This is a genomic window from Pseudomonas sp. GW821-FHT02A11 (assembly GCF_059421985.1).
The window spans coordinates 114097-225578 of the sequence record NZ_JBWKWB010000007.1 but is presented as its reverse complement, the minus strand read 5'-3'; the positions used below and the strand labels follow the sequence as shown (position 1 = coordinate 225578).

Sequence of the window (111482 nt, the reverse complement as noted above, 5' to 3'; positions counted from 1 at the left end):
AGGAGTGGGTCAGGACGTTCGATATCAACATCACGGCGATGTTTCGCATCTGCAAGGCGGCGCTGCCGTCAATGGCCGCAGGCAGTTCGATTATCAACACCAGCTCGGTGAATTCCGATTCGCCCAAACCCACGTTGCTGGCCTATGCCACCACTAAAGGCGCGATTGCCAACTTCAGCGCGGGGCTTGCGCAGATGCTCGGGCCGCGCGGCATCCGGGTGAACAGCGTCGCGCCGGGGCCGATCTGGACGCCGCTGATCGTCGCGACGATGACCGATGAAGACGTCAAAGGCTTCGGCGAAGAAACGCCGCTGGGCAGGCCTGGTCAGCCGGTGGAAGTGGCGCCGATCTATGTGCTGCTGGCTTCCGATGAGGCCAGTTACATCTCGGGCACCCGCTACGGGGTGACAGGCGGCAAGCCTATTCTCTGAGCCCGATACGGCCGTAAAGCTGAGCAGTGGCCGAGCAGGAATGCGATGAACCGTGTAAAACGTGCGGACTCACAATATCCGACGTTTTTTCATGACTGCTTTCTATTTAAAACTGCTCATCACGCCGCTGCTCATGCTCTCGATCTCCCTGGCCGCCAAGCGCTGGGGCACTCACATCGGCGGGGTGCTGTCCGGGCTGCCCGTCACCTCTGCGTCGGTGATGCTGTTTCTGAGTCTGGAGCAAGGCCCCGATTTTGCTGCGCTGGCGGTGCCCAGTGCACTAGCGGGTGTGGCGGCAATTCAGGCCACTTACCTGTTTTATTTTCTCCTCACCCGGCGCGTCTCGGCGTTGATCGGTTGCCTCACCGCGTTGGCGTTTTACGTCGGCGTGGCGGTGCTGATGAATGTGCTGGGTTCGATCACGGCCTGCATTGCAATCACGTTGTGTCTGGTCGCGGCTATCGTCCGCTTCACGTCCAAGGAAGGTGAGACGACCTCGGGCGTTTATGTCCCGGTGCCGCGCTGGATCATCCCGATGCGCATGCTGACCGCCACCGCCTTGCTGCTGGTCATCACCGCCGGTGCGCAATGGTTGGGGGCGGTGGTGAGCGGCTTTCTGGCGCCGATTCCGGTGATCGCCTGGCCGTTGGCGGTGTTTTCCCACGTTCAGGGCGGTCGCCACGAGCTGGGTGCTATTGTGCGGGGCAACGCGATCGGGGCCATCGGCGTGATCGGTTTTTACCTCACGCTCAAGGTGCTGGTCTTGCAGTGGGGCATCTACGCCACCGTCGCGGCCGGGGTGGTGTTGGCCGTGGCGGTCACGACTCTGTTGGCCGGGCTTACCCACAAGCGTCGTTGACGTTCGAACGGCGCCAGGCATACTCGCCAGCACGCCCGACCCTCACTGGAGCCTGTGCAATGATCGATCATCTTGACCATCTGGTGCTGACCACCATCGACCTTCAAGCCTGCAAGGATTTTTATGTGCGTGTGATGGGCATGCAGCCGGAAACCTTCGGCAACGGCCGTCTGGCGTTCAAGTTCGGCAGCCAGAAGATCAACGTCCACGTTCGTGGCCACGAGTTCGAGCCCAAGGCTCATCTGCCGGTGCCAGGCGCGCTGGATCTGTGCTTGATCGCCAGCGTGAGCCTGGAAGCCGTGATCGCGCATTTGCAGCGCGAGGCGTGGCCAATCATTGAAGGCCCCGTGCAGCGCACCGGTGCTACCGGCCCCATCCGTTCGGTGTACGTGCGCGACCCGGACTTGAACCTGATTGAAATTTCCGAGCTCAATCCCCCCGCGCCTTAGCGTAATCCTCTTGAATTCTTGCCTAATCCTCCGGGGATGCGGGGGCGTCTATAGGAAATGCCCCCGTTGCGGTCTAGAGTCTGTGCACTAGACATCTCCCGTTCCACGCCCTTGCAGACCTGACACCCTTGCGCATCGATAAACGTCTTTGTGCGGGGCAGTGGCGTGAACGGCCATCCGGCGCCTGCGCCGAGGACTGGACTTCCCTTCAGTGTCGACCGGCGCTGCCTGGACATCGCCGTATAAAAAATAGAAACGCCCATCAACCGATGATTAGCGGGTGAGCCATGGAATTACGCATCAATCAGAAGACCTATCAGGTCGATGCCGACGCTGATACGCCCCTGCTGTGGGTGATCCGCGATGATCTGGGCATGACCGGCACCAAATACGGCTGTGGGCTGGCGCAGTGCGGCGCGTGTTCGGTGCTGGTGGACGGCAACGTGGTGCGCTCCTGTGTCACGCCGGTCGCTGGGGTTGTGGGCCGTGAGGTGACCACTATCGAGGCCATCGAGAGCGATGAAGTGGGCAAGCGTGTGATCGCGACCTGGGTCGATCTGCAGGTCGCCCAGTGCGGCTATTGCCAGTCCGGGCAGGTGATGGCGGCCACGGCCTTGCTCAAGCACACGCCCAAGCCAAGCGATGCGCAGATCGAGGCGGCGATGATCAACCTGTGCCGCTGCGGCACCTACAACGCCATTCATGCGGCTGTCCATGACCTTGCCGGCCAGGCCGTGAAGGGGGATGCCTGATGAACGTGCGCTTCGATGCCATCGCGCACCTGATGGCCCAACCCTTGACCGACCCGATCAATCTGTCGCGCCGTCGCTTCCTGACCGGCACCGCCGTGGGGGCGCTGGTGCTGGGCTTCGGCCTGCCGCTGGGCTCGACTCGCGTACAGGCCGCTACCGCCACCGCTGAACGCGGGACGCAGGTGCCTGCGTTTCTGGAAATACGCCCGGACAACACCGTGCGCCTGCTGTCGCCGTTCATCGAAGGCGGGCAGGGCACCTTCACGGCCATGGCGCAGATTGTCGGTGAAGAGCTGGACGCCGACCCCGCCACCTTCGTCGTCGAATGCGCGCCGCCGGGTGACGCTTATTTCGTGATGGAAAACGGCATGCGCATCACCGGCGGCAGCATGTCAGTGCGCATGAGCTATCCGACCATGCGCCGACTTGGCGCGCTGGCCCGGGCCATGTTGCTGCAGGCCGGAGCCGAAGCGCTCAAGGTGCCGGTCGGCGAGCTGACCACCGAACCGGGCAAGGTCGTGCACGCTGCCTCCGGGCGCTCCATCGCGTATGGCGAACTGTCGGAGCGCGCAATGGACCTCCCCGTGCCAGATCCGGCCAGCGTCACGCTGCGCGATCCGAGCCAGTTCCGTTGGATCGGCAAACCGGTCAAGCGCCTCGACGCTTACGACAAATCCACCGGCAAGGCACTCTACAGCATCGACCTGAAGGTTGACGGCATGCTCCACGCCGCGGTGCAACACGCGCCACGTTTGGGCATGACCGTGGGCAATCTGCGCAATGAAGAGCAGGTCAAGGCCATGAAAGGCGTGCATTCGGTGCACCGTCTGCCTGGCGCTGTGGCCGTGGTGGCCGAGCGCTGGTGGAACGCCAAGCGCGCGGTCGAAGCGATTCAGGTCGACTGGCAGGAAGCAGCCGGCGATTCGACCGTGCGGGTGATGCCTGCGGACTTCTCCAGCGACGCGTATTTCAAAAAGCTGGCGGCCGAAAAAGGCCCGGCTCGCGACGATGAAAACGAAGGTGACGTGGCCGGCACCCTGGCCAGCGCCAAGAGCAAAATCGAAGCCACGTACAATAATCAGTACCTGCACCACGCTCAGTTGGAGCCGCCATCGGCCCTGGCCCGGTTCAACCCTGACGGCTCGCTGGAAATCTGGCTGCCCAATCAGGCGCCGGAAATGTTCCAGGCCGATATCGCCAAACGCACAGGGTTGGACCCGTCGCGCATCACTTTGCATTCGCCGTTGCTGGGCGGTTTTTTCGGGCGCCATTTTCTCTATGGCTCGGCCAGCCCGTTTCCGCAGGCCATCGAATTGGCCAAAGCCGTCGGGCGTCCGGTCAAGCTGATCTGGAGCCGCGAAGAAGAGTTTCTGCGCGACGTACTTCGGCCTGGCGCAGCAGTCAATTTCCGCGGTGCGCTGGACAACGATGGCTGGCCCATCGCGATCGAGGCAGTCAGTGCCACGGAAGGGCCTACCGAATCCTTGGCGGGCAAGCAGGGCGACAAGATCGACCCCACGGCCCTTGAGGGGCTGTCGGGCAAATCCTATGCAATTCCCAACAAGCGCATCGCGCAGATCTACGTCAAAGGGCCGGTCATGCTGGGCTACTGGCGTTCGGTCGGCAACTCGCTCAATGACTTCTTCTACGAGTCGTTCCTTGACGAACTGGCCGACAAAGGTGACAAGGACCCGTTCGAGCTGCGTCTGCATCTGTTACGCGACAACAAGCGGCTGACCACGTTGCTCAACGCGGTCGGTGAGCTCTCCGGCGGCTGGAAGCGGGGCCCGTTCACTGCCGAAGACGGCAGCAAGCGTGCTCGCGGCGTGGCCATGGCGTCGCCGTTCGGCACGCAAACGGCAGTGATCGCCGAGGTGTCCATCGAGCAGGGGCAGGTCAAGGTGCATGACATCTGGCAGGCGATCGATCCGGGCAGCATCGTCAACCCGGCGATTGTCGAGGCTCAGGTCAATGGTGCCGTGTCGTTGGGCTTGTCTCAGGTGCTGGTGGAGGAAGCGGTGTACGTCGACGGTAAACCTCGAGCGCGCAACTACGATCTGTATCCCATTCTGCCGCCATCGAAGATGGCGCGGGTGCATGTGCGGGTGGTCGAGAGCGGGGAGAAAATGGGGGGCATCGGCGAACCGCCGTTGCCGGCGGTGGCGCCTGCAGTGGCCAACGCGGTGGCGGCATTGACGGGGCAACGCATTCGCAACATGCCCTTGAGCCGACACAGCTTTACCTGACCTGCGCCGGAGCACTCATGAACAACAGCCGATTCGCAAGAACCGCTGGCTGGCTGGCATTGCCGTGCCTGGTCGCGGCAGGCCTGCTGGCCTGGTATGTCACCCGCGAGCCTGCCTCGCGACTGGAAACCGATCAGACCGCTGCAGCCGACATGGCCCCGGCGCTGGTCGCCCGAGGCGAATACGTCGCCCGGCTCAGCGATTGCGTCGCTTGTCACAGCGTGCCAGGCGGTGCGCCGTTTACAGGCGGCCTGGAAATGGCCACGCCGTTGGGCGCGATTCACACCACCAACGTCACCCCCGACCCTGACACCGGGATCGGCCGCTACAGCCTGGCCGACTTCGACCGCGCGGTGCGTCACGGCGTGGCGCCGGGCGGGCGACGGCTTTACCCGGCCATGCCGTATCCGTCCTATGCCAAGCTCAGCGACGATGACGTACGCGCGCTGTACGCCTTCTTCATGAAGGGCATCGCCCCGGTGCGTCAGGCGAATATCAAAAGCGAGATCCCTTGGCCGCTGAACATGCGTTGGCCCATCGCGCTGTGGAACGGCGTGTTTGCCGACACCGCACCCTACGCCGCCAAGGCTGGCAACGATGCGCTGTGGAATCGCGGCGCCTACATCGTTCAAGGGCCGGGCCACTGCGGCAGCTGTCACACCCCGCGTGGGCTGGCCTTCAACGAGAAGGCGCTGGACGAGTCCGGCACGCCGTTCCTCGCTGGCGCCTTGCTTGACGGCTGGTACGCGCCAAGCTTGCGCAACGACCACAACACCGGCATTGGGCGCTGGAGCGAGCCTGAAATCGTTCAGTTCCTCAAGACCGGTCGAAACCAGCATGCAGTGGTGTTCGGCTCGATGACCGAGGCGTTCAACAACTCCACGCAGTTCATGAGTGACGACGATCTGGCCGCCATTGCCCGCTACCTGAAGTCACTGCCCGGTGACAGCCAGCGGGACGGCACGCCCTGGCAGTATCAGGCGGTGTCGGCTGCGGATCGTCTGGACAGCCCCGGCGCTCACACGTACGTGACCCGCTGCGCGTCGTGTCACGGGGCCGATGGCAAGGGGCAGTCGCAGTGGATGCCGCCATTGGCGGGGGCGACGTCCGCGCTGGCCAAGGAAAACGCCTCAGCGATCAACATCACCCTCAACGGTTCGCAGCGTGTCGTCGCGGCAGGCGTGCCCGATGCCTACCGCATGCCGGCGTTTCGTGAGCAGTTGTCGGACCAGCAGATCGCTGAGGTCCTGACCTTTGTGCGCAGTACCTGGGGCAATCAAAGTGAACCGGTGGACGCTGCGGCAGTCAGCCAGTTACGTGAACACACTGACCCGGCCAGCAGTAGCCCGATCATCTTGCAGATGCGCTAAGGAGACGCCCCATGGAAAGCATTGACCTGTTGGTGCTGCGCACCGCCCGCGACTGGCTCGCCGCTGGCGAGTCGGTGCTGCTGGCGACCGTGGCGCGGACCTGGGGCTCCTCGCCGCGCCCGGTGGGGTCGATGATGGCGCTGCGTAACGACGGGCGGGTGGTGGGCAGCGTATCCGGCGGCTGTATCGAGGACGACCTGATCCATCGCTACACCACCGCTTACGGCGGCTCGGGCCTTACCCTGGGCGCGCCTGAGGTGGTGCGGTATGGCGTCAGCGCCGACGAGGCCCATCGCTTTGGACTGCCCTGTGGCGGGACGCTGGAGCTGATCTTCGAATTCAACCCATCGTGGCAGTCGCTGGACGAACTGTTGACCCAGCTCGATGCCGGCCGCCTGGTGCGTCGTCGTCTGAAGCTTGCGGCTAACGAGGTGACCCTCGAGCCCAGCGCCACCCCCGAGCAGTTCAGCTTCGACGGCGAGGTGATGCTCAACACCCTCGGCCCTGGTTATCGCCTGCTGATGATCGGCGCAGGCGCCTTGGCCGAATACCTGGCGACCATGGCGCTGTTCAACGGTTTCAAGGTCGCGGTCTGCGATCCGCGCCCCGAGTATGTGGAAACCTGGTCAGTCAAAGGGGTCGAGCTGATGGTGGGTATGCCCGATGACGTAGTCCGGGATTTCGCGGTCGATTTACGCACCTGCATCGTTGCCCTGAGCCATGATCCCAAGCTCGACGACCTGGCATTGCTGGAAGCGTTGCAGGGCCCTGCGTTCTACATCGGCGCCATCGGCTCGCGACGCAACAGCCAACAGCGTCGCGAGCGTCTGATCGAACACTTCGGCGAGACCGAAAACTCACTCAAGCGCCTGCACGGCCCGATCGGCATCTACATCGGCAGCAAGACGCCCGCCGAGATCGCGGTCAGCGTCATGGCCGAAATCCTCGCTGCGAAAAATGGCATCGCACTGCCTCGCGATGTCAGTGTGTCGGAGGCCAAGCGGGTGCGCGAAGAAGTGCCCTCAGTCTAGGCAAAGCCGGGCCAGTGCAACTCAGGCCAGTACCCGATTTTCACCGGGCAAAATGCTATACGGTCCCACAGGGCAGACGAAAGCCTAATTCCTCCCGCTCTACGAGGAAATAAGGAAAGCGAATGGGAAATAGCCCTACGCAATCGTGGCCACCCATGACGATATCGTGGTCGCGTCAGCTACCCGGCCAGCGATGGCATCTCCCTGGACTACGAACAGTTTGCGGCGCCTTAGGCGTCGCGACTTATCCGTTACGCAGAGCTTTGCCCCATGCACGTGCTGTCCATGACTTAGCTACCGCGGGCAACACCTCGACCGCAGAAAAGCCGCCCGATACCCCAGGCGACTTTGCGTATAGGCGATTAGCGCTGTGCCCTACACACCGCTTAAGCGCTTGCAGCCGTTACCTGTGGAGCTCAAATACCCAGCACATTGGCGCCGATGCAGGGGTCGATGCCGCGTTCCAGGCGTTTGGGATGGACGATCACGGTGATCTCCATGGAGCCGGTGGTCACTTCGAAATCCAGGATGTGTCCGCCGTACGCCTGAAACGTCGCGTCGCCTGCCACGCCGTGCATGTGGATCGAGGGCTGGTCGTTCTTCCAGGCCACGGAGCCGTTGATGCTGGCCATCTCGACGTTACTGAAGGTCTTGGCGTCGAAGTCTTTCTTGTCTTTGTTCCAGAAGCCGAATTTCACGTTGCCAAAGCCGATGCCGCTGATGGACGCGCTGGGGATTTTTTCGGCAATGGCCAGTTTGGTCAGTTCCTTGAAGGCGTTGTCGCCCTGGCGCAGAACCATCAGAAAACCGGTAGGGGTTTTGGTGTAGCGCGGGGTGGATTCGGTGGCGCATTGCATGGGTGTGGTAGTCGCGTTGGAAGGGGTGTCTGCCAGCGCGGTGGCGCTGGTGGTGTTGAGCAGCACAGCGGTGCCAAGGGCAAGCAGTAGTTTGGGCAGGTGCGGGTGTGAATGAACAGGCATGGGTGTTCCTCTTTTGTTGTTGTGTGTACAGCGAAATCGGGAGCGCACGCTTCCAGCGCCTGCTGTTTCACAAGCGTGGAAGGCGCGAGGTGTTGTCGGGGTATTACACGGCGGCGCGGGTGCTGGCGCCGTCGATCAGCCGGGCGATACCCAGTGGGTTAGCGTTTTTCAGGGCGTCGGGCAGCAGGGCATCCGGGCAGTTCTGGTAGCAGACCGGGCGCAGGAAACGGTCGATGGCCAAGGTGCCAACGGATGTTCCACGGGCATCCGAGGTGGCCGGATAGGGCCCGCCGTGGACCATGGCGTCGCTGACCTCGACCCCGGTGGGGTAGCCGTTGAACAGCACGCGACCGACTTTCTGTTCCAGCAAGGCCAGTATCCCGGTCAGGGAGTCCAGCTCTGAATCCTCGACGATCAGCGTGGCCGTGAGTTGACCGCGCAGCCCGTGCAGGGCGTGCAGCAGCTCACTGTGGTCGGCCACGTCGACGAGGATGGTGGTTGGGCCGAAGACTTCTTCCTGCAGCAGCTCATCGCCCTCCAGCAACAGCTTCACATCGGCCTTGAACAGCTGGGGTTGCGCCTGATTGCCTTGCTGCCGGATGCCTGCCAAATGAGTGAGGCCCGGATGCGTGCTGAGATTTTCCAGGCCGTTGCCATAGCTTTTCAGCGCGCCGCTGTTAAGCATCGTCTGGGCGGGCTGGTCGTTCATCAGCTGTGCCAGACGTTCCTGAAAACGGGTGAACTCCGCCGAACGAATGCCGATCACAAGGCCCGGATTGGTGCAGAACTGTCCGGCGCCGAGCACGACCGAGGCCGCCAGTTCGCCGGCGATTTTGTCGCCACGGGCTTTCAGGGCCTGGGGCATCAGCAGGACCGGGTTGATGCTGCTCATTTCAGCGAACACCGGAATCGGCTGCGGGCGGGCTGCGGCCATGTCGCACAGGGCTCGACCCCCGCGCAACGAACCGGTGAAGCCGACGGCCTGAATCGCCGGATGCTTGACCAGCGCTTCGCCTACGCTGCCATAGAGCATGTTGAACACGCCTTCGGGCATGCCGGTTTTATCCGCGGCGCGCACGATGGCGTCGGCTACGTAATCGGCGGTCGCCATGTGCCCGCTGTGGGCCTTGAACACCACCGGGCAACCAGCGGCCAGGGCGGCAGCGGTGTCGCCCCCGGCGGTGGAAAACGCCAATGGAAAATTGCTGGCGCCAAATACGGCGACAGGCCCCACGCCGATGCGCAACTGACGCAGGTCAGCGCGCGGCAGGGGCTTGCGATCGGGTTGCGCACGGTCAATGCGCGCACCATAAAAATCACCTCGGCGCAGGGTCTGGGCGAACAGACGCATCTGACCGCTGGTGCGCGCCCGTTCACCCTGGATGCGGGCAGCGGGCAACGCCGTTTCCCGGCAGACCAGCGCAATGAACGTGTCGTCCAGAGCATCGAGTTCGGCGGCAATGGCGTCGAGAAACTGCGCACGACGTTCGGCAGGCAGGCTGCGCAGCACCGGCCAGGCGGTCGCGGCGGCTTGGGCGGCGGCGTTCACCTCATTGGGGGTTGCGGCATAAAACCCCCAGGGCAATGCTTCGCCAGTACTGGCGTCATGACTTTGCAGCATGGTGGAGCCTTGCGCCGAGCGGGCCCCGGCGATGTAGTTGTGACCTGAAACTTCAAACATGACGACTCCTTCAATGGCCCGTCGCAACGGGCAATGGCGATGTTGAATGGGCAGGGAATGACGTCTAGGCAAGCCGATAGATGCGCCTGGCGTTGTCATGAAACAGCGCCAGCCGTTCACCAGGCGGTCGTTGCCGGACGATGGACTTGAATCCGTCGTAGATCTCGCTCATGCCGTTGACGACGCCGTCGACCGGGTAGTTGCTGGCGAACGCGCAGCGGCTGACATCGAAGATGCTGATGGCGTCGTTGACGATGGCCCGGTTGGACATCAGTGGCCAGGGCTGGCCGGGAATGCAGATGCCGGAAATCTTCAAGGCGACATTGGGTTCGCGCGCCAGTACCTCCAGGCCTCTGCGCCAGCCTGCAAAGCCTTCGGCGGAACGGTCCGCAGGCAGGCCTGTGTGGTTGAGCACGATCAGGGTGTGCGGGAAGTCCCGCGCCAGTTCGGCGGCTTCCGGCAGGTGCCACCAGGGCGCCTGCAACTCGAAGTGCAGGCCGCACTCCTCGAGCAGGGCATAGCCCTCACGCCAGCGCGGGTCGCGCATGGAGCCGGGCGCGGCAAACCCCTCATGCCAGTGTTCTCGGTCGGTCACGGCGGGTTTATGTCGAATGCCGCGCAGCAAAGGATGGTCGGCGTACTGGCGCAGCAACCGGGGCGCATCTTCGCGATCCAGCCAAGCCTGGCCGACCATGGCCGCCAACGTCGGTCTTTCACCGGCCAGCGATTCGATGAAGCGCACCTCATCGGCGGGTGTGGCCGGGTCCCATTCACCTTCGATGACCACGGTCTGATTGATGCGATGCCGATCCGCCGCCCGCTGATAATCAGAGGGCAGAAAGTTGCGACAGATCGAGCTGTAGTCGCCATAGCGGAACGGACGCAGGGGGCGATCATTGAGCCAGGGATAGTAGTGCTTCTCGACATCGAAGTAGTGTTGATGGGCGTCGACGATGGGCAGATCGGCGTCGTCGCCGCTGGCCAGAAACGCTGCGCGCAGCTCCATTGTGGGCGAGGTCATGGCCGGTCTCCGCTGTCAGCCGGCGCCAGCCGATAGAAGCGCTGGGCGTTGCCGGCGAACACGGCTTCCTGCACCGCACGGCCCCATGGCTGCAGCATTTGCGCAACGCCGTCGGCAAGGGTATCGTAAGAAGCGCGCAGCCCTGCCACCGGAAAATTGCTGGCAAACATGCTGCGGTCCGGACCGAAGATCTCCAGCGCCGTAGTCACCACCACGCGGTTGTCCTCGTAGCGCCAGGGCGAGTCCTTGAGCCCGAACTCGGACAGTTTGATGTGCACGTTAGGTTGCAGCGCCAGCGCCTCCAGCCCTGCGCGCCAGCGACGCATGCCTTGCTCGCTGCGATCCCAGGCGAAACCGGTGTGGTTCAGCGCGATCTGAATGTTCGGAAACATCGCCGCCACCTCGGCCGCTTCGGTCAGGTGCCAGGGCGGGACGCGCAAATCCCACGACAGGCCGTGACGCTCAAGCAGGGAAAAACCCTCCAGCCATTTAGGGTCCTGCATCGTGCCGGGGGCACCGGCTACCGAGGCATCCGCGCAAGCCGAGGTCACGGGTTTTGAGCGAATGCCTTTGACCAGCGGACGCGCGGCCTGGGCGGCGAGCAGTTCTTCGCTGTCGTCGCGATCCAACCAGGCGTGGGCGACGATGGCGTTGGGGAAGCCAAAACGCTCATGCACCTGCGTGAGCCACTGCGTTTCGGCCAGCTGCTGATCGCGTGCGCGTTCGGCCTCGACATGCACGGTGCCGATCAACCGCTGGCGTTGGGTCAGGGCCAGGAATTGCTCAGGAAGAAAGTCCTGGCACAGCGCGCGGTAGTCGCCGAGAAAAAAGCCTTCGTGGTAGTCATCCTGCAACCAGGGGTAGTGCCCGCTGGCGAGGTCCCAAAGGTGATGGTGGGCATCGACCAGCGGCAGCGCGTCCTCGGCGGCGAGGTTGGTCAGGCCATTGCGTTCGTGCAGGGTGATCATGATCAGGCTCCCTGCCTCAGCGCGATGCAGCCAGGCGAGCGGTGCTCAGCGCCGGGTCTTCGGCTTCGCTGGCCAATGCCGAGGCGGCTTTGGCCTGCACGCGCGTGCGCAGTTTGGCGACGTTGATCACCACGCGGGTGTGGGCCGCCGTGGCCACCAGTTCCAGCTCATCGCGCACCTCGATGTTGAAGGTTACGCTGCGCCCCTCGATGCGGGTGACGCTGGCGACGATGTTCACCGACATGCCCAGCAGTGTCGCGCCGACGTGGCGCGCATCCACCGCAGCGCCGACGCTGTTTTCGCCCTCGTCCAGGTAGGTCAGCAGGAAATCCAGGCAGGTCTGTTCAATGTCGTCCACCAGACGAGGCGTGGCATAGATGCGCAAATCCTCGCCAAGAAATGAGATGGTGCGTTCGCGGTCGACGGTCAGGTTACGTTCGACGTAATCACCGGTGCTAAGTGTGGAGAAGTTCATGGGCAACCTCTGGGTGATAAAGAGTAGGTAGGCCGCCGGAGAAACCCGACGGCAGGAATGGCTCAGGATTCACGGCGTTGGCAGGAAACCGATGGACACCCACGGCACGGCGATCAGTACAGCCAGGGCGATGACCAGCGCGCCCAGGTAGGGCCAGACGCGCCGCATCGCACCTGTCGGGTCGACCTTGGCGATGGCGCAGGCGGCGTAGAAGCCCACACCGAAGGGCGGCGCGAACAGGCCAAGGCCCATGGCGAAAATCGCCACCATGGCGTAGTGCACGTCGTTGATGCCCATGACACGGGCAATCGGGAACAGCAGCGGGCCGAACAGCACAATCGCCGGAATGCCTTCCAGGAAACTGCCCAGCACGATGAACGCCACCGCCGAGATGATCAGAAAGCCCAACGCGCCCCCGGGAACCGTCGACATCAGCTGCGCCAGCTGGTGAGAAAACCCCGATTGCGTCAGCGCCCAGGCCATCGCGGTGGCGCTGCCGATGATGATCAGAATGGCCCCGGACAACGACGCCGTGCTGACCAGAATCGGGTACAGGCGGCGCCAGTCGAAGCAGCGGTAGCACAGCAGCCCGGCGACGAAGGTGTAGGCCACGCCGATGGCGGCAACCTCTGTGGCCGTGGCCACGCCTTCCACCACTGCGGTGCGAATCACGAAGGGCAGGGCCAACGCGGGAAGGGCGATGAGCAGCGAGCGGCCGATTTCCCGGGCGCTGGCGCGTTTGACTTCGCAGGCGGCGCGCTTGCGGTTCTTCCACCAGACCACTGCGGCCATGGCGATGGCGCCGACCACGGCGGGCATGAAGCCGCCGGTGAATAGCGCGGAGATCGACACGCCGGTCACCGAACCGATGGTGATCAGCACCAGACTCGGCGGAATGGTTTCGGACATGGCGCCGGAGGCATTGAGCATGGCCACCAGCTCGTTCTCATCCTCGCCGCGCTTTTTCATTTCCGGAAACAAAGCGGGGGCGATGGCAGCCATGTCGGCGGCCTTGGAGCCGGAAATCCCCGAAATCAAATAGATCGCGCCGATCAGCACGTAAGACAACCCGCCGCGCACGTGGCCGATCAGTGAACACAGGAACGCGATCATCGCCCGGGCCATGCCCATGGCTTCGATCAAGGCCCCGAGGAAGACGAACAGTGGAATCGCCAGCAGGATCAGGCTCGCCATGCCCTCATCCATGCGGCCGACCACCAGCGTCAGCGGGGTGCTGGTCATGGTCGACAGGTACGCCACGGTGGCCAGGCCGAAGGCGACCATGATCGGCACGCCCAGGACGATCATGCTCATCACGCCCACCATGAAGAAGATGATCAGGTTCCAGTTGCCCATCAGGTGCATGACACCCTCGGCGCTCCACAGCAACCCGGCGATCGAGCCCAGAATGACCACCGAAAGGGTGAAATCCACCAGCCGCGCGCTGGTCATCAGGCGCGCCACGCAGGTCATCAGCATCAGGCTCAGGCCGACGGCGATGGCCGACACGCGCAGGGCGTTGGGCAGCTCCAGCGCGGCAGTGGTGATGATCCATTCATCGCTGACGTATTCCCATGCCGGCGAAAACAGCATGACGATGAAGGTGATGACGATTACGGCACCAAAGGTGTCGACGAAGGCACGTCGCTGCGTAGGTAGCTTGGCGATGAACGAGGTCAAGCGCATGTGCTCGCCACGGCGCATCGCGACCACCGCGCCGAGCATCGCCAGCCATAGAAACAGCAGCGAGGCCATTTCATCGCCCCAGACGATCGGCTGGTTGAGGGCATAGCGGGAAAACACGTTGCTGAACAGCAACACGATCTCGACCAGCACCAGCAGGGCGGCGGTGCCCTCGGTGGTCCAGCGCAAGACAGTGTCCAGCGCGCGTCCCAGACGCACGATGGCATGGCGCGGCGTGAGTCCTGCCGCAGGGCCGTTGGCTACCGAAAGCTTGGGCGTTGAAAGCTCCGTCACGGGAATCTCGTTTTTCATGACCATGTCTCCGCTCAGGACAGTTGACCTGCGTATTGCTCAAGCAGGGCCCAGGCTTCATCGCCGTACTTTTTCTTCCATTGCGCGTAAAAGCCTTTTTTCTGCAGGTCGGCGCGGAAGAGTGAGCGGTCGACCTTGTTGAAGGTCACGCCCTTGGCGGTCAGCGCAGGTTCCAGGCTGGCGTTCAGGTCGATCACCTGCTGGCGTTGCACCAGGGCTGCGGCGTTGATTTGCCGGGCGACGACTTCCTGTACCTCGGCGGGCAGCTTGGGCCAGGTCTTGCCCGAGGCGAGCATCCAGAAGCCGCCCCAGATGTGGTCGGTCATCGAGCAGTATTTCTGCACTTCGTAGAAGCGTGCGGACTCAACCACCACCAGCGGGTTTTCCTGGCCGTCGACCACTTTGGTCTGCAGCGCCGAGTAGGTCTCGTTGATGCTGATGCCGGTCGGGGCTGCGCCCAGCGCGCTGAACATCGAGGTCCACAACGGGCTGACCAGTACCCGCAACTTGAAGCCTGCAAGGTCCTCTGGGGTGTTGATCGGACGGGTCGAACTGGTGATCTGGCGAAAGCCATTGTTCCAGACCTTGTCCATCGGGATGAGCCCGGCCTTTGCGGTCTGTGCGCGCACATGGTCGCCCAGTTTGCCGTCGAGCGCTGCCCACACGCTGTCATAGTCCTTGAAGGCGAACGGCATGCTTTCGATGGACATCACCGGCACCAGCGTGGACAGGATCGCGCCAGGCAGAGGGATGAAATCCACTGCGCCTGCGCGCACCTGGGAGAGCATGTCGGTGTCGCCGCCCATGGACGCGTTGGCGTAGATCTGCAAGTCCACCGCGCCATTGGTTTCAGTGCGGATCGCCTCGGAGGCGGCTTTCATCTGTTTGTTGAGCGGGTGGCTGTCGGGCAGGCTGCTGGTGTAGCGCAGCACGATGGGCTTGCTGGCAGCGAAAGCCCAGGAAGGCAGCATGCCGGCAGCGACGACGCCACCCGCTGCGGCGCCGGCGGAAATCAGGAATGAGCGGCGGCTCAGGCCTTCGGTCAGGATGCGACTCATGATGTTCACCTTGTTGTTCTTGTTGTGATGATCCGGGGTTCGGCAGTTCAGGTGCCGAGCGAGCGGTTCACGGGTTTCGCGCCAGCACGGCCTGGCTGCGGATCAGCTCGTTGATTTCATCCTCGGCATAGCCGCTTTCCTTGAGGACCTCGCGGGTGTGCTCGCCCAGCAATGGGGCAGGGCGGCTTGCCGGTTTTTCGCCTGCGTCCATGTCTGAAAAGTGGATGGGCAAGCCCATGCCCCGCACGCGTCCTTCGGTAGGGTGTTCGGTTTCCACGACCATGCCCCGTGCCTGGGTCTGCGGATGGGCGAGGGCGGCGGCAATGTCCAGCACAGGGCCTGCCGGCAGCCCCAGGTTGTCGAACAGCGCCACCCACTCATCGGTGGTGCGCGCGACCAGAATCTCGTTGAGGATTTCCACCAGCGCCGGGCGGTGTTGCAGGCGCAGGGCGTTGCTGGCGAATCGCGGGTCGGCCTTGAGTTGTGGAACCGCCAAGGCCTCGACCAGACGTTCGTAGTTGGCCTGGTTGGCGGCGCCGATGTTGATCCAGCCGTCGGCGGTGCGGAACACCTGATACGGCGCGCTGGTGGAGTTGGCCGAACCCATTTTCGGCAGGATCGTGCCGTCAGCGAAATACGACGCGGCCGGCCAGTACATCTGTTGCAGCCCGGCCTCGAACAGCGAGGTGTCGACCATCTGGCCCAGGCCGGTGCGTTGCTTGGCGGCGTAGGCTGCAGCGATGCCCAGCGCGGCAAGGATGCCGGAGTTGATGTCGGCCACGGGCGAGCCCGCCTTGACCGGCTCGCGGCCAGCTTCCCCGGTCATGCTCATCATGCCGCTCATGCCCTGGGCGATCAGGTCGAAGCCGCCTTTGTCGCCGAACGGACCGCTGCGCCCGTAACCGGAGATCGCGCAATAGATCAGGCCTGGATTCAGGGTCTTGAGGGTGTCGTAGCCCAGGCCGAATTTCTCCATGGTGCCAGCACGGTAGTTCTCGGTGACCACATCGGCATCCAGCAGCAGGCGGCGAAGCACGGCGCGGCCGCCATCGGTTTTCAGGTTCAGGCCGATGCCGCGCTTGTTGCGGTTGACCACCATGAACGCTGCCGATTCGCCGCTGGCCATGATCGGCGAGAAGCGCCGCGAGTCGTCGCCATCGGGCACTTTCTCGACCTTCACCACATCGGCGCCCATGTCGGCCAGCATCATTCCGCACACAGGCCCGGACATGATGTGAGCCAGTTCAACCACACGCATTCCTGTCAACGGTCCCATGTCATTTCCCCTTGAACTGTGGTCGGGCTTTCGCGATGAAGGCCTCAAGACCGATCTGAAAATCTTCGCTGTCGTAGCAGAAGTAGCTGTCTTCAACTTGTGCGGTGCTGGGCGTCTGGCCGGTTTCCAGAAGGCGCGCGGCCTGGCGATGCCAGCGTGCGACCAGAGGCGCACCGGCGCTTATGCGTTTGGCGGTGGCGAGGGTTTCGGCGTGCACTTCGCTGTCGGCGACCACGCGGGTCACCAGACCTTTGGTGTAGGCGTCGGTGGCATCAAGGATGCGGCCTTCCAAGAGGATTTCCAGCGTGGTCGAACGCCCGGCCAAGGCGACCAGGCCGGCCATTTCGTCATAGGACATCACCAGCCCGAGCTTGCCGACCGGCGCGCCGAAGCGGCTGGACTGCCCGCAGATGCGCAGGTCGCACAAGGCCGCGATTTCCAGCCCGCCGCCGACGCACACGCCGTGGATCATGGCGATGATCGGGTGCGTGCAATCGGCCACGGCACGCATGGCCGCCGAGGTGACTTCTGCGTAATGGCGGGCCTGGGCGGCGTTGGCACGCACCTGAGGGAACTCGCTGACATCGGCGCCCGCCGCGAAGGCCTGCTCGTCCGCCCCGCGCAGCACCACGCAACGCAGGCTCTGGTCGGCGGACAGTTCGGTCATCACGTCGCGCAGATCGGCCCACATCGACAGGGTCAACGCGTTCATCTTTTGCGGATGGCTGAGGGTGACGATGGCAATCGACTCTTGCCGTTCGATAAGGACAGTGGGGTTCATGATGATTCAGCCAGCGTCGCCCGGTTCAAGACCGGTACGACGCTGGCGATGCCTCCTGTTTTATTGTTGTGGTCAGGCGTTTTCTGCCGCGGGGGGACTTGGCCGATCCGTTACAACGATTGCGTGAGCATGGAGCGGTAATCGGCTGCGGAGGCCTCGCGGGGGTTAGTCTTGTGGCTGTGATCGTGCAGTGCACCTTCGACGATGCCGGCGAACAGGCTTTCGTCGACGCCGATCTCGCTCAGGCGTGTCGGCAGGCCCAGGCGTCGGGTCATGTCCTCGATGGCCACACCAATGTCGGCATCCGCTGCCAGACCCATGGCATGGCGCAGGCGTTCGAGTTTGTGTTCTTCGCGTACGCTCGGCGCATCGGCATTGAAGTCCACTACGGCGGGCAGAAAGATCGCGTTCAACGTGCCATGGTGCAGTTTCGGATTGATCCCGCCCAGCGCATGGGAAAGGCTGTGTACGCAGCCCAGGCCTTTCTGGAACGCGAGGGCACCCTGCATCGACGCGCTCATCATGTTCAAGCGGGCCTCGCGATTGTCGGGTTCGGCAGTGGCGCGTTCGATGTGCTGCCAGGCGCGCCACAGGCCGTCCAGAGCAATGCCGTCGGCGGCCGGGTTGAATGCCGGGGCCATGAAGGTTTCGATGCAGTGGGCGATGGCGTCCATGCCGGTGGCGGCGGTGAGTATCGAGGGCAGGCCCAGGGTCAGCTCGGGATCGCAGATGGCGACGCGGGGGATCACGTAGGGTGAGATCACCCCGACCTTACGGCCGTCGTCGAGGATCAGGATTGCGCCTCGTCCGACTTCGCTGCCAGTGCCTGCAGTCGTGGGGATGGCGATCAGCGGCGCGGTGGCGGCGGTGATGCGCTCAAGGCCGCCCTCGATGACGGCAAAACTCTGCAGCGGTCCCTCGTGGGTGGCACAGACCGCCACGCCCTTGGCCAGGTCGATCGACGAGCCACCACCCACCGCGATAATTCCGTCACATTCGCCGCTGAGGTATTGCGCGACGGCGGCGCGTACGGCGCTCTCGTTGGGATTGGGCGGTGTGGCGTCGAAGATCGCAGGTGAGGCCTTGCCACCCAGCGCTGCAATGACCTTGTCGACCAGCCCGGCACGGCGCACTCCCTGGTCGGTGACGATCAGCGGACGGGTGATCCCGGCGCGCTCGGCTTCTGCGGCGAGGGTCTTGAGGCTGTCATAGCCGAACTGGATTTTGGTTACGTAGTTGATCAGAGACATGCTTCACCACAAGTTATACAGGATTGTTATTGTCACAATCGGTCGACGCCGCGAGGACGTTGCCCTGGCGGGTAAACCCATTGCATTGCCTGGTTGTGGGGAGGACTATAGGCCCGTGATGAGCCCGTCCGATACTGACGACTTTCGATACCACTATAACCTTTAGTCAAGCCTGATGACGCCGACCCTTAACTCCATCATGTCCCGTTTGCACGTCAAACAACTGCGTTTGATGATCGCTCTGGATGAGCACCGATCCTTGCTGGGCGCGGCCAGACAGGTTGCGCTCACCCAGCCGGGCGCCAGCAAGGCGCTGCAGGAAATCGAAACCACCTTTGGCACCACACTGTTCACCCGAACTAACCGGGGGCTTGAACCGAACGATGCCGGGCGCTCTGTGATTCGCTACGCACGGCTGATCCACACCGACCTTGCGCACCTGCGCGAAGAGATCATCGGCATCATGAGCGGGCAGGGCGGTCGGGTATCGGTGGGCACCATCATGGGCGCAGTGCCGCTGCTGACGGCGGCGATCAGCCGGATCATCGCCGACAACCCCCAGATGTCCGTGGAGATTGTCGAAGACACCAGCGCCGCGCTCCTCGCGCAGGTGGATGCCGGACGGCTGGACCTTGCGATCTGTCGCACCACGGTCAGCACAACCCCTTATCTGTATGAAAGCAGCGTGCTGGTCGACGAGACACTGGCCGTCATCGCCAGCACCCGCCACCCCTTTGCCTACGCGCGCAGACTGACCCTCAAAGACCTGGCCGACTATCGTTGGGTGGTCTATCGCGCCAACATGCCGATGCGCCTGCTACTGGAGCGAGAATTCCATGAAGCCAACCTGCGCTTCCCTGTGTATTTGTTGGAGACGACATCAGCCTTCGCCACCCTGACCCTGCTGCAGGAAAACCCGTCCCTGGTCGCACTGGTATCGACCGATGTGGCGAACTTCTGCGCCGCGTACGGCTTCACCACCACGCTGGCGTTGCCCATTACCTCCCGTAGCGAGCCCTACGAACTGGTCTCGCGCAAAGGCGCGCCGGACTCGCCAGCCGCGGGGCTGTTACGCGAGGCGCTGATGAGCACACCCTCCCACGGCGTTGCGCTTTAGAGGGGGCTTGCCCCGTGAGTGAGCGCTATGGAAAGTGCTAGCTCCCGCTCATCGACTTCAACGACACGTAGATATCCGTCTGCCGCTGCTTCAGTGGCGTCTTGGGATAGACGCTCAGGTAGAGGATCATCCCGAAGCTCGTCGTTGCTTGCAGGGACCCAGTCGCGGTAAAGCGGGTAGATGGTTTCTGCGGTGTCGTCGAGGGAGCCGGTATGACCAATCACCGCACAGGCGGGTGACAGCGCGTGAAGATGCGGTAAGCCGTCGCATCCGTTTTTCAGCCATGACTTTTCCTAGCCGTGTTTGCTGTCGTGGTTTGATTGTAGTGGGCTGACGGCGTGGACTGAGCTCAAAAACCACAGAATCAATGCTGCCGCACTGATCGACGCCCCCAGCAGACAGACCGCCCACCACCCCCAATGCGCATAGACCTGGGTCGAAGCCGCGGCGCCCAGTGCGCTGCCGATGGAGTAAAAGCACATGTAGGCGCCGACCATGCGGCTTTGGGCGTCCGGGCGGGCAGCGAAGATCAGGGTCTGGTTAGTGACGTGGACGGCCTGGACGGCGAAATCGAGCAGGATCACGCCACAGGCCAAAGCGAACAACGACGTTTGAGCGAAGCTGATCGTCAGCCATGACAGCGTCAGCGCACCCAACGCGACGCCGGTGACTGGCTGGCCAAAGCCCTGATCGGTCCAGCGTCCGGCGCGTCTGGCCGCCAGTGCACCCGCCACACCCGCCAGGCCGAACAGGCCGATTTGTGTGTGCGACAGCGACAGCGGCGCGGCGCTCAAGGGCAGTACCATCGCCGTCCACAGCACCGAAAATGCCGCGAAGATCAGCAGCGCAAGCAGGCCTCGAACTCTCAGTACAGGCTCGGTCAGCAACAGCTGGAACAGCGAGCGAATGAGGCTCAGGTACGTGGCGCGTGTTTGCGCCGATGGCGTGTCCGGCACGCATCTGCACAGCACGACGGCAAGTGTGAGCATCAGCGCCGAGGACACGAAATACACCGCCCGCCAACCGGCCAGGTCCGCGATCAGCCCCGAGGTCAAACGCGCCAACAGAATCCCCAATACAATGCCGCTGGTGACTGTGCCGACCGCCTGGCCACGCTGTGACGGCGTGGCCAGCACGGCAGTGTAGGCGACCAGCACCTGCACCACGACCGCCATCAGCCCCACGACGATCATCGCCCCCAGCAAGGCCAGCCACGCCTGCGCTGCGCCCACCGCCGCCAGGGCAATGGCCGACAACAGTGTTTGAACCAGTACCAGGCATTTGCGGTTGAACCGATCACCCAGCGGCACGACGAGCAGCAAACCCAGCGCATAGCCAGCCTGGGTGGCGGTGACCACGATGCCGATCAACCCGGACGCCACGCCGAGGCTCTCGGCCATGGAGTCGAGCAACGGCTGGGCGAAGTACACGTTCGCGACGGCCAAGCCACAAGTGATCGAGAACAGCAAGGTGAGGGCGGGAGTGAGACCGGGCGAATCAGTGTCAGCTGTCATAATGCCTTCCATGTGAGTAAGCTGGTTTCAATTTGAAACTGATCTGAATTTTTGCGCAATCCTGTTTCAATTTGCAACCAGATTCCTGGCGGTCACCGACGTGACCTGCCAGGTCCACCCTTCAAAAGGTTGAAAGACATGACCCACACCCCTTCGCCGGAGGCCAACGAATGCCCCGTGGCCCGTACGCTCGAGGCCATTGGTGATCGCTGGTCGCTGTTGATCATTCGCGACGCCTTCGATGGTATTCGCCGCTTCAGCGAGTTTCAAAAAAGCCTCGGCGTCGCCCGCAACATCCTCGCGTCCCGCCTTAAAACACTGGTTGAAGTGGGGGTGTTCGAGATTTGCCCGGCGTCGGACGGCAGCGCCTACAAGGAATACGTGCTGACCGAAAAAGGGCGCGAGGTCTTTCCGATCGTGGTCAGCCTTCGGCAGTGGGGCGAACGCTTTCAGTTCACACCCGGTGAAATCCGTTCGGTGCTCTTGGACAATGTTGCTGGCCAGCCACTGATGACGGTGGCGGTGCGCTCTGCGAGCGGTGAGCGGCTGGGGCCGACGGATTGTCATCGGATTCGGGTCGTGGTTGAGGGCAACTGAATGGGCACCACGACCCTTGAGATTCCCCCAGCCCTCAGGATGAGGCGCCGGGGGACGTCGTGCTGAAGACAGTGATCACCCAAAGATGAACGAGCGTCCAGGGGAGCCTTGGGGCGGCTTGAGCGATACCCGGTCTTAGTGCTGGCTCACCACCGCCGCCGAATCAGCATCCCCCGCCAGGCTGTTGCTGACGTTACGCCCCAGCACCAGCACCGTCACCAGGCCGCAACCCACCAGGGCCGTGGCCAGGCTCATCAGCACCGAGCTGCCCAGCCGGTCGACGATCTGCCCGCCGAAGAACGAACCCAGCGCGATGATCACCTGGAACATCGCGACGAACAGCGGCATGCCGCGTTCGACATCTTTGGGCGCCACGACGAACATCCAGATGCTGGCGCAGGCCGGAAAGGCGCCGAAGGCGAAGCCCCAGAGTGCGATCAACATCGCAGCGCCGGTCAAACCGGTGGCGAAATAGGGGAACAGCGCGGTGCTGATGGCGATCAGCAGGGCGACCAGCATCAGGGTGTGGCGTACGCTGCGGTTGGCGGCGAAACCGGCGAAGATATTGCCCGCCACCCCGGCCATGCCATAGAGCAGCAGCAACGAGCCAATGGTCGGGCCATCGAAACCGGAACTGTGTTTGAAGAACGGCGCGACGTAGGTGTACGCGGCAAAGTGCGCCAGGCCGATCAGCAGCACTGCGATCAACCCGACCCGCGCCAGCGGATTGATGAACAGCGCGGGAAGGTCACTGATGCGGATGGCTTTGTCCGGATTGAGTTTCGGCAGCAGAAAGACCTGCGCCAGCAACACCGGCACCCCCAGCAATGCAGTCACCAGAAAGGTCATGCGCCAGCCCATCAGCTCGCTCAGCCAGGTGCCGACGGGTACGCCCAGCACGGTGGCCAGCGTCACGCCCACCATGATGATCGAGGTGGCCTGCGCAACGCCCACGCCTTTAGGGGCCAGACGGCCGCTCAAGGCAATGGCCGTGGCCCAAAAGCCGCCGATGCTGACGCCCAGCAGAACGCGGCCCAACAGCAGCAGGTTGAAGTCGCTGGCGTAGGCCACGACCGAGTTGGCGATGATCATGATCAGCGTCAGGCCGATGAGCAGGTAGCGACGGTCCATTTTGCCGATCCCCACCGACAGCAAAGGCGCGGCGAGGGCGGCCATGATGCCCGGCAGGGTCACCATCAGGCCTGCGTGACCGGCGCTGATGCCCAGGTCGCGGGCGACATCGTTGAGCACGCCCACCGGGAGAAACTCGCTGGTGACCAGGGCGAAGGCGCCGACGGCGACCGACAGAATCGCCAGCCACTGCTGCTTGACGCTCTGTTGATTATGTTCGGGCGGGGTATGACTGGCGCTTGGCATGGTTTTGATTTCCAAGGAAGGGTGTCGCCTGAAACAGGCGCAGGAGCGGGGGAGAAAGAGGAGGGGATTGTAGGAGCCAGCTCGCGAGAGCCAACAGGCCGCACGTTCGATAGTCATCATCAGCAAGATTGATAAGACGCCTTGGGACGCCCTGAATAGACCGTCCGGCCCGACAGCGAATGTAGCTCGCTATGCCCCCGATGTCGCCCACATCCCAGACCAGCCCCGAGTTTTCCACGTCATCGCCATTCAGGGTCAGGCCGACAATGGTGCTGGGCAGGGACGACCGGTCTGGTACAGGGCCAGCAGTTCATCGCGATGCAGCAGCTTGCCGCGCGGAACGCCGTTGGCGTCGAGGATGACCAGCTCGAACAGTTCGATATCAAGGTTTTCAGCCAAAAAACGGCTTGCGTGTTCAGCAGGTGCAAAGTGCATGATCGATTCGCTCTCGCGCACAGACGCTCAAGACCACCGCAAGGGAGCGGTCGGTCGAGGAAGGAACGGCAAAGATGCCGACGCGTATCAGTGGACTGCGAGCGAGGTATTCGGCGGACGGGCATGGCGGCAATGCCACAGCGCCCAGAAGGCAAGGATGATATGGACGAGGGGATTTGCGCCCGCGAGTGCCTTGGCTTTCGGCAGTGCGGGGCAGGAGCGTGGGGGCATGATGATCTGACGGGAAATCATGTCTCGATGCCCACACGCAGCATGCGGGTTTAACAAGTCAGAGTTGATAACCTTTGGATCGGCGAGCGCTAAACATTCTTGTCTAGCGTCGACGCTGGTGAATCTGAAGCAGGGCCTGTCGGCAGGGTGATCGATCACCCATGCCGACAGTTCGGGGGAGGGGATAGGTTTAGAACTTGAACGCCTGTCGGCCGATCAGCAGCCACTGGCCTTTCTGCTTCTGCCAGATCTGGAAGTTCTCGATTTCGGTCGGGACTTCTACACCGCTGTTCACGGCCTGAGCCGAGAAGTGGTTACGCACCAGCGCGACGTCGCCGTCCATGGTGATCTTCTGGTTCAGCATCTGCAGCGTCTTGAAGCCACTGCGACCGGTTTCGATGTCGGCGATGAACTCATCCTTGTTCTGAATCTTGCCGCTGGAGTGGCCATAGGTGACCTTGTCCGACGTCAGCGCGGCGAGGGCCTTGGTGTCCTTGTGCAGCATCGCCTGAGTCATCTTGTCGACAGCCTTGGCAACATCCTGTTCGTCCGCAGACGGCGCTGCAGCGACATAGCCCGAAAACAAACACACAACACCCAACAGCAGTTTGGACCTGGTCATCGATATTTCCTTCTTGTTGTCATCGGGGCAACACGCGCCCCGCCTGTATCCACGGGGCGCCCGTGAGAATCCGTTGAGGCAGTGCCGATCAAAGATCGGTGATCTCTTTATGGCGCGGCACCAGCACCTTCATCACGCTCCACGCCACCAGGTACGCCAGGGCGCAGATGGCGAACATGATCATGTAGCCGGTGTGGATGTCATTGATTGACTTGTAGTAGTCAAAGACCCAACCGCCGATCTTGGTCATCACCACGCCACCCAGGCCGCCGGCCATGCCGCCGATGCCGACCACGGAGGCCACGGTTTTCTGCGGGAACATGTCGGAAACCGTGGTGAAGATGTTGCACGACCACGCCTGATGCGCCGACGCACCAATGCCGATCAGCAGCACCGGCACCCAGAAACTGATGTAGCCCAGCGGTTGCGCCAGCAGCACCAGCAGCGGGAACAGCGCGATCACCAACATGGCTTTCATGCGGCCGTCGTAAGGCTTGTCGCCTCGGGCCATGAAGTAGCTCGGGAACCAACCGCCGCCGATACTGCCGACCATGGTCATGCTGTACAGCACGAACAGCGGCATGACGATGGCCGCGCCTTTCATGCCGTACTGCGCGGACAGGTACGTCGGCAGCCAGAACAGGAAGAACCACCACACGCCGTCGGTCATGAACTTGCCGAAGGCAAACGCCCAGGTCTGGCGGTAGGTCAGCAGCTTGAACCACGAGACCTTCTTCGCTGGCGCGCCCGGTACCGCGGCGGCCGTCACCTGCTCGGTCTCGTCGCTGCGGATATAGGCCAACTCGTCAGCGGTCAGACGCTTTTGCTGATCAGGCTTGTCATACATCGCCACCCACACGCCCAGCCAGACAAAACCCAGCAGGCCGATCACGATGAACGCCGATTCCCAGCCCCACATCGCTGCGATCAGCGGCACGCAAATCGGCGCGGCGATCGCGCCAACGTTGGCGCCGGAGTTGAAAATCCCTGTAGCGAACGAACGTTCCTTCTTCGGAAAGTATTCCGCCGTGGCCTTGATCGCGATCGGGAAGTTACCCGCCTCGCCAATCGCCAATATCGCACGCGACAGCATGAAACCGGCAATGGACACCGGAATCGCCGCGAACCCCAACGCCGTGGTGATCGCACCAATGCCTTGCCCCAGCGGCACCGCGAACGCGTGCATCACCGCGCCCGTGGACCACACGCCGATCGCCACTACATAGGCCGTCTTGGTGCCGATCTTGTCGACCACGCGCCCGGCGAAAATCATCGCGATGGCGTAGACGAACTGAAACACCGACGCGATGTTCGCGTAGTCAGTGTTACTCCAGCCAAATTGCGTCGACAGATCCGGCGCCAACAGGCTGAGCACCTGCCGGTCCAGATAGTTGACCGTCGTCGCGAAAAACAGCAGCGCACAGATCGTCCAGCGGTACTTGCCGACGGACCGGGTGGCCGCCTGGGTGATGCTTTGCGGATGGGTGGACTCGTTCAGGTTCATGGCGTCACTTTTATTCTTGGAGGGGTGATGGTCTCTCGGCTTGTTGGACGAGAGCGCACGCGTCTATATCCGAGGCGCAAGGCCTGGAGTCAGACGTCTAACAAGTGCTAAGCAACGAAGTAAGAAAAACGTGCTCGGGAGGGCCCGAGACAACAGGCATACCGCCCATCAAAGGCGCGGCCCGGGCCAGGGTATTCGGGGAGATGAGCAAGCAAGTCGAATTCATGATGTGACCGACACTGTGTTTTTATTTTTAGAGGTGACACGACGATGTATCGTCTGTCGTCGTACAACGGTGGTAGTTATAGCTAGCGAGGGGTTGGGCTGTCAACGTCGGGATGGGGGGAGAGTGGTTGTTTATGGCTGGGAGGGAAAAATTGTCTCAGTTATGAAGAACGGCATCCCCCTTCTTCCTGAAATGCAATGAGCCAGGATCGAGTATCAGAGCTGAGGCAGTAGGGGGACGTCGCGTTACTCATGCCAATTTGTCGCGCCTCTTTGTGCTTCAGATTGATCTTTTTCAGTCTCGAACGGCTCCAACGGGTCGATCGCAGCCAGTCGCGAATGGCTACAGTCGACCGGTTGAATCCACAACCCAATGCGGCCGCTCCGTCGACTTCTGATCTACGATGTGAGCATTACCGGCAGTTATCAGGATGTGGGAATGTTCGAGGGATTCCAGCTTGAAATGGTCGAGTTGCCTGAGGCGACCTTACGCGTCCGTCACGGCGGCTCAGGCCCTCCGTTATTGCTGCTGCATGGTCATCCCCGCACCCACACGACGTGGCACGCGGTTGCACCGCTGCTTGCCACATCTTTCACCGTGGTGTGCCCTGATTTGAGGGGCTTCGGTATGTCCAGCAAGCCCACGAATCCTCACGATTACGAGGCTTTTTCAAAAAGAGCGAAGGCACGTGACTGCGTGGCCCTTATGGATCGCCTTGGGTTCGATAAATTTTACTTGGCGGGCCATGACCGGGGCAGCTACGCCGCTTTTCGCACAGCGCTCGACTTTCCGTCAAAAGTGCTGAAGTTGGCCATCCTTGATGGAGTGCCGATTCTCGAAGCGCTTGAACGTTGTGACGCGAAGTTTGCATCCAAATGGTGGCACTGGTTTTTCTACGCTCAGCCCGACAAACCAGAACGAGCGATTTTTCCTGACCCTGCGAGTTGGTATCAGGGCAGCACAGAAGTAATGGGGAGAGAAAACTATGAGGATTTTCAAGTCGCGATCCACGACCCTGAAACCATTATCGGAATGCTTGGTGATTATCGCGCCGGGATCGCGGTTGATCACCAGCATGATCGGGAAGACCGGGAGGCTGGCCTGAAAATTCAATGCCCGCTCACCGTCTTATGGTCGCTGAAAGACGACTTGCAAGACCTCTATGGCGACGTTGTTGCCGTCTGGCAGCCTTGGGCCGAGCGAATGGTCACCGGTACTGGAATCGACTGCGGGCATCACATGGCAGAAGAGGCCCCTATCGAATTGGCAAATGCTCTTAGGGTGTTCTTTCAAGAGATATGAATTCCAGGTTCCTTTGCGCAAGCCCTCGGCCATTCATCCCGGCATCCCCGTCCGGAGCGTCTGGGGCCAATGTCGAAATTAGAGGTTGCAAAGCCCGCGCTTTACCGCGGGCTTCCTCCAACGCTAAGAACTGATTTGCTTGTCCTCATTTAAGGGCCATTCAAGTCGTGTCAAGCCTCGCGGCTATCGGGTGACGCTGGCTCCGGCGCTCTAGACTGCTTGAAGTCTTCAACGATCTCTTTACCAGCGCTGGCGACGCTTTCCCAGGTTTTATCCATAGACGTTTTCGCCTTGCTGGTCAGCTTATCACTGGTCTGTCCCATGATTTTGTTTTCTTGCTCAGTTGAGGGGAGGGCTGCACCTATCGCTGCGCCAAGTGCGATGCCGATTGCCGCGAGTGCGAGCGGTTGCTCCTGCAGCAAGTACTGGAAGCTCCCTTTGATCTGCCGTCCCTGATGCTGCAGGGTCTCTTGTACCTGATCGGATGACGCCCTCGTCTTCTCGCTTGCGCTGGAGGTTCCATCAGTGGCGCGTTGTTTGACGTCGTCGACCTTGTGGCTGATGGTGTCGGCCAAATGACCTGCCTTGGCACTCACTTGGTGAGCAGATTGGCGTACCTGATCCTTGGCATTGTGCAAGCTGTCGGATACGGCACTGGCGGCATCACTGATCTTTTCGCCTAACTGGCCGAACATGGAATGCCCATCGCCCCTGGGCTTCTCATGTTGACCGAGCATCAACCAGCTGATGCCCACAGTTGCGAGCAGAACCGGCACCGGATTGTTTTTGACCGAGGTCCCCAGGTTATTGAAAAACTCACCGCCATTACCTTTCGTGAAGGCCAGCGCCTGATCAAACAGTTGCCCGGGCGAAAGTCTGCTTTCCAGCGCATCCACGATGTTTTCGATATTGGCCCGGCGTGCATCGATATCCCGCTCCAGTGTGTCCGGGCTTTTCGGGTTCTCAATGTCCGGGATGCGGTCGTTTTCAAACTCATCCTGGGTGGCGAAGCTGCTATCGATGCTCATGAGACTTTCCTCTGTATGGCGTCTTTATCTTTTTGAAGAGAATTGATAGTCCGGTCAGGCGTGAGCTGAGAGGGCTCTAGCTGTTTTTTACCCGACTGCACCATCACAAAACCCACCACCATCGCTACAGCTCCAACGATCAAAGCAGAGAGCCATGCGGGCATGACCAATGCGAGCCCGTACACCGCTGCCATGAGCAGGATGACAAGCCCTGCCAGCATGAACACCACGCCGCCGGCCAGCGCTGCCGTCGCCGCTTTAGCGGTCTGGATGGAATCTCTGATCTCTGCTTTGGCCAGCGCAAGCTCCTCGCCGATCAGGGCTGGAACTTCGTGAGCAAGCTGCCGCACGAGACCCAAGAGTGACGGGTCGCTGTCAGATGTACTACGAGGAGGGATTTCCGGATTGATAGCCATCATGCTTCTCCTCGTGGTGCAGGCTCATGTGTGGGAGCGCCCGGGTAAGTACTCGGAACTGCTGCTTGAGCGCTCCCCCCTCCAGAAACAGAATTGAAGCTCCCCAATTCCGCCCCCGACTGCTGAATACCTGCGGTGGCGGCATCGGTTGAATCCGAGGGAGGAGATGTGCGTGACCAGGCGGAATCACGGGTGACGACATCTCCCTCGTGCTCAGGCCGAATCGCCAGATCCTCGTCGGCTGCAGTCCTTGGGTCGAACGCCTGGTCATCCGCGTTGACGTCGTTATCACCAGTGTCGGCGGGCGGGGCGCTGCTCAAGTCAGGGCTGCTTGCGCGCAGAAACCGTGAAAGTCCGAACCCCAAAGCAACGCTGCCGGTCACGAACAGTGCCGGGTTTTCGCGCGCCAGCCGTCCCACCTGTTGCAAGAGCTCGTCTGCACTTTTGCCACGCAGACTTCCCGCGAATGTGCTCAAGCCTTCAGCCACATCAGTGATGTAGTGAGACAGGCCCAGCGTGTCATTCTCTTGCAATTCTTCGGCAGCTGACGTTGCACTGCGGGCAAGACTTTCCAGCTGATCCGCTGCGCCTTCGCGGTACTGCTCCAGATGCTCGGAGCCATGCTCGCGGGCTGAATCCAACAGCGCCATGGCATCATCCTGCAGAGCGTTCAAAGCATCACCTGGCGGCGGAGTGCGCGACTCTGTCCCAGCGCTTCCTTCGTTGAGTGTTGGCATTTTGGTCACCATCCTTTTGGTAAAGAGATGGAAAACGCGCCTGAATTTCAGAATGGGCGCACCACCTCGTGCGGCAGGTTATCTGCACGCTGTAAAAGGTGGAGTCAATGCTTGTGAGAGTAGTTCTGAGTAGGGGACAGACGGTGAGCCGTCCTCAAATGGACAGATTACGCTGGAGAAAATTAGGTCAATTGGAGATATATTTCGGCGACGATCACTCGGTAGGATGGCCCGCAACTCAGTTCGTCTGTAGCGGGCTTTTTCATATGAGCTTTTCACTCAGGATTGTGCCGACCTATACCCGGTTATCCCTTGTTGTGTTCCTTGGGGCTGAGCAATACCTTGAGGCCCAGCAACCCCCCAAACCGTCCACCCAACCTTTGGAGGGTGTTGCCAGCATCTTCGATCGGATCGGACGTCACCCCAGATTGTCGGTACGCAGCCCAGCAGATAAATAAATCGTCCGCAGGTACATGAGCCGCGCTAATACTTTTGTGAAAACCTTTCGTTTTTGTTCAGGCAACTGCTTTGCCTACAATGCGCCCAGCTCTCGGCGGTCTATTCATTCATTGACGTCGTGAAGTTCCGAGACAGAAACGTTAACGCCTCAAGGCTTTCAACGTATTCAGGTTATATCTCTCCACATCAGGGTGTCAGATCACCATGAGCAAAGAATTTGCATTTGCCATTAAACGCGTTCGTTTCGACGAACATTATCGTCCCTCGGACACCACTCGCGTGACGACCAACTTCGCCAACCTGGCGCGTGGGGAACGTCGTCAGGAGAATCTGCGCAACACTTTGAAGATGATCGATAATCGCTTCAACTCACTGGCCCATTGGGACAATCCGACAGGCGATCGTTATACCGTCGAGCTGGACATCATCTCTGCTGAAATGAAAATTGATGCCCGAGGCGATGATCAGCCCATTCCACTGATTGAAGTGTTGAAGACCACCATCGTCGATCGAAAAACCAATGAGCGTATTAACGGTATCGTTGGGAACAACTTCTCTTCCTACGTGCGGGATTATGACTTCAGTGTGCGGTTGCAGGAGCACAACCAGGGCCGGGCCGGGTTCAGTACACCGGAAGATTTTGGCGATTTGCACGGCAAGCTGTTCAAGTGCTTCGTTGAGTCAAGCGCCTACACAGCGCAGTTCGACAAGCCGCCGGTGATCTGCTTGAGCGTATCGAGCACCCGAACGTACCAGCGCACCGAGTATCAGCACCCAGTGCTGGGGTTCGAATATCAGCAGGACGCGTACTCGTTGACCGATGAGTACTTCAATAAAATGGGTCTGAACGTGCGTTATTTCATGCCCGCGAACAGCGCGGCGCCACTGGCCTTTTATTTTTCCGGCGATTTGTTGGGGGATTACACTGATCTGGAATTGATCGGCACCATCAGCACCATGGATACGTTCCAGAAGATTTACCGGCCCGAGATTTACAACGCGAACTCAGCGGCCGGAAAAACCTATCAGCCAAGTTTGAAACATCAGGACTATTCCCTGACTCGCATTGTTTATGACCGGGAAGAACGCAGTCGACTGGCCGTCGAGCAAGGCAAGTTTGCCGAAGAGCAGTTCATCAAGCCTTATCGGGCCGTTCTTGAACAGTGGTCCGTTGCCTGCACGCTTTAACCCATCAGAATTAAAGGTCATCTTTCATGAAAAAACTGTTACCCACTTCTACTGCTGGCAGCTTGCCTAAACCTGCCTGGCTTGCACAACCCGAGACACTTTGGTCACCCTGGAAGTTACAGGGTGAAGCATTGATCGAGGGCAAGCAGGACGCGTTATTGTTGTCGCTGCAAGAACAACAAGGGGCGGGTATCGATATCGTCAGTGATGGCGAACAAACGCGCCAGCACTTTGTCACGACGTTTATCGAGCACCTGGACGGCGTTGATTTTGAAAAGCGCGAAACGGTGAGGATTCGTGATCGTTACGATGCCAGTGTGCCAACCGTTGTCGGTGCCGTTGCTCGGCGAAAACCGGTGTTCGTCGAAGACGCCCGGTTTCTGCGTCAGCACACCTCACAGCCCATCAAGTGGGCTTTGCCAGGCCCGATGACGATGATCGACACCCTGTTTGACGCCCATTACAAGAGCCGTGAAAAACTGGCCTGGGAGTTCGCCAGGATCCTCAATCAGGAGGCTAGGGAACTGGAGGCTGCCGGCGTCGATATCATTCAGTTCGACGAACCCGCCTTTAACGTCTTTTTCGATGAGGTGAACGACTGGGGTGTCGCTACGCTGGAGAAGGCCATCGAGGGCCTCAAATGCGAAACCGCCGTGCACATCTGTTATGGGTACGGCATCAAGGCCAACACCGACTGGAAAAAGACCTTGGGATCGGAATGGCGCCAGTACGAAGAGGCGTTTCCCAAGCTGCAGAAATCCGGCATCGATATCGTCTCGCTGGAATGTCACAACTCTCATGTGCCCATGGACCTGCTCGAGCTCATTCGCGGCAAGAAGGTCATGGTCGGCGCCATTGACGTGGCAAACCCTTCGATTGAAACCCCCGAGGAGGTGGCCAATACCCTGCGCCGAGCCCTGCAGTTCGTTGATGCCGATAAGCTGTATCCGTGCACCAACTGTGGCATGGCGCCCCTGCCTCGTCACGTGGCGAAGGGCAAACTCAATGCCCTGAGCGCCGGCGCACAAATCGTGCGAAGAGAGCTCTCGCTCCAGAACTGAGCAGGCCATCGTTCGGGCTTGGTCGCTCAGTTTTCGCCCAGCGCTCGGGCATTTCGCCTCCGGTCAGGCCCGGGGCGCGAACATGATGATCGCCATGCCCGAAAGCGCAACCAGACCGCCCACCATGTCCCAAGTGGTCGGTTTGATGCCGTCCACCAGCCACAGCCACAGCAGCGCAACGAAAATGTAGACGCCTCCGTAGGCGGCATACACGCGCCCGGCCGCCGCAGGGTGAAGGGTCAGCAGCCACGCGAACAGGGCCAGGCTGACAGCGGCAGGTATCAGCCACAGAATGGATTTGCCCTCTCTGAGCCAGAGGTAAGGGAGGTAGCACCCGACGATCTCAGCCAGCGCCGTGGCGATGAACAAACCCAGGGTTTTCAGCTCTGGCATATCAACCTCTCTGGAACGGGGGCTGCAGGATAACCGTCTTTGGCCCGATGGGTGAGTCTTGTACCCACGGCTGCCCGGGCTATGTCGGCTCGATCGGGCTGTTGTCTTCCCGTGGGGAACGGCCGAAATACGCCTTGTAGGCGCGGCTGAACGACGCCTCGGACTCGTACCCCACGGCAAAACCCACTTCGCCGATGCGGCTGTTGTGCCGGGCCAGCATGGTCTTGGCCAGGGTCAGTCGCCATTCGTTCTGGTAACGAAGGGGCGAGCGCCCGACCAGCGCGTTGAACCGGTCGCAGAAGCTGGAGCGCGACATGCCGGCGATGGTCGCCAGCGCGTCGACGCGCCATTGCTGCCCGGGCTTTTCGTGAATGGCCCTGAGGGTTCGGGCGATACGCTCGTCGGACAGGCCGCCGAGCCAGCCCGAGGCCATGCCGTGCTGAACCCAGGTGCGCAGGATGCGAATGACGGTCAGGTCGATGAGGCGGGAAATCATCAAGGCGCCCCCAGGCTGGGTGTCATTGGCCTCGATCAGCATGAAATGCAGGATGCCCTCCGACCACGCCGAGGCTTCGTCGTGTTTGATGTGGATCAGCCACGGCAGGGCGAACAGCATGGCCTGGAAGCTGCTGGCATCGAACCAGAACCGGCAGATGACCAGCGCCGCCGGGCCTTGGGATGCCGTGATGGTCAGCGATGACGGATCGTGGGGCAGCAGCAGGATGTCGCCTTGCTCTATGGTCTGGGTCTGCCCGTCGGCGCCTGTGATGTGCAACTGACCTTTTTGCAGCACGCAGATGTGCGCGCTTTTTTCGTCCAAAGCCACCCGTTGCCCTTCGGCCTGGGTGGTGGAGTAGACGCGGTCCCCGGTCAGGCGGATCTGCGCCAGCACCTGGGAGAGCAAATCCCCGGTAGCCAGCCCCTCTAACTGCATCTCTGGAAGAATGGTCAAGTTTTCGAGTAAATCCGTCATGTCAGTCCGGCTACGTCTTCAATAGTCTGAACCCCGGAATCATAGCGCTTTGATGCGGTTGATCGGCAAGGCCTCAGCGCTTGCTGCGCTGTGCACAACATCCAATCAGAAAAGGAATAGTCGAATGTTCGGGATCTCTGCCCTTGGCTGGGTACACACCCTCGGGAGTCTGCCGGCCATCCCGCTGGCGGCCTACATGTTCATCAAGCACGGGCGCATCGTGCCGCGGTCGCGAGCCGGCCTTGCCTATTTCGTCTCTATGCTGATTGGCAGCCTGACGGTGTTTCTGGTGGCTCATCAACCCATCAGCCCGGTGATCGGCGCGGTGACCATCGTGCTGTTGTTCACCGGTTACGGGGTCGGATTCGTCGCTTGGCTGGGGCGGGCGGGGGTGTACCTTGAGACGATTCTGCTGAGCCTGACGGCGTTCTTCCTGATGGTCCCGACGGTTTCGGAGACTTTGCGTCGCGTCCCGGATGGTCACCCCATCGTCACTGACCCGAACTCGCCGCTGCTCAAGGGTGCGCTGGGTCTGATCGCTCTTGCGCTGGTGGTGGGCGTGGTGGCACAGATGGTCGCATTGCGTAAAAAAGGCCTGCGCCAGGCGCAACAGGCCCAGGCCTGACTGAAGGGAGCACGCGCAATGAATCCGCTGAATACGTTGCAGAACACGCCGACGCCTTCCTCGACCAGCACCCCGGGTGCGACGGGGAGCCCTGCGATCAATAGCCAGGGCTTCCTGCGCCTGCTCATCACGCAACTGCAACACCAGGACCCGCTGACACCGACCGACCCTGGCAACACTGTGCTGCAATTGGCGTCGTTGGCCCAGGTGTCGATGCTTCAAGAGATCAGCGCGCTGCTCAAGCGGCTACTGGCCGCCAAGGACACGCCTGTAGCGTCCGCGCCGAAGAAGACTGCGCTTGCCGCCAGCCCTGACGACGAGCCCCTTGCGCCACTCTAGGCGCTACGAAAGGCGCGAGCGGGGCCAGCATGCCCACCCCGACTGACCAAACCCAAGCAAAACCGCTTTCTCCATTGAAGTGGCCTGCGTTCTAGGTTTTACCTGGTCGCAAGGCACATCCTGAGGTCATCCAGCAACCCCGGCCCCTTTGGCTCCCAGCCCAGACGTTCGCGGGTCTTGGCATTGGAGGCCGACATGTCCTGCCCGGCAAACGCCGCCATCCAGCCGAAGTGCGCGGCGGCGTCTTCTGGCCTCAGGGACACCGTCGGCAGGTCAAGCCCTTGACCGATGGCACAGGCGATGTCGCGTGCGCCGATGCCTTGTTCGGCGGTGGCGTGGTAGCGGGCGCCGGGCTGATGTTTTTCCAGCGCCAGTCGGTAGAGGTGAGCGGTGTCGGCCACGTGAGCGGCAGACCATTGCTCAAGGCCTTCGCCGACGTAGGCCGACACGCCTTTTTGCCGCGCCAGTTCGATGAGGTAAGTCACCAGCCCCTGTTTGACCGGGTTGTGAATCTGCGACAGGCGCATGACCACGACGTTGAGGCCGCGCTGTTTCAAGGCCTCACCGGCCAGTTCCGAGGCGATGCGAGGGTGCGGGTGATGCGGGTCGAAGTGATCTTCGTCAGCCGGTTGGCCTGCTGCAAACGCGCCCATTGCCGTACCGGAGGTGATGATCAACGGACGGTGCGAACCCTCCAGCGCCTCGCCCAGCGCGCCGATGACCCGGGCGTCCTTCTGGCAGTTGGCGACGAAGTGGGCGAAGTTGTGATCGAACGCGGTGTGGATCACGGCATCGCACTGCTCGGCGCCTTTTTGCAGGCTGGTCAAGTCTTCGATATCACCGCGATGGGCCTCGGCGCCCGCGCTGCGCAGGGCCTGTTCACCCTCATCGGAGCGGGTCAGCCCCAGCACCTGATGGCCTGCATCGAGCAGCTCCCGAGTGACCTGGGAGCCGATGAAACCGGTGGAACCTGTCAGAAATACGCGCATCGTTGGATTCTCTCTTTGCTCAAAGCACCAGCCTGCGCGTAGTGTTTATCCGGCTAAAGCCGTGACGTTATCAGGGTATAGAAACTAACAGGGTGGGCCATGTCAGATCAGTCGGTGCAGTTATTGGGAGCCTATTTGAAAGATTGCCGGGCGCGGCTCGATCCGGCCAGCTTCGGATTTTCCAGCAATCGCAGGCGCACGCCGGGGTTGCGTCGCGAAGAGGTGGCCCAGCGCGCCAACATCAGCGCCACCTGGTACACCTGGCTTGAGCAGGGGCGAGGTGGTGCGCCCTCTTCCGAGGTGTTGAACCGCATCGCCCAGAGCCTGCTGATGACCGAGCCCGAGCGCGTGCACCTGTTCATGCTCGCCTTCGGGCACCCTCCGGAAGTGGTGTATCGCGCCCCTGAAGGTGTGACGCCGCGCCTGCAACGGGTGCTGGACACCTTTGAGTTCAGCCCGGCGATCATCAAGACCGCGACTTGGGACGTGCTGGCCTGGAACCGCGCGGCGGCGGCCGTGTTTACCGATTACAGCCTGCTGCCGGTGGAGGATCGCAACATCCTGCGCCTGATGTTCTGCCGCGCCGGCGTACGCGAGCGGCAGGAAGACTGGGAAAGCATGGCGCGTTTCGTGGTCGGTGCCTTTCGCGCCGACGCCATACGCGCGGGGGCGGCATCGCAGGTCAGCAAGCTCGCTGAAGAGCTGTGCCTGCGCAGCTCGGAATTCGCCAGCTTCTGGCGCGACAACGATGTACGTGTGCACGGCGAGGGCACCAAACGCCTGCGCCACCCGAGCATGGGCGTGATCGAACTGGAGTATTCGGGGTTCGCCGTGGATGGCCGACCGGATCTGGGGATGATCGTCTACAACCCGGCCATGCAAGCCGATGCCGACAAAATTAGGTCGTTGCTGGGCGGTCAGTAAGCGGGTGACAGGGCCATCAGTCGTGCAACGATGCTTGATCTACTCCAGCGCGCAGCCCTGGTATTCGCCACCCGCAACGCGACAAAGATCAGCGACAGCACGCCTGTGTCAACGAAAACGGCGAAGGTCTGGCTCATGGCCCGGGTGTCAGGAGCTGAGGGTGCGCCGTTCATGATTCATGAAATTAAACGTTATTCCATGAAATAAGAGCAAGGCGGGCGGAGCTGAATCCTGAAGGGGGTTCAGCCCTGTTTTGATTTAACGGGCGGTGCCCTGATCGCTTCGCAGGGCCTGTTCCAGGAAGTCGATAAACGCCATGACCTTTGCGTTCAACGCCGAACGCTCGGTGACGCAGGCGTAGATGTGCATTGGCTCCGGCTCAGCCTGTGAAGCACCGTGGCTGTCTGAATCGAACAGCGGCAACAGCCGACCGCTGTCGATCAGCGGCTGCGCGACGAAACTGGCCAACCGCGCAATGCCGCCGCCGTTCACGGCGATCCGGGCAATCATGTCGATGTCGTCGCAGATGAACCCTGGAGACACTTTCGCTTCGATGCGTTTACCGTCGAGCATGAATGTCCACGGCAAGAAGCGGCCGTCGGTGGGGTAGCGAAACACCAGGCAGGCGTGCTGCTGCAAGTCTTCGTGGGAGCGGGGCACGCCAGCGCGCTGCAGGTACTCGGGCGAGGCGCAGAACACGAAAGGCTTTGAAGCGATGCGTCGGGCGATCAGTTGGTCGTTCAGCTGCGCATCGATGCGCAGGCTGACGTCGATGCCTTCCAGGCGATGATCGACGCGGCGGTCGCTGCTGATCAGTTCGATGTCGATGCGCGGGTAGGCCTGCTTGAACGCGGGCATCAGCGGGGCCAGAACGTGACGGCCAAAGGCTGACGTGGTGGCGATGCACAGCGGGCCTTGGGGGTCGGTGGCAACGCTGGCGGCTTGGGACGCCAGGTCAATGTCCCGAGGGATGTGCTTCACTTTTTCGAAGTAGCGGGAGCCGGCATCGGTCAAACCCATGCTGCGGGTGGTGCGCGACAACAGCCGAACCCCCAGATGCGTTTCCAGGCGGGTGATGCTCTGGCTCACGGCAGCCGGGCTCATGCCTTGGGCGCGGGCTGCGGCGGCGATGCTGCCGTTCTCCACCACGCGGATGAAGGTGTTGATCAACCCCAGGAGGTCCATCGGGCTTCGTCCTTTTATTCGTTGATTCTGCTTAACAGTGATTCAAGCGCTGCGGCCCTACCGGTATCACTGAGTGGTTGTTACGTTAGCTGCTCTTATCTGATCTGGATCCCCTCAGGAGCTGCCGATGATTGAAACCACCGCCTCTAGAACCGCACGTTTTCGTTTCCCCAAACCCCTGACACCTTACGTCTTCGCACTGTACATGGCGACGATCATGGCGTTTCTCATGTGCCTGGTCATCACCCTCGCCGAGTTTGGCTTCACAGAAGACTATGTGACAAACGTGATGAATGCCTATCGCGTCGCGATGCCTTCAGCGTTTGTCTGCGTGCTGGTGGTCCGGCCCATCGTGGCAAGGCTGGTGGGGTGGACGGTGAGGGGGCATTGAGCGCGAGAACCCATAGGTGTCTGCCAGGACTTCAAGCGGCTTTCAAACCACCGAGGAGGATCAGCATCGACCCCATCGCACGTTCAACATGCTGGTGCGGATGACCACGATGAAATCCAGGCGCCACAATCGCGACTTGGGTGCTGGCCAAACCAGGAGCAGGACCCCTTGGTTACCTGGGGGTCTTTTCCAAGTAACCCGCCGAAGGCGGAACGCTTCTGCCGTTAGGCAGAACCCATCAGCGCCACCCGGATACCGGATAGGCGCCCAATCCCGGCGTCACTGAAAAACGAAAGCCGTCAAACCTCAACAACCCGCCGCTCCCGCTTCATCTGCATCACCAACGTAAACCGGTCATCCGGATAAACCGTCTCCGACACCGCAATCAACCCACCCTGATCATCCCGATACTGACGAATGATAGTGAGCCCCAACGACCCCGCCGCCGCATTCAATCGCATCGCCAGTTCGGCACCCAGTTGCACTGGCCGAACCTGCTGATCCACTGCATCGATCCTGCGCCCGAACTCCCGCTCGATCAGCGCCGCAATCAACTCCCCCGGACACTGCTCGGCCAGCGGAATCACCTCGGCGTACAGCTGATCGGCATACACGTCCGTCCAGCACAGTGGCGCGGAACGCTGGTTGACGTCGACCTTGATGCTCGACATGCAGAAGCAGTGCGCCCCCGGCTCCAGCCCCAGGCGCCGCGCCTGAGCGATGTCCGCCACGAAATGCCGGACCTCCTGAACATCTCGAATGTGCGTTTCGGCGACATGCACCAGATCCGCCACCGACGCCAGCGATTGCGAGTAACCCCCGCTGGGCGTCGCGGCCTCGACACGGGTGCCGACCCGTTTGCGCCGCGACACCATGCCCTGATTCTGCAACTGCGTGATTGCCGCACGCACGGTGTGTCGGCTGACGTCGTACAGCGCGCACAGCTCGAATTCCGTCGGCAGCAAAGACCCCACTGGATAGCGCCCGTTGCTGATGCCTTCCATCAGGTCATTGGCGACGGCCGCATAACGCGTTTGATTGATGCCTTCCATCGAGCTCTCCCCACAGCGAGTTGACAGTGTATCAGGGCAGCGGCTAATAATTATGTACGGACATAATAAATATGTACGGCCAATAACAACATTTGGGACCTTCTCCATGTCCACTACCGTTTTTGACTCTGCACTGTTCCGCGACATGTTCGGCACCGCTGAAATGCGCGAAGTCTTCTCCGACAAAGCCTTGATCGAGCGTTACATCGAAGTCGAAGTGGCGCTGGCCCGCGCCGAGGCTCGTTGTGGCGTGATCCCCGCCGACGCTGCCGAACAGATCGCCGCCAAGGCTACCTTCGAATCCCTTGACCTGGCATTGATGCAACACGAAACCGAAATCGTCGGTTACCCGATCCTGCCTTTGGTCGAGCAGTTGTCCAAGACCTGCGGCGAAGCCGGGCGCTACGTGCACTGGGGCGCAACCACTCAGGACATCATGGACACCGCTGTGGTCCTGCAAGTGCGCGCTGCGCTGGCAGTGGTCGAGCGTGACATTCAGGCGGTGCGTGGCCTGCTCGCCGGGCTGGCGCAGAAGTACCGCGACACGCCCATGGCCGGTCGTACTCATCTGCAGCACGCCTTGCCAATCACCTTCGGCTACAAGTGCGCGGTGTGGCTGAGCATGTTCGACCGCCACGCCGAGCGTCTGGTGCAGCTGCGTCCTCGGGTGGAAGTGGGGCAGTTCGCTGGTGCCGCCGGAACCCTGGCATCCCTGGGCGACAAAGGCCTGGACGTGCAGGAAGCGCTGATGGCCGAACTGGGCCTGGGTGTGCCGCAAGCCACCTGGCACGTGGCCCGTGACGGTCTGGCCGAGACCCTGAACTTCCTCGGTCTGGTCACCGCCTCCCTGGGCAAGGTTGCGCTGGACGTCATGATGATGATGACCAGCGAACTGGGCGAAGCCTACGAGCCATTCGTCAAAGGCCGTGGCGCTAGTAGCACCATGCCGCAGAAGCGCAACCCGATTTCCTGCGAATTGATGTACGCAGCCGCCAAAGGCGTACGCCAGCAGGCGGGCCTGATGCTCGACGCCATGATTCAGGATTTCGAGCGCTCCACCGGCCCGTGGCAAGCGGAATGGATTGCCATTCCTGAAGCGTTTGCCTTGAGCGCGGCCTCCCTCGGACAGGCGAAATTCATGCTCGCGGGCCTTGAAGTGCGCCCTGAGCGCATGCTGAAAAACCTCAACATGACCCAAGGCCTGATCGTCGCCGAAGCCGTGATGATGGGGCTTGCCCCTGCGCTGGGTCGTCAGCTTGCCCACGACGTCGTGTACGCCGCCTGCCGCGTTGCCAACGACGAAAACATCAGCCTGCTGGATGCACTGGTCGCCCAAGGCGTGGTCACCGAGCGTCTGGACCTGGCCGAGCTGCAACGCCTGACCGACCCGTGCAACTACCTGGGGCTGGCGCCGCAGATGGTGGATCGCGCCTTGGTCCGGGAGGGTTCGGTCAAGCGTTGATCTCCTGCCTGGCCCAGAAACTCGGACCCGGCGATGCCTTGTTTTTCAGACCCTGTTTCTGCCCCATAACAACAATGAGAGCGCAAGCATGTCTTCTACCGGTAAAAAACCGTTTTACCGCGATCTGACCTTTCAGGTGGTCGCGGCCATGGTCCTGGGGATTGCCTTTGGCTTCGTCGCGCCTGAACTGGCGGCCAGCTTCAAGATCCTCGGCGACATCTTTCTCAAATTGATCAAGACCGCCGTCGCGCCGCTGGTGTTCTTCACCGTCGTGCACGGCATTGCCTCGGCGGGCGACATCAAACGCGTTGGCAAGGTCGGCCTGCGGGCGTTGATCTACTTCGAAGTGCTGTCGACGATTGCGCTGGCCATTGGTTTGATCTGGGGCAATGTGCTGCAGATCGGCTCGGGCATGCACGACGCCCACCCCAGCAGCGCCACCGCTGCCGCAGCCAGTGCCGCCGTTGCCAAGGGTCACGGGCCGGCGTCCACGCTGGACTTCATCTACGGCATTTTCCCGGACAACTTCGTCGGTGCCTTTGCCGGTGGCCAGTTGTTGCAGGTGCTGGTGATTTCGGTGCTGTTCGGTTTTGCGCTGCTGGTGCTCAAGCCTGAGCGACGCGCGGTGATCGAAGAGGGCCTGAGTCGCATCTCCGAATGCTTCTTCGAGTTCATCAACCTGATCATGAAGTTCGCGCCACTGGGTGCGTTCGGCTCGGTGGCCTACGCGGTCGGCAGCAACGGTACGGCGGTGCTGATGTCGCTGGCCAACCTGGTGCTGATGTTTTACGTGGCGGTGTTGTTCTTCATCTTCGTGGTACTCGGTGCCGTTTGCCGATTGTCCGGTTTCAGCCTGTGGCGCTTCCTGCACTACATCAAGGACGAGATCCTCATCGTGCTGGGCACCGCTTCTTCGGAAAGCGCTTTGCCCCGCCTGCTGCAAAAACTGGAGAAATTCGGCTGCTCGAAACAGAGCGTCGGCCTGGTACTGCCCACCGGCTACGCGTTCAACCTGGACGGGACCTCCATCTATATGTCCCTGTGCGTGCTGTTCATCGCCAATGCCTACGGCGTGCCGCTGAGCTGGGAGCACCAGTTGGGCATCATCGCCATCATGCTGGTGACCTCCAAAGGCGCGGCGGCCGTGTCCGGTGGCAGTTTCGTGGTGTTCGCCGCGACTGTGACCGCTGTTGGCGTGTTGCCTGCCGAAGGCCTGGCCTTGCTGTTCGGCGTGTACCGCTTCATGTCGATGGCCATCGCCACCTGCAACACCATCGGCAACAGCGTCGCCACCGTGGTCGTCGCCAAGTGGGCCGGTGAGTTCTCCGAGCAGACCGCGCAGGAAGAATATTCCCGTGAACTGGGCCGTGCGCCGGGGGCCGCGCTATGAGTGAGGTGCGTCAGGAACACGATGCATTCGGGCCAGTGTCAATTCCGGCAGACCGTTATTGGGGCGCGCAGACCCAGCGCGCGCTGGAGGTCTTCGGCCGTCACGGCGAGCGTTTTCCCGCCGCGCTGATTCACGCCTTCGGCCTGCAAAAGTTGGCGTCCGCCCGGGCCAACCACCGCTTGGGCGCCCTGAAGGAGGACCTTGCGCTGGCCATCGAACAGGCCGCTGCGCAGATCGCGGAGGGGGCGTTCGATGAGCATTTTCCGCTGACGGTCTGGCAGACTGGTTCCGGCACGCAGACCAACATGAACGCCAACGAGGTCATCGCCAATCTGGCCAACCTCGCGCTGGGCGGCGCGTTGGGCAGCAAGCAGCCGGTGCACCCCAACGATCACGTCAACCGTTCACAGTCGTCCAACGACAGCTTCCCGACGGTCATGCACGTCGCTGCGACCTTGCAATTGCGCGATGACTTGCTGCCTGCGTTGGCCACCTTGCGCGATGCCCTCGCCGAGAAGGCGCAGGCCTGGGCCAAGGTGCTGAAGATCGGCCGCACCCACATGATGGATGCCGTGCCCATGACTCAGGGCCAGGCCTTCGACGCCTTTGCCCGACAGATCGGCCACGGCATCGATCGCATCGAGGGTTGTCTGCCGCGCCTTCGCCTGCTGCCCCAAGGGGGCACGGCGGTGGGCACCGGCCTCAATGCCCCGGAGGGGTTCGATCAGGCGTTTTGCGAAGAGCTGAGCTTGATTACTGGCGAGCCGTTCGTTCCGAACCCGAGCAAGTTTGAAGGCATGGGCACGCACGATGCGCTGGTGGAGGTGTCCGGGGCGTTGAATGTGCTGGCCGTGTCGCTGAGCAAGATCGGCAACGACATCCGCTTGCTGGGCTCAGGTCCCCGTTGTGGTCTGGGTGAGTTGCTGTTGCCGGACGACGGTTTGACCTCATCGATCATGCCCGGCAAACGCAATCCGACTCTGGCCGAAGTGCTGGTACAGGCGGCGATGCAGGTCATGGGCAATCACACCACCATCACCCTGGCTGGCGCATCCAGTGCGTTCGAGTTGAACGTCGCCAAACCGGTGCTGATTCACAACCTGCTGCAATCGATTGGCGTGCTCGCCCACTGCGTTGGCATCTTCACCGAGAAGCTGATCAAAGGGCTTGAGGTCAATCACCCGCAGTTGGCCAATAACCTGGAAAACGCCTTGCTCATGGCCACGGTCCTCAATCCGGTACTGGGTTACGACCGGGTGGCTCAAATTACCCGCAAGGCTGCCCAGGATGGGTTGTCGCCCAAGGCGGCGGCGGTGGCGCTGGGCTTGATGACGGTCGAGGATTACGAGCGGTTGGTGCGGCCAGAGTTGATGGTGCGGCCGGGGGGCTAGGGCAGGCCCGCCGGCCGTGTGACAGCGCCCGGTTTTTAGGGCTTGCGGGACAGTTCCATGATCATCGCCGTGGTCAGGTACAGGCGCGGCGCGATACTCGACAGTTCCGCGTACTCGTCGTCGGCGTGCAGCCCCGCGCCGACCACGCCCATGGTTTCCAGCACCGCAGGCTTCTGGCTGTCAGGTACAAAGGCGTAGCCGGCATCGGTGCCGAAACGCATGGCGATCGGCTCGATGTTGCGACCGATCTTGCCGTATAGCGCCTGCGCGGTCTTGGCGAGGTCTTCGCTGGCCGGGTTTTTCACCAGCGGTGGGCGGCCCTTGTCCAGGCGAAAGGTCACTTCGGTGCCGTCGATCAGCTTGTCTTTGGTGATGCGCTGACCATCGGCCAACACGCGATCTGACTCACTCAAGTCCGAGTAACGCATGTCACCCTCAGCCGCCGCATTGTTAGGGATGATGTTGCGTTTCTCGCCGCCTTTGATCAGGGTCCAGTTCACCGTCGTGCCCTTGGCCGGGTCACCCAGGTCTTTGAGTTGAACCAGTTGGTGGGCCAGTTCCATCGCCGCGTTGCGTCCGGCTTCCGGGGCGGACCCGGCGTGGGAAGACTTGCCTTTGACATCGACGAATACGCCGTTGATACCGTTGGTGGCCACCGTCAGGGCGTCCTTGTCCGGCGGCTCGTAAGAGAAAACGTAGTCATGCTTGCGGGCGAGATCCGCGATGATTTTCTTCGAACCCGCCGAGCCCGTTTCTTCGTCCGGATTGAACAGCACAGTGAGGGTGCCGAAGTCCTTGAACTTCTGATCCTGCAACAGCTTGAGTGAATGCAGGACCATGGCCACGCCTCCTTTGGCATCCGCCACTCCCGGCCCATAGGCGCGCTCGCCCTCGATGCGGAACGGCCGCTTCGCCGCCGTGCCTGGCCCGAAGACGGTGTCGTAGTGAATCATCAACAGAAAGGTCTTGCTGCCGGTGCCCTTGATCGTGCCGACGATATTGTCGCCCACCGAGGGCGTGGCTGGCGTCGTTTCCACGGTGGCGCCCAGGGCTTTCAAACGATCGACCAGGACTGCACTGACCGTCTTCAACCCAGGCGCCTGACCGGTGCCGGTGTCGATGTCCACCAGCTGTTTGACCGTGGCCAGATAAGGCTTTTGTTCGGCTTCGGCTTTTTTCAGCAGTTGATCGGGAGGCAGGTCGGCGGCCGCGGCCAGTGAGCAAAAAAATGAGGCGGCGATGGCGGCCGTCAGGGTGGTACGTCGTACGTGCATGCTGGATCCCTCAGATGTGTGCGAGTGATCTTCTGAGGGCCTGGCGCGCGGTATTGTTCCCGAGCATGGCCGGATCACGCGCTTTCCCACGCTGATCGCCGTAGAATCGCGCCCTGGAAATAATCGTTATCGAGGTTACAGCGGTGGATGTACAGCAGGGCTTTGTCCTGACCCGGCATTGGCGTGATACCGACGCAGGCACGGAGGTCGACTTCTGGTTGGCCACTGACGACGGTCCGCGCCACCTGCGCCTGCCGCTGCAGACCTCGACGGCGTTCATTCCCGAGCAGCACCGCGAGCGTGCCGAAGCGGTGCTGCGTCAAGAGCAAAACGTCGAGCTCAGGCCGCTGCATCTGTGTGATTTCCGCCATCGTCCGGTGATGGGCCTCTACACCCGCCAGCACCGCCAGCTGATGAACCTGGAAAAAGAGCTGCGCAGTGCCAGCGTCGACGTTTATGAGGCCGATGTGCGACCGCCCGAGCGCTACCTGATGGAACGTTTCATCACCGCGCCCGTGCAGTTCAGTGGCCAGCCCGATGCCAACGGCGTGCTGCTGGAGGCGCAGATGAAACCCGCGCCCGATTACCGCCCGCAGCTGAAACTGGTGTCGCTGGACATCGAAACCACCGAGCGTGGCGAGCTGTATTCCATTGCCCTTGAAGGCTGCGGCGAGCGTCAGGTGTACATGCTGGGGCCGCCCAATGGCGACGCATCCCACGTGGATTTCAAGTTCGATTACTGCGACAGCCGCGCGCAATTGCTCGAGCGGCTCAACGCATGGATGGCGCTGCACGACCCCGACGCGATCATCGGCTGGAACGTGGTGCAGTTCGACCTGCGCGTGCTGCACGAACACGCTCGACGCTTCAATGTACCGCTGTGTCTGGGGCGTGACGGCGAGGCCATGACCTGGCGCGAACATGGCGCGCGCAACAATCATTTCTTCGCTTCGGCGGCGGGGCGCTTGATCATCGACGGCATCGAGGCGCTGCGCTCGGCGACCTGGAGCTTTCCGTCCTTCAGCCTGGAAAACGTTTCGCAAACCCTGCTCGGCGAGGGCAAGGCCATCGACACGCCGTACCAGCGCATGGATGAAATCAACCGCATGTTCGCCGAAGACAAGCCGGCCCTGGCGCGCTACAACCTCAAGGACTGCGAGCTGGTCACGCGGATTTTCGAGAAGACCGAGCTGCTCAAGTTTCTTCTGGAACGGGCCACGGTCACCGGCTTGCCCGCCGACCGAAGCGGCGGATCGGTGGCCGCTTTCGAGCATCTGTACATGCCGTTGATGCACCGCCAGGGCTTCGTCGCGCCCAATCTCGGCGAGCGCATGCCCGAGGCCAGCCCGGGCGGTTTCGTCATGGACTCGCGCCCCGGTCTGTACGATTCGGTGCTGGTGCTCGACTACAAGAGCCTGTACCCGTCGATCATTCGCAGCTTCCTCATCGACCCGGTGGGCCTGATCGAGGGCCTCAAGCACCCCGATGACAACGAGTCGGTGGAAGGCTTTCGCGGCGGGCGTTTTTCCCGCACCCGGCACTGCCTGCCGTCCATCGTCGCGCGAGTGGCCGAGAACCGCGAGGCGGCCAAGCGTGAGCGCAACGCGCCGTTGTCCCAGGCCCTGAAAATCATCATGAACGCTTTCTACGGCGTGCTCGGTTCCAGCGGCTGCCGCTTCTTCGATACCCGGCTCGCGTCGTCGATCACGATGCGCGGGCACCAGATTATGCGCCAGACCCGCCAGCTCATCGAGGCTCAGGGCTATGAGGTGATTTATGGCGATACCGATTCCACCTTCGTCTGGCTCAAACGCCGCCATGGTCAGGAAGAGGCTGCGCAGATCGGCAAAGCACTGGTGGAGGGCGTCAACGACTGGTGGCGCGAGCACTTGCGGGATGAATACGGCTTGGAGAGCGCGCTTGAGCTGCAATTCGAGACTCACTTCAAACGCTTCCTGATGCCCACCATTCGCGGCGCAGAGGAGGGCAGCAAGAAGCGTTACGCCGGGCTGGTCACCCGCGCCAACGGCGAAGACGAAATGGTCTACAAGGGCCTGGAAAGCGTGCGCACCGACTGGTCGCCGCTGGCCCAGACCTTCCAGAAAGAACTCTACCTGCGCATCTTCACCCACCGCCCGTTCGAGGAGTTCGTGCGCGACTATGTGCGTCGCACATTGGCCGGCGAACTCGACGACCAGCTGATCTACCGCAAACGCCTGCGCCGCGCCCTGGACGACTACGAGCGTAACGTCCCGCCCCACGTGCGGGCCGCGCGCATCGCCGACGACTACAACCGCCAGCAGGGTCGCCCGCTGCAGTACCAGAATCGTGGATCAATCAGCTACGTGATCACCCTGGCCGGCCCCGAGCCGCTGGAAGTGCGCAGCTCGCCGATCGACTACGACCACTACATCAGCCGCCAGCTGCAGCCGATTGCCGATGCGATCCTGCCGTTTGTCGACGAAGACTTCACCACGCTGGTCGGCGGGCAAATGGGCCTGTTCTAAGGGACGTTGGCTTCAGTATTTGGCATCCTTCACCGTAAGCTCGGCCAGTGAGTCGGCGATGACGTTGCTGTTGTCGGTCACCACCTTCAAATAAGCGGTCACGGTCTCTGCAATGCCCTCGGTGCCTTGTTGATCGATCCAGTGGCTGATCTCTTCGATCGCGCTGGTGAGGGCGAGGGTGTTCTGGTTGAGCCTGTACAGCAGGGATGGAAGCGGGTCGTTATTCATGGCGGTTCCTCCAGATCAGGACTAGCAGCGTAGCAGTTCTCCGGAAAGCGGCTAATCCAAGGCTGACAATGCTCTGCATCGCGGGTGGAGGCCCGGCGATGCGGGGCGTACTGGGTCTATGGGAAGGCAAGTGCATCCGGTCGCCCTTCTGACTTTTTTGAAGCGCAAGCGCTTGCGTGAATCGTTTCAGCTGATCTAGAGTGCCACAACGCAATTCCCGAGAGCCGCCCCAATGAGGTGGCCCAGGCATAAAAACAAGAAACCTCGGAGATACCCATGAACAGCTTGCCCGCTGGACTGCCGCGTGTTTTCTCGACGCTCGAGGCGTCGCTTCCTCTTTCTGCGGACACTCGCCCATGAGTGTCGATCTCGCCGAACATCCCTTGCCCGTGCTGGAAATGAACGCCATTTCCAAGACCTTCAATGGCCTGCGCGTGCTGAAAAACGTCGCCCTGAAAGTGTATGCCGGTGAAGTTCACGCCCTGATGGGGGAGAACGGCGCGGGCAAATCGACATTGATGAAAATCCTCTCCGGCGCCTATCAGGCCGATGCCGGTGGCGAAATTCGCATGGGAGGGCAGACCCTGGCGGCGTTCGACCCGCTGACCGCCAAAGCCTGGGGCATCGCGGTGATCTATCAGGAGCTGAGCCTGTGCCCGAACCTCAGCGTGGCCGAAAACATTTACCTGGGACGTGAGCTGCGTCGCGGCTGGACCATTGATCGCAAGGCGATGGAGGCGGGTTGTGTCGAGGTGCTCGTGCGCCTGGGTGCGGACTTCAAGCCTGCGACCAAGGTCAGCGTGTTGTCGATCGCCGAGCGCCAACTGGTGGAAATTGCCCGGGCGCTGCACGCCAGGGCGAAGATTCTGGTGATGGACGAGCCGACCACGCCGCTGTCGTCCCGGGAAACCGATCGCCTGTTTGCGCTGATCAAGCAACTGCGTGATCAAGGGCTGGCGATCATTTACATCAGTCATCGCATGGCGGAAATCTACGAGCTGTCCGACCGCGTGTCGGTACTGCGCGATGGAGAGTACGTCGGCATGTTGCAGCGTGACGGGCTGTCAGCGGAGACGCTGGTGAAGATGATGGTGGGGCGTGATCTGTCCGGTTTCTACAAGAAGGAACACGCACCCTATGACCCCGGCGCGGTGGTGATGCGCGTGCGCGACATGGCCGATGGCAAACGTGTGAAGCCCTGCAGTTTCGACCTGCACGCAGGCGAAGTGCTGGGCATCGCCGGGCTGGTGGGGGCGGGGCGCACAGAGCTGGCGCGGCTGATTTTTGCGGCAGATGCGCGCACCTCGGGCACCCTGGAAGTCGCCGGTAAACCGGTCACTGAGCTGCGCAATCCCGCCGATGCGATCCGTGCCGGCGTGGTTTACCTGACGGAAGATCGCAAGGCCCAAGGGCTGTTTCTCGACATGAGCGTGCGCGACAACATCAACGTCTGCGCCTGTGTACCTGATGCCCATGCCGGTGGCGTACTGGATCGCGGGCGCGGGGCGCAGCGGGCGGTGGAGGCGATTCGCTCACTGTCAATTCGCGTGGCCTCGGGCAAGGTCAACGTTGGCGCGCTGTCTGGCGGCAACCAGCAGAAGGTGCTGCTGGCGCGCCTGCTGGAGGTCAAGCCCCGTGTGCTGATCCTCGATGAGCCGACGCGCGGCGTGGACATCGGTTCGAAGTCGGAGATCTACCGGATCATCAACGAACTGGCCAAGGCCGGGGTCGGCATCGTGGTGATTTCCAGCGAGCTGCCGGAAATCATCGGCACCTGCGACCGCGTGCTGATCATGCGCGAAGGGCAGTTGGTGGCGCAGGTCGGTGGCGCGTCGGGGCATGAGATCTCTCAGGAGCGGATCATTGATCTGGCGACCGGGGGTGAGCAGGTGGCTGTTCAAGCCTGACACAAAGCCTTGTAGGAGCGCGCTTGCCCGGGATTGCGGGGTGCCAGGCGATGCAATTGTGGGTGACACACCGCCATCGCGGGCAAGCGCGCTCCTACAGGAATCGCAACTATCCGATAACAATAAAGGAGGCTAGGCCATGAGTCTGACCCTGGAAAATTCGCCAAGCGTGGCGGCCGTCAGCAAGCGCGAACGTGCCCGTGAGCTGATGCGCACCATTGGCATGTTGCCGGTGCTGATCCTGCTGTTGATCGGCTTCGCGCTGATGACGGACAGTTTCATGACCTGGCAGAACCTGTCGATCATCACCCAACAGGCTTCGGTCAACGTGGTGCTGGCGGCGGGCATGACCTTTGTCATTCTCACGGCCGGCATCGATCTCTCGGTCGGCGCGATTCTCGCAGCCTCCGCGGTGGTCGCCCTGCAGGCCTCGATGTCGCCACAGTGGGGCATGCTCGGCATCTTCGCAGGCATCGGGTTCGGCCTGTTGCTGGGGCTGGTCAATGGCGGCCTGATCGCCTTCATGCGCCTGCCGCCGTTCATCGTCACCCTTGGCGCGCTGACTGCCATGCGCGGTCTGGCACGCTTGCTGGCGGACGACAAAACCGTGTTCAACCCGGACCTGCCGTTTGCCTTCATCGGCAACGATTCGGTGCTCGGCGTGCCGTGGCTGGTGGTCATCGCTGTGGCGGTCATCGTGATTTCCTGGTTCATCCTGCGGCGCACGGTCATGGGCGTGCAGATCTATTCCGTGGGCGGTAACCCCGAGGCGGCGCGGTTGTCGGGGATCAAGGTGTGGAAGGTCTTGCTGTTCGTCTACGCGGTTTCCGGTGCACTGGCGGGGCTCGGTGCGGTGATGAGTGCATCGCGGCTGTTCGCGGCCAACGGCCTGCAGCTGGGGCAATCCTATGAGCTGGACGCCATCGCGGCGGTGATTCTCGGCGGCACCAGTTTCACCGGCGGGGTGGGCACCATCGGCGGCACGCTGATCGGCGCGCTGATCATTGCCGTGTTGACCAACGGCCTGGTGCTGCTGGGCGTCTCGGACATCTGGCAGTACATCATCAAGGGCATCGTGATCATCGGCGCCGTGGCGCTGGACCGCTATCGTCAGTCCGGCGCGCGGACCTGATCGTTATTTTGGCTGCATGCGTTTCAACAATGGCTCTGACAATAATCACAAGAGAGAAATCATGAACTTCAAACGCAAATTCCCTGCTGTCGTATCCCTCTGCCTGGCCGCGCTGTTGTCTCAGGGCATCGAGGCCCGTGAGCTGAAATCCGTCGGCATCAGCCTGGGTTCGTTGGGCAATCCATACTTCGTCACCCTGGCCGACGGCGCCAAGGCCAAGGCGCTGGAAATCAACCCCAACGCCAAAGTCACCTCGGTGTCCGCCGACTACGACCTGAGCAAGCAGTTTTCGCAGATCGACAACTTCATCGCGGCAGGTGTGGACCTGATCCTGATCAACGCGGTCGATCCAAAAGCGATTGCCTCAGCGATAAAGAAGGCTCAGGCGGCCGGCATCAAAGTGGTTGCCGTCGACGTGAGCGCTGCGGGCGTTGATGCAACGGTGCAGACCGACAACGTCGAGGCCGGCAAACTGGCCTGTCAGTTCATCGTCGACAAGCTTTCCGGCAAGGGCAACGTGATCATCGAGAACGGCCCGCAGGTGACGGCTGTAACCGACCGCGTGACCGGCTGTAAATCGGCTTTCGCCGCAGCGCCGGACATCAAGATTCTCTCCGACGACCAAGACGCCAAAGGCTCCCGCGACGGCGGTCTCAACGCCATGCAGGGTTACCTGACGCGCTTCACGAAAATCGACGGTCTGTTCGCGATCAATGACCCGCAAGCCATCGGCAGTGACCTGGCGGCCAAACAGCTGAAACGCAGCGGCATCGTCATCACCTCGGTGGACGGCGCCCCGGACATCGAACACGCGCTGAAATCCGACTCGTCGATACAGGCATCGGCCAGCCAGGACCCATGGGCCATGGCGCAGCAGGCGGTGGTGATCGGCAATGACCTGCTCAACGACAAAAAACCTGCCGAAGCGGTGACCCAGCTCACGCCGAAGTTGATTACCCGCGACAACGTCGGCTCCTACACCGGCTGGTCAAGCAAGCACTGAAACGCTGAACGGGGGGAGTGAACGCAGTGGTCAAGATGGAGGACGTGGCGCGCCGCGCACGGGTGTCGACCTCGACGGTGTCCCATGTGCTCAACGGCACGCGCAAGGTCAGCCCGCAAACCGTCGATGCGGTGCAGCAGGCCGTGCGGGAGTTGGGTTACATCCCCAACACCCTCGCGCGCTCACTGGCCCGCTCGCGCACCAACACCATTGGCGTGGCGATCTCGGCGCTGTCCAACCACTACTTCAGCGAAACCGTTCACGCCATCGAAACCGAGTGCGCGCGCCACGGCATCATGATGCTGTTCGTCGACACCCACGATGACCCCGCGCAGGAGTTGCGCGTGGTCAAGGCGCTGCACCATCGGCGGGTCGACGGCATTCTGCTGGCCCCTTCAAGCGACCCCGAACGCTCTGCGCTGGCCTATCTGCAGGCCAACGCCATTCCCACCGTGCTGGTGGACCGCATGGCGGCGCAAGGCTTCGATCAGGTCGGGGTGGAAAACCGCAACTCGACCCGCGAATTGGTCACGCACCTGATCGGCCATGGCCATCGTCGCATCGGCATGATCGCCGGATATCGCGGCCTGAGCACGACCGAAGAGCGCATCGAAGGCTATCGACTGGCGCTGGCCGAAGCCGGCCTGAGGTTCGATGAGGCGCTGCTGGTCAACGGGGAATCCAACAGTGAATCGGCCCGCGTCGCCGCTGCCGAGCTGTTGGCATTGCCGACGCCGCCGACCGCGATCATGGCTGCCAACAACCTGATGACCATCGGCGCCATGCACGCCCTGCGGGACGCTAAAATCGCTGTCCCCGAGCAGATGGCGCTGGTGGGCTTCGACGACTTCGACTGGGCGGATTTCTTCCTGCCGCGGCTGAGTGTCATCGCCCAGCCGGTGCAGGCCCTCGGGGCTCGGGCTGTGCAATTGCTGCTGCAACGTATCGACAACCCCGACGGCACGCGCCAGTCCGAGCGGCTGGGGGCGACGTTGCGCATACGAAATTCATGTGGATGCCCTTGAGCATCGCGGGCGAACGGAGTCGACAAACGATGAGCCATGCAGTCTCTCTCGGCATTGACCTAGGCACTTCGGAGCTCAAGGCCATTGTCCTCGACACTACCGGCGCGGTACTGGGTCAGGCCGGGGCGCGGTTGACCGTCTCGCGCAGGCAACCGGGCTGGTCGGAGCAGAACCCTGCCAACTGGTGGCAGGCGTGCATGACAGCCTTGACGCAGTTGCGCGCCGAGCACCCCGAGGCCTGGCGCCGAATCGAATGCATCGGCCTGTCCGGGCAGATGCATGGCGCGGTGCTGCTGGATGAAGCAGGGCAGGTGCTGTACCCGGCGATCCTCTGGGACGACTCCCGCGCGGTTCTTCAGGCCGAACAGCTGAATCGTGATTTCCCGGATTTCGCCCACACCACCGGCAGCCTGGCCATGGCAGGGCTCACCGCGCCCAAACTGTTATGGCTCAAACAGCACGCGCCCGAGGTGGTCGCGCGGATTGACTGCGTGTTGTCGCCCAAGGATTACTTGCGCTTGCTGCTGACGGGGGAGCGGGCCAGCGATATGTCCGATGCGGCCGGCACGCTGTGGCTGGATGTGGCGAAGCGCAAATGGTACGCGCCAATGGTTGAGGCCACTGGCCTGACGCTGTCGCAGATGCCCCGGCTGCTTGAGGCCAATCAACGCTCTGGCGGCCTGATGGCTGAGTCCGCTCACCGGCTCGGTTTGCCCATCAACCTCCCGGTTGCGGCAGGCGGCGGCGACAACCCGGTCTCGGCGGTGGGCATCGGTGCGATCAACGCAGGCGATGCGTTCGTCACCCTTGGCACCAGCGCCGCTATCGTCGCGATCACCGATCACGCCGCTGGCAACCCGCCCAGTGCCGTACACAGTTTCTGTCATGCGTTGCCTGATCGCTGGTACACCATGGGCGCGATGCTCGCAGGCGCCAGCTGCCTGCGCTGGGTGACGCGCTTGCTCGGTCAGCCCGACGAACAAACCCTGCTTGACCGTGTGCAGGCCGCGTTGCCTGTCGATCAGCCTGTCGCTCAAGGCAATCCGCTGTTCCTGCCTTATCTGGCCGGCGAACGCACGCCGCACAACGACCCGCTGCTGCGTGGCGGTTTCATGAACCTGGGCCACGACAGCACACCGCAGATGCTCGGTTACGCCGTTTTGGAAGGCGTGGGATTCGGGCTGATGGACGCAATGAATGCAGCGCTTTCGGCGGGGGCCAGGGTCCAGGCCTGCGCGTTGGTGGGCGGCGGTGCGCGCAGTGAATACTGGGCGCAATTGCTGGCCAACATTCTTGATCGCGAGGTCTACACCTTGCACGGCAGCGAGCTGAGCGCCTGCATCGGTGCAGCGAAACTGGGCTTTTTGGCCATCGGGCAGGGCGCCGATTTGTTGCAGCGCGGCATGCCGGTCAAGGCCCGCTATCAGCCGATGCCGTCAATGCAGTCGGTGCTGAAGGCGCGGTACGGGAAGTTTCGCGGGTTGCTGACGGCGGCGCAGGGGTTGCATCGCTAGCTGCGCCGCCCGGAGGCAAAAGCCTTTCAATGCACCGCCCATGACCTCGGCGCGGGGGTATGGCTGAACTTGGAAATGCCCTTGACCCAGAACCGCCGATGGGACGTCTCATTGGGCGGCAGCAGCGGTTGGCTCGACCATTTCTGCTGGCGTCTGGACTCTTCGCGGTACGCTTTCCATTCCATGGCTTCTGCGGTGTCCTTGGCCGCGCGTTCGTCATCGAACCAGCCAAGCACGGACACCTCGCCCTGATCGCGGCCATGTTCCACCAGCAGATAAATGTCGTACATACCTATGCCTTTCGCTCGAAAATTGCGGCCCGGTATTCGGGCTCTACTGATGGCTTATCGACAGTTATGGGCAAATGTTTAGCGTCGAAATCAGGCCCCCGGACCAGCGGTGGCGCGGGCCAGAGCGGTGCCGGGGGTTGCGGACCGGTTCATTTCGGCAGTGGCGTCAGCACTTCGCCATTGTCATCGAGCAGGATGAACACCAGCAGTCTGGCCGGTTTTGTCGCGCTGGCGTTGCGCGATTCGTAGTGTTTGGAGCCAGCAGGTTCGTACCAGGTCTGGCCGGCCTTGTAGGTGATCGCCTTGCCATCGTTGACCCTGGAAATCACTTCGCCTTCGAGCACGTAGGCAATGGCGCTGCCGCTGTGACTGTGAGGAATCGAGACCTGACCCGGTTGGTAATCCACGGTCAGCGCCATGGCTTTTTTGCCCGGCGCATTGAGCATCGGGTGATTTTCCAGCACGGTGATTTTTTCGTGTGCTTGATCGTGGGCCTGTGCGTTGAACGACAGCGGCAAGGACAGCGCCAGGCAGGACAGGGCAGCGGCGAGGAGGTTGACAGGTTTCATGGTGGGTTCTCGGAAAAAGGAAGGACAGACGACACGCTAAGCCTGCCGTGTCGTCCACCACACTCCCAATCCGAGGAAAAACCAGGGGGCCAATTGCAGGCCCAACCCTGTCACAGCACCGAGATGGGGTAATCGACGATCAGACGAAATTCATCCTGATCCCCCTCGGCCTGATCGGCATTGCCACGATGCCAGGCCTGGCGAATGCGCAACGACAGGTTTTTGGCCGGACCATCCTGTATCACGTATTTGGCCTCCAGATTGGTCTCGTGGTGCTTGCCGTCTTCGCCATAACCGTAGGCGCGGTAGGGGCTGTCGATGGCCATCCTGGTGCCGTCAATGTCCCGACCGTTGACGTATCGGGCCATGAAGCTCAGCCCCGGAATGCCATAGGTACTCATCGCCAGGTCATAACGCGCCTGCCAGGACTTTTCGCCGGGGCCGTTGAAGTCCGAGTATTGAACCGAGTTGGCGAGGAAGATCGAATCGCCCGTGGTGCCCGGCCCGTTATCGCCGAACGAAACATAGTCGAAAGGCTCATCGCCATGCACTTTCTGATAGGCGAGGGTAAAGGTGTGACCGGCCAGGAAGTTATAAGCTGCCGCCAATGACCAGGTGGTGTTATTGATTTTTCCCGCCTCGGCCTGACCTTCATCGTTAGTGCGATACATATTGAAATCGAAGGTCAGCGACTGCTCGCTGGGCAGGGCCAGTACATAGTTGGCATTGGCGTAGTACTGGCGCCAGATATCTTTGAACTCCGAACCATATAACCGCACGGACAGCGCGTCGTTTATCGCATATTTACCGCCGACAAAATCGACGCTGTTGGTGGTAACGCCTGCATAGCTGGCAAACAGTTCGCCGTTGGCGCTAGTGTGCTGCGGTCCATTGCCTGCCGTGAAGTGGCCGCCTTCAAGGTCCAATCCCTTGATTTCGCTGCTCTGCAGGCTGAATCCGGTGGCCGTCTGCGGGAACAGTCGCGTGCCCCCGGCGGCGAAGACCGGCGCGGTGGGCTGCATCGTCCCCCATTTGAGTTCTGTCTTGGAAATGCGCGCCTTGAGGGCGCCGCCCGCTGCTGAGAACTCGTCCTCGGGGCTGCCGCTGCTGTCCACCGGGATGTTGCCGGTGCCTGAATGGCCGGCACCCCCATCGAGTTTCAGCCCGTACCAGCCGAACGCATCGACGCCGAAGCCCACCGTGCCCGGCGTGAATCCGGAACTGAAGTTGGCCAGAGCGCCCTGGGACCAGTCGCGGCGATCACCGGCGCCGCTTTTACCGTCTCGGTTGAAGTAATAATTGCGTAACAACACATCCAGTTTGGCGTCTTCGACAAAGCCTTTTGCCTCAGCTTGATCACTGACAAAGGCTTCTGCTTCTACTGATTGGGTATATCCCGCCGATACCGCCAAGGCGATCAGACTCAGACTTAACACTCTCATGATGGCATGACCTCTCAGGACTTTGAGGCAAAGCGCTATTACTTGTTCAAGGTAAAAGCCCGGCATTGCCTGCAAGTCGCAAAGAATAATCGGTGCCTGCACGTTCGCCACTTTACGCACGCAATTAAGCCTCCAACGGTCACTTTTCAGACGATTGGTTTAATTAACAGGCAATTAAGGCGGTTGCTTAAAGTGTTTTTTAAGCCGTTGAGCAGGATCAACGGGTTTAGACGGTCCCTGGCAGTTCGCAGCGCTCGACGTCACTGTCGAAGACCACCTGGCGCACGAAGCAATTGCTCAACAGGCCGTTGAGGCCTTCGTTGCTGGGCTTGGCGAAGTGTTCCGACATGGCCTGGCACGAGTCCCAGTGCACATCGATGATCCACAGGTCGGCGTCATGTTTGTCGCGATTAAGCCCGCCGGAAATACAGCCGGGCAGGGTGGGCAGTCGTTTCACGACCGTGGCCAGATACTCGCCCAGTTCTTGCGAACGGCCATGAGCTGCGTAGATTCGAACAGTATTGCTGGCTACTTCCTGGGTCATGCGAATGTCTCCGTCGCAACGAGGTCGTGTTCTCAACCGTTGCCATAGTAGTGGGGACGCGCGCAATTGCCAGTATCCAATCATGTGATTGACGGGGAGGCCAATTGATAGGTGAAAAAATGGAAAGGGGGCAAACATCGAGCAAACTGTGGGAGTGAGCACGCCCATTCCCACAGTTTATTGAGGAGGATGGAGCGCTATCACTTGGAACCGCTGGACCCACCCGATCCGCCCGCGCCACCTGCGCCGCCGCCACTGCCACCCATGCCATTACCGTTGCTCATGCCACCGCCCTGGCCCGCAGAGCCGTTACCGTCCGAGCTGCCCATGCCTTTGGTGCCAGGCGTCGAGCTGTTGTTCGTTTTTGGGGTGCCGTCAGTATTAGGGCCTGCGCTGCTGGAACGTGGGCCGGTGGCATCGGCACCAACCGGATCGGTCGGGCCGGTAGAGCCTGCGAAGGCTGAGCCGGTGGCGATGGCCATCAGGCTGGCGAGGGTCAGGGCAGTCAGTCGAGTCTTGATCATGATGTGAATCCCTTTTCTGTGTAGTGGATACACGTTGGTCTGGTGGCGACATGCAGAGGTGCCATTTTCCCGACAGGCGGTAGGCCATCATTCATGACCACAAAAGAGACATGACAGCAGCCAGCCTCTGCAAAACTTCGAAACACATCCCCCACATTACTCTTTCGTCAAATGAACGGTCCTGGCCATACGGCTGCCCGAAAAGCGCTGCGAATGACACGTGACTGTCACAAACGCCGTGCAAATCCGCCCCGAGAGGGGGCTGTCAGCCGTGAATGTGGCGCATTGATATTAATTTCTCGAATGCTAGACAACTCCTGCGTTGGTCAATGAATACGGGGCTTTCACGGCTGCAAGCTGTAGGCGATCACCTACAAAACCACGACGTTTTCCAGGGCTGTCTAGAGACTGTCATCAAATAGAAATGTTTCGGGTTTTAAATCTGCATCGGGTCCTCAAGTGCGACCCCACTTACACATTCTCTTTGTTGAGGTATTGCCGTGAATCTGCTGACAAAAACACGCCTGTCACTCCTGCTGGCTTCGATGGCCCTGTCCGGAATGGCACACGCTACGGACGTCACTGGTGCTGGTTCGAGCTTCGTGTTCCCAGTCATCTCCAAATGGGCGACCGAGTACAGCGCAAAGTCCGGCAACAAGGTGAACTATCAGTCCATCGGTTCGGGCGGCGGTATCGCTCAGATCAAGGCAGCCACCGTTGACTTCGGTGCATCCGACGCCCCTCTGAAAGCCGAAGACCTGCAGGCCGCGGGCCTCGGTCAGTTCCCAAGCGTAATCGGCGGTATCGTTCCAGTGATCAACGTTGAAGGCGTTGAAACCGGCAAGCTGGAACTGAGCGGCAAAGTCCTGGCTGACATCTTCCAGGGCAAGATCACCAAGTGGAACGATCCAGCGATCGTTGCACTGAACAAGGGCCTGAAACTGCCAGAAACCGCGATCACCGTGGTTCACCGTTCGGACGGTTCGGGCACTTCGTTCAACTTCACCAACTACCTGAGCAAAGTCAGCCCTGACTGGAAAGCCGGTCCAGGCGAAGGCTCTGCCGTTCAATGGCCAGTCGGTGTGGGTGGCAAGGGTAACGAAGGTGTGGCGGCTTACGTGAAGCAGATCAAGGGTTCGATCGGCTACGTTGAATTCGCCTACGCCAAGACCAACAACATCTCCTACGCCAAGCTGGAAAACGCTGCCGGCAAGACCGTCGAGCCTGGCGCCAAGGCGTTCGCCGCTGCTGCCGCTACCGCTGACTGGGCAAGCGCCCAGGACTTCAACCTGATCATGACCAACGCCCCGGGCGCTGACGCATGGCCGATCACCGCGACCACCTGGATCATCATGTACAAGCAGCCGAAAAAGGCTGAAGAGAGCAAGGCCGCTTTCGACTTCTTCAAATGGTCCCTGGAAAACGGCCAGGCTCAAGCCGAGTCCCTGGACTACGTCCCACTGCCTAAAGAGCTGGTCAGCAAGATCGAAACCTACTGGAAATCCGAGTTCAAGTAACGCTCGACGTTATCCGGCTTACCCCTGTCACCGAGCGCTCGGTGACAGGGTTTCCTTGCGAGTGGACCCAACATGACTGAGAACACCCAATATATGTCCGCTGTTATTCCGGATGTGGAATCCGAGAGCGAAAAACGAGCGGCCCGCGATCACCGACACGACGCCTGGTTCCGGCGCATCATGTTCGGCGCGGCTTTGTTGGTTCTGCTGTTGCTGGCGAGTATCGCTGGCTCGACGCTGTGGGGCGGCGCCCTGGCGTTCAAGACCTTTGGTTTCGAATTTCTTACCAGTACCGAATGGGATGCGGTCAACGGCCATTTCGGTGCTCTGGTCCCGATTTATGGCACGCTGGTCACTTCCTTTCTCGCGCTGCTGATCGCCGTTCCGGTGAGCTTTGGCATCGCGATTTTTCTGACTGAAGTCGCGCCGCCCTGGCTGCGCACCCCAATCGCTTCCGCCGTCGAGTTGCTGGCGGGCATTCCTTCGATCATCTACGGCATGTGGGGTCTGTTCGTTTTCGGCCCGTTCATGGCGGCTTACCTGGCTCCGTGGATCAACGACAACCTCGGCGCGCTGCCGCTGATCGGCCCGATCTTTCAGGGCCCGCCACTGGGCATCGGTATGCTGACGGCCGGTATCGTGCTGGCGATCATGATCATCCCGTTCATCACCTCGGTCATGACTGAAGTGTTCCGCACCGTGCCGGTCGCTCTGAAAGAGTCGGCTTACGCATTGGGCGGCACCACCTGGGAAGTGGTCTGGGACATCGTCTTGCCTTACACCCGTACCGCGGTGGTCGGCGGCGTCTTCCTGGGGCTGGGTCGGGCACTGGGTGAAACCATGGCCGTGACCTTCGTGTTGGGTAACGCTCACAACTTCTCGCCGTCGCTGATGATGCCCAGCAGCTCGATTGCCTCGGTGATCGCCAACGAGTTCAGCGAGGCCTACACCGACCTGCACCGTTCTTCCCTGATCGCACTGGGCTTCCTGCTGTTTGTGGTCACCTTCATCGTGCTGGCGATTGCCCGTCTGATGCTGTCTCGTCTGTCGCGCAAGGAGGGTGTATGAGTAAGGTCGATAACGAAAACCTGTACCGCATGCGGGCATTCAAGAACAAGCTGGCGATGGTACTGAGCTGCGGCGCGACCCTGTTCGGTCTGTTGTGGCTGGTGTGGATTCTGATCACCACCATCGTCAATGGCTTCCAGGCACTGAACCTGCGCCTGTTCACCGACATGACCCCGCCCCCGGGCGCCGAGGGTGGTTTGGCCAACGCCTTCTACGGCAGCTTTCTGATGTCCGGTCTGGGCCTGATCATCGGTACGCCGATCGGTCTGATGGCGGGCATCTGGCTCGCCGAGTTCGCTCGCCACAGCAAGCTGGGTAACGCTGTGCGCTTCATCAACGACATTCTGCTGTCGGCTCCCTCGATTGTGCTTGGCCTGTTTGTCTACACCGCCGTGATCCTGCCGCTCAGCGCCGTCACCGACCACCGCGTGGGCTTCTCCGCCTTTGCCGGTGCCCTGGCGCTGGCCTTGCTGGTGATTCCGGTCGTGGTGCGCACCACCGATGAAATGCTCCAGCTGCAACCGGCGACCATGCGTGAAGCCGCGCTGGCACTGGGTGTGCCGCAGTGGAAGCTGACCCTGCAAATCGTCCTGCGTGCCGCCCGCGCCGGTGTGGTCACCGGTATCCTGCTGGCCCTGGCCCGCATCACCGGCGAAACCGCGCCGCTGCTGTTCACGGCATTCGGCAACCAGTTCTGGAGCGGTGATCTGCTCAAGCCGATCGCCAGCATTCCCGTCGTGATCTTCCAGTACGCCATGAGCCCGTTCGATGACTGGCACTCCCTGGCCTGGGCAGGTGCCCTGATCATGACGCTGTTCGTATTGGTGCTAAGCCTCAGCTCCCGTCTCATTCTTCTGCGCAATAAGGCGTCCTGATGAACAACCTTTCCCTCGCCGACGAAAAAACCAAGATCCAGGTGCGTAACCTCGATTTCTACTACAACGGCCACCAGTCGTTGAAGAACATCAACATGACCATCCCCGAGAAGCGCATTACCGCGATCATCGGGCCATCGGGTTGCGGCAAGTCGACCATGCTGCGTGTGTTCAACCGCATCTACTCGATGTACCCGAAGCTTGAAGCCAAGGGTGAGGTTTTGCTCAACGGGGAAAACATCCTGGCACCGGGCTACTCGATGAACCGCCTACGCAGCCATGTGGGCATGGTGTTCCAGAAGCCTGTGCCGTTCCCGATGACCATCAAGGACAACATCTCGTACGCCGTGAAGCACCACGAGCGACTTAACCGTCGCGAGATGGAAGAGCGCGTGGAAGAAGCCCTGCGCGGCGCGGCGCTGTGGGATGAGGTCAAGGACAAGCTGGACAAGAACGCCCAGGGTCTGTCGGGTGGTCAGCAGCAGCGTCTGTGCATCGCCCGCACCATCGCCCTGCGTCCACAAGTGCTGCTGCTCGACGAGCCGACGTCGGCACTCGACCCGATCTCTACCGGTCGTATCGAGCAGCTCATCACCGAGCTCAAAGAGCAGTTCACCGTGGTCATCGTGACCCACAACATGCAACAGGCCGCGCGTTGCTCGGACTACACCGCGTTCATGTTCCTGGGCGAATTGATCGAACACGGCGACACCGACACCATCTTCACCAAGCCGACCAAGACCCAGACCGAAGACTACATTACCGGTCGTTTCGGCTAACCCTCAGCCGAGCGGAACAGGGGGGATCGAACTGTGATCCCCCATGAACTGCTCCAGCCGCTTGCGCAACCAGCGCTCCGCAGGGTCGGTGTCCATCACACTCAGCCACACCATCGACAGCTCGAGGTTCGGCGTGATGAACGGCAACGGCTCACCCCGCAACAACCCCGTCTTGCCCATCGCCAGCGTCAAATGATCCGGCAGGTTGCACAGCAGGTCCGTACCCTCCATCAATGCGGGCAAGGTGCTGTACTGCGGCACCGACAGCACCGCCTGGCGCTTGCGCCCGATCGCCGCGAGCCACTCATCGGCAAAACTCGAAATGTTCGCCACGTGGGACACCACCACATGGGGCCGTGAGCAGTATTCGTCCAGGGTCAATGGCTCGGTGGAATCGTCCGCGCGTACCACCATCGGCTGCACGCTGCGCAACAGTTTGCGCTTGGCGTTGGCCGGCAGTTCGCGGGTCAGGCACACGCCAACGGTGATCTCCCCCGACATCAGCAGTTCGGAAATATTCCAGTAGTTGACCTGCTTGATGACGATGACGATGCCCGGCGCCTCTTGGCGAATCGCCCGCAGCAACGGTGGCAACAGGCTGTACTCGACGTCGTCGGACAGGCCGATGCGAAAGGTCATGTCGCTGCTGGCCGGGTCGAAATCCCGGGTCAGGCTCAGGGCCACCGACATGGCGTCCAGCGCGGGGGAGAGGTGATGAATGATCTCGTTGGCCCGCGCCGTGGGCTCCATGCGATGGCCAACGCGGATGAAAAGCGGGTCATTGAACAAGGCCCGCAAGCGATTGAGCGCGGCGCTGATGGTCGGTTGACCGAGGAATAGCTTCTCGGCAGCGCGGGTGACGTTGCGCTCTTGCATCAAGGTTTCGAACACCACCATCAGGTTGATATCGGCCTTGCGCAGCTCGTTGCGATTCATAACTCGTCCCCGTTGACCAACGTTCGTCACCCTGCTGTGTGCAAAAGCCTGCGAAATGATGGGCGACAGTTTATGGATCCCGGTCTGTCGGCGTCCAGCGTAACCGGATGTTTCGCGAACCGGCTGGTTGACGAAAGGGGGAGCGCTTCGGGCTTGCTGGTTGGCGCACATTCCTGTGGGAGCTAATTCATTCTGGGCGGCAATCCGACGATTGGCCGGTACATCCGCCGCATCTCTGTCGGACGTACTGACGCCTCGCGAATGAATTGGCTCCCACAGGTTTCGATCGCATCCAGGCCGCAGCATCTTCACTGAACTTACCGCCAAGCCCATCAGTCAGCAGTTAACGCTCACCCTGAGGCTTGATACTCCATGCTGATTTCTCTGAAAGGCCAGGTGGCACTAGTGACTGGCGCCAGTTCCGGCCTGGGTGCAGGTGCTGCCCGTGGGCTCGCCGCTTCCGGCGCCGCGGTGGTGGTCAATTACCACTCCCAACCCGAACCCGCACAAAAACTGGTGGATGACATCCTCAACGCTGGCGGCCAGGCGATTGCTGTCGGCGCCGACGTGTCGAAGGAAGACGAGGTCGAAAAACTGTTCGCCGAGACCCTCAAAGCCTTCGGCCGAATGGACATCCTCATCGCCAATTCCGGCTTGCAAAAGGATGCCGCCATCGCCGACATGAGCCTTGAGGATTGGAATACTGTCATCAACGTCAACCTCACCGGCCAGTTCCTCTGCGCCCGCGCTGCATTGCGTCAGTTCGCCAGGCAGCAGATTCGTCCCGACATTTCCCGAGCGCTGGGCAAGATCATTCACATGAGCTCGGTGCACCAGGTCATCCCGTGGGCCGGTCACGTCAACTACGCAGCGTCCAAGGGCGGGGTCGATCTGCTCATGCGCAGCATTGCCCAGGAAGTCGGCGAGCAGCGCATTCGCGTCAACAGCATAGCGCCGGGGGCCATTCGCACCGCCATCAACACCAAGGCCATGACTGGCGACGCTGAACAGAAACTTCTCAAGCTCATCCCGTACGGTCGTGTCGGCGAGGCCGAAGACGTGGCCAACGCCGTGGTCTGGCTGGCGTCCGATGCGTCCGATTATGTGCACGGCACCACTTTATTCATCGATGGCGGCATGAGCCTCTATCCGGAGTTTCGCGACAATGGCTGATCACGCGCAAAAGCCCCAGAACGACCCCCGTCACGAAGCGCAGAACGACATCGAGAACCACGGCATCATTGGCGACATGCGCAGTGCCGCGCTGGTGGCCGACACCGGCAGCATCGACTTTTGCTGCTGGCCCGATTTCGACAGCCCAAGCATCTTCAGCGCATTGCTCGACACCCCTGAGGCCGGGATCTTTCAGCTGTCGCCGATCCTGCCCGACGCCCGCCGCCAGCAGCTGTACCTGCCAGAAACCAACGTCCTGATGACCCGCTGGATCGCCCAGGATGCCGTGGTCGAAGTCACCGACCTGATGCCCATTGCCGATGAAGTCGATGACCTGCCGCGCCTCGTGCGGCGGATTCACGTGCGCCATGGCACCACTCAGGTGCGCATGTTGTGCCGGGTTCGCCACGACTACAGCCGCGCTGAAACCACAGCAAGACTGGATGGCCAGGACGTGGTTTTCGAAGCCCAGGGTCAGCCCGCCATGCGCCTCTCGGCCACCGTAGAGCTAGCACTGGATGGCCATGCCGCCATGGCCGAATTTCAGATGAAGCAGGGCGATATCGTCGAGTTCATGTTGGGCGGTGCTGATGACGAACAGGTCAAGGCTACCCAGTGCGACTGCGACCTCAAGCACACCGTCGACTTCTGGCAGCACTGGAGCCGCCACTCGAATTACCGAGGTCGCTGGCGCGAAACGGTCAATCGCTCGGCTCTGGCGCTCAAGCTACTGACTTCACGCAAGCACGGCGGCATCGTGGCTGCGGCCACGTTCGGCCTGCCGGAAGAGCAGGGTGGCGAACGCAACTGGGACTATCGCTATACCTGGATTCGCGACGCCTCGTTCACCGTCTATGCCTTCATGCGCCTGGGTTACACCGACGAGGCCAACGCCTTCATGCACTGGGTGCGTGAGCGCATGGGCGACTGCTGCGAAGACGCCAACAAGCTCGGCATTCTCTACTCCCTCGACGGTCGAGAGGAATTGCCCGAGCAGAACCTCACGCATCTGTCCGGCTACGGTGGCGCGACCCCGGTGCGCGTCGGTAACGAGGCCTACAAACAGACGCAGCTGGATATCTATGGTGAGCTGCTGGATGCGGTTTACCTGGCCAATAAATACGGCGAGGCGATCTCCCACGAAGGCTGGCAACACACCACGCGGCTGGTCAACGAACTGTGCGAAAACTGGCGCAGCAAGGACGTCGGAATCTGGGAAATGCGCGGCGACGATCAGCATTTCCTGCATTCACGCCTGATGTGCTGGGTCGCACTGGACCGGGCTTTGCGCCTGTCTTTCAAGCGTTCACTGCCCGCGCCGTTCGAGCGCTGGACCGCAGAACGCCAGGCGATTCACGACGACATTTGGGAGAACTTTTGGGACGCCGAGCGCGGGCATTTCGTCCAGCACACAGGCAGCAAGAACCTCGACGCTTCGATGCTGCTCATGCCATTGGTGAGGTTTGTCGGCGCCAGCGACCCGAAATGGCTGTCGACCCTGGAGGCCATCGAGAAAACCCTGGTGCGCGACGGCATGGTCTTCCGCTACCGCAACGACGACACCTACGGCGATGGGCTGGAGGGGGAGGAGGGCGCATTCGTCGCCTGTTCGTTCTGGTACGTCGAATGCCTGGCGAGGGCAGGCCGCGTGGAACAGGCGCACCTGGAATTCGAGCAACTGCTGCGCTACGCCAACCCGCTGGGCCTGTACGCCGAAGAGTTCGACGCCCACGGCCATCACTTGGGCAACACCCCTCAGGCCCTGAGCCACCTGGCGCTGATCAGCGCCGCGAGCTTTCTGGACCGTAAACTCGAAGGCAGCCAGACCCTCTGGCAGCCCTGACTTATATAAGGAGTCATCACATGGCCCATGCATTCAAGAAAGGCGATCACGTGCGCTGGAATTCGGACGTGGGGCATGTGGTGGGCGTCGTGACCAAAGTGGTGACCCACGATGTCGAGTTCATGGGGCGGCATCGCCACGCTTCTAGAGATGAACCGCAGTACGAGGTCAAGAGCGACAAGACCGGGCATTTGGCGATGCATAAGGAAGACGCGTTAGAGAGGGTATAACCGGCGTTTTTTGCGCAACGCGGGCCAACGAAGAAAACTGTCCCGATTACCCGAGGTGCACTCTGGCGCCAATGAAGGTATGTTCCCGAACTGACTCTGGCGCCTTGCGCCGGATTGAATCAAGACCTCGGGCGTGGCGAACAGGATGGCAGCATGGATGAAGCGTTGATTCTGGTGGATCGCACAGATCGCCATGCCGGAACCACTCCCGTTGATTTTCAGAATCACATCCTGCCCCAGGTTTCCCGCACCTTCGCCCTGACCATTCCGCAACTGCCCGCCGAGCTGCAGACCGCAGTGGCCAATGCCTATCTGCTGTGCCGAATGGCCGACACCATCGAGGATGAACCGGGCCTCACCATTGGGCAAAAGCACCAGTATCAGAGCGCATTTCTCGACGTCGTCATGGGCAAAGCCGACGCCATGCGCCTGAGCGATGAATTGAATCGACACTTGACCGAACAGACCCTCGCTGCCGAGCGCGACCTGATCCGGCACATGCCGCAAGTGCTCGCAGTCACAGCCACCCTCAACGCCACCCAGCGCAATGCGACGCTTGCCTGCCTGACCGTGATGACCCAGGGCATGGCCGAGTTCCAGAGCAAGGCTGGCCTGTTGGGGCTGGCGGATCGTCAGGAGCTGGATCGTTACTGCTACTGCGTGGCGGGATGCGTGGGGGAAACCCTGACCGAGTTTTTCATCGACTACGCGCCTGAGTTGGCCCCTCAGCGTCAGGCTTTGCGCACGCTGGCGCGCTCCTTCGGTGCGGGTCTGCAATTGACCAACATCCTCAAGGATCAACGCGCGGACGCTGAGCGTGGTGTGTGCTGGCTGCCGCGTGATCTGCTGGAAGTGCATCAGGTTGAGCCGGGACATCTGCAGGCGGGCGCTCGTCACGTTGGCCACACGAAGGTAATTGCCGAGCTGGTCGGCACAGCCAATGCGCATCTGTTGCGGGCGCTGGAGTTCACGCTGCTGATCCCCGCCCGGCACAGCGGGATTCGTCGGTTTCTGGCGTGGACCATTGGTTTGGCGTTATTGACCTTGCGCAATGTTCAGGCCTGTCCCGAAGCGCCTGTGAAAGTGAGTCACGCCGAAGTCGCCTGGATTATCCGTCTGACGCATCTCTCACAGCGTTCCAATATCGGTTTGCGTATGCTGCACAAACTGGCGTCGAGCAAGTTGCCGGTGACCCCGCTGGAAGCTGACTGAAGCACTCGAGAATTTGCGTTCTGATCAATGATCTGCGGCCGAACTGGATCTAGACCTGTAGGAGCGAATTAAGTCGGCCGCGAAACCGCCTTACTTCACCCGCAACTCATACCCCACCGGCAACGACTCCCGCGCAAAGCGCTCGCCGATCATGTCGTAGTAGCTGGTGCGCGCCAAATATGCACTGGGGCCCTTGATGTAGCGGTCGATGTCCTGCACCACTTCACACAACTCGAACGTGCGGCCGTTGAGCAACCCTCTAGGCTTTGCGCGGCAGTAGGGACTGAAGCTTGGTCACGCCGGTGAAAAGAAGCCAGGATTTTGTAGGAAAGTGGTTGCTATAGCGTAGTCCCGGTCCTGATTTTCTCCTCTGTCTTTTGAGAGAGCAGATCCTTGCGTAGGTTGCCGGTTCTATCCCTAATCAGCACCAAGGATGACCGACGATGCGACCGTTTTTCAGTTTCGCATGGGCTGCATCGCAGCGAATCTATGATCCCTCAAACTCAAGTGCCAAAGTCGCCCAGATGATAGGAGGGAATGTAGCGTTGAATATCAACAGCTCCGATCCGACACTGCGCTGGACGAACACATGCGCCATCCGCATGAGCTATATCTTGAATGAGTCAGGGATGCTTATCCCGCCCATACCGAGGGAAACCGTGTCAGGAGCGGACAAACGGCAGTATTTCTATCGGGTTAGAAATCTCATCACATTCCTTGAACTCCGCTGGGGTAAGCCTGAGATCATCAAGTACCCTGTTTCGGCAGAGAGCGTGACCGACAGAAAAGGCCTGATTCTTTTCGAGATTTCCGGATGGTCGGATGCACAGGGGCACGCGACCTTGTTCGATGGTCGACATTGCTATGATCATTGCTACTTTAACCAGCCTGAGGCTTCGTATCGCACGGATAAAGCCAATTTCTGGAGCCTGCGATGAGCAGATACAGGCCACTTGCCGTTGTTGCGTTGACAGTGAGTATCTTCACTCCAGTCTGTCAGGCTCAAGACCAAATCCGAAATTCTCCACAAGCGGGTGGCCGAACCTATTCGGTCAATTACAAGGACATGGTCTTGGCCACCTGTATCGCCACCGCCTACAAAGACAATCCGGGCGTAGCCAGGGACGCTGGCAGTAGTGTCAGTGCTTTACGGGACTGGACATCTTTTGATCTTGATCAGGCTACCGGCCCTATCCATGATCTGGTCACTGATTATTTGAGCAGGGACTATCACAATCCCATGGTGGAATCGGAAGTGAAGGGCGTTCGATTCGATCTTTTGAAGTGCCTGGATCTTTACCACAGTGATGCATTAGAGGCGCAAATAAAACGCTGGGGTTCTACGCCAGATCGCAGTTACCGACAGGATCATCCTGCGCCTGACGAATGAGCCACATGTGCCAGGGGTTAGGTGACCCCATCCCTGTGGGAGCGAATTCATTCGCAAAAAATGGTGCAGCCGATACATCTTCGTCGCCCGTACCGCTGCATCGCGAATGAATTCGCTCCCACAGGGGATCGGTGAAACCCTAACGAAACTGCTTCACTTCACCCTTAATTCATACCCCACCGGCAAGGTCTCCAGCGCAAACCGCTCACCAATCATGTCGCAGTAGCTGGTCCGCGCCAGATACGCGCCGGGCCCATTGATGTAGCTGTCGATGTTCTGCACCTCTTCACACAACTCGAACGTCCGGCCCTTGAGCAGCCCGCTGACCTGGGCCGAGCGCAGGGCGCCGTTGGGGGTCCAGTCGGCGATGATCAGGGCGCCTTCGGGGGCTGAGAGTTCGTAGCTGTGCACGAATTCTTCGGCGGAGCGGTCGGTGAGGTAGGGCACCATGAAGTAGTGGATGTCGTCGCGAAACGGCAGGGTTTCCTTATGCACCGGCAACTGGATCGCGCCGCTGGTGTACACGGCGAACACCGCGAGAATGGCCACGGGGGCGGCCAGGGGCGAGGCCGTAACCAAGCCGGCAGCCTTGCCTGGCAGCAGGTGTTGCAGCTGGATCACGCCGATGATGCTCAGCAGTACGGCACCCGGCAGGAAGAAGGTGAAGCGGTCGGTGACGTTGTAGGACACCGCGAAGATGAAGTTCATCACCGCCGCCCACCACAGCAGCCGCAGCGCCGGGCTTTTGGGGAACAGCAACAGTCCCGCCAGTTGCGGGCCGATCAGCGACAGCAACAGCAGCGCCACCGAATTCTTCTCGTGCCACATGTCGTCGAAGCGAAACAGCGAGCCCTGCCAGCTTTGCTCGGCGGTGGTGTCGGGGATGCCGATCAGGTAGCGATGGCCGATGTCGATCAGGTTCATGCCGCTGTGCAGCTCGTTGAGGAGGCTCGGCAGGGCCACTGAAAACCCCAGCGCGAAGGCGGGCAGCGTGATCAGCAGTCGCGTCTTGTGCTGCCACAGCAGTTGCACGTACAGGGGGAACAGGACGATGAAAGTCAGCTGATGAATCGCCGCGGCAAGCCCGGTCAGCACGCCGATGAGAAACAGCGAAGGCATCACCCCCAGGCGCTGTTTGTCATGCAGTTGCACCATGCAGGCGAGGGTGATCAGCAGCGTGTGCAGCACGTAGACCTCGGCCTTGGTCGAGACCCAGAACACGCAGTGGCACAGCACGGCGGCGGCGATGGCCAGCAGGGCCTGAGCGTTTGTCGCGCCGGCGCCCTTGGCCAGGCGAAAAATGGCCCACGCCAGCGGGATCAGCAGCAGCGAGTTCATCAGGCTGAGAACGTAGGGCCCGAAACCTGCGAACAGCGCAGTGGTGATGAACAGATAGAGGGGATGGTCCAGCGGCGTCAGCGTCTGGCTGAAGTACTGGCCCTGCGCGGCGTCGGCGAGAAACATGCCGTTGTCCATCCACTGGATCGGCCCGCTCGAAGCGAAAAAGCTGGCAAGGATCGCGCCGACCACCAACAACAGGGGGACCCACGTCGACGCTCGATAACGTACTGCTGCCACCATGAATTGCACTCCTGTCCCTGTTTTTTCGAGAACACACTATTGAATGGCTTCACGCTGCCGCGCCGTTTCGCCCTTGAGCCGAAACAGCATAAGGGCGCCGATGGCCACCGCGAACCACAGTGTGGCCAGACGAATCAGCACCGTGGCGGCCACCGCGTCGGCGCTGTTCATGCCTTTGAAGACCAGCAAGCCGACCATCACCGCTTCTGCGCCGCCCAGCCCGCCGGGCATGAAACTGATCGCGCCCGCGAGCATCGCCAATGCGTAGACGAACACCGCAAAGGTCAGCGGGATGTCGGCGCCCATCCATTGCACAATCCAGTGGAAGGCCAACGCCTCGGCGCTCCAGGCCATGACGCTGAGCAGCGTCAGGCCGAGCATCAGGCGCAGGCGATGGCACTGCTGGGCATGCACCAGCACTTGCAGCAGATGACGCAAAAGACTGAGTGCCTTGCCGCTGTCGCTGGGCACCATCGACCTCAGGCGCTCCAGCAGCCGACGTTGCGACAACACCAGCAGGCCGACCAGCACCAGCCCCACGCCGACGATGATCATCGGCATCGCCTCGGGGTACAGCGAGAGGCCGAACAACGTCAGCAGCACCACGGCGAACAGGTCCGACAAGCGCTCGCTGAAAAACGCCGCAAAGCTCTGCGGATACGGCACGCCCCAACGCTTGAGCAACACCCCGCGCAGGGCTTCACCGGCTTTGCCTGGCGTCGTGGTCAGGGCAAAGCCGGCCAGATAAATGTTCAGGCTCGGGCGCCACGGCATGGGGTGGCCGAGCACCTTGAGGTAGGCCTGCCAACGCAGAAACCGCAGGCCATAATTGACCGACGACATGAACAGCGCGATGACAATGCCCACCACCCCGACCTCGTACACGGCTGCGCCCACGGCGTGCCAGCCGCCCCACAGCGAGAACGCCAGATAGCCCAGCGCCGACCCCACCACCGATAGCATGACCGCACGGTAACGCCAGCCGGACAGGTGCACGGCCTCGTGGGCGGTGGAGCCGCTCACAGGTTCAGCCTCTTGAACACGGGCTGCGGGATCGAGCGAATGATCAGCATGATCAGGCCCCAGAAGCCGGGCGCGTAGAGGGTCGGCACCCGATTGGCGATACCTTTGACGATGCGTTGCGCGACCTGCGCCGGTTGTGCCAGCAGTGCGGCAGGCAGCGACAGGCCTTGGGTCATTGGCGTGTCGACGAAGCCCGGTTTGATCGTGGTCACGTGCACGCCGACCTTGAACAGCCGCGCCTGCAGGCCTTCGCAATAGGTCGACACTGCCGCCTTGGCGCTGCCGTACAGGTAATTGGAAGGGCGCCCACGGTCGGCCGCCACCGAGGAGATGATCGCCAGACTGCCGCACCGCTGGGTCTTGAACTGTTCGGCCAAAATGGTCAGCAGGGCGATTACCGAGGTGCCGTTATTGGCGAACTCGCGCAGGGCCAGGTGCACATCGCGTTCGCAGGCTTTCTGATCGGGCAGGGTGCCGTGTGCGATCAGCGCGATGTCGATCTGGCCCAGGGCAGTGAGGCCGCGGCTGAGCATCAGCGGGTGAGCGTCGATGTCGTTGGCGTCCATTTCGTGCAGGGCGACGTTCTTCGCGCCCCGGGCCTTGAGGTCGGCGGCGGTCTGCTGCAGTTTGTCGACATTGCGCGCAACGAGAAAGAAGTCGCTGCCCTCGCTGGCCCACAGGCGAGCGCAGGCAGTGGCAATGGCCGATGTCGCGCCGATGATCAGAACTTTTTTTGAAGTGTGGGTCGTCATGACAGTACGCGGCTCCAGAAACGGGACATCAACGAGGGATCGCGCAGCGCTTCCAGTCGCTCCCAGGCGGGGTAGGCCTGACGAAAGTCAGCGCCGCTCATGTGGGCATCCTTGGCCGGATACAAGCGTCCTTGGGCGGCGCGGACGATGTCGTCCAGGCGCGGGAATACAACGTCCTGCAGGTGTTCGCTTTGCGGAAAATCCAGGGCCAGCGAGGTGCCCGGCATCGGGAACGACAACAGGCCCGGCGAGCGCACATCGCCGCAGCGCTTGAGCACCGCGAGAAACGAACCTTGCCCGGCGTCGGCAATGGCCCGCAGCAGCTCGGCCATCGCCGCCTCGGCATTCTGGGTGGGGATCACGCACTGGTACTGCTGAAACCCGCGAGGGCCGTAGATACGGTTCCAGTGCAGGATGCGGTCCAGGGGGTAGAAAAAGGGTTCGTAGGCACTGCGGCCCGCTGTCCGTTGGCCAGGGTGCAGGCGCCAATAGAGGTTGTTGAACGCGCTCAGGGACAGCCTGTTGATCAGCGACACCGGCGGCGTGACGGGCATGCTCAGCCGCGCGCGGCGGCCTACTTGCAGCGAGCCGTACTGCGCGTGATCGCCAACGATGAACACGCCGCGCCCGGTGTCCGCGCCTTTGGCCAGGCAATCGACCCAGGCCACGCTGTATTCGTGTTGCTCGTCCAGCTCATGGGACAGCGCGAAAAACTCCGCCAGATTGGCGAAACGAACGGTGGTGGTGTCGATCTGGCTGGCGCGGATCGGCATCAATTGCAGCTGCGCCCAATGAATGATCCCGGTCAGGCCCAGGCCACCGATGGTCGCGGAAAACAGCGAGGCGTTGACGCTGGGCGAGCAGGTCATCTCTGGCTGGCCATGACGCAACAGGCCGAAGCTGCGCACGTGTCGGCCAAAGGTGCCGCGCACATGATGGTTCTTGCCATGCACGTCGTTGGCGATGGCGCCGCCGACGGTGGCGAACTGGGTGCCGGGCGTCACTGGCAGAAACCAGCCGTTGGGGATCGCGACGCTCAGGACTTCGGCGAGGGTTATGCCGGTTTCAACCTTGATCACGCCGCTGTCCCAGTCGGCGTCGATCAACCGGTCCAGCGAACGCATGTGCAGCACTTGATCGCTCGCCGCCAGGCAGCTGTCGCCGTAGCTGCGGCCATTGCCAAAGGGCAGGCTGCTGTGATGCGCGTCGATCACCCGATCCAGATGCGCCGGCAGTTCGTCGAACCACGCGCAGCTGTGACCGCGCTGCGGGCTGTGGGGAAATCGTCCCCAGGAATACAGCGGTGCACTCATGCGGCGATCCAGAACATCAGCAGGAATACGGCGCCGATCAGTTGGCTGGTTCGATCACGAATGGCGAATACCACCGGGTCCTCGTTCATCTGCCCGCGATGGGTGAGCATCCACACGCGGGTCACCCAGAACAGCAGCAGCGGGCAGGCCAGCCAGATCACGTGGGGCGTGACATACAGCGCAGTGGTTTTGGCGTCCTGGATGTACAGAGCGAGTACCATCACCGCCAGATACCCTGAAGACGCGCCAAGGGAGGCGATCATGTCGAGGTCCCCAGGGTAATAGCCGCGACCGCGGGCGAAGGTGTTCACCTCGCGGGCCCTGGCATCGCGCAGTTCGGCGTAGCGCTTGACCATCGCAAGGCTGAGGAAGATGAACATCGAGAAGGCGAGGATCCAGAACGTCAGCGTCAGATTGAACGCCGCCACCCCGGCAATGATGCGTGCGGTGTAGAGCATCGCCAGGACGATCACGTCCCAGGCCATCAGACGCTTGAGCTTCAGCGAGTAGGCCAGGGTCAGGCCGTAATACGCCGCCATGACCGCCGAGAACTGCCAGGGCAACAGCGCCAGCGCTGCGCCGAACGCCGTCAGCAAAAGAGTGGGCACCAGAATCAGACCGGCCTTGATCGACAGTCGCCCGCTGGCAAAGGGACGGTGGCATTTGCTCCTGTGGTGGCGGTCGTCGCACAGGTCCAGCAGGTCGTTGAGGATATAAACGCTGGAGGCGCACAGGCCGAAGCAGAAGAAGGCAAAGACGCCGTCGCGCAGAAGATCGGGCTGCACGAAACGGTGGGCGGCCAGAAGCGGCACGAAGATCAGCGCGTTCTTCAGCCATTGATGCATGCGCAAGGCTTTGCGCCAGTCACGCAGGGTTGAGGTATTGGTGCGAATCGTCGGTTCGACCTGACTCATCGCCTCGACCCGGGACTCAACCCCGTGATCCGGGTTGACCACATAAGCCTGGCGCGACACTTTCCAGATGGGCAAGTCATCTTTTGAGTTGCCGATATAGTCGAAGCCGCCTTCACCGTAGTGAGCCACTAACAGATCGCGCTTATTGTTGCCCGACAAGTTGCGATTGGCATTGGAGGCCACGACCAGATCGAATAACTGCAAGTGTTCGGCGATGCGTTCGGCCAGGCTGACATGGCTGGCGGTGGCGAGGACAATCATCCGTCCGCTGGCTTTTTCGGCCTGGATCATTTCGATGATCTGCGCGTCAAACGGTAGCACCGCGACGTCTAGCTCGGTCTCGAGTGCCAGGCCTTCCTTGAGCGCCGCCTTGCCCTTGAGTAACCAGCCCAGCATCTTGAAAACCTGCAACGGCTTGCTTCTGACGAAGGCCATGGCGGTTTCCATCAACAGATCCGAGCGCAGCAAGGTGCCGTCCAGATCCACAACCAAGGGTGGGAATGTTTCGAGAACTCTTCCCTGAATTCTTGCCATAGCGAATGCTCCTTTCGGGGTCGATCCGACTATAAACAAAATAAAAGTTTCACAACTTCATTTAAATTAAAGGCTTGTGCAATACCTGCCGGGCCCTTGGCGCCAGAAGTTGACGGGCAACTAACGGTGTACTTGCAAGTTTTGCGTTTCATGACTGAGACAGTGCGTCGTCGTTAAATTGGCGAATGAATGGAGGCTGAATATTGGCGCGACGGTTTTTATTCGCGCATTCGTTGACGCAAAGGCTGTTGTTCGCACTGGGGCGTGGTCATAATGACCACGCCGTTCGCTGCCGTCGTAACCTCCGACGTCTCCTACAGATCTGGGGGACGTCGCGAATCTGCGGTTCACGATGAACCTGTGGGAGCTCTGGAGGTTACGACAGTGGCGAATAGGGCTGCATAACACGCCGTTTTCTTTGGGCCCGGGAGCCTTCATGACCCATCCTTTATTGTTGGCGCTGGTGCCGCTGGTGGCCGATCTGTCCCGGGACCTGCCGGACGATGAACGCTATCGGCGCCTGCTGCGCTCGTTGCGTCAGTTGCTGCCCTGTGATGCCGTGGCCTTGCTCAAGCTGGAAGACGATGTGCTGGTGCCCCTGTCAGTCGAAGGCCTGAGCCCTGACACCCTCGGCCGCAGGTTTCGGCTGGGTGAGCACCCGCGGCTGGACCTTATCGTGCAGAACCGCGAGCCCACGCGCTTTTCCACCGATTGCGACCTGCCTGACCCCTACGACGGCTTGGTGGACGGGCTGCACGGCCACCTGGAGGTTCACGACTGCCTGGGTTGTCCGCTCTATGTGCAGGACACGCTCTGGGGCGTGATCACCCTGGACTCCCTCGACCCGTTGAGTTTCGGCAGTGTCGATCTGGGCAACCTGCAGGCCTTTGCCAGCCTTGCTGCGGCGACGGTCATGGCCAGCGACCGGATCAATCACCTGGCGCGCAGCTTCGAGGATCAGCGACAACTGGCCGAGGTCTACAAACGTGCTGCCGGTGGTCGGGGCCCGCGCGAGCTGATCGGGCAGAGTGCGGTGCATCGGCGTTTGCAGCAGGAAATCCAGCTGGTGGGCAACAGCCCGCTGACCGTGCTGATCACTGGCGAAACCGGGGTCGGCAAGGAGCTGGTCGCCGAAGCCATTCACCTGCAATCACCTCGTGCGCAAAAGCCGCTGATCAGCCTCAACTGCGCCGCGCTGCCGGAATTACTGGTCGAGAGCGAGCTGTTCGGTCACGTCAAAGGTGCGTTTTCAGGGGCGGTGAGCGGGCGCAGTGGCAAGTTCGAGCTGGCCGATGGCGGTTCGATCTTTCTCGACGAAGTGGGTGAGCTGCCGTTGCCGGTGCAGTCCAAGCTGCTGCGCGTCTTGCAGAGCGGCCAACTGCAGCGCGTCGGTTCCGATCAGGAACATCATGTGGACGTGCGCATCATCGCCGCCACCAACCGCGACCTGGCCGAAGAAGTGCGCGCCGGGCGCTTTCGTGCTGACCTCTATCATCGCCTGAGCGTATACCCACTGGTGGTGCCGCCGCTGCGTGAGCGGGGCAGGGATGTGCTGCTCCTGGCCGGTTATTTTCTCGAAGAAAACCGCGCGCGAATGGGATTGCGCAGCCTGCGCATGAGCCCCGAGGCGCAGAAGGTGCTCGTTGCTTATTCATGGCCGGGCAATGTGCGCGAGCTGGAACACCTGATCAGCCGCGCGGTGCTCAAGGCGTTGGCGGCTCACAGCGAACGGCCGCGCATCCTGACCATCGAACCGGGGGCGCTCGGGCTGGATGAGGAGGTTCAGCCTGAGTTTGCAACATTGCCAATGCCGGCCACTGCGATGCCGGTGATTAAACCCGGAGAGGGTCTGAAGGAAACCGTCGATGCATTTCAGAAAACGCTGATCACCGATGCGTTGAGCCGGCATCAGGGCAAGTGGGCCGAGGTGGCCCGCGAGCTGAATCTGGACCGGGCCAACCTCAGTCGGCTGGCCAAGCGGTTGGGAATTCGATAAGCGCGAGGCTCCTTTTATAGATTCTGGCCAACGGCCGTAGGAGTCCGGCCAGAATCAAGAGCCCTTGCCCTGCGCTCAATCACCGATGGGCAATATCCTCCAGCGCCAGATTGCGCGTCTTCGGCCCGAAGCCACCGATGGTGATCATCACGATCAGCATGCTGATCACGATAAAGGTCAACACCCCCGGCGTGCCGAAGTGGTCGAGGAACAGGCCGATCAGCAGGCTGCTGAATACGGTCGACAGGCGGCTGAACGAGTAGCAGAAGCCCACGGCGCGAGCGCGGATGTTGGTGGGGAACAGCTCGCTCTGGTACGAGTGATAGCTGAAGCTCAGCCAGGCGTTGCAGAAGGTGATCATCACGCCACAGAAGATCAGGCCCGTCGCGGTGGTCTGCTGGGCGAACAAGGTGCCGAAAATCATTGCGCCCAGCGCCGAACCGACGATCTGCCACTTGTTCTCGAAACGGTTGGCAAACTTCACGAACAGCAACGGCCCCAGTGGGTAGGCGAGGGTGATGACGAACGCGTACGCCAGACTGTGGGTCACACTGACCCCTTGGCCCGACAGCAATGCCGGCAGCCAGTTGCCAAAGCCGAAGAAGCCGATGGCCTGAAACACATGAAAGACGATCAGCATCAGCGCGCGACGACGATAAGGCGCTTGCCAGATGTCGGCGAACCGGCCTTTGCCTTCAACCGCGACGTCGTGGGTTTCCGGCGCGTCCAGCGCCTTGCCATGATCCTTGACGCAACGCGCTTCCAGGTCGTCCATGATCTTCTCGGCTTCAGCGAAACGGCCGTGCTGCGCCAGCCAGCGCGGTGACTCCGGCAGGCGGGAACGCAGCCACCAGATGAACAGCGCGAACACCGCACTGGCGATCACCACCCAGCGCCAGCCGGCGATGCCGAACGGATCCTGCGGCACCAGCCACCAGGACATCAGCGCCACCGACGGTACCGACAGAAACTGCACGAAAAAGGCGAAGGCAAACGCCGAGCTGCGCATGCGCTTGGGCACCAGCTCCGACAGGTAGGCGTCGATGGTCACCAGTTCGATGCCCAGGCCGATGCCCACCAGAAAGCGCATGCAGATGATGCCCAACGCCGAGGTCTGAATGCCCATCAAAACAGTGGCGAGGGTGTACCAGATCAGCGCAAAGGTGAAGATCGCCCGGCGGCCAAAGCGGTCGGCGATCGGGCTGAGCAGGCTGGCGCCGAGAAACAGGCCCAGGAAGGTGGCCGAGGCGAACGCCGCCTGATCGGAGAAGCCGAACACGCCCTGAGCGCCCGTGGCGAACAGACCGGCGCGAATCAAGCCGGGGCTGATGTAGGCCGTCTGGAACAGGTCGTAAAGTTCGAAGAAACCGCCGATGGACAGCAGCGCCACCAGTTTCCAGATGGTCGCCACAGCGGGCAGACGGTCGATGCGGGCAGAAATGCGTGCGGCGCGGATCGGGTCGACGCCATCTGACAGTGCGTCGACGTGGTCGCTGGGGGGTGTAGGCAAGGACATTATTATTTTCCAATTCCGTGGGACGAGGCATGTTAGAGCTTTTGCAGAGATTCAAGACAAAATATTTCTGTGCGATTAAGCTTCGGGGCTGTTCGCCATCACCCGCCGGATTCCCGTGAAATACAAACTCCCGACCACCGCCACCGCGCCGTTCTGCCCTTCAGCCGTGACTGACAGCGTCGCGATTCCGCCCAATGCGTCGTTTCTGCGCAAGCTGATGTTGTTCGTCGGCCCTGGTCTGTTGATCTCCATCGGCTACATGGATCCCGGCAACTGGGCCACCGCGATCGAGGCAGGGTCGCGGTTCGGCTACGCGCTGCTGTTTGTGGTGGTGTTGGCGAGCCTGTCGGGAATGGTCTTGCAAAACCTTTGCTCGCGGCTTGGCATTGCCACCGGGCGCGACCTGGCGCAGTTGTCTGCCGAGCGCTACAGCCGCCGGGTGGGCATGGGCCAGTGGATTCTTGCCGAGCTGTCGATTCTGGCCACCGACCTTGCCGAAGTGCTGGGCGCAGCTTTGGCGTTCCATCTGTTATTGGGCGTTTCGATCACCACCGGCGTGGCCCTGACGGCGTTCGACACGGTCATCGTGCTGGCTTTGCAGGGCGCCAATTTCCGGCGCCTGGAGGCCATCGTGCTGGGGCTGATTGCGACCATCGCCACGTGTTTCTTCATTGAGTTGGTGCTGATCAAGCCGTTCTGGCCGGACGTGGTGGCGGGGCTCAAACCTTCGTGGGACGTGCTCAGCCAGCAGGAGCCGCTGTACATCGCCATCGGCATTCTCGGCGCGACGGTGATGCCCCATAACCTCTATCTGCACTCATCCGTTGTGCAGACTCGGGTCAACGGCACCTCCCTTGAAAGCAAGGCCAGCGCGATTCGCTACGCGCGGGTCGACACCATTGCCTCGCTGAGCATGGCGCTGGTGATCAACGCGGCGATCCTGATTCTCGCGGCAGCGGCGTTTCATGGCACCGGGCATTCGGACGTGGTCGAGATTCAGGACGCCTATCACCTGCTCGATCCGCTGGTGGGCGGCGCGCTGGCCAGTGTGCTGTTCGGCGTCGCGCTGCTGGCGGCGGGGCAAAGCTCGACCTTCACCGGCACCATCGCCGGCCAGGTGGTGCTGGAAGGGTTTCTCAACGCGAAAATCCCGTGCTGGCAACGCCGCCTGATCACGCGCGCGCTGGCATTGGTTCCAGCGCTGGCAGGGGTGATCTGGTTCGGTGACGGCGCCGTGGGCAAGATGCTGGTGCTGAGTCAGGTGGTCCTGAGCCTGCAACTGCCGTTCGCGCTGTGGCCGTTGATTCGCTTTACCAGCGACAAACAGCTGATGGGCCCGTTCGCCAACAGCACCCTGACCAAGGTGCTGGCCTGGGGGCTGTTCGGGTTGATTTCGGCGGCGAACGTGACGTTGATGGTGTTCTGGTTGAGTTGAGGCTGTTGTCGTTTGATTTTGCCCGCCGGGCAGAAGCAGTCCGCGTTACGCCTAACTCAACAGAATCCCCCGCGCCATCCCGGTCGCGGCAATGACGATGAGCACCATCAGCGCCGCTTCCATATGGCTGATCCGCGCGAAACGGCGGGAGAGGGACGTGTCGAAGGGTTGCTGCTTCTTGAACGCGATGCGCCATTTGATCAGGGCGAACATCGGCACCACTTCCAGCGCCAGGATGGCCACGAACGCAGTCATCTTCAGGTGAAACAAGGGTTGGTGAAGGTAATAGAACGAGCCTTTTTCCAGCCCGCCGAAGGCGCGAAAGGCACCGGTGATCAGCAGTATCCCCGCCGAGACACCCCAGATGTTGTCAACCACGAATACATCGCGAAACGAGCGTGGATCGTCGGTGCGCAACCGCCGCAATGCACGTCCTCGAGCCAGCACCGCCGCCAGCGCAAAACCGAAAGCCAATAGATGCAGCGCAGCCACTACCCATTTGATGACCATGGTGCAACTCCCCCGAGCGAAGTCCAAAGCAAGCGTCGACAAGGCAAGCTTAGCGGGTCGTGGGCGTTGTGCGCTGTCGCGTGGATGAAACTGTTGTCAGCCAAGAGGGCGCTGGCACTCCACGTGGTTTGCCAGCGGTGAAGAGAAGGGATTAATCGGACGCCTGAAGGCCTTTCTGCTTCATGACCAAGTTCTTTTCCTTCTTGTACTGCAGCGCGACTTCCGGCGCCGGGCCGCTCTTGCCGGTCTCCATCCACAGGCGCATGCGGCTGGCGTCGGCGAAGTGGGTGAACTTGCCAAAGGCGTCGAGGATCACCACCGAGACCTGACGGTTGGCCATGCTGGTCAGCAGCACCAGGCAGTGACCGGCCTGGTTGGTGAAACCGGTCTTGGTCAGCTTGATGTCCCAGTTGGACTTGCGCACCAGATGGTCGGTGTTGCTGAAGCCCAGAGTGTAAGTGGGCTTGCGGAAAGTCACGGTTTTTTCCGGGGTGGTGCTCAGCTCACGCAGCATCGGGTAGTTGCGCGCGGCCAGGGCCAGTTTGGTCAGGTCCCGAGCGGTGGAGACGTTGAACACCGACAGCCCCGTGGGCTCCATGTACACGGTGTGGCTCATGCCCAATGCCTTGGCCTTGGCGTTCATCGCCTTGATGAAAGCGGGGTAGCCACCTGGATAACTGTGGGCCAGGCTTGCGGCCGCACGGTTTTCCGAGGACATCAGGGTGATCAGCAGCATGTCGTGACGATTGAGCTCGCTGCCCAGCTTGACGCGGGAGAACACGCCTTTCATTTCGGCGGTCTGGGAGATGTCGACCTTGACCATCTCATCCATCGGCAGCTTGGCGTCGAGGGTGACCATGGCGGTCATGAGCTTGGTCACCGAGGCGATAGGGACGATCACGTCGGGGTTGCTGGAGTAGAGCACCTGACCGGTCTGCAGGTCGGTGATCATGGCACTGCCGGAGGCCAGGTGAAGATTGGCGGGGTCACGATTGAAAGCGGCAGGTTCGTTCGCAAGGGCACTGGTGGAAAGTGCCGGGCCTGTGAGTGCAAATACCAGGCCGATGAGTGTTGTGCGAATTTTCAAGAGCAAAGCTCACTTAAAAAGAGAGATACAAGGGGAAATGCCGACTTTTCTCAAGAACGACAACAAGATGGGCGCATTTTAGGAGCAAGTTTCTAACCCTGTCGATGCCCTGCATAGGACGTTTTGGCATTAAAAGCACGCTGTATGGCATTCGTTCAGGTTAAAGAGGCAAAAAGCCGGTATTTAAACGGGTGGCATCGATATTCATGGCACTCCCGTCGGTCACCGATTAGCATTCCACGCCATCGATACCCTTCAATTGAATTGGCCTAGGAGTTGCGCAATGCCCAAGGGTTTTATCAGCAAGGAGTACGCCTCGTTGGTGTTTGTCGCGGCGGTCGTTGCGGTGCTCTTGCTCGTGACGGGATTGTTTGTGAAGCCTTCGGACTGGGCAGGCTGGATCCAGGCGATCGGCCTGATCGTGGGGTTGATGATGGCCATTGCGGTGCCGGCGATTCAACGTCGTCAGGATCTGGCACTGGCGCAAAAGCAGGTGCGCGATCGGGAAACCGGTTATGCGCGGCGCATGCAGTATCTGTGCGGTGAACTGAATGAGTTGCTGGCCAGGATCACGGTGAATCTGGTGCATCTGCGGGCGTCTGACCGTCATCGTCTGCAGCGCAACCCTGGAGGATTACCTGCATCGGCTGTTCGAGTCGCACAAGCTGGATCAGAACGATGACCGCGTGGTGATTGCTCATGAACTGAGGCTGGTGGCCAATGACATGATCGAAGAACTGGAAAGCGGCCGGTCGGATCGAGTGGTGTTGGGCGCGTTGGAGAAGCGGTTACAGAAGCTGGCGCATCGGTGTCAGGTGAATGCGACGCTGGCTGAGCGCGTTTGAATTCTGCTTTTTTCAGTGCGTGTACAACTGTGGCTTTTTTGGTGCTGTTCAGGGCTCTGGCTAACGGCAGAATCTCACCCACGCCGCAAAACCCTCAGACACACCCAATCTCCCCAAATACGTACCCAAAAAAAAGCCCGCATCAGGGATGCGGGCTAAAGGGAAGTGCGGAGCAACGCACGATTTCAGAAAGAGCAAAATTCGGTTTCAGCCGTTGAGCGAGTGCGCCTCCAACTGCTGCGACAGGGCCTGGGCCGCTGGCAATGACAACAGAGGGCCACTCACCGGCTCACCGTTGTGCATCAAGTACCAGCACGCCAACAGGCCGCGCTCACGAAGCTGTGTGGGAACTGCGCTGCCGACTACCGACATGATTTGAACCTTGGTCATAAGTGCCTCCATCAATCTATGGCGCTACTTTACGGCGCGATGACAGGCAGCAGAAATCACCGCTCTCGATAGTCGTCATTGATGAGCAAGAGGTCAGATTTTATTCAAGTCGAATGCAGGAAACGCCTGAAGCGTCACAGCACGAAACCTTTCAGGCTAAAGAAAAGCGCGGGATAAACGACCGTCACCCACAAACGAAAACCCCGCCGGTGGGGCGGGGTCGGGTATTCAATGGCTGTTAGTCAGGCAACCGACAGTCTGCAAGCAGCGCCTGCTGTTACCAGCGGCCGCCACCATGGTAATAGCCTGGTGGTGGGCCGTAGTAGCGTGGCGGGCCGTAATAGCGCGGGCCGTACACGACAGGGCGTTCAACCACATAAGCCGGCTGCACGTAGACAGGCGGTGGTGGTGGCGGCGCGTAATACACCGGTTGCGGCGCGACATATACAGGGGCCGGTGCTGCGTAGACAGGACCGGAAGCCACGGCCGCGCCAACCACGCCGCCTACGACTGCGCCGATTACTGCCGCTCCACCCCAGCCTGGACCGCCGCCATGGGCTTGAGCCTGGCCTGCGAGGGCGAGGGCACCTAACAACAAGGCAACCTTGGGGATGTGACGAATCATGACTGTTCCTCGGGTGTTCAGTCCCGTTGTCGCGAGCCTGCGTTACGCTCAGGCAGTGCCACGGGATAACTGATCAGACAACGACTTTCCAAAAATCTGCGAAGCCGTTGCGTAAATTTTGTGTAAGGTATTCGACAAACTTGATGACAATTTCATGGGTAATGTCGCAAGCAACTGAATTCTACGCCTTTGTTGGGGCGTCATCTAATACCGTTCGGGAGATTTCATGTTCGTAACGCCCAGCAAGCAAACACGGCTTTGTATGTCATTGGCGGGTCGTCCCGGCAACTTCGGCGTGCGCTTTCATAATCACTTGTATCAGCAGTTGGGCCTGGACTTCTATTACAAGGCCTTTTCCCCGAGCGATCTGCCATCGGCCATTGCCGGCATGCGTTCTTTGGGGATTCGCGGGTGTGGCGTGTCCATGCCGTTCAAGGAAGCCTGCATTGCTCTGGTCGATGAAATGGACCCTTCAGCGGCGGCGATCGAGTCGATCAATACCATCGTTAACACCGACGGTCACTTGAAGGCTTACAACACCGATTACATTGCCGTCGCGCACCTGCTAGACACCCACGCGGTGCCGCCTACGCGCTTCGCCCTGCGTGGCAGCGGCGGTATGGCCAAGGCCGTCGCCTGTGCGATGCGCGATGCGGGATTCACTGATGGCCTGATCGTCGCGCGCAACGAGACGGCGGGCAGGGCATTGGCGCAGACCTGTGGTTTTGAATGGCAGTCGGAACTGGGGGCTGAACGTCCGCCGCTGTTGGTGAACGTCACGCCGCTGGGTATGGCCGGGGATCAAGCGCAAGCGCTGGCGTTCGAGACCTCGGCCATTGAAGCGGCCGAAACGGCATTTGACGTGGTCGCCACCCCTGCGCGTACGCCGTTCATTCTGCAGGCCGAAAGACTCGGCAAACGCCTGATCACTGGTGACCAGGTGGCCGCCATTCAGGCGCTGGAGCAGTTCATCCTTTATACCGGCGTGACGCCGAGCGAGGAGCAGTACCAGGCCGCTGCGACGTTCGCCCGGAGCTGAGCACTGATTTCACGCAACACGCGAATCCTGTAGGAGACGTCGGGGGTTACGACGGCAGCGACAGCGGTGTATCAGGCAAAGTAGCTGCATCTGAAACACCGCCTTCGCCAGCAAGCCGGCTCCCACAGAGCGACACCTCTGCTGGGAGTTACCCCTCCAGCTTCGCCAATCGCCCCTCCAGCGCCGCAATCCGCGCCTCCAGCTCTTCCACCCGCTCAGCCAGTGCCGAGCCACCGCCACCCGAGCGTTCGAGCGGGTTCTGCCGCGCCGCCAGAATCGCGTCCATGTCGGCCGGATCACCCAGCGCGTGGGTGTAGCGGTCTTCGCGCTGGCCGGCCTGTTTCGGGATCAACACCGCCAGCCCTCGACCGATCAACCGCTCCAGTTGATGGACCACCGCATCGGCGTCATCGAAGTCGTGCATGCGGCTGCTGCGGGTCAGCAGCTCGTTGACCGTCTGTGGCCCGCGCAACAGCAACAGTCCCGTCAGAATCAACTGCGCAGGCACCAGCTCCAGGGTCTTATCGACCCGGTGCTCCCAGCGATCGGCGCGGCTGCCCATGACCAGACGCGCCAGCTGCTGGCTCTCCAGGGCGCGCAGGCTTTGCCCGACCTGGCCGGGCGTGAGGTTCATCACCGGTTCGCGGCTGGTTTTCTGGTTGCAGGCCAGCACCAGGGCGTTGAGGGTCAGGGGATAGGTTTCAGGGTTGGTCGCCTGTTTCTCGATCAGGCAACCGAGGATGCGCACTTCGGCGCTGTTCAGTTGCAGGGTGTCTGCGCTGTCGGCATCGTTCTCGTGATCTTTCCCGGAATCCGGCTCGGTGGACATGACCCTTTCCCTACGTGTTGAAAAGGCTATGAGGGTAGGGGCTGGATGAGGTAAAAGACAAGCCGCGTTCGCATGCTCGACATGCCCGTCAATGCGACTCTCTCAATCAGGAACTGCCATGACCCTTTCTCTCTACGCCGCTTCGATTCCTGTCTTCAAACAGATGCTCACCGCGCTGAGCGCCGTGTTGGCCAAAGGTGAAGCCCACGCCACTGCCAAAAACATCCAGCCTGACGCACTGCTTCAGGCGCGCCTGTTTCCGGACATGTTCCCGCTGGTGCGTCAGGTGCAGATCGCCGTCGACTTCGCCAAGGGTGCCGGTGCGCGTCTGGCCGGGATCGAGCCGCCGAAATACGAAGACACCGAAACCACTTTCGCCGAGCTGCAAGCGCTGCTGACCAAGGTCCTGGCATTCCTCGACACCGTCACCCCCGAGCAGGTCAACGGCTTTGAAGAGCGTGAAATCGTGCTGCGTCCAGGCACTGATAAAGAGAAGCGCCTGAATACCCAGACCTACTTGCTGCACTACTCGCTGCCGCAATTCTTCTTCCACGTCACCACCGCCTACGACCTGCTGCGCCACAACGGCGTGGAAGTCGGCAAGCGCGACTACATCGGCTCGTTCTGATCGCCGTTGGGTCACCGCAACGCCGGGTCGGGCTGAACGCCTGATCCCTGCCGCCGTCTGAAGTGTTCAGGTGGCGGTTTTGTTTCAAGGGGCTGTCGAGCACCCATGTCTGTTACCCTTCGCAATCCGCTTTACGCCATCCCCGATTGACCGCTGCGCCCGCACCGGTCATTTCGTCGTTCTGGAGATTTCATGTTTTTCCCCATTTACCTGTTGTCGGCCGCCGGTTTCACGGTCCTGACCACAGAGTTCGTCATTGTCGGCCTGTTGCCCGCCATTGCCCGTGACCTGGCCGTGACCATCCCCCAGGCCGGCTTGCTGGTCACGCTGTTCGCCTTTACCGTGGCGTGTTTCGGTCCCTTCCTGACCGCGTATTTCTCGCGCTTCGAACGCAAGCGCCTGTTCATTTCGGTGCTGATCATGTTCGCCGTGGCCAATGCGGTAGCCGCGCTGGCGCCGAACATCGGCGTGATGGCCATCGCCCGGCTGATACCGGCGTTGGGCCTGCCGGTATTTTGGGCGCTGGCCAGTGAAACGGCAGTGGACATCGTCGGCCCCGATCACGCGGGTCGGGCGATTGCCAAGATCGGTTTCGGCATCGTCTGCGCGACGGTGTTCGGCATTCCGGTCGGTACGTTGATCTCCGACGCCTTTGGCTGGCGCGCAGCGTTTGCGATGCTCTCGGTCCTGGCATTCGCCAAGGCGTTACTGCTCTTCGTTTACCTGCCCCAGAGCGTGCACAAGGATCAGGCCTCGTTTCGCAGCCAGTTCCGTATCCTGCGCAACCCGTTGATGCAGGGCCATGTGTTGTTGTCCGTATTGGTGTTCAGCGGCATGTTCACGGCGTACACCTACCTGGCGGACATGCTCGAACGTCTGGCAGGTTTCAACGGTACGGTGGTGGGCTGGTGCCTGATGGGCTTTGGCGCAGTGGGCCTTTTGGGCAACTCGCTGGGCGGGCGAATGGTCGACCGCCATCCGCTGATCGCCAGCCTGACCTTTTGCACCTTCATGATCGGCGGCATGGTCATGGTGGTGCCAAGCATGCAGTCCTGGCCGGCACTGGCGTTCGCGTTGGCGGTGTGGGGTGTGACCCAGGCGGCGCTGTTTCTGGTCAGTCACGTGCGGCTGATGAAGGCCGCACCTCAGGCCCCGGCCTTTGCTGCGTCGCTGAACATCGCCGGGGGCAATCTGGGGATTGGTCTGGGCGCCATCGTTGGCGGTCGGGTGATCGATCATCTTGGCCTGGGCAGCCTGGGTTTCGCTGCCGCTGGCATCATTCTGTTGTCGATTCTGCTGGCGTTGCTGCTGATGGCCGCCAAGCCGAAAGTCGCGACCTGCGACGCCTAATCGGTGAACAACTGGCGTCGTGCGCCTTCTGTGATGGCGACGATGCCGGGGTGCTTGACCTTGCGCTCGACCGAGATCGCGTAAAACGACTCGGTCACCGCGTCGGTCTGGCCAATCAGCTCGACGTCGTACTGCTCCATCACCTCGTCGGCAATCACGCTGGGCGCGATAAAAATGCCGCTGCCGGATTTGCCGAAAGCCTTCATCAAGGCGCTGTCATCGAATTCCCCGACAATCTTCGGCTGCACATTCTGCTCGGCAAACCAGCGCATCAAGCGGCTGCGTACCACGGTTTGCTGGCCGGGAATCAGTAACGGGGCACCCTGCATGCCATGGGGAAAGTCCTGCCCGTAAGCTTCGGCCAGCGAGGCGGTCGCGAAAAAGCTCACGCCGCATTCACCCAGCTTCTGGCTGTAACCCTTGATGTCCAGGTGCGAAGGCATAGGGCTGTCGGAGATCACTAGATCCAGCCGCTGAATCGCCAGATCCGCCAGCAGACGTTCGAGCTGGCCTTCACGGCAGGTGATGCGGATCGGCTCATTCAATGCCATGGTCGGCGCGATCAAACGATACACGATGGATTTGGGCACCACATCGGCAACCCCCACGCGAAACAGGATCTGCTGCTCATCGGGTTGCGCCCTTAACAGCGCTTCAAGCTCACCGCCCAGCTGAAACATCTGCTCGGCGTAGGGCAGGGCGATGCGGCCCATTTCGGTCAATTCCAGCTGGCGCCCGACCCGTTTGAACAGCTCGACGCCGTAGGTCTGCTCCAGCAGGCTAAGCTGACCACTGATGGTTTGCGGCGTGAGGTTCAATTGCTCGCAGGCGCGCACGATGCTGCCGGTCTTGGCCACCATCCAGAAGTAATGCAGTTGTCGGTAATTGAGCATGATCGGCGGTCGCCTGATAATTCGTTAAATCCGAAGTATACGCCTGAAAAATACGAATTTTCCTGAAGTGTTTTACTCCTTAAAATGCCGCCTTGTTTCCCCACACGACTCTGGATCACTGGCACATGGAATATCTTTTAGAACTGGCTGCAAGCCCTACGGCGTGGATTGCCCTGGCGACGCTGGTCGTCATGGAAATCGTCCTGGGTATCGATAACCTGATCTTCATCTCGATCCTGACCAATAAACTGCCGGTCCATCAGCGCACCAAGGCGCGCCGCATCGGTATCAGCATGGCGCTGATCCTGCGTCTGGGCCTGTTGACCACGGTGGCGTGGATCGTCCAGTTGACCGAGCCGGTCATCGACGTGTTCGGCCAGATGTTTTCGTGGAAAGACATGATCCTGATCGCCGGTGGTCTGTTCCTGGTCTGGAAGGCCACCACTGAAATCCATCACAGCATGGACATCAAGAGCGAAGAGGAAAAGGCTGTCTCTAACACGGTGGTGATGGGCATGGCCGCTGCGATCGGTCAGATCCTGATGCTCGACCTGGTGTTCTCCATCGACAGCATCGTGACCGCCGTCGGCATGACCGAACACTTGCCGATCATGGTCATCGCCGTGATCGCTGCGGTCATCGTGATGCTGGTGGCTTCGGAGCCGCTGGCCAAGTTCATCAATGACAACCCGACGGTGGTCATGCTGGCCTTGGGCTTCCTGATCATGATCGGCATGACCTTGATCGCCGAAGGCTTTGGCGCCCACGTACCGAAAGGCTATGTCTACACCGCCATGGCGTTCTCGGCGCTGATCGAGATCCTCAACATGATGGCTCGCCGCTCCCGGCAGCGGAAACTGGAAGCTGAGGCTCAGGCGCAAAAAAGCTGATCGCCACGTCGCAACGAAAAGCGGTCGGGGATGGGGACGCCATCACCGACCGCTTTTTTTATTGGAGGCTTAGGGAAAAGACGTCAATGCGCAGCGGCATGACGGGATTTGCGCCCATGAGCGGGTGCAGGTTTTGCCGCTTCGGTGTTGCGATAATGCGGATGGTGACGACGGGAAATCCGCATCACGCCCCACAACATGGCGCCGGCAACGGCCAGCCAAGCGGCGATCAACATCACAATGGTCATTCCGAGGCTCATACGTTCCTCCGGCTCTTCGCTTCGTTCTCTTAGTAACCGACAGTCTAGTACGCCGGTTGTTTCTGAAAATTGACCGTTGGTATAAATCCATGACCGATTTGTTCTATCCAGTGGGGCGAACTGCGCATTGAGGCTATACCCCGAACGCCCGCGGCCCTATGATCGGCGTCCAGGCCGGGTCGTGGGTTGCCCGGCACCAGACAAGTGAGTGAAGAATGTCTCTATTGGGTCTCTCTGGAACCAAAAGGAAGTGGATGGCGCTGGCCGCAGCGCTTGCTCTGGCGGGCTGCGCTGACCCCCACGCCTACAAGCCCGGTTATCCCGCGCAATACAAGAGCCTGCCGGATCGGGTCGAGATCAACTCGGTGCCATTCTTCCGGGGCAAGGCCTATCAAAGTGCGCCTTTCGCCTTGGCCAGCATGCTGACCGTGCACGGTGTGCAGACTACACCGGGGCTGCTCGAGAAACCGTTGAAACTGCCAGGCGCCGAAGAAAGGCTCGATGTGAACATGCCGAATCTGGCCCGCGAGTACGGTTTTGTGGTCTATCCGGTCGATCATCAGTTCACCGATTTGCTGGCGCAGGTTGCCGCCGGGTATCCGGTGCTGGTGCGCTTCAACGACGGCTCGTTGTGGTGGAAGGAACAGCGCTATGGCGTGCTGGTGGGCTTCAATCAGAACAAGCGCACGGTGCTGATTTACACCGGGCTTGGGCGCCTGACCGTCAGCTTCGATGAATTCACCTCGGACTGGAACAGCGCCGGCAATTGGGCAATTCTGGTGCAAGGACCGCGTCAGCTGCCAGCGCCGGTGGATCGTGAACGTTGGCTGAAGGCTGCCAATGAACTGGCTCAGGCAGGCCAAGAGCAGGCGGCAGGTGAGGCGATCAAGGCGATCAATAACCCGCGCTGATTCACCGGCTTCAACCCTTGTAGCAGTGCGGCAAGCCGCGCTGCTCTAGCGTCGATTCAGAACCCCAGCTTGTCACGCAGGCTGTAATACCACGCACCCATCGCCGTCAGCGGCGTGCGCAGCAATTGCCCACCCGGGAATGGGTAGTGAGGCAACCCTGCAAACGCATCGAAACGCTCGGCCTGCCCGCGCAATGCCTCGGCCAGTACCTTGCCGGCCAGGTGGGTGTAGGTCACGCCATGGCCGCTGCAGCCTTGGGAGTAATAGATGTTCTCACCCAGGCGACCCACTTGCGGCAGGCGCGACAGCGTCAGCAGGAAGTTGCCTGTCCAGGCGTAATCGATCTTCACGTCTTTGAGTTGCGGGAAGGCCTTGAGCATTTTCGGGCGAATGATCGCCTCGATGTTTGCCGGGTCCCGCGCGCCGTATACCACACCGCCGCCGAAGATCAGGCGTTTGTCGCCAGAGAGACGGTAATAGTCGAGCAGGTAATTGCAGTCTTCGACGCAGTAATCCTGGGGCAACAGGGTACTGGCCAGTTCTTCGCTCAGGGGCTCGGTGGTGATCACCTGTGTGCCGCACGGCATGGATTTGGCTGCCAGCTCCGGCACCAGATTGCCCAGATAAGCGTTACCCGCGACGATGATGAACTTCGCTCGCACCTTGCCCTGCGCGGTGTGCACCACGGGGCTCGGCCCGCGTTCGATCTTGATGGCTGCCGACTGCTCGTAGATTGCGCCGCCCAGTGACTCCACCGCAGCGGCTTCGCCCAGGGCGAGGTTGAGAGGGTGAATGTGGCCGCCGCTCATGTCGAGCATGCCGCCGATGTATTGATCGCACGCCACCACTTCGCGAATGCGGCGCTGATCCATCAGCTCCAGCTGCGTATGGCCGTAACGCTCCCAGAGCGTTTTTTGCGATTCCAGATGGCCCATCTGCTTGGGGGTGATAGCGGCAAACACGCCGCCGTCCTTCAGGTCGCACTGGATCTGGTATTTGGCCACGCGCTCACGGATGATACGCCCGCCTTCGAAAGCCATCTGGCCCATCAATTGCGCCTGTTTCGGGCCGACCGTGCGTTCAATGACATCAATGTCGCGGCTGTAGCTGTTGACGATCTGCCCGCCGTTACGCCCGGATGCTCCAAAGCCGACCTTCGCCGCTTCCAGCACCGTGACCTTGAAGCCGTTTTCCAACAGGAAGAGGGCGCTTGAAAGACCCGTGTAGCCTGCGCCGATCACGCACACATCTGTTTCGACCTCGCCTTGCAGTGCAGCGTGGGCAGGGGCGGGATTGGCTGAAGCGGCGTAATAAGACTGCGGGTAAGCGGTGTTCGTCATCCTGAAGGCCCCTGTTTAATATTCTTGACGAGTGCGCCGATGCTACCTGAGATAAAATGCGGCCACCAGCAGGATTATCGGGTTCAGGTGTCTTAGATATGTGCCGGGTAATCTGTCAGCTTTACAAAAGACCAGAATTTTCAGTGGGTTATGAAAATTAACGGGTTGACAGCCTGTTGAATATCCGTAGAATGCCGCCCCACAGCAGGCACGTAGCTCAGTTGGTTAGAGCACCACCTTGACATGGTGGGGGTCGTTGGTTCGAGTCCAATCGTGCCTACCAAACAAATCCGCTCTGCTGGGCGGTAAAAGAAAAGGGCGATCCGAGAGGGTCGCCCTTTTTTGTTCTGATCGTTGCGTTTCGCCCAATGGTTCGAGCGTCTTCATTAACCCCCGGCACCTCCGGCGCTTGACGAGCTGCCCGAAGAGCCCTTCGAGCCGCTGCCTGTAGACCCGCCTCCCGTATCCTCACCACCGGGAAGCGACACACCATCGCTGCCGCCAGTACCATTGCTCATGGAGCCGGTATTCATGCCCCTGCGAATGCCGGTAGCAGGGTCGCCTTTGTCCATGTTGGTGCCTTGGCGTTCGATGTCGCTGCCTTGGGTGCGTGGGTCCTGCCCGGTCTGGGAGGATGGTGCGCCTATTACCGGAGAGGCTGATCCGGCCAAGGCTGCAGTCGATCCGCAGGTGAGCATGCATCCCAACGCAATCGCCATAAATGATTTATTCATTGAGTGATCTCCATGTCTTGAATCCTGTCTAGATGTTGGGCCATTGAACATCAGATGAAGTGCCAACGTGGCGACCAGCGGTACTGCTTTGAGAGGCATCAGGGTGTGATGCCACTGTGCAGTGTTTAAGGCAGCAGGATAGGTGGCGAAATTGGCCCGGCTGCCGCGCTCGGCCCGCGACATGAAGCGAAGGCCTTAGGGAAGGGCTACAAAAAATTCGCATATTCATAGGGTTAGTGTGAAAAAAGACGTTGACACACATTTGAATATCCGTAGAATGCCGACCCACAGCAGGCACGTAGCTCAGTTGGTTAGAGCACCACCTTGACATGGTGGGGGTCGTTGGTTCGAGTCCAATCGCGCCTACCAAACAAAATCCGCTCTGCTGGGCGGTGACAAAAAGGGCGAATCGGAAGATTCGCCCTTTTTTGTTGTCTGTCGTTTTTACCCAGGTCCGCCTCTTCAGCTCGGTGTGCCAGCGCTCTGCCCGATTGGCTACGCTTTCGGTCACGTATCCATCTGAAAGAAATCCTGATTTTTCAAGCCATCGACTGGACCTTTTGCCACGATGCGCGATCATCAGTGCATGGATATCCGAAGGAGGTGCGTATGTTTAGTCGGTCACTGACCCTTGCCGTTCTGCTGGCTGTTTCTACTCCCTTGCTGGCTGCCGAGGCAGACACCCCACTGGCGCAAGAGCGCGGCAAGTCTCGTCCGCTGATCATCATTGCCTCAAGTTCAGTGGATTCGACACTGACCACCCTGAAGAAACAACTCGACGAACCCGCTAATAAAGAAGGCTTCGCCAAGCGCAACATGGTGCTCTACACCATCGTCGGCCTGGCGGGGCAGCGCAATGGCAAGGAAATGGACGCGCAGTCGACCATGGCGCTCATTAGGGAGCTGAAGCTCGGCGTGCTGGACAAGGATCAGGCGCAGGTGATCCTGGTCGGCAAGGACGGCGAGAAGAAGATCGACCACAAAGGCGCGATCGATCCCAAAGAGATCTTCAGCACCATCGACCAGATGCCGATGGCCGAGAAAGAGGCGGCGGCGCCTGCGCCTGTCGCGCCGGCCGCTGAACCCAAGTCCGCCGCCCAAGGTGGCAAGCCGGGTAAAGCTGGCAAAAATGCCCCTGCCGCGCCACCTGCCGCCCTGGATGATTGACCTCGTTCGACACCAGCGAGGGGCCTGGACCCTGCTCCGGTTTCATGAGGGTAGGGGCGGGCGGAGCTTGCTGGTAAGATCGCTCCTTTTTGAGCGAAAGGACTGTCATGAAACACTGGGCGGGAGCTGTAGCGCTGGCGGCGATGCTGGCGGGTTGCATGAGCTTGAATCAGACGCGTTCGGCGGGACCTGCGCAGGTCTATTCGAGCCAGAAACCGGCCGCGGCGGTCGCCGAGTGCATCAAGGTGAGCTGGGCCAACGTGCAGATATTTGGCGACGTGGCCGACGTGTTCATGGAAACCGGCAAGCCAGGCGAATTCACTGTCTACACCACTGAAGGCGAGTACTTTGCCGACGTGAGCGGCAAGGGCGGTTCGACCGCGATCAGCTTCTACGCTAAACCGGGCGGCAAGGCTGTGGACCAGCGTGGTGCGGTGGTTGCCACCTGCCTGTAATCCCAAACTGCGAATCCTGTAGGGCGAATGCCTTCGTGCCTGCAGGTTCGCAGCCTCATGTCTGTTTTACATCGGCGGTGTCACGCCATTTTCCCCTGCTGAAATCGACAGCGCATTGAGTGCGCCGTCTGCGCCGGGCTGCGCCTGCAGCACGACTTTCATCCCCGGCTTGAGCAGGCTGCGATCTCCCGGCACCAGATTGACGATGGGCACGTCATCCGGAATTACGATCTTTTTCTGCCCACCCTTGTAGTTGACGGTGATGGTGCGCCCGTTGCTGGTCACCAGATCGCCCACCGAGCCATTGGTCATGGTGCTGTCCTTGCCCAGATCGAATGCGCGGTGACCGTCGCCGGTACCGGCCATTTCCGGCGGGAAGACGTGGACTTCCAGCGCCTTCAAGGTGCCGTCGGCCTGCGGTACGGCCGCCGAACCGATGTAACTGCCCGGCTTGATCTCCGAGACTTGCGCCAGCGTCACCCCGCGCACCTGGGTGTCTTGGGTCAGGTGGATCTGCAGGTCTTCACCCTTGTTGCTGTGAACCTTGAGCGAGTCGCCGTCGATCGCGGTGATCGCGCCGCGCACGCGGGTCGGTTTGGCGTCATCAGCGTAGGAGGGGCTGACCATCATCAGCGCCGACGCCAGCAGGCTGGAAATCAGCAGGGTGTCACGCAGTCGCTTGCCTGTTGTGGTTTTCATGGGTGTCGCAATCCTGTGTGGGGTTCCGAATGGCGAGCTTAGCGTCACCGGCCCGGGAAGTTGATGACATCCGTGTCAGAAAGGCTCGCTCAATGGGTAGGTTTTGTCGCGCATGATGCCGGGACTACTGAGTAGATACATAGACTGTTTGCATAGTCATATAGAATTAAAATGAATTTAAGTAATTAAAAATCCGGTGATAAAGTTTTAAGCAGTCGCTGGAACCTTAGTAACGGTTATTAGAGTCTTCCAGATGACCACGTCCATTTCATTCATCTGGTAAGGGAACATCCATGGCCGTCTTCGATCATCTGAGCCGCCGCCGCGTATTGGGTCTGGCGGGGGCCGCATTGGCTTCACCGCTTCTGTTTTCGTTGCCACGAGGTGTCTGGGCCGCAGATGAGCACGCGGATCACGCATCCCATGAGGCAGGGGCCGAACCTGCCGGGACCGGGGATTTCATCCGCCTGGATCAACCCCGCGCACTGAAACTGGCAGTCAACCTCAATGCGGTGTGCCTGGCGCCGGTGGTCATCGCCCACGGGCAAGGCTTCTTCAAGAAGCACAACCTGGATGTCGAGCTGGTCAACTTTGGCAACTCCACCGAGGTGCTGCTTGAGGCCATTGCCACGGGCAAGGCCGATGCCGGTATCGGCATGGCGCTTCGCTGGCTCAAGGCGCTGGAGCAGGGCTTCGACGTCAAGCTCACGGCTGGCACTCACGGCGGCTGCCTGCGCCTGCTGAGCGCGGCCAATGGCGGTGTCAGCAAGCTCGAAGACCTCAAGGGCAAGGCCATCGGCGTGACCGACATGGCCAGCCCGGATCGCAACTTCTTCTCGATTCTCCTGAAAAAACACGGCGTCGACCCGGTGCGCGACATCGAATGGCGCCTGTACCCGGCTGACCTGCTGGGCACAGCCCTTGAGCGTGGTGAAGTGCAGGCGGTCAGCGGCAGCGACCCGTTCATGTATCGCCTGATCAACGCCGGCAAGGCGCGGGAGCTGTCGACCAATCTGGTAGAGGAATACGCCAACCTCAGTTGCTGCGTGGTCGGCGTGACCGGCAAGCTGGCGCGCGATGACAAGCGCGTGGTCGCGGCGCTGACGCAGGCGATTCTCGAAGCCCACGATTACTCGGTCAAACATCCCGAAGAAGTCGCAAAAGGCTTCCAGGCCTACGCGCTCAACACCACGACCGAAGAAGTGGTCGCCATCCTGCACGATCACACCCACGGCCATCACGCCGTTGGCGCGGCATTGACTGCTGAAATCGCCACCTATGTGCGGGACCTGAAAACCGTCGAGGTGATTCGTCAAAGCACCGATCCCGCTACCTTCGCCGGGGAGATCACTGTCGATGTCTTCAGTTGAGCTGGCTGCAACCAACGAATCGGTAAACGCAGTAGCCAGCCGAATCTGGCTGCAAGGCGTGGTGGCGGCAGTGGTGTGGATCGCATCGGCTGCGTTGATCGTCTGGTGGCCGAACGCGACGCGGCTGTGGCCGATGACGCAGGGGCTGGCCAATGTCTGCCTGACCCTCGCGGCGCTGATCGTGTTCGCGGTCATCATCGGTCGCTGGTCCGAGCGCCTCGCCCGCCGGGCGCAACCCTTGGGCCCTTGGTTGATCGCCTTGCCGATTCTGCTGAGCACGTGGGAATTGCTGACCGCCAAGCTCGGTTTAATGCCTGTGCCGTTCTTTGCGCCGCCTCAGGCGTTGCTGGATGTGTACGTGGAAGACTGGCCGCGCCTGGCCGACAGCCTGTGGCATTCGGCGATTCTGCTGGGCAGCGGCGTGGCGGTGGGGGCCATTACCGGTTTCATCGCCGGGGTCGCCATCGGCTGGTCGCGCAGCATTGGCTATTGGCTGCACCCGGTGCTGCGGATTCTCGGGCCGGTGCCGTCGACGGCGTTGCTGCCGCTGTGCTTCTTTCTATTCCCCAGCAGTTGGAGCGCGAGCGTATTCCTGATCGCCCTGGCGACCTGGTTTCCGGTGACCGTGCTGACCTGGTCGGGGGTGTCGAGTGTCGACAAGGCCTACTACGACGTGGCGCGAACCCTCGGCGCGAAGCAGCGTTTTCTGATCTTCAAAGTGGCGATTCCTGCCGCGCTGCCGCACGTTTTCGTCGGCTTGTTCATGGGGTTGGGCGCATCGTTTTCGACGCTGGTGGTGGCCGAGATGATGGGCGTGAAATCCGGCATCGGCTGGTATCTACAGTGGGCCCAGGGCTGGGCGGCCTACGCCAACATGTACGCGGCGCTGTTGATCATGGCGCTGGCGTGTTCGGGGCTGATATCAGGGTTGTTTTTGATTCGTGACAGGCTGCTGGCCTGGCAACAGGGAGCAATGAAATGGTAAGCACGGCCCACGCAACTGTGGCGCAAGGCAGTCCTGGACTGGCCCTGCGCATTGAAAATCTCAGTCATGGTTTTTCTCTGGAAGGCCATCGGCTGCCGGTGCTGGAGCGCGTTTCCCTCGACGTGGCGCCGGGCGAATTCGTCGCGTTGCTGGGGCCTTCGGGTTGCGGCAAGTCGACGTTGTTACGCCTGGTGGCGGGGCTGGAAAGCGCTGATCGCGGCACGCTGCAGGCCGATGGCGCAGACATCACGGCGCCTGATCCAAGCCGTGTCGTGGTGTTTCAGGACCCGACGCTGTACCCCTGGCGCCGAGTTTGGGACAACGTTGCGCTGGGGCTCGAAGCTCAGGGCTTGCTCAAGACCACCAAAGGCAAGGTCGATCAGGCACTGGCCAAGGTCGGCTTGAGCTCGTTTGCTCGCGCCTATCCTCGGCAGCTGTCGGGTGGCATGGCGCAGCGGGTTGCGCTGGCTCGGGCGCTGGTCAACGAGCCGCGCCTGCTGGTTCTTGACGAGCCCTTGGGCAAGCTCGATTCCTTGACGCGCATTGCCATGCAGCAGGAGCTGATCGACCTCTGGCAGCGTCAGGGGTACACGGCGTTGCTGGTGACCCACGATGTGGAAGAGGCGCTGCTGCTGGCCAATCGCGTGATCGTGTTCAGCGACCGTCCGGCAACGATCAAGGCTGAACTGACCATCGAGCGGGGCTACCCGCGGCATCGCGATGACCCGTATCTGATTGATCTGCGCAAGCAGATCCTGGGTCTTTTGGGGCTGGGAGAGAGCTGGTAGAGGTGGGCGAATGCGCGCTGACCATGATCAGGGCAGCGCGCATTGCGTGGCAGGTTATTGCTGTTGCAGGGAGATGGTGGTGTTGGCCAGCTTCGGCTGATTGAACATGCTCACCAGCACCTCATCGAGGATAGACGACGCGCCCCACGGACGGGAATCGTTGAGAATCGCCACCACCACCCAGGTGTTGCCGTTGCTGTCGCGGCTGAAACCGGCGATGGCGCGCACGGTATTCAGCGTGCCAGTCTTGATGTGCGCCTCGCCACGCAGCGCGGTGCGTTTCAGGCGTTTGCGCATGGTGCCGTCCATGCCGGCCAGCGGCAGCGAGCTCATGAACTCGGCCTGATACGGGCTGTTCCACGCGGCCTGAAGCATCTGCGCCATTTCACGCGCACTGACGCGTTCGGCGCGAGACAACCCGGAGCCGTTCTCCATCACCAGATGCGGTGCGGTGATGCCCTTTTTCGCCAGCCACTGACGAATCACCCGCTGCGCAGCCTTGGCATCGTCGCCGTCGGCTTCGTTGCGGAACTCCGAACCCAGGCTCAGGAACAACTGCTGGGCCATGGTGTTGTTACTGAATTTGTTGATGTCGCGGATGATCTCCGCCAGGTCCGGCGAGTAGGCCTTGGCCAGCAGCTTGGCGCTGCCCGGCACGACGTCCAGACGATCTTTACCGAGAATGGTGCCGCCCAGTTCCTGCCAGATGGCGCGAACGGCGCCTGCGGTGTAGGTCGGGTGGTCAAGCAGTGACAGGTAGGTCTGCGAGTTACAGCCATCGCCCAACTGACCGGACACCGTGACCGTGATGCCGCCATCGGCGTCAGGCACCGGGTTGTACAGCACGTCACCCGTGCACTTGTTCGACGACAGTGCCTTGACCTGATTATTGATGTGAATGGCCGCGATTGGCGGCTCCACCGACACCAGAATCTTGCCGCCGTCGTTGCGGGTCACGAAACGCAGGGCCTTGAGGTTGACCATCAGCGAATCAGGGCGGACCAGGAACGGCTTGTTCTTGTCATTGCCGTCGTCATCGAACACTGGCAACTGAGGCTGGACGAAGTGGCTGCGATCGAGCACCAGATCACCGGTGATCTGCTGCACGCCATTGGCCCGCAGGTCGCGCATCAGCAGCCAGAGTTTTTCCATGTTCAGCTTCGGATCGCCGCCACCCTTGAGGTAGAGATTGCCGCGCAGCACGCCATTGCTCAGGGTGCCGTCGGTGTAGAACTCGGTTTTCCACTGGTGGGTCGGGCCGAGCATTTCCAGAGAGGCGTAGGTGGTGACCAGTTTCATGGTCGACGCCGGGTTGACCGAGACGTCAGCGTTGTAAACGGTGGGGGTGCCTGGACCTGTCAGCGGCAGCAAAACCAGCGACAGCGCATTGCCGTCGAGCTTGCTGGCCTTGAGCGCCTCCTGAACCTTGGGAGGCAGCGCGGTGTTGATCGGTGCGGCGGAGACGGACAATGAAATCGGCAGAAGCAGGGTGGCGAGAAACAGCGGACGCAAAGACTTGATCATTCAATAAAACCCTACTGCAAACGAGGGGGAGAAAAAGAGGGGATGAATTCCCTCATGACCTGAAAAAACAACCGGGACTCAAAAGTCTCGTCCCTTGAGATGAATGTATAGCCCATCGACAGTGCGGCATTATGCCCCAAGCTTTGGTGACTTGCGCCGGGGAACCGCCGTCAAAAGTCGCTATTTTTTTCAGATGACGCCGTATTGTCACGGGAAAACGCGATTTTCTGTCTGGAGTCGTCGGCTGAGGGCGCGCTTTTCGGGCTTTTAGGCTCCCAAACTGGTAGAGTGCCGCCCGATATTTACTTTTGAGGATTGTTTCCATGGCGACTAACCGTTCCCGCCGTCTGCGCAAAAAACTGTGTGTGGACGAATTCCAGGAGCTGGGTTTCGAATTGAACCTGGAGTTCAAGGAAGACTTGGACGACGCGGCGATTGATGCTTTCCTCGACGCTTTCCTGGAAGAGGCCATGGACGCCAACGGTCTGGATTACGTTGGTGGTGATGACTACGGCCTGGTCTGCCTGGCCGAGCGTGGCTCGGTGACCGAAGAGCAGCGCTCTATCGTTGAGGGCTGGTTGAAAGCCCGCAGCGAAGTGACCAAGGTTGAAGTCAGCCCGCTGATGGACGCCTGGTACCCGGAAAAGCCGATCAACCCGACTGCCTGAGTGCAGACCGGTTGACCCGAAAAGGGAAGCAGATCGTGAATCTGCTTCCCTTTTTTTGTGGCTGGCTTTTGCAGCGATCGGGCCGACAGCGTTCACGGGTGCCGGTTACGCAGTAACGCGTGTTCCAGGGTGAGAAGAGCGGTCTTCAACGATTGCCCGTGCTCGGCGATGACAGCCTCAGGCGCATCCTCCTCACAGCCGTGCTCGAGCAGAGAGCACAGGTCGATGACCTCGTTGGCGCTGATGATCCGCGCAGCGCCCTTGATCTTGTGGGCAATGTCGCGAATGTCCTGCCGGCTTCCCCGTTCGATCACCTCGCCAAGCTCCCGGGCATCGTCCCGGCAACTGGTGATCAATTGTGTGATCAGGTGTTCGATCATCTGCGGCCTGTCCCCGGTAAGGGCCAGAATGCTGTCCATCTCGAAGGGCGTAGGTGCTGTCTCGGGCGCTCGTTCGGGTGTGCTGACAGTGATCTGCGACAGCCTGTCGTTGAGGGCCGTGAGGCTGATGGGTTTGAACAGGCAGTCGTCCATGCCCGCTTCCCGACAGCGCAGGATTTCTTCGGGCTGCGCATTGGCGGTGAAGCCCAATACCGTGCAGGGGGCCTGCCCGCGTTCGAGTTCGTGAGCGCGGATGGCCCGGGTGAGGTCGTAGCCGTTCATGACAGGCATGTTGCAGTCGACGATCACCAGATCGAAATGGCGGTTCAGCCAGTGTTCAAGCCCCTCGACTCCCTGCTCGGCGACATCGCAGCGATGGCCGAGAAACCCCAGTTGCTGACATAACAGCAGGCGATTGGCGGGGTGATCGTCGACCACCAGGATGTCCAGCGTTCCCTTGAGCTGATCGGTATCGTCCTGTATCGCGGGAAGGCTCGCCACCGGGTCCAGAGAGGTCAGGTCGAAGACCATATGCACGCGAGTGCCCTGGCCGGGTTCGCTGTCCAGCGTCAGCGTACCGCCCATCATTTCGCACAGGCTGCGGCAGATGACCAGGCCCAGCCCGGCACCGGTTCTGGCCAGTTGCCCGCTGTTGTCGGCCTGGGCAAAGGGCGCGAACAGCCTCGCCTGATCGGCAGGGGAGATGCCGATGCCGCTGTCCTGAATGATCACGTGCAGGCGCAGCTGTTGCTCGTTGACGGCGTCTTCGGCCTGCAGGCTGATGCGAACCTGCCCACGCTGGGTAAATTTGATCGCGTTGCTGATCAGATTGGACAGGATCTGCTTGAAGCGCAGCGGATCGATCAGCACATCCAGGTGAATCCGGCTGTCCAGATCCAGCTGCAGCATCAGGCCTTTCTGCCGGGCAAGACCGTCGAAAACACGCACCACCGACTCGACCAGCTGACGCAGGTTGGCCCGCTCGGGGCTCAGCGTGAGGCGCCCGGACTCGATTCGGGCGATGTCAAGAATGTCCCCGATCAGCTCCAGCAGATCCTTGGCCGAGCTGTAGGCGACCTCAATGGCAGGGCGATCCAGGTGGCCTTGATCCGCACGTTTGAGGGCCAGTTCGAGCATGCCGATGACGGCGTTCATGGGCGTGCGGATTTCGTGGCTCATGGTTGCCAGGAAGGTGCTCTTGGCGCGGTTGGCATCGTCGGCCTGCTGTTTGGCAGATTGCAGCTCTTCGATCAGCTGGCGCCGTTCGCTGATATCGATCCAGCCGCCGATGATGCCCTGGACTTTGCCCAGCGAATCGCGAAAAGGCAGGATCCAGTGGTAGATGGTCAGAGACTGTTCGCCGATGTGCAGTGAGCGATCGAGAATCTGGGGGGTGCCATCGGCCATGACCTGCTGGTAATCCTCGACGTATTGCCGGGCCTCCTGGGGGTCACTGAGCACACCGTCGAGAATCGACTTGCCGATCACCTCTTCGCGCTGCGCCGAAAACGCCGTGAGGTAACTGTCGTTGCACATCTGCAACAGGCCTTGACGGTCGCGCACGTAAATCGGATGCGGCGTGCCGTTGACCAGCGCGCTCATGAATTCGAATTGATCACTCAACGCCCGCTCGGCCCGTTCGCGTTGCTTGATCTGGCGACGCATCCAGGCATTCCAGGCCAGCGAGCCCAACAACAGCAAACCGGCACCGACGATGATCTGATACACCAACAACTGATAGTCCTGCCACGCACCGCGAATGGTGGGCATGTAGGTGCGCCAGCGATTGTTGATGACCGCAAGGTCCTCCGGGGCGATGCTCGACAGCGCCTTGTCGATGATGCCGCTGAGCTCGGTGGCATTGCGCGACGTGGCCATGGCGATGCGGGCAGGGTCGCGTCCCACGGTGACGCGCATTTGCAGGGAGTCCTGCAGCGCCCGGGAAGAAATGAAGTAATTGGCGCTGAACAGCGACGTGATCGCGCCTTCGACCCGGCCGTGGGCCAGCAGGTCAAGCGCCTGCACCGGATTGTCGACTTCGATGGGGTAGATGCGCGGATGGTTCTGCTGCAGGTACTCCAGGATCGGGCTGCCCAGCGTAATGGCGACGCGCTTGCCCTCCAGCTGATCCAGATTGGAAGGGCTGGAGAACTCCTTGCGCGTCACCAGCACGAAGGCGTTTTCCATGTAGGGCCGACTGAAACTGAAGCGGTTTTCACGCTCGTCGCTGGGCACCATGGCGCCGATCAGATCAGCCTGCCCCTGACTGAGCCGGCTCATCATGTCGGTCATGCTGGGGGCGTGGCTGACCTCGAAGCGCAACCCGGTGCGCAACCTGATCAGGTCCAGCAGGTCGGCTGTCACGCCGCGAAAGTTGCCGCTGGCGTCGAAGAACGTCAGGGGAGTGTAGGCATCGTTGATGACCACCCGAACTGTCGGATGTTGGGCGATCCAGCGCTCCTCACGCTGGGTCAGCTGCAGCTTCTGGTCGGTGAGCAGCATGTCTGCTCCCGCGCCCCAGCGTTTGGAAATGGCCATGCGCTCCTCGATGGGAATGCCCTTGAGGACCAGATTGACCACCTCCAGCAAGGTGGTGTTGTCAGCTTTGACGGCAAAGCTGAACCCGTTGGGTTCGTGTTTGCCGAAGTTGGCCATCTGCACATTGTTCAGATAGCCCTTGCTGATCACGTAATGGGTGGAGATCGCATCTCCCAGAAACACATCGGCCTGATTGAACGCAACCGCGTTGATCGCGCTCTGGAACGAAGGGAAGGTCTGCAGGCGCGCCTTGGGATACAGCGCGCTGATGTCGTCGGGCGGAAGGTAGTGATAGACCATGCTCAGACGCAGGCCGTTGAGGCCGTCGGTCAGGCCTCGCGTTTCTCCCGTGCGCGTGACCAGCACGGGTTGATCGACGGCATAGGGGGACGACAGTTTGAGGTTCTGGTCGAATGCTTCATAGCCGTTAGCGCTGCCCAGCAGGTCGATCTCGCCGTCGCGCAGGGCATCGATGGCCTGGTCACGGGTTTCGAAGCGCAGCACCCTGACGGGCAGGTCCAGCGCCTTGGCAACGATGCCGATGTAGTCGGCCGTGAAGCCTTCATAGTCATGACCGGTAAGGGTCATGTCGAACGGGGGGTAATCCGGTGCGGAGGTGCCCAGGATCAATTCGCGCTTGTTGCGTACCCACTGCCACTGCGCGCGATCCAGCGCCACCTCCATGTGCGTCGGATTGGAGCGGCTCAGTAAGGTATAGCGCTCGGCCGCGACGGGATCGGCCTGAAGATTCAAGCTCAGGCAGAAAAAGACGGCCGCTATCCAGTATTCCGTTAACCCCTTTGACATCCTTTTTCTCACACTAGGGAGTTGCGTTTTGCCATCTCGATAAGTTCTACCAGAGTTCTGGCTTTGAGTTTGTGCATTAAACGTGTTTTGTAAGTGCTGACGGTCTTGTTGCTGAGAAACATGCCCTTGGCAATTTCCTTGTTTGTACGACCCTGGGCAAATAACTGAAGGACCATCAATTCGCGATCATTGACCAGCTTGAAACGCTCCAGTTCGTTGGGATCGCTGCCCTGGGCTGCCGATACGCCAAGGGCCTGGCTCGGAAAGTAATTGTAGCCGGAGAGAACGGCTTTTACCGAGCTGACAAGTTCGCTGAGGTCTTCCTGCTTGCAGACATAACCTGCCGCGCCCGATTGCATGCAACGAATGGCAAACAAACTTGGCGCCTGGGCGGTGAGTACCAGGATTTTCGACGGCAGGTTCATTGCGTTGAAACGCGCCAATACCTCAAGGCCATCGAGTTTGGGAATGCTGATGTCGAGAATGATCAGGTCCGGCATGCATTCGCGGACCATTTGCATCGCGTCCACGCCGTTGTCGGTCTCGCCGACAATCTCGTAATTTTCGTTTTCCAGCAGCATGCGGATGGCGAGGCGAATGACGGGGTGATCATCGATGATAAAAACAGAGTTCATAATTCAATCCATAACAGGCAGCAAGGAAAGCGCGCACCTTATCTCAGATGCTCGAAGACGCGCATGAACAGAACGGGGCGATCACTATATATAGGAAAGGTCCTACAAAAATTAGCGTATTGCCGTACGTAAGTGCTCAATGTGTTGATAAATGTTTAGAAAAAAATCGATACTTCTGAATAGCAAAAACGCTATCAGAAAAAGCATGTTTATTTCTATTGGGAATAATCCTACGTTGATGTCAGGCCGAGGCTACACGAATAAATGTGCCCTGTTTTTGATGCAGATCATTCTGCTTTTCTTCAAGGCATGCTTGACCCTGGAAAGGTCTCGATAATGGCTCAAGTCAGTTCGACAAGTTTGGGTGAGATGTCGCCGACAGCTTAACGGTCACGTGGTGTGAATGAAATAAGCTGTAATAGTTCAAGCGTATTCAATGGCTTGATCAGGCAGCCCCGTAATGGAACGCCTCTTTCCAGTGCCTGGCATTCGATGTCGGCCAATTGCGCGTGTTCCAGACCGCTGAGCAGTACCGCGTGGCGAATGAGGTGGCGGCGGGTGGCGATTTCCACCAGTTCGATGCCGTTCATGTCCGGCAGACGCTGATCGCAGAGCAGCAGGTCGTAGGGCTCGGTGCTGCGTTCCAGAGCGGCAAGTGCCTCGTCGGCATTGAGGGCAGGGGTCACCCGGTACAGGCCGTGGTTGTTGAGAAGGATCTGCAGCGCGATGAGCTGAAATGGGTGATCCTCTACCAGCAGAATTCGAAGATTGTCTTTGGGCATCGGAGTTTCCAGGCGTAGCGGTGGGGGCTGATCGGGGCGCTGGCTTGAAAGCGGGCGCTCGACAGAGGTGGATGAGGCGATGCGGACTGGTAAGGAAAAGCGTCGCCGCTATCGGGGCTGGCGGATTATTCGGTAGAGGTCAGAAGCGGAGCGATAGGACAGCTCCGTGAGCGGTGTAGGATTTTTCCGAAGATCTTTTTCTTTTCCTGAAGTCACAAAAAGAAAAGCCCGATTTGCAGCAGTGTTCCGGGCTTTTCTTTCAGTGGCAAAACGTCAGGCAGGGCTGGATCGGCCAGTCATCTCCCGAGCCATTTCGCTGGCATAGCTGTCGGTCATGCCAGCGATGAAATCGATGACCCGCAGAAACGAGGTGTGCAGCGGCCAACGCGGGTCCGGTGCGTTGTTACCCAGCAGGTCGAGGATGCGCCGGCTCTTGAAAGACGGCGTGTGCCCCCCATATTGCTCCAATGCCGCGCCACAGAACGCGTTGAGCAGGATTTCCAGCGTGGTGTAGGCACCGATTTCGTGCAGGGTCTTGCGCTTGTCCTGGAAGATCTTCTTGCGGGCCATGTCCTTGGCATTGAGCACGCAGCGTTTGGCCGGGCCATGCATGTGCTCGACAAGGTCACCCTGCAGCGTGCCGGCCAGCAGAGCGTCCTGCTGTTCGACGAAGGCACGGGCGGCGGCGTTGGTCAGGTGCTCGATGGCCTTGCCGCGCAGGATGGCCAATTTGCGTCTGCGGGAGTCGTTCGGGCCGAGTTGGCGATAGGTTTCCGGCAGATCGTCACCCACCAGGCCCAGCAGCAGCGACTCCACTTCCGGGTAGTTGAGCAGCTCCATCTCCAGGCCGTCTTCGAGGTCGATCAGCGCGTAGCAGATGTCGTCGGCGGCCTCCATCAGGTACACCAGCGGGTGCCGCGCCCAGCGCTGGTCTTCAATCTGCGGCAAACCGAGCTTGTGGGCGATCTGTTCGAGGATCGGCAGCTCGCTCTGGTAGCAGCCAAACTTGTGTTTCTTGTAGCCCAGTGAATCCGCGTGTTGCGCGGTCCACGGGTATTTGAGGTAGGTGCCCAGTGTGGCGTACGTCAGGCGTGTGCCGCCTTCGAACTGGTGGTACTCCAGCTGGGTCAGCACGCGAAAGCCTTGCGCGTTGCCCTCGAAATTGAGGAAGTCGTTGCGTTCGACTTCGCTCATCGCATCGAGCCAGCCACGCCCGGCGGCCTGCTTGAACCAGTTGCGGATCGCGTCTTCGCCGGAGTGGCCGAACGGCGGGTTGCCGATGTCGTGGGCCAGACATGCCGACTGCACGACCATCCCCAGATCGCTCGGTTCGCACCAGTCGGGCAGGGCGTTACGCAGGGTTTCGCCGACGCGCATGCCCAGCGAGCGGCCCACGCAGCTGACTTCCAGCGAGTGGGTCAAGCGGGTGTGGATGTGATCGTTGCTGGTGACCGGGTGAACTTGAGTCTTGCGTCCCAGACGACGGAAGGCGCCCGAAAAGATGATCCGGTCGTGGTCCTTGTGAAACGGGCTGCGTCCGAGTTCTTCAGGGCTGTGCAGGGTCTTGCCGAGGCGCTCGCGGGTGAGCAGGGTTTGCCAATCCAAGGCCGGTACTCCATCGGGTGATTACCGGCCTAGCTTCCCGTTTCGCCTCTTGGGCTGCAAGCAGAAGATGGTGTTGGGCGCCATTCAAAAGCCGGCGGCGTCGACGTCAATCAGCAGAAGACGTTTGCCATTATCAAAAAACTGCCCTGCGGTCAGGCAGTACTGGTTGCTCGTGGCGTCGCGGTAGGTGTTGGACAGGGTAAGGCGTCGCTCGTGCCAGCCCTCGGCCAGCAGGTGATAGAAGTAGGGGCGCCACGACCAGTTGTGGCCCATGTAGCGGGTGTCGGCCAGCCAGGCGCCGTTGCGCCATTCAAGGTTCGGTGTGAGCTGCGTGCCATGTCGATCGCACTGATAGAACCGCAGCAGCCACGGGAATTCCTGCACCTGGGGCAAGTCGCTCAGCGGCGCCTCGCCCTCGGCCCAGCCCTGCAGGCGATGCATCAGCTGACTGAGCTGTTTGCGCAGGTTCATCAGCCGCTCGCGCTCCTCGACTTTCTGCATGACATAGCGGTCGCGCAGTTGGGCGAAGCGTTCGACGAAAGCGTCGGTAGCGAAAAAATTCTCTTCGGCCTGGGCGAAGAGAAAGCCCTGCACGTAACGCGAACCGCATTCGAGCGCGAAATGCAGTTCGGCTTCGGTTTCCACGCCTTCGGCGATGATCCAGCAGCCGGTCTTCTCGGCCATCTGCGCCAGCGCCTTGACCACGTCGCTGCTGGGCCCACCGCGGGCGGCGGCCTGGAACAGGCGCATATCGAGCTTGAGGATGTCAGGCTGTAACGCCAGCACCCGGTCGAGTTGCGAATAACCGGCGCCGAAGTCGTCGATGGCGATGCGAGCGCCGGCCTCACGGTAGCGCGCCACGACGTCGCTCAGACGCTGACTGTCGCCGCCCAGTTCGGTGATTTCGTAGACGATTCGCTGAGGGGCAATGGCGTGCTGCTGCAGCTGTTTGAGACTGGGCAATGGCTGGCCCGGTCGCAGGCGGCTGATCCAGCGCGGTGAAATGTTCAGACTCAAAAACCAGTCGCTCGGCGCCTCATGCAAGCGACTCAACGCGTCGGCACGAACCTGTCGATCCAGTCGGCGTAATTCGACGGCGGGGCGTTTCGGGTCGGCAAACACAGGACCGACGGATAGCAGGCGCCCATCCTCCTGACGCAGGCGTCCCAGGGCTTCTACGCCTGCAATACGGCCGGTGGCGGTATCGATGAACGGCTGAAAGCAAGCTAGCGGTTGCCCATCGATCACATGGACTCCTTAAAGTGATTGGCTTTGTTGTCAGGCAAAAAAACGCCGCCCCCGGCTCAAGGTGAACATTGAGTCAGGGGCGGGTCAGGTTTGTTTGCAAGAATGCAGCCAGATGGCCAGCTTCAGCGACGTCGGCCGGATGTCTGCAGGATCAGGCGGATGATTGGCAGGACACTGGCGCTGAATTTGACGAGGCGCGTGACGCTGCCGGTGCGCTTGCTGCGCGCGCCTTTGCCGGTCAGAAAGCCCAGCAGGGAGACGATACCGACTCCCCACAATGGCGCATGCTTGATGCCCAGCGAGCCGGGCAGGTCATGGGCCATGCCGCGCATGCGATGCAGGGGGCGCAGCAACTGGGCGGATTCACGACGGATTTCCTGACGGTGCATTTCCATGCGTAGACGGATCAGCGCCTTGCGCAGTTCTCGGCGGTTATGGGTTTGGGGCGAATCGGGATGGCTCATGGCATCAGTCGCTCGCGGTCATTGGCCAGTTCTTCCAGCGTGGAATGGAACGGCGATGATTCATCGAAGATCGCCGAGCGCAGGCGCATCGCGCAGAACAGTGCAGCCAGTGTATAGAAAGCGCACAGGCCGATAATGCCGGTCAGGCGGTAGCTGTCCCACACCAGAATCAGCAACAGAGCCGATAGGCCGATGAGCAGCAGCAACGCAAAGACCAGCGCGAGCCCGGCGAAGAGTAGGAGGCTGACTGTGCGGGCTTTCTGTTCCTGCAACTCGATGCCGAACAGCTCGACATGACTGTGCAGCAGTCCCAGAAACGCTGCGCCCAGGCGGCGGGGCGAGGCGGTATGGTCGGTCCCGGATGGACCCGTTTCTGAGGTCATGACCATTAACGCCGAGTGGCCAGCAGACCCAGCAGGAAGCCCGCACCAGCGGCAATGCCGACGGACTGCCAAGGGTTGTTCTGCACGTATTCTTCGGTGGCGACAACCGCCTCCTTGCTGCGCTCACGCAGGGCCGCTTCAGCGAGAGCGAGGGTTTCACGGGCGCGCAACAGGCTTTCGTTGATCTGATCGCGCAGTTCGTCCGCCTGATTGCCAGCCAAAGAGGCGGTGTGCGCGAGCAGCTTTTCCGTATCGGCGACCAGTGTCTGGAAGTCTGCCATCAAAATGTCCTGGGCTTTCTCTGCTGTCGGGCGGGCCATGGTGTTCTCCGTTGGGGTGGCAATTATGGGGTTCGAGTATGGCCTATAAACGAAGGTTCATTCCAATTGCCTCAAGTTGCGTGTCGAAGGAGGCTGGTACAGCTTTTGCTTTGCGATGGTGCGCCAGGGAGGCGACGCGCGCCAAAGCGGAGCGCGCTGATCGGCAAATGTGCCGAGACCTTGACCTAAAACCATAAAACCGAGAAAAACGCCTTAGCGTTCAGCTTTTCTGCCAGCCAGCGTGCGCCAATGCGGTTCGCGCAAGCCTTGCCTTGCGCCGATTTGGTGCTGTTTGCGAGAGGCGGAGAAGGGCTTGTCCCGCTTTGGTGCTTTTCATCACTTGCAGGCCTGCCTCTCAATGGAAAATGTGCAAAGTGCCGTGGACACCCTGGTCCATAGCTCCAATACCCTGTTTATCCTGATCGATACTGTCATGGTTCTGGCCATGCATGCCGGTTTTGCGTTTCTGGAAGTCGGCACGGTCCGCCAGAAAAACCAGGTCAACGCCTTGTCGAAAATCCTCAGCGATTTCGCCGTGTCGACCATCGCCTATTTCTTCATCGGCTACTGGATCGCCTACGGTGTGAGCTTCCTGCAGCCCGCCAGCGTGCTGGCTGCCGACCATGGTTATGGGCTGGTGAAGTTCTTCTTTCTATTGACCTTCGCGGCAGCGATCCCCGCTATTATCTCTGGTGGCATTGCCGAGCGGGCGAAATTCGCCCCGCAGCTGTGCGCGACGGTGCTGATCGTGGCCTTCGTTTATCCGTTTTTCGAAGGGATGGCCTGGAATGGCAATTTCGGCCTGCAGGCCTGGTTGCTGAAGACTTTCGGCGCAAGCTTTCATGACTTTGCAGGCTCTGTCGTGGTGCACGCCATGGGCGGTTGGCTGGCACTGGCAGCGGTGACCTTATTGGGTGCGCGCAACGGCCGTTATCGCGACGGCAAGCTGGTGGCCTATCCGCCGTCGAGCATTCCGTTTCTTGCGTTGGGCTCGTGGATTCTGATTGTCGGCTGGTTCGGCTTCAACGTCATGAGCGCGCAGACGCTGGATAGCGTGAGCGGGCTGGTGGCGGTCAACTCGTTGATGGCGATGGTGGGCGGCACGGTCGCCGCGTTGATCGTCGGCCGCAACGACCCAGGCTTCCTGCACAACGGCCCGTTGGCCGGGCTGGTGGCGGTGTGCGCCGGTTCCGATGTGATGCACCCGGTGGGCGCTCTGCTGACGGGCGTGGTGGCAGGCGCCTTGTTCGTCTGGTGTTTCACCGCAGCGCAAGTGCGCTGGAAGATCGACGATGTGCTCGGCGTGTGGCCATTGCACGGTCTGTGTGGCGTCTGGGGCGGCATTGCCTGTGGCATTTTCGGGCAGACGTTTTTTGGTGGCATCGGCGGCGTCAGTCTGATCAGTCAATTGATCGGCAGCGCTCTGGGTGTCCTGACCGCCCTGGCAGGCGGCTTCCTTGTGTATGGCGCGGTCAAGCTGTGCCTGGGCCTGCGCCTCAATCAGGAGCAGGAGTATTACGGCGCGGACCTGTCGATTCACAAGATCGGCGCGGTCAGTCACGACTGAAGCACGATGCCCATGCTTGGCTATGCTTACCCGCGAAAGGGCAGGCATGGCCGCTGGCTGGCGGCACGCCTCTCGACTTTCCTGATTTGTCACGCCTTACCCGGCGCGTCTGCAGTAGGAGTCTTCGATGGAACGTATTTATTCCCTCCAAGACTTGAGGGGCGTTGCAGTGCTGGGCGTCGTTCTTTTCCACATGACCGCCGTGGAGCACAAGTATTCGGGCGGCGACATTCTGCTGCCGTCGCTGCTGGATTTCTTTCAGCTGGGTGTCGATCTGTTCTTCATCATCAGTGACTTCGTGATGGTCATTGTCAGCCGTGGTCGTTTTCAGAAAGTCGCTGAGTCCAAGCGCTTGCTTTATCAATCGCGTTTCGCGGATTTATCCCACCTATTGGTTGTACTACTTCCTCACCCTGACGGTGCTGCTGGTGCAACCGGGCATGGTCAACCGCACTCACGGTTCGTCCAACTTGCTGATGTCGTTCTGCTGTTGCCCAATGACAAAGTGTTGCTGGTGATGGTCGCCTGGTCGCTGCTGTTCGAGCTGTGGTTTCAGGAGCGGAGACGTCGCATTTCGAATGCCGAGCTTTCTCGTTGCAGTTGGTGACATGTCCTACACCGTTTATCTGTCGCATCTGCTGGTGCTTTCGGAGCGGGCCTAAACTGGCGACTCCGAAACCCGTTATCGGAGGTTCGAGACATGCCGCCGGAATGCCAACTGTTCAGTACCGTGGGGTGTCATTTGTGCGAGGTCGCCGAGGCCGAACTGATGCCCTTGGTAGAGCATGGCCTGATGGTCGAACTGGTGGATATCGCGGAGAGTGAAGCGCTGAATGACGCCTACAGCTTGCGCATTCCGGTGTTGCGACGCACCGACACCGGCGCCGAACTGGACTGGCCGTTCGACACCGGGCAGGTGGTGATGTTCTTGCGCGACTGAGCCTTGGGGGATTGGCTCAGTCGTGTGGCTCGGTCTCGGAACTCAGTGCTGGTAGTCAGAGATACTGAGTGTCGACGACCATCGCCTTGGCGACCGCTTCTTTCTGCGCTTCGCTCATACCGTCCCAGACGTGCACCTTGGCGAAGTAACCCAGCCCGGCCACGACATACAGACTCAGGGTAAATACGATGAACACTGACATGAAGGTCCAGCGACCGACATCTTGATC

Annotated in this window: 108 protein-coding genes, 2 tRNA genes and 4 pseudogenes (2 of these 114 only partly in view); 55 read left to right on the top strand and 59 right to left on the bottom strand. The window is 60.9% G+C overall.

What is annotated here, in order from left to right; all coding sequences use genetic code 11:
- The 7 genes from AC07V9_RS13675 to AC07V9_RS13645 all read left to right on the top strand — a co-directional run.
- Positions 1-431 carry the 3' portion of an SDR family oxidoreductase gene (locus AC07V9_RS13675; RefSeq protein ID WP_495016236.1) on the top strand. The gene continues 427 nt to the left of window position 1, outside the view, so only the last 431 of its 858 coding nucleotides appear in the window; the start codon falls outside the window, past its left edge; it ends in the stop codon at positions 429-431.
- A 91-nt stretch (positions 432-522) separates the two neighbouring features.
- On the top strand, positions 523-1290 hold the full coding sequence (locus AC07V9_RS13670) for a hypothetical protein (RefSeq protein WP_495016235.1): 768 nt from the start codon (positions 523-525) through the stop codon (positions 1288-1290).
- Between the two features lie 59 nt (positions 1291-1349).
- On the top strand, positions 1350-1739 hold the full coding sequence (locus AC07V9_RS13665) for a VOC family protein (RefSeq protein WP_495016234.1): 390 nt from the start codon (positions 1350-1352) through the stop codon (positions 1737-1739).
- Between the two features lie 287 nt (positions 1740-2026).
- Positions 2027-2491, top strand: a complete 465-nt coding sequence (locus tag AC07V9_RS13660; protein WP_495016233.1) for a (2Fe-2S)-binding protein — start codon at positions 2027-2029, stop codon at positions 2489-2491.
- Complete coding sequence (locus tag AC07V9_RS13655) at positions 2491-4737, top strand: xanthine dehydrogenase family protein molybdopterin-binding subunit (protein ID WP_495016232.1); 2247 nt, start codon at positions 2491-2493, stop codon at positions 4735-4737. The genes AC07V9_RS13660 and AC07V9_RS13655 overlap by 1 nt, the downstream gene beginning before the upstream one ends.
- A gap of 17 nt (positions 4738-4754) precedes the next feature.
- Positions 4755-6107, top strand: coding sequence for a c-type cytochrome (locus tag AC07V9_RS13650; protein WP_495016231.1), 1353 nt, complete (start codon positions 4755-4757; stop codon positions 6105-6107).
- An 11-nt stretch (positions 6108-6118) separates the two neighbouring features.
- Complete coding sequence (locus AC07V9_RS13645) at positions 6119-7138, top strand: XdhC family protein (RefSeq protein WP_495016230.1); 1020 nt, start codon at positions 6119-6121, stop codon at positions 7136-7138.
- 416 nt (positions 7139-7554) lie between these two features.
- Here the strand turns inward: AC07V9_RS13645 and AC07V9_RS13640 are convergent, their stop codons facing one another.
- The 10 genes from AC07V9_RS13640 to gbd form a co-directional block, all read right to left on the bottom strand.
- The gene (locus AC07V9_RS13640) at positions 7555-8118 is read right to left on the bottom strand and encodes a PPC domain-containing DNA-binding protein (RefSeq protein ID WP_495016229.1); all 564 of its coding nucleotides are present in this window, start codon (positions 8116-8118) and stop codon (positions 7555-7557) included.
- A 103-nt stretch (positions 8119-8221) separates the two neighbouring features.
- Positions 8222-9799: an aldehyde dehydrogenase (NADP(+)) gene (locus AC07V9_RS13635; protein WP_495016228.1), complete on the bottom strand. Its 1578-nt coding sequence runs from the start codon at positions 9797-9799 to the stop codon at positions 8222-8224.
- A gap of 64 nt (positions 9800-9863) precedes the next feature.
- Positions 9864-10820, bottom strand: a complete 957-nt coding sequence (locus AC07V9_RS13630; protein WP_495016227.1) for an amidohydrolase family protein — start codon at positions 10818-10820, stop codon at positions 9864-9866.
- Positions 10817-11788, bottom strand: coding sequence for an amidohydrolase family protein (locus AC07V9_RS13625; RefSeq protein ID WP_495016226.1), 972 nt, complete (start codon positions 11786-11788; stop codon positions 10817-10819). The genes AC07V9_RS13630 and AC07V9_RS13625 overlap by 4 nt, the downstream gene beginning before the upstream one ends.
- 16 nt (positions 11789-11804) lie before the next feature.
- Positions 11805-12263, bottom strand: coding sequence for a thioesterase family protein (locus tag AC07V9_RS13620; RefSeq protein WP_495016225.1), 459 nt, complete (start codon positions 12261-12263; stop codon positions 11805-11807).
- A 69-nt stretch (positions 12264-12332) separates the two neighbouring features.
- The gene (locus tag AC07V9_RS13615; protein WP_495016224.1) at positions 12333-14258 is read right to left on the bottom strand and encodes a TRAP transporter large permease; all 1926 of its coding nucleotides are present in this window, start codon (positions 14256-14258) and stop codon (positions 12333-12335) included.
- Positions 14259-14272: 14 nt separating this feature from the next.
- Positions 14273-15316 (bottom strand): TRAP transporter substrate-binding protein, encoded by a 1044-nt coding sequence (locus AC07V9_RS13610; protein ID WP_495016223.1) that lies wholly within the window; start codon positions 15314-15316, stop codon positions 14273-14275.
- A gap of 67 nt (positions 15317-15383) precedes the next feature.
- A complete protein-coding gene (locus tag AC07V9_RS13605) occupies positions 15384-16592 on the bottom strand; it encodes a CaiB/BaiF CoA transferase family protein (RefSeq protein WP_495016222.1) in 1209 nt (402 codons plus the stop codon).
- 1 nt (position 16593) lies between these two features.
- Positions 16594-17373: an enoyl-CoA hydratase-related protein gene (locus tag AC07V9_RS13600; RefSeq protein ID WP_495016221.1), complete on the bottom strand. Its 780-nt coding sequence runs from the start codon at positions 17371-17373 to the stop codon at positions 16594-16596.
- A 110-nt stretch (positions 17374-17483) separates the two neighbouring features.
- Positions 17484-18623, bottom strand: a complete 1140-nt coding sequence (gene gbd / locus AC07V9_RS13595; protein WP_495016220.1) for a 4-hydroxybutyrate dehydrogenase — start codon at positions 18621-18623, stop codon at positions 17484-17486.
- A 175-nt stretch (positions 18624-18798) separates the two neighbouring features.
- Between gbd and AC07V9_RS13590 the strand changes: the two genes are divergently transcribed.
- On the top strand, positions 18799-19740 hold the full coding sequence (locus AC07V9_RS13590; protein ID WP_495016219.1) for a LysR family transcriptional regulator: 942 nt from the start codon (positions 18799-18801) through the stop codon (positions 19738-19740).
- A 37-nt stretch (positions 19741-19777) separates the two neighbouring features.
- Here the strand turns inward: AC07V9_RS13590 and AC07V9_RS13585 are convergent.
- Together AC07V9_RS13585 and AC07V9_RS13580 are read right to left on the bottom strand one after the other, a co-directional pair.
- Positions 19778-19970: pseudogene (locus AC07V9_RS13585) on the bottom strand (GyrI-like domain-containing protein); the annotation flags it as partial.
- Between the two features lie 63 nt (positions 19971-20033).
- A complete protein-coding gene (locus tag AC07V9_RS13580) occupies positions 20034-21254 on the bottom strand; it encodes an MFS transporter (RefSeq protein WP_495016218.1) in 1221 nt (406 codons plus the stop codon).
- A 138-nt stretch (positions 21255-21392) separates the two neighbouring features.
- Here AC07V9_RS13580 and AC07V9_RS13575 point away from each other — a divergent pair, with 138 nt between their 5' ends.
- Positions 21393-21851 (top strand): winged helix-turn-helix transcriptional regulator, encoded by a 459-nt coding sequence (locus AC07V9_RS13575; protein WP_495016217.1) that lies wholly within the window; start codon positions 21393-21395, stop codon positions 21849-21851.
- 135 nt (positions 21852-21986) lie between these two features.
- On the opposite strand, the gene AC07V9_RS13570 is transcribed toward AC07V9_RS13575, so the two are convergent.
- From AC07V9_RS13570 to AC07V9_RS13555, 4 genes and pseudogenes are all read right to left on the bottom strand, one after another.
- Complete coding sequence (locus AC07V9_RS13570) at positions 21987-23228, bottom strand: MFS transporter (protein WP_495016216.1); 1242 nt, start codon at positions 23226-23228, stop codon at positions 21987-21989.
- A gap of 199 nt (positions 23229-23427) precedes the next feature.
- Positions 23428-23663: pseudogene (locus tag AC07V9_RS13565) on the bottom strand (glutamine synthetase family protein); the annotation flags it as partial.
- 421 nt (positions 23664-24084) lie between these two features.
- Positions 24085-24516, bottom strand: a complete 432-nt coding sequence (locus AC07V9_RS13560; RefSeq protein WP_495016215.1) for a nuclear transport factor 2 family protein — start codon at positions 24514-24516, stop codon at positions 24085-24087.
- An 88-nt stretch (positions 24517-24604) separates the two neighbouring features.
- Positions 24605-26020: an MFS transporter gene (locus AC07V9_RS13555; protein ID WP_495016214.1), complete on the bottom strand. Its 1416-nt coding sequence runs from the start codon at positions 26018-26020 to the stop codon at positions 24605-24607.
- A gap of 664 nt (positions 26021-26684) precedes the next feature.
- Here AC07V9_RS13555 and AC07V9_RS13550 point away from each other — a divergent pair.
- Entirely contained in the window at positions 26685-27548 is an 864-nt protein-coding gene (locus tag AC07V9_RS13550; protein ID WP_495016213.1) for an alpha/beta fold hydrolase, read from the top strand.
- A 170-nt stretch (positions 27549-27718) separates the two neighbouring features.
- Here the strand turns inward: AC07V9_RS13550 and AC07V9_RS13545 are convergent, their stop codons facing one another.
- From AC07V9_RS13545 to AC07V9_RS13535, 3 genes are read right to left on the bottom strand one after another with little or no spacing between them, the layout of a single operon-like run.
- Complete coding sequence (locus tag AC07V9_RS13545; protein ID WP_495016212.1) at positions 27719-28576, bottom strand: DUF3618 domain-containing protein; 858 nt, start codon at positions 28574-28576, stop codon at positions 27719-27721.
- Positions 28573-28992 (bottom strand): phage holin family protein, encoded by a 420-nt coding sequence (locus tag AC07V9_RS13540; protein ID WP_495016262.1) that lies wholly within the window; start codon positions 28990-28992, stop codon positions 28573-28575. Before AC07V9_RS13540 ends, AC07V9_RS13545 begins: the two co-directional genes overlap by 4 nt.
- Entirely contained in the window at positions 28992-29642 is a 651-nt protein-coding gene (locus AC07V9_RS13535) for a hypothetical protein (protein WP_495016211.1), read from the bottom strand. The genes AC07V9_RS13540 and AC07V9_RS13535 overlap by 1 nt, the downstream gene beginning before the upstream one ends.
- Before the next feature lie 750 nt (positions 29643-30392).
- On the opposite strand from AC07V9_RS13535, the gene AC07V9_RS13530 reads away from it, so the two are divergent.
- Entirely contained in the window at positions 30393-31376 is a 984-nt protein-coding gene (locus AC07V9_RS13530; protein ID WP_495016210.1) for a DUF1852 domain-containing protein, read from the top strand.
- A 26-nt stretch (positions 31377-31402) separates the two neighbouring features.
- Positions 31403-32437 (top strand): methionine synthase, encoded by a 1035-nt coding sequence (locus AC07V9_RS13525; protein ID WP_495016209.1) that lies wholly within the window; start codon positions 31403-31405, stop codon positions 32435-32437.
- Between the two features lie 63 nt (positions 32438-32500).
- Here the strand turns inward: AC07V9_RS13525 and AC07V9_RS13520 are convergent, their stop codons facing one another.
- Together AC07V9_RS13520 and AC07V9_RS13515 are read right to left on the bottom strand one after the other, a co-directional pair.
- Positions 32501-32830 (bottom strand): YnfA family protein, encoded by a 330-nt coding sequence (locus AC07V9_RS13520; protein ID WP_495016208.1) that lies wholly within the window; start codon positions 32828-32830, stop codon positions 32501-32503.
- Between the two features lie 79 nt (positions 32831-32909).
- Positions 32910-33803, bottom strand: coding sequence for an AraC family transcriptional regulator (locus tag AC07V9_RS13515; RefSeq protein ID WP_495016207.1), 894 nt, complete (start codon positions 33801-33803; stop codon positions 32910-32912).
- Positions 33804-33927: 124 nt separating this feature from the next.
- Here AC07V9_RS13515 and AC07V9_RS13510 point away from each other — a divergent pair, with 124 nt between their 5' ends.
- Both AC07V9_RS13510 and AC07V9_RS13505 read left to right on the top strand, forming a co-directional pair.
- Positions 33928-34428: a hypothetical protein gene (locus tag AC07V9_RS13510; RefSeq protein WP_495016206.1), complete on the top strand. Its 501-nt coding sequence runs from the start codon at positions 33928-33930 to the stop codon at positions 34426-34428.
- An 18-nt stretch (positions 34429-34446) separates the two neighbouring features.
- A complete protein-coding gene (locus AC07V9_RS13505) occupies positions 34447-34767 on the top strand; it encodes a flagellar hook capping FlgD N-terminal domain-containing protein (RefSeq protein ID WP_495016205.1) in 321 nt (106 codons plus the stop codon).
- A 98-nt stretch (positions 34768-34865) separates the two neighbouring features.
- Here the strand turns inward: AC07V9_RS13505 and AC07V9_RS13500 are convergent, their stop codons facing one another.
- Positions 34866-35756 (bottom strand): SDR family oxidoreductase, encoded by an 891-nt coding sequence (locus tag AC07V9_RS13500; protein WP_495016204.1) that lies wholly within the window; start codon positions 35754-35756, stop codon positions 34866-34868.
- 99 nt (positions 35757-35855) lie between these two features.
- Here AC07V9_RS13500 and AC07V9_RS13495 point away from each other — a divergent pair, with 99 nt between their 5' ends.
- On the top strand, positions 35856-36680 hold the full coding sequence (locus AC07V9_RS13495) for a helix-turn-helix transcriptional regulator (RefSeq protein ID WP_495016203.1): 825 nt from the start codon (positions 35856-35858) through the stop codon (positions 36678-36680).
- 30 nt (positions 36681-36710) lie between these two features.
- Positions 36711-36887 carry a hypothetical protein gene (locus tag AC07V9_RS13490; RefSeq protein ID WP_495016202.1) on the top strand — a complete coding sequence of 59 codons (177 nt, stop codon included), beginning with the start codon at positions 36711-36713 and terminating at the stop codon, positions 36885-36887.
- A gap of 51 nt (positions 36888-36938) precedes the next feature.
- Here AC07V9_RS13490 and AC07V9_RS13485 read toward each other — a convergent pair whose 3' ends face one another.
- On the bottom strand, positions 36939-37865 hold the full coding sequence (locus AC07V9_RS13485; RefSeq protein ID WP_495016201.1) for a LysR family transcriptional regulator: 927 nt from the start codon (positions 37863-37865) through the stop codon (positions 36939-36941).
- A gap of 127 nt (positions 37866-37992) precedes the next feature.
- Here AC07V9_RS13485 and AC07V9_RS13480 point away from each other — a divergent pair, with 127 nt between their 5' ends.
- Entirely contained in the window at positions 37993-38256 is a 264-nt protein-coding gene (locus tag AC07V9_RS13480) for a DUF2798 domain-containing protein (protein WP_495016200.1), read from the top strand.
- A gap of 299 nt (positions 38257-38555) precedes the next feature.
- On the opposite strand, the gene AC07V9_RS13475 is transcribed toward AC07V9_RS13480, so the two are convergent.
- Positions 38556-39299 carry a GntR family transcriptional regulator gene (locus tag AC07V9_RS13475; RefSeq protein ID WP_495016261.1) on the bottom strand — a complete coding sequence of 248 codons (744 nt, stop codon included), beginning with the start codon at positions 39297-39299 and terminating at the stop codon, positions 38556-38558.
- A 115-nt stretch (positions 39300-39414) separates the two neighbouring features.
- On the opposite strand from AC07V9_RS13475, the gene AC07V9_RS13470 reads away from it, so the two are divergent.
- The 3 genes from AC07V9_RS13470 to AC07V9_RS13460 all read left to right on the top strand — a co-directional run bounded on the left by AC07V9_RS13470 (position 39415) and on the right by AC07V9_RS13460 (position 43551).
- The gene (locus AC07V9_RS13470; RefSeq protein WP_495016199.1) at positions 39415-40770 is read left to right on the top strand and encodes a class-II fumarase/aspartase family protein; all 1356 of its coding nucleotides are present in this window, start codon (positions 39415-39417) and stop codon (positions 40768-40770) included.
- A gap of 88 nt (positions 40771-40858) precedes the next feature.
- Positions 40859-42160: a C4-dicarboxylate transporter DctA gene (dctA, locus tag AC07V9_RS13465; RefSeq protein WP_495016198.1), complete on the top strand. Its 1302-nt coding sequence runs from the start codon at positions 40859-40861 to the stop codon at positions 42158-42160.
- Positions 42157-43551 (top strand): class II fumarate hydratase, encoded by a 1395-nt coding sequence (locus AC07V9_RS13460; protein ID WP_495016197.1) that lies wholly within the window; start codon positions 42157-42159, stop codon positions 43549-43551. Before dctA ends, AC07V9_RS13460 begins: the two co-directional genes overlap by 4 nt.
- Positions 43552-43586: 35 nt before the next feature.
- On the opposite strand, the gene AC07V9_RS13455 is transcribed toward AC07V9_RS13460, so the two are convergent.
- Positions 43587-44825, bottom strand: a complete 1239-nt coding sequence (locus AC07V9_RS13455; RefSeq protein WP_495016196.1) for a M20/M25/M40 family metallo-hydrolase — start codon at positions 44823-44825, stop codon at positions 43587-43589.
- 143 nt (positions 44826-44968) lie between these two features.
- Between AC07V9_RS13455 and AC07V9_RS13450 the strand changes: the two genes are divergently transcribed.
- A complete protein-coding gene (locus AC07V9_RS13450) occupies positions 44969-47332 on the top strand; it encodes a DNA polymerase II (RefSeq protein WP_495016195.1) in 2364 nt (787 codons plus the stop codon).
- 12 nt (positions 47333-47344) lie between these two features.
- On the opposite strand, the gene AC07V9_RS13445 is transcribed toward AC07V9_RS13450, so the two are convergent.
- Positions 47345-47560 carry a hypothetical protein gene (locus AC07V9_RS13445; protein ID WP_495016194.1) on the bottom strand — a complete coding sequence of 72 codons (216 nt, stop codon included), beginning with the start codon at positions 47558-47560 and terminating at the stop codon, positions 47345-47347.
- Positions 47561-47916: 356 nt separating this feature from the next.
- Between AC07V9_RS13445 and AC07V9_RS13440 the strand changes: the two genes are divergently transcribed.
- The 5 genes from AC07V9_RS13440 to xylB all read left to right on the top strand — a co-directional run bounded on the left by AC07V9_RS13440 (position 47917) and on the right by xylB (position 54141).
- Positions 47917-49467 (top strand): sugar ABC transporter ATP-binding protein, encoded by a 1551-nt coding sequence (locus AC07V9_RS13440; protein ID WP_495016193.1) that lies wholly within the window; start codon positions 47917-47919, stop codon positions 49465-49467.
- A 139-nt stretch (positions 49468-49606) separates the two neighbouring features.
- On the top strand, positions 49607-50599 hold the full coding sequence (locus AC07V9_RS13435) for an ABC transporter permease subunit (protein ID WP_495016192.1): 993 nt from the start codon (positions 49607-49609) through the stop codon (positions 50597-50599).
- Between the two features lie 61 nt (positions 50600-50660).
- The gene (locus AC07V9_RS13430) at positions 50661-51602 is read left to right on the top strand and encodes an ABC transporter substrate-binding protein (protein WP_495016191.1); all 942 of its coding nucleotides are present in this window, start codon (positions 50661-50663) and stop codon (positions 51600-51602) included.
- A gap of 26 nt (positions 51603-51628) precedes the next feature.
- On the top strand, positions 51629-52627 hold the full coding sequence (locus AC07V9_RS13425; protein ID WP_495016190.1) for a LacI family DNA-binding transcriptional regulator: 999 nt from the start codon (positions 51629-51631) through the stop codon (positions 52625-52627).
- Between the two features lie 29 nt (positions 52628-52656).
- Entirely contained in the window at positions 52657-54141 is a 1485-nt protein-coding gene (gene xylB / locus AC07V9_RS13420) for a xylulokinase (protein ID WP_495016189.1), read from the top strand.
- A gap of 26 nt (positions 54142-54167) precedes the next feature.
- Here xylB and AC07V9_RS13415 read toward each other — a convergent pair whose 3' ends face one another.
- The 5 genes from AC07V9_RS13415 to AC07V9_RS13395 all read right to left on the bottom strand — a co-directional run bounded on the left by AC07V9_RS13415 (position 54168) and on the right by AC07V9_RS13395 (position 57510).
- A complete protein-coding gene (locus AC07V9_RS13415; RefSeq protein WP_495016188.1) occupies positions 54168-54431 on the bottom strand; it encodes a hypothetical protein in 264 nt (87 codons plus the stop codon).
- A gap of 149 nt (positions 54432-54580) precedes the next feature.
- Positions 54581-55000 (bottom strand): cupin domain-containing protein, encoded by a 420-nt coding sequence (locus tag AC07V9_RS13410; RefSeq protein WP_495016187.1) that lies wholly within the window; start codon positions 54998-55000, stop codon positions 54581-54583.
- Positions 55001-55110: 110 nt separating this feature from the next.
- Positions 55111-56442: an OprD family porin gene (locus tag AC07V9_RS13405; RefSeq protein WP_495016186.1), complete on the bottom strand. Its 1332-nt coding sequence runs from the start codon at positions 56440-56442 to the stop codon at positions 55111-55113.
- A gap of 226 nt (positions 56443-56668) precedes the next feature.
- Positions 56669-56986, bottom strand: coding sequence for a putative quinol monooxygenase (locus tag AC07V9_RS13400; protein ID WP_495016185.1), 318 nt, complete (start codon positions 56984-56986; stop codon positions 56669-56671).
- A 200-nt stretch (positions 56987-57186) separates the two neighbouring features.
- Positions 57187-57510 (bottom strand): hypothetical protein, encoded by a 324-nt coding sequence (locus AC07V9_RS13395; RefSeq protein WP_495016184.1) that lies wholly within the window; start codon positions 57508-57510, stop codon positions 57187-57189.
- A gap of 500 nt (positions 57511-58010) precedes the next feature.
- Here AC07V9_RS13395 and pstS point away from each other — a divergent pair, with 500 nt between their 5' ends.
- The 4 genes from pstS (at position 58011) to pstB (ending at position 61749) form a co-directional block, all read left to right on the top strand.
- Positions 58011-59027, top strand: a complete 1017-nt coding sequence (pstS, locus tag AC07V9_RS13390) for a phosphate ABC transporter substrate-binding protein PstS (RefSeq protein ID WP_495016183.1) — start codon at positions 58011-58013, stop codon at positions 59025-59027.
- A gap of 72 nt (positions 59028-59099) precedes the next feature.
- Positions 59100-60095: a phosphate ABC transporter permease subunit PstC gene (gene pstC, locus AC07V9_RS13385; protein WP_495016182.1), complete on the top strand. Its 996-nt coding sequence runs from the start codon at positions 59100-59102 to the stop codon at positions 60093-60095.
- Complete coding sequence (pstA, locus tag AC07V9_RS13380) at positions 60092-60970, top strand: phosphate ABC transporter permease PstA (protein WP_495016181.1); 879 nt, start codon at positions 60092-60094, stop codon at positions 60968-60970. Before pstC ends, pstA begins: the two co-directional genes overlap by 4 nt.
- The gene (pstB, locus tag AC07V9_RS13375; RefSeq protein WP_296187019.1) at positions 60970-61749 is read left to right on the top strand and encodes a phosphate ABC transporter ATP-binding protein PstB; all 780 of its coding nucleotides are present in this window, start codon (positions 60970-60972) and stop codon (positions 61747-61749) included. The genes pstA and pstB overlap by 1 nt, the downstream gene beginning before the upstream one ends.
- A 3-nt stretch (positions 61750-61752) precedes the next feature.
- Here the strand turns inward: pstB and AC07V9_RS13370 are convergent, their stop codons facing one another.
- Positions 61753-62685, bottom strand: a complete 933-nt coding sequence (locus tag AC07V9_RS13370; protein ID WP_495016180.1) for a LysR family transcriptional regulator — start codon at positions 62683-62685, stop codon at positions 61753-61755.
- A gap of 372 nt (positions 62686-63057) precedes the next feature.
- Between AC07V9_RS13370 and AC07V9_RS13365 the strand changes: the two genes are divergently transcribed.
- From AC07V9_RS13365 to AC07V9_RS13350, 4 genes are all read left to right on the top strand, one after another.
- Entirely contained in the window at positions 63058-63858 is an 801-nt protein-coding gene (locus tag AC07V9_RS13365) for a glucose 1-dehydrogenase (RefSeq protein ID WP_495016179.1), read from the top strand.
- Positions 63851-65701: a glycoside hydrolase family 15 protein gene (locus AC07V9_RS13360; protein ID WP_495016178.1), complete on the top strand. Its 1851-nt coding sequence runs from the start codon at positions 63851-63853 to the stop codon at positions 65699-65701. Before AC07V9_RS13365 ends, AC07V9_RS13360 begins: the two co-directional genes overlap by 8 nt.
- Positions 65702-65721: 20 nt before the next feature.
- On the top strand, positions 65722-65931 hold the full coding sequence (locus AC07V9_RS13355; protein ID WP_495016177.1) for a hypervirulence associated TUDOR domain-containing protein: 210 nt from the start codon (positions 65722-65724) through the stop codon (positions 65929-65931).
- Positions 65932-66084: 153 nt separating this feature from the next.
- Positions 66085-67143, top strand: a complete 1059-nt coding sequence (locus AC07V9_RS13350; RefSeq protein WP_495016176.1) for a squalene/phytoene synthase family protein — start codon at positions 66085-66087, stop codon at positions 67141-67143.
- A gap of 90 nt (positions 67144-67233) precedes the next feature.
- Here the strand turns inward: AC07V9_RS13350 and AC07V9_RS13345 are convergent, their stop codons facing one another.
- Complete coding sequence (locus tag AC07V9_RS13345; protein ID WP_495016175.1) at positions 67234-67398, bottom strand: hypothetical protein; 165 nt, start codon at positions 67396-67398, stop codon at positions 67234-67236.
- A 188-nt stretch (positions 67399-67586) separates the two neighbouring features.
- Between AC07V9_RS13345 and AC07V9_RS13340 the strand changes: the two genes are divergently transcribed.
- Together AC07V9_RS13340 and AC07V9_RS13335 are read left to right on the top strand one after the other, a co-directional pair.
- Positions 67587-68081 (top strand): type VI secretion system amidase effector protein Tae4, encoded by a 495-nt coding sequence (locus tag AC07V9_RS13340; protein ID WP_495016174.1) that lies wholly within the window; start codon positions 67587-67589, stop codon positions 68079-68081.
- Positions 68078-68533 (top strand): type VI secretion system amidase immunity protein Tai4, encoded by a 456-nt coding sequence (locus AC07V9_RS13335; RefSeq protein WP_495016173.1) that lies wholly within the window; start codon positions 68078-68080, stop codon positions 68531-68533. Before AC07V9_RS13340 ends, AC07V9_RS13335 begins: the two co-directional genes overlap by 4 nt.
- A 153-nt stretch (positions 68534-68686) precedes the next feature.
- Here the strand turns inward: AC07V9_RS13335 and AC07V9_RS13330 are convergent, their stop codons facing one another.
- From AC07V9_RS13330 to AC07V9_RS13310, 5 genes are read right to left on the bottom strand one after another with little or no spacing between them, the layout of a single operon-like run.
- The gene (locus AC07V9_RS13330; RefSeq protein ID WP_495016172.1) at positions 68687-70114 is read right to left on the bottom strand and encodes a glycosyltransferase 87 family protein; all 1428 of its coding nucleotides are present in this window, start codon (positions 70112-70114) and stop codon (positions 68687-68689) included.
- 36 nt (positions 70115-70150) lie between these two features.
- Positions 70151-71077: a lysylphosphatidylglycerol synthase transmembrane domain-containing protein gene (locus AC07V9_RS13325; protein WP_495016260.1), complete on the bottom strand. Its 927-nt coding sequence runs from the start codon at positions 71075-71077 to the stop codon at positions 70151-70153.
- Between the two features lie 56 nt (positions 71078-71133).
- Positions 71134-71889 carry an SDR family oxidoreductase gene (locus AC07V9_RS13320; RefSeq protein ID WP_495016171.1) on the bottom strand — a complete coding sequence of 252 codons (756 nt, stop codon included), beginning with the start codon at positions 71887-71889 and terminating at the stop codon, positions 71134-71136.
- Complete coding sequence (locus AC07V9_RS13315) at positions 71886-73202, bottom strand: FAD-binding oxidoreductase (protein ID WP_495016170.1); 1317 nt, start codon at positions 73200-73202, stop codon at positions 71886-71888. The genes AC07V9_RS13320 and AC07V9_RS13315 overlap by 4 nt, the downstream gene beginning before the upstream one ends.
- Positions 73199-74650, bottom strand: coding sequence for a UbiA family prenyltransferase (locus AC07V9_RS13310; RefSeq protein ID WP_495016169.1), 1452 nt, complete (start codon positions 74648-74650; stop codon positions 73199-73201). The genes AC07V9_RS13315 and AC07V9_RS13310 overlap by 4 nt, the downstream gene beginning before the upstream one ends.
- 436 nt (positions 74651-75086) lie before the next feature.
- On the opposite strand from AC07V9_RS13310, the gene norR reads away from it, so the two are divergent.
- The gene (gene norR / locus AC07V9_RS13305) at positions 75087-76646 is read left to right on the top strand and encodes a nitric oxide reductase transcriptional regulator NorR (protein ID WP_495016168.1); all 1560 of its coding nucleotides are present in this window, start codon (positions 75087-75089) and stop codon (positions 76644-76646) included.
- A 79-nt stretch (positions 76647-76725) separates the two neighbouring features.
- Here norR and AC07V9_RS13300 read toward each other — a convergent pair whose 3' ends face one another.
- Positions 76726-78162: an MFS transporter gene (locus tag AC07V9_RS13300; protein WP_495016167.1), complete on the bottom strand. Its 1437-nt coding sequence runs from the start codon at positions 78160-78162 to the stop codon at positions 76726-76728.
- Positions 78163-78277: 115 nt separating this feature from the next.
- Between AC07V9_RS13300 and AC07V9_RS13295 the strand changes: the two genes are divergently transcribed.
- The gene (locus AC07V9_RS13295) at positions 78278-79597 is read left to right on the top strand and encodes an Nramp family divalent metal transporter (protein WP_495016166.1); all 1320 of its coding nucleotides are present in this window, start codon (positions 78278-78280) and stop codon (positions 79595-79597) included.
- A gap of 51 nt (positions 79598-79648) precedes the next feature.
- Here the strand turns inward: AC07V9_RS13295 and AC07V9_RS13290 are convergent, their stop codons facing one another.
- Both AC07V9_RS13290 and pbpG read right to left on the bottom strand, forming a co-directional pair.
- Positions 79649-80107, bottom strand: coding sequence for a DUF2214 family protein (locus tag AC07V9_RS13290; RefSeq protein WP_495016165.1), 459 nt, complete (start codon positions 80105-80107; stop codon positions 79649-79651).
- Between the two features lie 151 nt (positions 80108-80258).
- Positions 80259-81194, bottom strand: coding sequence for a D-alanyl-D-alanine endopeptidase (pbpG, locus tag AC07V9_RS13285; protein ID WP_495016164.1), 936 nt, complete (start codon positions 81192-81194; stop codon positions 80259-80261).
- Positions 81195-81477: 283 nt separating this feature from the next.
- Between pbpG and AC07V9_RS13280 the strand changes: the two are divergent.
- Positions 81478-82039: pseudogene (locus AC07V9_RS13280) on the top strand (hypothetical protein).
- 207 nt (positions 82040-82246) lie between these two features.
- Here the strand turns inward: AC07V9_RS13280 and AC07V9_RS13275 are convergent.
- Together AC07V9_RS13275 and AC07V9_RS13270 are read right to left on the bottom strand one after the other, a co-directional pair.
- Positions 82247-82429 (bottom strand): hypothetical protein, encoded by a 183-nt coding sequence (locus AC07V9_RS13275; RefSeq protein WP_495016163.1) that lies wholly within the window; start codon positions 82427-82429, stop codon positions 82247-82249.
- A 277-nt stretch (positions 82430-82706) separates the two neighbouring features.
- Entirely contained in the window at positions 82707-83054 is a 348-nt protein-coding gene (locus AC07V9_RS13270; protein ID WP_495016162.1) for a hypothetical protein, read from the bottom strand.
- A gap of 226 nt (positions 83055-83280) precedes the next feature.
- Between AC07V9_RS13270 and AC07V9_RS13265 the strand changes: the two genes are divergently transcribed.
- Entirely contained in the window at positions 83281-84093 is an 813-nt protein-coding gene (locus AC07V9_RS13265; protein ID WP_495016161.1) for a shikimate 5-dehydrogenase, read from the top strand.
- A 148-nt stretch (positions 84094-84241) separates the two neighbouring features.
- Here AC07V9_RS13265 and AC07V9_RS13260 read toward each other — a convergent pair whose 3' ends face one another.
- Positions 84242-84922, bottom strand: coding sequence for a YceH family protein (locus AC07V9_RS13260; RefSeq protein ID WP_495016160.1), 681 nt, complete (start codon positions 84920-84922; stop codon positions 84242-84244).
- Positions 84923-85040: 118 nt separating this feature from the next.
- Here AC07V9_RS13260 and AC07V9_RS13255 point away from each other — a divergent pair, with 118 nt between their 5' ends.
- Together AC07V9_RS13255 and AC07V9_RS13250 are read left to right on the top strand one after the other, a co-directional pair.
- The gene (locus tag AC07V9_RS13255) at positions 85041-85550 is read left to right on the top strand and encodes a DUF1993 domain-containing protein (RefSeq protein WP_495016159.1); all 510 of its coding nucleotides are present in this window, start codon (positions 85041-85043) and stop codon (positions 85548-85550) included.
- A 192-nt stretch (positions 85551-85742) separates the two neighbouring features.
- Positions 85743-86900, top strand: coding sequence for an MFS transporter (locus AC07V9_RS13250; RefSeq protein ID WP_495016158.1), 1158 nt, complete (start codon positions 85743-85745; stop codon positions 86898-86900).
- On the opposite strand, the gene nhaR is transcribed toward AC07V9_RS13250, so the two are convergent.
- Positions 86897-87793, bottom strand: a complete 897-nt coding sequence (nhaR, locus tag AC07V9_RS13245) for a transcriptional activator NhaR (RefSeq protein WP_495016157.1) — start codon at positions 87791-87793, stop codon at positions 86897-86899. The two genes, AC07V9_RS13250 and nhaR, sit on opposite strands and share 4 nt — an antisense overlap.
- A 125-nt stretch (positions 87794-87918) precedes the next feature.
- On the opposite strand from nhaR, the gene AC07V9_RS13240 reads away from it, so the two are divergent.
- Entirely contained in the window at positions 87919-88683 is a 765-nt protein-coding gene (locus tag AC07V9_RS13240) for a TerC family protein (RefSeq protein ID WP_495016156.1), read from the top strand.
- An 83-nt stretch (positions 88684-88766) separates the two neighbouring features.
- Here AC07V9_RS13240 and AC07V9_RS13235 read toward each other — a convergent pair whose 3' ends face one another.
- Complete coding sequence (locus tag AC07V9_RS13235) at positions 88767-88943, bottom strand: hypothetical protein (protein ID WP_495016155.1); 177 nt, start codon at positions 88941-88943, stop codon at positions 88767-88769.
- Positions 88944-89197: 254 nt separating this feature from the next.
- On the opposite strand from AC07V9_RS13235, the gene AC07V9_RS13230 reads away from it, so the two are divergent.
- The gene (locus tag AC07V9_RS13230) at positions 89198-89854 is read left to right on the top strand and encodes a peptidase C39 family protein (RefSeq protein WP_495016154.1); all 657 of its coding nucleotides are present in this window, start codon (positions 89198-89200) and stop codon (positions 89852-89854) included.
- Between the two features lie 56 nt (positions 89855-89910).
- Here AC07V9_RS13230 and AC07V9_RS13225 read toward each other — a convergent pair whose 3' ends face one another.
- Entirely contained in the window at positions 89911-91194 is a 1284-nt protein-coding gene (locus AC07V9_RS13225; protein WP_495016153.1) for an NAD(P)/FAD-dependent oxidoreductase, read from the bottom strand.
- A gap of 206 nt (positions 91195-91400) precedes the next feature.
- Here AC07V9_RS13225 and AC07V9_RS13220 point away from each other — a divergent pair.
- Positions 91401-91477: transfer RNA gene (locus AC07V9_RS13220), tRNA-Val, on the top strand.
- Between the two features lie 103 nt (positions 91478-91580).
- Here the strand turns inward: AC07V9_RS13220 and AC07V9_RS13215 are convergent.
- The gene (locus AC07V9_RS13215) at positions 91581-91928 is read right to left on the bottom strand and encodes a hypothetical protein (RefSeq protein ID WP_495016152.1); all 348 of its coding nucleotides are present in this window, start codon (positions 91926-91928) and stop codon (positions 91581-91583) included.
- A 292-nt stretch (positions 91929-92220) separates the two neighbouring features.
- Between AC07V9_RS13215 and AC07V9_RS13210 the strand changes: the two genes are divergently transcribed.
- From AC07V9_RS13210 to AC07V9_RS13200, 3 genes are all read left to right on the top strand, one after another.
- Positions 92221-92297 (top strand) — tRNA-Val (locus AC07V9_RS13210).
- A 240-nt stretch (positions 92298-92537) separates the two neighbouring features.
- Positions 92538-93095: a DUF4174 domain-containing protein gene (locus AC07V9_RS13205; protein WP_495016151.1), complete on the top strand. Its 558-nt coding sequence runs from the start codon at positions 92538-92540 to the stop codon at positions 93093-93095.
- 107 nt (positions 93096-93202) lie between these two features.
- A complete protein-coding gene (locus AC07V9_RS13200) occupies positions 93203-93550 on the top strand; it encodes a 2-oxoacid ferredoxin oxidoreductase (RefSeq protein WP_495016150.1) in 348 nt (115 codons plus the stop codon).
- Between the two features lie 66 nt (positions 93551-93616).
- On the opposite strand, the gene AC07V9_RS13195 is transcribed toward AC07V9_RS13200, so the two are convergent.
- Entirely contained in the window at positions 93617-94249 is a 633-nt protein-coding gene (locus AC07V9_RS13195) for a DUF5666 domain-containing protein (RefSeq protein ID WP_495016149.1), read from the bottom strand.
- 293 nt (positions 94250-94542) lie between these two features.
- Here AC07V9_RS13195 and AC07V9_RS13190 point away from each other — a divergent pair, with 293 nt between their 5' ends.
- The 3 genes from AC07V9_RS13190 to AC07V9_RS13180 are packed head-to-tail and all read left to right on the top strand — an operon-like array spanning position 94543 to position 97392.
- Positions 94543-95619 carry an ABC transporter substrate-binding protein gene (locus AC07V9_RS13190; RefSeq protein WP_495016148.1) on the top strand — a complete coding sequence of 359 codons (1077 nt, stop codon included), beginning with the start codon at positions 94543-94545 and terminating at the stop codon, positions 95617-95619.
- Complete coding sequence (locus tag AC07V9_RS13185) at positions 95606-96604, top strand: ABC transporter permease (protein ID WP_495016147.1); 999 nt, start codon at positions 95606-95608, stop codon at positions 96602-96604. Before AC07V9_RS13190 ends, AC07V9_RS13185 begins: the two co-directional genes overlap by 14 nt.
- Complete coding sequence (locus AC07V9_RS13180) at positions 96598-97392, top strand: ABC transporter ATP-binding protein (protein WP_495016146.1); 795 nt, start codon at positions 96598-96600, stop codon at positions 97390-97392. Before AC07V9_RS13185 ends, AC07V9_RS13180 begins: the two co-directional genes overlap by 7 nt.
- Positions 97393-97446: 54 nt before the next feature.
- Here the strand turns inward: AC07V9_RS13180 and dacB are convergent, their stop codons facing one another.
- On the bottom strand, positions 97447-98916 hold the full coding sequence (dacB, locus tag AC07V9_RS13175) for a D-alanyl-D-alanine carboxypeptidase/D-alanyl-D-alanine endopeptidase (RefSeq protein WP_495016145.1): 1470 nt from the start codon (positions 98914-98916) through the stop codon (positions 97447-97449).
- A 323-nt stretch (positions 98917-99239) separates the two neighbouring features.
- On the opposite strand from dacB, the gene AC07V9_RS13170 reads away from it, so the two are divergent.
- On the top strand, positions 99240-99584 hold the full coding sequence (locus tag AC07V9_RS13170) for a YggL 50S ribosome-binding family protein (RefSeq protein ID WP_495016144.1): 345 nt from the start codon (positions 99240-99242) through the stop codon (positions 99582-99584).
- Between the two features lie 92 nt (positions 99585-99676).
- Here AC07V9_RS13170 and AC07V9_RS13165 read toward each other — a convergent pair whose 3' ends face one another.
- The 8 genes from AC07V9_RS13165 to AC07V9_RS13130 form a co-directional block, all read right to left on the bottom strand.
- Positions 99677-103309 (bottom strand): transporter substrate-binding domain-containing protein, encoded by a 3633-nt coding sequence (locus tag AC07V9_RS13165; protein WP_495016143.1) that lies wholly within the window; start codon positions 103307-103309, stop codon positions 99677-99679.
- Between the two features lie 8 nt (positions 103310-103317).
- On the bottom strand, positions 103318-103944 hold the full coding sequence (locus AC07V9_RS13160; protein ID WP_495016142.1) for a response regulator: 627 nt from the start codon (positions 103942-103944) through the stop codon (positions 103318-103320).
- A 383-nt stretch (positions 103945-104327) separates the two neighbouring features.
- Entirely contained in the window at positions 104328-104726 is a 399-nt protein-coding gene (locus AC07V9_RS13155) for a response regulator (RefSeq protein ID WP_495016141.1), read from the bottom strand.
- A gap of 273 nt (positions 104727-104999) precedes the next feature.
- Positions 105000-106331: a deoxyguanosinetriphosphate triphosphohydrolase gene (locus AC07V9_RS13150; protein ID WP_495016140.1), complete on the bottom strand. Its 1332-nt coding sequence runs from the start codon at positions 106329-106331 to the stop codon at positions 105000-105002.
- Positions 106332-106415: 84 nt separating this feature from the next.
- The gene (locus AC07V9_RS13145) at positions 106416-107579 is read right to left on the bottom strand and encodes an EAL domain-containing protein (protein ID WP_495016139.1); all 1164 of its coding nucleotides are present in this window, start codon (positions 107577-107579) and stop codon (positions 106416-106418) included.
- A 122-nt stretch (positions 107580-107701) separates the two neighbouring features.
- The gene (locus AC07V9_RS13140; RefSeq protein WP_495016138.1) at positions 107702-108043 is read right to left on the bottom strand and encodes a hypothetical protein; all 342 of its coding nucleotides are present in this window, start codon (positions 108041-108043) and stop codon (positions 107702-107704) included.
- On the bottom strand, positions 108040-108426 hold the full coding sequence (locus AC07V9_RS13135) for a phage holin family protein (protein ID WP_495016137.1): 387 nt from the start codon (positions 108424-108426) through the stop codon (positions 108040-108042). The genes AC07V9_RS13140 and AC07V9_RS13135 overlap by 4 nt, the downstream gene beginning before the upstream one ends.
- Before the next feature lie 5 nt (positions 108427-108431).
- Positions 108432-108746: an ElaB/YgaM/YqjD family protein gene (locus tag AC07V9_RS13130; protein WP_495016136.1), complete on the bottom strand. Its 315-nt coding sequence runs from the start codon at positions 108744-108746 to the stop codon at positions 108432-108434.
- A 358-nt stretch (positions 108747-109104) separates the two neighbouring features.
- Here AC07V9_RS13130 and AC07V9_RS13125 point away from each other — a divergent pair, with 358 nt between their 5' ends.
- From AC07V9_RS13125 to AC07V9_RS13115, 3 genes and pseudogenes are all read left to right on the top strand, one after another.
- Complete coding sequence (locus AC07V9_RS13125; RefSeq protein ID WP_495016135.1) at positions 109105-110313, top strand: ammonium transporter; 1209 nt, start codon at positions 109105-109107, stop codon at positions 110311-110313.
- 127 nt (positions 110314-110440) lie between these two features.
- Positions 110441-110866: pseudogene (locus AC07V9_RS13120) on the top strand (acyltransferase family protein); the annotation flags it as partial.
- 147 nt (positions 110867-111013) lie between these two features.
- Positions 111014-111253 (top strand): glutaredoxin family protein, encoded by a 240-nt coding sequence (locus AC07V9_RS13115; RefSeq protein WP_495016134.1) that lies wholly within the window; start codon positions 111014-111016, stop codon positions 111251-111253.
- A 55-nt stretch (positions 111254-111308) separates the two neighbouring features.
- On the opposite strand, the gene AC07V9_RS13110 is transcribed toward AC07V9_RS13115, so the two are convergent.
- Positions 111309-111482: the 3' portion of a hypothetical protein gene (locus tag AC07V9_RS13110; RefSeq protein WP_495016133.1), read on the bottom strand. The gene runs 93 nt beyond the window's last position; the window shows 174 of its 267 coding nt (coding positions 94-267); its start codon lies off the right edge, out of view — the gene reads right to left on this strand; its stop codon occupies positions 111309-111311.

Bases quoted from the DNA above. Each gene is read 5' to 3' on its own strand.
- AC07V9_RS13470 (WP_495016199.1), top strand. From the start codon at position 39,415: ATGTCCACTACCGTTTTTGACTCTGCACTGTTCCGCGACATGTTCGGC.
- AC07V9_RS13180 (WP_495016146.1), top strand. From the start codon at position 96,598: ATGGTAAGCACGGCCCACGCAACTGTGGCGCAAGGCAGTCCTGGACTG.
- AC07V9_RS13545 (WP_495016212.1), bottom strand. From the start codon at position 28,576: ATGAGCATCGATAGCAGCTTCGCCACCCAGGATGAGTTTGAAAACGAC.
- AC07V9_RS13355 (WP_495016177.1), top strand. From the start codon at position 65,722: ATGGCCCATGCATTCAAGAAAGGCGATCACGTGCGCTGGAATTCGGAC.
- AC07V9_RS13455 (WP_495016196.1), bottom strand. From the start codon at position 44,825: ATGCACGTACGACGTACCACCCTGACGGCCGCCATCGCCGCCTCATTT.
- AC07V9_RS13335 (WP_495016173.1), top strand. From the start codon at position 68,078: ATGAGCAGATACAGGCCACTTGCCGTTGTTGCGTTGACAGTGAGTATC.
- AC07V9_RS13395 (WP_495016184.1), bottom strand. From the start codon at position 57,510: ATGATCAAGACTCGACTGACTGCCCTGACCCTCGCCAGCCTGATGGCC.
- AC07V9_RS13215 (WP_495016152.1), bottom strand. From the start codon at position 91,928: ATGAATAAATCATTTATGGCGATTGCGTTGGGATGCATGCTCACCTGC.
- AC07V9_RS13265 (WP_495016161.1), top strand. From the start codon at position 83,281: ATGTTCGTAACGCCCAGCAAGCAAACACGGCTTTGTATGTCATTGGCG.
- AC07V9_RS13300 (WP_495016167.1), bottom strand. From the start codon at position 78,162: ATGTCCTTGCCTACACCCCCCAGCGACCACGTCGACGCACTGTCAGAT.
- AC07V9_RS13520 (WP_495016208.1), bottom strand. From the start codon at position 32,830: ATGCCAGAGCTGAAAACCCTGGGTTTGTTCATCGCCACGGCGCTGGCT.
- AC07V9_RS13360 (WP_495016178.1), top strand. From the start codon at position 63,851: ATGGCTGATCACGCGCAAAAGCCCCAGAACGACCCCCGTCACGAAGCG.
- AC07V9_RS13190 (WP_495016148.1), top strand. From the start codon at position 94,543: ATGGCCGTCTTCGATCATCTGAGCCGCCGCCGCGTATTGGGTCTGGCG.
- AC07V9_RS13490 (WP_495016202.1), top strand. From the start codon at position 36,711: ATGCTTGATCTACTCCAGCGCGCAGCCCTGGTATTCGCCACCCGCAAC.
- AC07V9_RS13645 (WP_495016230.1), top strand. From the start codon at position 6,119: ATGGAAAGCATTGACCTGTTGGTGCTGCGCACCGCCCGCGACTGGCTC.
- AC07V9_RS13575 (WP_495016217.1), top strand. From the start codon at position 21,393: ATGACCCACACCCCTTCGCCGGAGGCCAACGAATGCCCCGTGGCCCGT.
- xylB (WP_495016189.1), top strand. From the start codon at position 52,657: ATGAGCCATGCAGTCTCTCTCGGCATTGACCTAGGCACTTCGGAGCTC.
- AC07V9_RS13660 (WP_495016233.1), top strand. From the start codon at position 2,027: ATGGAATTACGCATCAATCAGAAGACCTATCAGGTCGATGCCGACGCT.
- AC07V9_RS13225 (WP_495016153.1), bottom strand. From the start codon at position 91,194: ATGACGAACACCGCTTACCCGCAGTCTTATTACGCCGCTTCAGCCAAT.
- AC07V9_RS13540 (WP_495016262.1), bottom strand. From the start codon at position 28,992: ATGGCTATCAATCCGGAAATCCCTCCTCGTAGTACATCTGACAGCGAC.
- AC07V9_RS13115 (WP_495016134.1), top strand. From the start codon at position 111,014: ATGCCGCCGGAATGCCAACTGTTCAGTACCGTGGGGTGTCATTTGTGC.
- AC07V9_RS13315 (WP_495016170.1), bottom strand. From the start codon at position 73,202: ATGAGTGCACCGCTGTATTCCTGGGGACGATTTCCCCACAGCCCGCAG.
- AC07V9_RS13270 (WP_495016162.1), bottom strand. From the start codon at position 83,054: ATGATTCGTCACATCCCCAAGGTTGCCTTGTTGTTAGGTGCCCTCGCC.
- AC07V9_RS13635 (WP_495016228.1), bottom strand. From the start codon at position 9,799: ATGTTTGAAGTTTCAGGTCACAACTACATCGCCGGGGCCCGCTCGGCG.
- AC07V9_RS13130 (WP_495016136.1), bottom strand. From the start codon at position 108,746: ATGGCCCGCCCGACAGCAGAGAAAGCCCAGGACATTTTGATGGCAGAC.
- pstB (WP_296187019.1), top strand. From the start codon at position 60,970: ATGAACAACCTTTCCCTCGCCGACGAAAAAACCAAGATCCAGGTGCGT.
- AC07V9_RS13580 (WP_495016218.1), bottom strand. From the start codon at position 21,254: ATGACAGCTGACACTGATTCGCCCGGTCTCACTCCCGCCCTCACCTTG.
- AC07V9_RS13445 (WP_495016194.1), bottom strand. From the start codon at position 47,560: ATGAATAACGACCCGCTTCCATCCCTGCTGTACAGGCTCAACCAGAAC.
- AC07V9_RS13440 (WP_495016193.1), top strand. From the start codon at position 47,917: ATGAGTGTCGATCTCGCCGAACATCCCTTGCCCGTGCTGGAAATGAAC.
- AC07V9_RS13515 (WP_495016207.1), bottom strand. From the start codon at position 33,803: ATGACGGATTTACTCGAAAACTTGACCATTCTTCCAGAGATGCAGTTA.
- AC07V9_RS13460 (WP_495016197.1), top strand. From the start codon at position 42,157: ATGAGTGAGGTGCGTCAGGAACACGATGCATTCGGGCCAGTGTCAATT.
- AC07V9_RS13260 (WP_495016160.1), bottom strand. From the start codon at position 84,922: ATGTCCACCGAGCCGGATTCCGGGAAAGATCACGAGAACGATGCCGAC.
- pstC (WP_495016182.1), top strand. From the start codon at position 59,100: ATGACTGAGAACACCCAATATATGTCCGCTGTTATTCCGGATGTGGAA.
- AC07V9_RS13480 (WP_495016200.1), top strand. From the start codon at position 37,993: ATGATTGAAACCACCGCCTCTAGAACCGCACGTTTTCGTTTCCCCAAA.
- AC07V9_RS13240 (WP_495016156.1), top strand. From the start codon at position 87,919: ATGGAATATCTTTTAGAACTGGCTGCAAGCCCTACGGCGTGGATTGCC.
- AC07V9_RS13160 (WP_495016142.1), bottom strand. From the start codon at position 103,944: ATGAACTCTGTTTTTATCATCGATGATCACCCCGTCATTCGCCTCGCC.
- AC07V9_RS13170 (WP_495016144.1), top strand. From the start codon at position 99,240: ATGGCGACTAACCGTTCCCGCCGTCTGCGCAAAAAACTGTGTGTGGAC.
- AC07V9_RS13325 (WP_495016260.1), bottom strand. From the start codon at position 71,077: ATGCTATCGGTGGTGGGGTCGGCGCTGGGCTATCTGGCGTTCTCGCTG.
- AC07V9_RS13610 (WP_495016223.1), bottom strand. From the start codon at position 15,316: ATGAGTCGCATCCTGACCGAAGGCCTGAGCCGCCGCTCATTCCTGATT.
- AC07V9_RS13165 (WP_495016143.1), bottom strand. From the start codon at position 103,309: ATGTCAAAGGGGTTAACGGAATACTGGATAGCGGCCGTCTTTTTCTGC.
- AC07V9_RS13415 (WP_495016188.1), bottom strand. From the start codon at position 54,431: ATGTACGACATTTATCTGCTGGTGGAACATGGCCGCGATCAGGGCGAG.
- AC07V9_RS13435 (WP_495016192.1), top strand. From the start codon at position 49,607: ATGAGTCTGACCCTGGAAAATTCGCCAAGCGTGGCGGCCGTCAGCAAG.
- dacB (WP_495016145.1), bottom strand. From the start codon at position 98,916: ATGATCAAGTCTTTGCGTCCGCTGTTTCTCGCCACCCTGCTTCTGCCG.
- AC07V9_RS13505 (WP_495016205.1), top strand. From the start codon at position 34,447: ATGAATCCGCTGAATACGTTGCAGAACACGCCGACGCCTTCCTCGACC.
- AC07V9_RS13550 (WP_495016213.1), top strand. From the start codon at position 26,685: ATGTTCGAGGGATTCCAGCTTGAAATGGTCGAGTTGCCTGAGGCGACC.
- AC07V9_RS13135 (WP_495016137.1), bottom strand. From the start codon at position 108,426: ATGACCTCAGAAACGGGTCCATCCGGGACCGACCATACCGCCTCGCCC.
- AC07V9_RS13485 (WP_495016201.1), bottom strand. From the start codon at position 37,865: ATGGACCTCCTGGGGTTGATCAACACCTTCATCCGCGTGGTGGAGAAC.
- dctA (WP_495016198.1), top strand. From the start codon at position 40,859: ATGTCTTCTACCGGTAAAAAACCGTTTTACCGCGATCTGACCTTTCAG.
- AC07V9_RS13655 (WP_495016232.1), top strand. From the start codon at position 2,491: ATGAACGTGCGCTTCGATGCCATCGCGCACCTGATGGCCCAACCCTTG.
- AC07V9_RS13630 (WP_495016227.1), bottom strand. From the start codon at position 10,820: ATGACCTCGCCCACAATGGAGCTGCGCGCAGCGTTTCTGGCCAGCGGC.
- AC07V9_RS13400 (WP_495016185.1), bottom strand. From the start codon at position 56,986: ATGACCCAGGAAGTAGCCAGCAATACTGTTCGAATCTACGCAGCTCAT.
- AC07V9_RS13320 (WP_495016171.1), bottom strand. From the start codon at position 71,889: ATGACGACCCACACTTCAAAAAAAGTTCTGATCATCGGCGCGACATCG.
- gbd (WP_495016220.1), bottom strand. From the start codon at position 18,623: ATGTCTCTGATCAACTACGTAACCAAAATCCAGTTCGGCTATGACAGC.
- AC07V9_RS13430 (WP_495016191.1), top strand. From the start codon at position 50,661: ATGAACTTCAAACGCAAATTCCCTGCTGTCGTATCCCTCTGCCTGGCC.
- AC07V9_RS13255 (WP_495016159.1), top strand. From the start codon at position 85,041: ATGACCCTTTCTCTCTACGCCGCTTCGATTCCTGTCTTCAAACAGATG.
- AC07V9_RS13125 (WP_495016135.1), top strand. From the start codon at position 109,105: ATGGAAAATGTGCAAAGTGCCGTGGACACCCTGGTCCATAGCTCCAAT.
- AC07V9_RS13570 (WP_495016216.1), bottom strand. From the start codon at position 23,228: ATGCCAAGCGCCAGTCATACCCCGCCCGAACATAATCAACAGAGCGTC.
- AC07V9_RS13230 (WP_495016154.1), top strand. From the start codon at position 89,198: ATGGCGCTGGCCGCAGCGCTTGCTCTGGCGGGCTGCGCTGACCCCCAC.
- AC07V9_RS13620 (WP_495016225.1), bottom strand. From the start codon at position 12,263: ATGAACTTCTCCACACTTAGCACCGGTGATTACGTCGAACGTAACCTG.
- AC07V9_RS13350 (WP_495016176.1), top strand. From the start codon at position 66,085: ATGGATGAAGCGTTGATTCTGGTGGATCGCACAGATCGCCATGCCGGA.
- AC07V9_RS13235 (WP_495016155.1), bottom strand. From the start codon at position 88,943: ATGAGCCTCGGAATGACCATTGTGATGTTGATCGCCGCTTGGCTGGCC.
- AC07V9_RS13140 (WP_495016138.1), bottom strand. From the start codon at position 108,043: ATGAGCCATCCCGATTCGCCCCAAACCCATAACCGCCGAGAACTGCGC.
- AC07V9_RS13410 (WP_495016187.1), bottom strand. From the start codon at position 55,000: ATGAAACCTGTCAACCTCCTCGCCGCTGCCCTGTCCTGCCTGGCGCTG.
- AC07V9_RS13650 (WP_495016231.1), top strand. From the start codon at position 4,755: ATGAACAACAGCCGATTCGCAAGAACCGCTGGCTGGCTGGCATTGCCG.
- nhaR (WP_495016157.1), bottom strand. From the start codon at position 87,793: ATGCTCAATTACCGACAACTGCATTACTTCTGGATGGTGGCCAAGACC.
- AC07V9_RS13510 (WP_495016206.1), top strand. From the start codon at position 33,928: ATGTTCGGGATCTCTGCCCTTGGCTGGGTACACACCCTCGGGAGTCTG.
- AC07V9_RS13155 (WP_495016141.1), bottom strand. From the start codon at position 104,726: ATGCCCAAAGACAATCTTCGAATTCTGCTGGTAGAGGATCACCCATTT.
- AC07V9_RS13340 (WP_495016174.1), top strand. From the start codon at position 67,587: ATGCGACCGTTTTTCAGTTTCGCATGGGCTGCATCGCAGCGAATCTAT.
- AC07V9_RS13600 (WP_495016221.1), bottom strand. From the start codon at position 17,373: ATGAACCCCACTGTCCTTATCGAACGGCAAGAGTCGATTGCCATCGTC.
- AC07V9_RS13495 (WP_495016203.1), top strand. From the start codon at position 35,856: ATGTCAGATCAGTCGGTGCAGTTATTGGGAGCCTATTTGAAAGATTGC.
- AC07V9_RS13605 (WP_495016222.1), bottom strand. From the start codon at position 16,592: ATGGGACCGTTGACAGGAATGCGTGTGGTTGAACTGGCTCACATCATG.
- AC07V9_RS13665 (WP_495016234.1), top strand. From the start codon at position 1,350: ATGATCGATCATCTTGACCATCTGGTGCTGACCACCATCGACCTTCAA.
- AC07V9_RS13185 (WP_495016147.1), top strand. From the start codon at position 95,606: ATGTCTTCAGTTGAGCTGGCTGCAACCAACGAATCGGTAAACGCAGTA.
- AC07V9_RS13365 (WP_495016179.1), top strand. From the start codon at position 63,058: ATGCTGATTTCTCTGAAAGGCCAGGTGGCACTAGTGACTGGCGCCAGT.
- AC07V9_RS13530 (WP_495016210.1), top strand. From the start codon at position 30,393: ATGAGCAAAGAATTTGCATTTGCCATTAAACGCGTTCGTTTCGACGAA.
- AC07V9_RS13640 (WP_495016229.1), bottom strand. From the start codon at position 8,118: ATGCCTGTTCATTCACACCCGCACCTGCCCAAACTACTGCTTGCCCTT.
- AC07V9_RS13275 (WP_495016163.1), bottom strand. From the start codon at position 82,429: ATGACCAAGGTTCAAATCATGTCGGTAGTCGGCAGCGCAGTTCCCACA.
- AC07V9_RS13195 (WP_495016149.1), bottom strand. From the start codon at position 94,249: ATGAAAACCACAACAGGCAAGCGACTGCGTGACACCCTGCTGATTTCC.
- AC07V9_RS13330 (WP_495016172.1), bottom strand. From the start codon at position 70,114: ATGGTGGCAGCAGTACGTTATCGAGCGTCGACGTGGGTCCCCCTGTTG.
- AC07V9_RS13290 (WP_495016165.1), bottom strand. From the start codon at position 80,107: ATGGTCATCAAATGGGTAGTGGCTGCGCTGCATCTATTGGCTTTCGGT.
- AC07V9_RS13525 (WP_495016209.1), top strand. From the start codon at position 31,403: ATGAAAAAACTGTTACCCACTTCTACTGCTGGCAGCTTGCCTAAACCT.
- AC07V9_RS13590 (WP_495016219.1), top strand. From the start codon at position 18,799: ATGACGCCGACCCTTAACTCCATCATGTCCCGTTTGCACGTCAAACAA.
- AC07V9_RS13200 (WP_495016150.1), top strand. From the start codon at position 93,203: ATGAAACACTGGGCGGGAGCTGTAGCGCTGGCGGCGATGCTGGCGGGT.
- AC07V9_RS13310 (WP_495016169.1), bottom strand. From the start codon at position 74,650: ATGGCAAGAATTCAGGGAAGAGTTCTCGAAACATTCCCACCCTTGGTT.
- AC07V9_RS13670 (WP_495016235.1), top strand. From the start codon at position 523: ATGACTGCTTTCTATTTAAAACTGCTCATCACGCCGCTGCTCATGCTC.
- AC07V9_RS13250 (WP_495016158.1), top strand. From the start codon at position 85,743: ATGTTTTTCCCCATTTACCTGTTGTCGGCCGCCGGTTTCACGGTCCTG.
- AC07V9_RS13615 (WP_495016224.1), bottom strand. From the start codon at position 14,258: ATGAAAAACGAGATTCCCGTGACGGAGCTTTCAACGCCCAAGCTTTCG.
- pstA (WP_495016181.1), top strand. From the start codon at position 60,092: ATGAGTAAGGTCGATAACGAAAACCTGTACCGCATGCGGGCATTCAAG.
- AC07V9_RS13625 (WP_495016226.1), bottom strand. From the start codon at position 11,788: ATGATCACCCTGCACGAACGCAATGGCCTGACCAACCTCGCCGCCGAG.
- AC07V9_RS13535 (WP_495016211.1), bottom strand. From the start codon at position 29,642: ATGGCGCTGTTGGATTCAGCCCGCGAGCATGGCTCCGAGCATCTGGAG.
- AC07V9_RS13370 (WP_495016180.1), bottom strand. From the start codon at position 62,685: ATGAATCGCAACGAGCTGCGCAAGGCCGATATCAACCTGATGGTGGTG.
- AC07V9_RS13405 (WP_495016186.1), bottom strand. From the start codon at position 56,442: ATGAGAGTGTTAAGTCTGAGTCTGATCGCCTTGGCGGTATCGGCGGGA.
- AC07V9_RS13555 (WP_495016214.1), bottom strand. From the start codon at position 26,020: ATGAACCTGAACGAGTCCACCCATCCGCAAAGCATCACCCAGGCGGCC.
- AC07V9_RS13205 (WP_495016151.1), top strand. From the start codon at position 92,538: ATGTTTAGTCGGTCACTGACCCTTGCCGTTCTGCTGGCTGTTTCTACT.
- norR (WP_495016168.1), top strand. From the start codon at position 75,087: ATGACCCATCCTTTATTGTTGGCGCTGGTGCCGCTGGTGGCCGATCTG.
- AC07V9_RS13500 (WP_495016204.1), bottom strand. From the start codon at position 35,756: ATGCGCGTATTTCTGACAGGTTCCACCGGTTTCATCGGCTCCCAGGTC.
- AC07V9_RS13560 (WP_495016215.1), bottom strand. From the start codon at position 24,516: ATGACCAGGTCCAAACTGCTGTTGGGTGTTGTGTGTTTGTTTTCGGGC.